Genomic DNA, 111,326 nt, shown 5'->3' with positions numbered 1-111,326 from the left:
CGGTCGAGGCGGCCGCGCGCGAGAACGGCGCGGCGATCGAAGCGCTGGGTGCTGCAGGCGTTGCGGTGTTTCCGGCCGAGGATGCCTGCGCGCCGATCTGGCATGCAATGGCCGGCCAGCGTGCCATGCTCAGCTTCGCCCTGCAAGGCCAGGCCGATGTCACTGGCCGCGCCCAATGGGTACAAGCGGGGGGGCAGGGTAGCGAAGCCTTGGGTGCCGGCCATTGGGCACTGGAGCTGCACACGCCGGCCGGTGACGCGCCGGTGGCGCTGCGCGTGGCCGGCCTGCACAACGTCCGCAATGCCCTGGCGGCCGCTGCCAGCGCGCTGGCCGCCGGCGCACCGCTGGCCGCCATCGCCCGCGGCCTGGAGAGTTTCGAGCCGGTCAAGGGCCGTTCGCAGCTCAAGAGCCTGAGTCGCCAGGGGCAGCGCGTTACGCTGATCGACGACAGCTACAACGCCAACCCCGATAGCGTGCGCGCCGCTATCGATGTGCTGGCCGATCTGCCGGGTGCCTCGTGGCTGATCCTCGGCGACATGGGCGAGGTCGGCAGCCAGGGGCCGGAGTTTCACCGCGAGGTCGGCGCCTATGCGGCCGAGCGCGGCGTGGCCGCCTTCTGGGCAGCCGGCAGCGCCTGTGCCGACGCGGCCGGCGCCTATGGCGGCGGCGCCCGCCATTTCGACACGACCGAGGCGCTGATCGCGGCACTGGCCCAAGCGCCTCGGGTCAAGAACATTCTCGTCAAGGGTTCACGTTTCATGCAGATGGAAAGAGTCGTCGCCGCCTTGTTGGCACAGGATCAGGAGGGCGCGCACCATGCTGCTTAGTCTGGCCCAATGGCTGCAGGGTCTGTACCCGGATCTGGGCTTCCTGCGCGTATTTCAGTACCTGACCTTCCGTGCGGTGATGGCGGCGATGACGGCCTTGCTGATCGGCCTGGCTTTCGGTCCCTGGGTGATTCGTCGGTTGACCGAAATGAAGATCGGTCAGCCGATCCGCGAGTACGGCGTGCAGCAGCATCTGGTCAAGAGCGGCACGCCGACCATGGGCGGCGTGCTGATACTGATCGGCATCGGTGTCTCGACCCTTTTGTGGTTCGACTGGAGTAACCGCTTCGTCTGGGTCGTGATGCTGGTGACTATGGGCTTTGGCGCCGTGGGCTGGGTTGACGACTGGCGCAAAGTGGTCGACAAGAATCCCGAGGGCATGCGAAGCCGCGAGAAGTTCTTCTGGCAGTCGCTGATCGGCCTGGTGGCGGCCCTCTACCTGGCTTTCAGCGTCTCCGAGACCTCGATCCTAGGTGTGATTGAGCTGTTCGCCCGCTGGGTGCAGAGTGGCTTCTCGACCGAGCTGCCGCCCAAGGCCGATCTGATCGTGCCCTTCTTCAAGACGGTCAGCTACCCGCTGGGCGTGTTCGGCTTCATCGGTCTGTCCTATTTCGTGATCGTCGGCACCAGCAATGCGGTGAACTTTACCGACGGCCTTGACGGCTTGGCCATCATGCCGGTAGTGCTGGTGGGCTCGGCACTGGGCCTGTTCGCCTACCTGACCGGCTCGACCATCTATTCGAAGTACCTGCTGCTGCCCTATATCCCCGGTGCCGGCGAGTTGCTGATCTTCTGCGCTGCGATGGCGGGTGCAGGGCTTGCCTTCCTGTGGTTCAACACCCATCCGGCCCAGGTCTTCATGGGCGATGTCGGTGCGCTGTCACTGGGCGGCGCCCTGGGCACTCTGGCCGTGATCACGCGCCAGGAAATTGTGCTGGGCATCATGGGTGGCGTGTTCGTCGCCGAGGTGCTGTCGGTGATGCTGCAGGTCAGTTGGTTCAAGTACACCAAGAAGAAGTTCGGCACCGGTCGGCGCATCTTCAAGATGGCGCCGCTGCACCATCACTTCGAGAAATCGGGCTGGAAGGAGACCCAGGTGGTCGTGCGCTTCTGGATCATCACGATGCTGCTGTGCTTGGTCGGTCTGGCCAGCCTGAAACTAAGGTGATCGCGCGATGAAGCATCTGCAAGGACTCAAGGTGCTCGTGCTCGGCCTGGGTGACTCCGGCTTGGCGATGGCTGCCTGGGTCCGACGCTGCGGCGGCCAAGCGCGGGTATGGGACTCGCGCGAGGTCCCGCCGCAGCTGGCGGCGCTGCGCGAGCAGCTGCCCGAAGTCGAGTTCATCCACGGTGAGCTGCCCGAGTCGGCGCTGAAGGGCGTGCAACTGCTGCTGAAGAGCCCGGGCCTGTCGCCGCTGGATGCGCGGCTGATGCCGCTGCTGAATCTGGCGCAGGGCACGGCGGTGCCGGTGCAGGGCGAGTTGGACCTGTTCGCCCGCGCGCTGGCCGATCTGAAGGCCGAGCGCCGCTACGAGCCGGCTGTGCTGGCTATCACCGGCACCAATGGCAAGACCACGACGACCAGTATGTGCGCCCAGCTGATCGAGCGCTGCGGCCGCCGCGTCGTGATGGCTGGCAATATCGGCCCCAGCATGCTGACGACCTTGGGCGCGGCGCTGGATCTGGAGCCGGCCGCCGAGCCTGTGCAGTCCTTGGAACCGCTAGCGACGGATGCTGATGAAGCACCGGACGTGACGGTGGCGGCCGAACAGACGGTGCTGGAGAGCATCGATGCGATGCTCGATGAGGCACCGCTGCCTATCAAACCGCCGCCGCCCAAGCCGGCCGTTTTCGCGCATCTGCCCGAAGTCTGGGTGTTGGAGCTATCGAGCTTCCAGCTGGACACCGTGCAGGGCTTCGAGCCGACCGCCGCGACGGTGCTGAACCTGACCCAGGATCATCTGGACTGGCACGGCGACATGGCCGCCTATGGCCGCGCCAAAGCTCGTATCTTCGGCACCGAAGTCGACAGCCCGACGGTGATGGTGATCAATCGCGACGACGCGCTGGTCGAGGCCATGGTCCCGGCGCCGGTCAAGGTGCAGCAAGGACGCGGCAGAGCGGCCAAGCTGGTCTCGCGCAAGCTCGTGCGATTCGGTCTCGACGAACCGCGTCATCCAGGCGATTTCGGCCTGGTGCAGGAGTCCGGCATGAGCTGGCTGGTTCGCGCCCGCGAGGCTGATGAGACGATCAAGAAGAAAAAGGGTGAGGACGAGGAAGAGCTGCTGATACAGCGCCTGATGCCCGCCGATGCGCTGCGCGTGCGCGGCCGCCACAACGCCGCCAATGCGCTGGCCGCGCTGGCCCTGGCCAGCGCGGCTGGTTGCCCGCTGGCACCCATGCTGCATGGGCTGCGCGAGTATCGTGGCGAGCCGCACCGGGTCGAGCATGTCGGGACCATCAAGGGTGTGGATTTCTACGACGATTCCAAGGGCACCAATGTCGGCGCCACCGTCGCGGCGATTACCGGGCTGGGCGCGGACCGCGCGCCAGCGCAACTGGTCGTGATCCTGGGCGGCGACGGCAAGGGCCAGGACTTCGGCCCGCTGCGCGAGCCGGTGGCCCGCCACGCGCGCGCCGTGGCCCTGATCGGCCGCGATGGCCCGCAGATCGCGGCCGCGCTGCAGCACAGCGGCGTGCCGATGCAGGCGCATGAGACGCTGCAGGACGCCACTGCCTGGTGCCTGGCTCAGGCGCGCAGCGGCGACAGTGTGCTCTTGAGCCCGGCCTGTGCCAGCCTCGATATGTTCCGCAACTATGGCCACCGCGCCGAAGTCTTTGTTGATGCGGTGCAGGGCCTGGCCCAGGAAGAGGGCTTGTCTCTATGAACGGGGTCCTGCAGAACTGGCGCGCGCGGCTGCAAAGCCTGGTCAGGCGTGATGGTGGCAACGCCGGCGAGGTGCCGGTGCGAGACTGGGTCAGCGTGTCCTCGGGCCAGCCGACCAAGCTTGCCGGCTTTGATACGACCTTGGCCTGGGTTGTGGTGTGCCTGCTGGCGCTGGGCCTGCTGATGGTGTACTCGGCCTCGATCGCGCTGCCCGATAACCCCAAGTTCAGCCGCTATCTGCCGACCCACTTCCTGGTGCGCCATGTGGTGGCGATCGCGCTGGGTCTGTTGGCGGCGCTGGTGGTGGTGCAGGTGCCGGTGGCAAGCTGGGAGCGCGCCGCGCCCTGGCTGTTTGTCGCGGCTCTGGTGCTGCTGATCGCGGTCCTGATTCCGGGCGTCGGCAAAGGCGTCAACGGCGCGCGCCGCTGGCTGCCGCTGGGCCTAATGAACTTCCAGCCTTCCGAGCTGGGCAAGCTGGCGATGGCCATGTATGCCGCCAGCTATATGGTGCGCAAGATGGACGTGAAGGAGAACTTCTTTCGCGCTGTCTGGCCCATGGTGGTGGCGCTGGGTGTGGTCGGCGTGCTGTTGCTGGCCGAGCCGGACATGGGCGCTTTCATGGTGATCGCCGCGATCGCGATGGGCATCCTGTTCTTGGGCGGTGTCAATGGCCGGATGTTCTTCCTGATCGTTGCGGTGCTGGTCGGCGCCTTTGTGCTGATGATCACCTTTAGCGAGTTCCGCCGCGAGCGCATCTTTGCCTACCTCGACCCCTGGAATGAGAAGTACGCCCAGGGCAAGGCCTATCAGCTGACCCATTCGCTGATCGCCTTCGGCCGCGGCGAGCTGTTCGGCCAGGGCCTTGGCTCCAGCGTCGAGAAGCTGCACTACCTGCCCGAGGCCCATACTGACTTCCTGCTGGCCGTGATCGGCGAGGAGCTGGGCCTGGTCGGCGTGATCGTCGTGATCACGGCCTTCTTCTGGATGTCTCGCCGTCTGTTTCACATCGGACGCCAGGCGATCGCGCTGGACCGCGTGTTCGCCGGCCTCTATGCCCAGGGCATAGGCATCTGGATGGGCGGCCAGGCCTTCATCAATATGGGCGTGAATCTCGGTGCCTTGCCGACCAAGGGCTTGACGCTGCCGCTGATGAGCTTCGGCGGTTCGGCGATCCTGATGAACTGCGTGGCTCTGGCTATTGTCCTGAGAATCGATTTAGAGAACCGCCAGCTGATGCGTGGAGGCCGCGCATGAGCACCAAGCACCTGGTCATCATGGCCGCCGGAACGGGTGGTCACATCATCCCGGGACTGGCTGTCGCCGACGAGATGGCGCGCCGCGGCTGGAGCGTTAGCTGGGTCGGCACCGAGAGCGGCATGGAAAACCAGCTGGTGCCGCCCACCGGCATCCCGCTGGACAGGCTGGCCTTCTCGGGTCTGCGCGGCAAGGGCCTAATGCACACGGTCAAGGGTCTGTTCAAGCTGGTCCAAGCCTTTGTGCAGTCGCGTCAAGTGTTCGTCACGCGCAGCGCCGACGCGGTGCTGGGCATGGGCGGCTATGTCTGCTTCCCGGGCGGGCTGATGGCCTGGCTGAGCGGCAAGCCGCTGATGCTGATCAATGCCGATGCGGCCATGCTGCTGAGCAATCAGAGCCTGAAGCCCTTTGCCCGCCGTATCGGCTTTGGCTTCGATGGCTCGGCCGCTGCATCGACACCCAAGGCTGTCGTCACCGGCAACCCGGTACGCGCCGAGATCGAGGCGATTGCGCCGCCGGCCGAGCGCTTTGCCGGCCGCACCGGGCGGCTGCGCGTGCTGGTGGTCGGCGGCTCGCTGGGCGCGCGCGCGATCAATGACTGCATCCCGAAGGCGCTGGCACTGTGGCCCGAGGACGAGCGCCCCATCGTCACACATCAGACTGGCCAGGCCAATTTCAGCACTGTGCAGGCGCTCTACCAGTCGGCCGGCGTCGACGCGACCCTGTTGCCCTTCATCGATGATATGGCGACCCAGTTGGCCCAGACCGATCTGATCATCTGCCGCGCCGGCGCGGTGACGGTCAGCGAGCTGTGTGCTGCCGGCGTGCCGGCGCTGCTGGTGCCACTGGTGGTTGCCACCACCTCGCACCAGCGCGACAACGCCCGCTTCATGGCCCAGCATGGTGCGGCCATCCATCTGCCGCAGGAAGAGCTCAATCCGCAGCAGTTGCACGCGCTGCTGCAGGGCATGGAGCGCGAGGCCTTGGTGGCGATGGCCGAGAAGGCGCGGCTGCTGGCGCGGCCGCGTGCGGCCAGCCGCGTTGCCGATGAGATTGAGGAGATGGTGAAGTGAGCCGCGCAGCACAGGGCCGTCTCAAGCACGTGGTTATCCCCTTGGGGGATCGTCCGACGTACCCGTCGGATGAGGGGCGCACATGAAGCACGCGTTGAAACACATCCACTTCGTTGGCATCGGTGGTGCAGGCATGGGCGCGATCGCCGAGTTGCTGCACCAGCTTGGCTTTCGTGTTTCCGGCTCGGACCAGAGCGATAGCTCGATGCTGCAGCGCCTTGCCGCCATGGGCGTTCAGGTACACATCGGTCACGCCGCCGTGCATATCGTCGGCGCCCAGGCGTTGGTGACCTCGACCGCGGTCAAGGCCGACAACCCTGAGGTGATCGCCGCCCGCGCCGCCGGCGTGCCGGTGGTGCACCGCGCGGTGATGCTGGCCGAGCTGATGCGCCGCCAGCAGGGTATCGCGATCGCCGGCACGCACGGCAAGACCACGACCACCTCGCTGGTCACGGCGGTGCTGAGCGCCGCCGGTGTCGACCCCAGCTATGTGATCGGCGGCAAGCTGATGAGCGCCGGCGCCAATGCCAAGCTGGGTCGAGGCGACTACATCGTTGTCGAGGCCGATGAGAGCGATGCCTCCTTCCTGCACCTGCTGCCGACGCTGGCCGTCGTGACCAATATCGATGCAGACCATATGGACACCTATGGCCACGACTTCGCGAAGCTGAAGCTGGCCTTTGTGGAGTTCCTGCACCGCATGCCTTTCTATGGGGCGGCCGTGGTCTGTGGCGATGACGAGGGCGTGCGCTCCATTTTGCCGATGTTGTCGCGGCCGCTGGTCCGCTATGGCTTCGGTGCCGACAACGCCGTGCGCGCGGTGGATGTGCAGGCGCTGGACGGGGGCCAGATGCGCTTCACCGTGCAGCGCGAGGGCTCACCAGATCTGCCGGTGATCCTGAACCTGGCCGGCCGCCACAATGTGTTGAATGCCTTGGCGGCGATCGCTGTGGCCACGGAGCTGGAGCTGCCCGACGCGCCCATCGTCGCGGCGCTGGCGGCTTTTGGCGGCGTCGGGCGGCGCTTCGAGCGCTATGGCGAGTTGCGCGCTGCCGATGGCGGCCTGTTCACGCTGATCGACGACTACGGTCATCATCCGGTCGAGATGGCGGCGGTGCTGAGCGCGGCACGCGGTGCATTCCCGGGCCGACGTCTTGTGCTGGCGTTTCAACCCCATCGCTACACCCGCACGCGCGACTGCTTCGCGGACTTCGTGCGTGTGATCGCTCAGGCCGATGCGGCTTTGCTGACCGAAGTCTATGCGGCGGGCGAGGGCGTGATCGCCGGGGCCGATGGCGCGGCGCTTGCCGCTGCCGCCGGCGCGCAATTCCTTGCCGATGTGCGCGCATTGCCGCAGGCCATCGCCCAGCAAAGCCGCGACGGCGATGTCGTGATCGTGATGGGCGCCGGCTCCATCGGCGCGGTGCCTGCGCAAACTGTGGAACTGGTGAAATGAATCTGAACATCGATCCCAAGAGCTTGGGCAAGGTGGCCGTACTGATGGGCGGCAGCTCGGCCGAACGCGAGGTCTCGCTGACCATGTCGGGCCCGGGCGTGCTTGCTGCGCTGCGCTCGCAGGGGGTTGACGCCCATGCCTTCGACCCGGCCGAGCGCGGCCTGCATGAGCTCAAAGCCGAGGGCTTCGCGCGCTGCTTTGTCGCACTGCATGGCCGCGACGGCGAGGACGGCACTGTGCAGGGTGCGCTCGAGATGCTGGCCATCCCCTACACCGGCTCCGGCGTGATGGCCTCTGCCATCGCGATGGACAAGATCACCACCAAGCGCCTTTGGCGTGCCGATGGCCTGCCGACGCCGCGCTGGCTGACGCTGAAAAAGAACGAACTGACGCGCGAGCGCCTGCGCACCGTGCCCGACGAGCTGGGTCTGCCGCTGTTCGTCAAGGCGCCGCACGAGGGCTCCAGCATCGGCCTGAGCAAGGTGATGGGCTATTCGCAGATGCAGGCCGCGGTGGAGCTGTCGGCCCGCTACGACGACGAGCTGCTGTTCGAAGAGTTCATCGACGGCTGGGAGCTGACCTGTCCGGTGCTGGGTGAGGGCGATACGGCGCAGGCCCTGCCGGTGATACGCATCGAGGCGCCCGAAGGCAATTACGACTATCAGAACAAGTATTTCACTGACACCACGCAGTACCACATCGGCACGCTGCCCGAGGCCCAGGAGCAGGAGATCCGCGCGCTGGTGCTGGCGGCCTACCGCAGCCTTGGCTGCCGCGGATGGGGCCGGGCCGACCTGATGCAGCGCCGCAGCGACGGCAAGGTCTTCCTGCTGGAGATGAATACATCGCCGGGCATGACCTCGCATTCGCTGGTGCCCAAATCGGCCCAGGCCGCCGGCATTTCCTACGAACAGCTGTGCCTGTGGCTGCTGGCCCAGGCCCGGCTGGACAGGGCCTGACCCATCGCCATGAGCACCGCCGCCCAACCCCTGCTGCCGGCCGACATCCGCCTGATGAATGGCGTGTCGGCGCTGCTGCTGGCCGGTCTGGTGCTGGCGGGACTGGCCCTGGCCCTGCATCAACTGGCGCGCTTGCCCATCTTCGGCATCCGGCATATCCAGGTCGAGGGCGATGTGACGCGCAACAGCGTGGCCTCGCTGCGTGCCAATGCGATGCCTCATGTCTCGGGCACTTTCTTGACCTTGAATCTGCAACAGGCCAGTAGCGCCTTCCAGGCCGTGCCCTGGGTGCGCACGGCGGTGGTGCAGCGGGTCTGGCCGAACCGGCTGCGGGTGCGGTTGGAGGAGCACCGGCCGGCGGCCTATTGGGAAGCCAAGCCCGAGGGTGCCGATGCGCAGAGTGAGGCCAGCGTCGAGCGGGCGCTGGTCAACAGCTTTGGCGAGGTCTTCGAAGCCAATCTGGGCGACGTGGAAGATGAGGAACTGCCGGTGTTGGCGGGCCCGGGTGGCAGTTCGGTAGCGATGCTGGCCATGTGGCAGCAGCTCAACGCGATGAGTCAAAAGCTCGGCGAGTCGGCTCGGCGCCTGGACCTGTCCGGCCGCGGCTCCTGGCGCCTGACGCTGGAAAAGGGGGCGGTGGTGGAGCTAGGCCGTGGCAGCGAGGCCGAGGTGCTGGCCCGCTTCGGTCAGTTCGCCGCCACCATCACCCAGATCAGCTCGCGCTACCAGACCGCCGTACTGAGCGCCGATCTGCGCCACCACGACGGGTATGCGGTTCGGCTGCAAGGAATATCGACGAGCCCGAGCCCGGCAACGGGCGCGGCCAAGAAACGTTGAGACAAGAAAACATACGCTGAGGGGCATATGGCCAAGGAATACAAGGATTTAGTCGTTGGTTTGGATATCGGCACCGCCAAGATCATGGCGGTGGTGGCCGAGGTGCTGGGCAATGGCGAGCTGCGCATTGCGGGCCTCGGCGTGGCGCCCTCGCACGGTCTCAAACGCGGTGTCGTCGTCAATATCGACGCTACCGTGCAATCGATCCAGCAGGCCTTGAAAGAGGCCGAGATGATGGCCGACTGCAAGATTTCTCGGGTTTTCACTGGGATTACCGGCAGTCATATCCGCGGCCAAAACTCGACCGGCATGGTGATCGTGCGTGACAAGGAAGTCACGCCGGTCGATGTGGCGCGGGTGGTGGAAACCGCCAAGGCCATCAATATTCCCAACGATCAGCGCTTGCTGCTGGTCGAGCCGCAGGAATTCGTCATCGACGGCCATGAGGTGAAAGAGCCTATTGGTATGAGCGGTGGCCGTCTGGAGGTCAAGGTTCATATCGTGACCGGGGCCCAGAGCGCGGCGGAAAACATCGTCAAATGCGTGCGCCGCTGTGGTTTGGAGGTTGATCAGCTGGTTCTGAATCCGAGCGCCTCAAGTGCAGCCGCGCTGACGTCCGACGAGCGCGATCTCGGCGTGGCCCTGGTCGATATCGGTGCAGGAACTACCGATGTGGCGATCTTCACCGGCGGCTCGATCCGCCATACCGCCGTGATCCCGATTGCCGGCGACCTAATTACCAGCGATATCGCGATGGCGTTGCGCACGCCGACCAAGGATGCCGAGGAAATCAAGGTCGAGCACGGGGTGGCCAAGCAGTTACTGGCCGACCCGGCGGACCAGGTCGAAGTACCCGGCCTGGGCGACCGTGCGCCTCGCATGCTGTCCAAGCAAGCATTGGCCGGAGTTATTGAACCCCGTGTAGAGGAGATTTTCTCACTGGTTCACCAGGTGATTCGTGAGAGCGGATACGAAGAGTTACTTTCTTCCGGCATTGTTTTGACCGGCGGCTCGGCTGTGATGCCGGGCATGGTCGAGTTGGCCGAGGACATATTCCTGAAGCCGGTGCGACGAGGCAACCCGACCTATAGCGGCGCGCTGTTCGACATGGTTTCCAACCCGCGCTCGGCGACGGTGATGGGATTGCTCGAAGAGGCGCGGATGTCGCGCACTCGGGGTTTGAAAGCGGCGCAGCAAGCGGGTTCGGTCAAGACCATTATTGGCCGGGCCAAGGATTGGTTTCTGGGTAATTTCTGAACGGGTGACGCCCCCGGGACGGCGTAAGCGGGTCGAAATGTCGGAAAACAACGGCAGCGACTCAAAAAAAGGGGCTTCCCCTGTAGTTTTTAACGATTGGCAACTGCACAATTGCTGAAGGAGGTTTGATATGGCGATCGAGATGATCGAAGAGTTTGACCAAGGCACCCAAATCAAGGTGATTGGCGTAGGTGGTGGCGGCGGCAATGCGGTCGATCACATGATTGCGCAAGGGGTTCAGGGCGTGGAGTTCATCTGCGCCAATACCGATGCGCAGGCCCTCAACCGCTCCAAGGCTGACCAACTGCTGCAACTGGGTACCTCCGGCCTGGGCGCGGGTGCCAAGCCCGAGATGGGTCGCGCCGCTGCCGAAGAGGCCGAGGCACGCATCCGCGACTCCATCCAGGGGGCGAACATGCTGTTCATCACCGCTGGCATGGGTGGCGGCACCGGCACTGGCGCGGCCCCGGTGATCGCCCGCGTCGCCAAGGAAATGGGCATCCTGACCGTTGGCGTGGTGACCAAGCCTTTCGAGTTCGAGGGCAACCGTCGCTCCAAGGCGGCTGACTCCGGTCTGGCCGAGCTGGAGGCCAATGTCGATTCGCTGATCGTCGTCTTGAACGACAAGCTGCTCGATGTGCTGGGCGACGACGTCACGCAGGACCAGGCTTTCGCGCATGCCAACGATGTACTGAAGAACGCGGTCGGCGGCATCTCGGACATCATCCATATGCCGGGCCTGGTCAACGTCGACTTCGAAGACGTCAAGACCGTGATGAGCGAGCCCGGTAAGGCGATGATGGGCACGGCGGTGGCCAGCGGCCCTGACCGCGCGTCCAAGGCTGCCGAGGCAGCCGTGGCCTGCCCGCTGCTGGAGGGTATCGATCTGTCCGGCGCGCGCGGCGTGCTGGTGCTGATCGCAGCCAACCGCAACACGTTCAAGCTGGCCGAGAGCCGCAATGCGATGAACGCGATCAAGCGTTATGCCGCCGAGGATGCGCACATCATCTACGGCACGGCCTATGACGAAAGCCTGGGCGACCAGCTGCGCGTCACCGTGATCGCCACGGGCCTTACCTCGGCGCGTGCGCGCGTTCAAGCGCCGCTGTCGGTGGTGCAGCCGCAGGTGCAGATGCGCACCGGGACCGACAATCTGCCGGTGCTGAACCAGCAGGTCACGCTGCCTCAGGCCGGTGGTCAGGTCGGCGGCGGCAATGACTTTGCCGGCATGAGCGTGCCTAGCGTCTGGCGTCATGGCCGTACGGCCGCAGCCAAGGTCGAGGCCCTGTCGTCCAACGGCATGGACGAGATCGAAATCCCGGCCTTTTTGCGCAAGCAGGCCGATTGAGCGCCAAGCGCGCCCTTCGGGGTGCGCTTGTTTCAAAGAGTAAAAGCCCGTCGGGCGGCGACACCTCCTTCTCGCCGCGCGGCGGGCTTTTGTTTTTGCCGGTCGTGCTCGTGCGGCGGCGGCGCGACAGCGTCGTCTCGTCTGCGGGTGCAAAGCAATAGCCAGCGCCCTGTTCTGCAGGCAGACTCACGGCAGTTGCACGGGGGTGTGACTGCACAGGCTGGATACCCAGATCCAGAAGCAAAAATAATCACGCGCGTATGGGGCTGTCCAAGATCTCGCACCTTGCCAGGCGCTGGCTGCGCTCCTTGCTGCTGCTGTCGCTGCTGAGCGCCAGCGCGCTGCAGGCGCAGCCGCCTGGCGGGCTGCCGGATGCAGCGATGCGCAGCGCCGGCGAGCAGGCCACCGGCGCGCAGTTGGCTGTCTCGCAATGGTCGCGCGCCGATCTCGACGATTGGTGGGCGGCGCTGCGCGCGATGGATGGCAGCACCGGTAAGTTGCCGCCGCATCTGCAGCCGCCCAGCGATCCGCGGGCCTGGATGCCGGTGGTGCTGCCCGATGTGCGCCAGCGCGAGGCCGGGGGCAGCATGGCCGAGGACCAGCGCTATCAGATGCGCTGGTACCGGCTGCGCTACACCTCGCCGGACGGGCGCTGGCCCACCAGCGTCGCGCTTTATATGCCCAAGCTGGTCAGCCTCGCAGCGGCGGTGTTGGTACGCACCGAGGACGGCTGGCGGCCGGTGTTTGACAACCAGAGCGGCGCGCGCGAGCAATGGGTGCGGCCACTGTGGGCTGTGTTTCCGGGTGCCTTCACAGAGCTGCACAAGAACCAGGTGATTGAGGTCGTGGTCGCGACGCCAGTGCTCAAGGACAGCTTCTTCTCCGTCTCCAGCGCCTGGCTGGGCGCACGCGAGGATCTTGAGCCACTGTACAAGCGCCGCTGGGCGCTGCAGATCGGCGTGCCGCAGGCCACCGGGCTGACCCTGGTGGTGCTGGGCCTGTTCTCGTTCAGTTTGTGGCTGCGCCGACGCGAGGAGCCGGCCTACTTGCTGTTTGCGATGGCCTCGGTGGTCTGGCTGGTGCGCAATCTGCACTATCACATCGATCTTCCGCGCACCCGTCTGGGCTTCGAGTGGTTCTGGTGGTTGACCCATGCCTCGATGTCTTGGGTGATGGCCCTGACATTTTTGTTTGCGCTGCGATTTGCGCAACGACGCTTCCCGCTGTTCGAGCGGCTGCTCGGAGGGTTCGTGCTGCTCAGCAGCGTGCTGACCATGCCTTTGTGGATCGATCTGCTCGACCCGCTGGTGCTGCAGCACATGGTCAATGCTGTGGTCGGCGCGGTCGGGACGGCATTCATCGCTGCCGTGGCCCTGCGCGAGGGCAGTCGCGAGCTGCGCCTGATCGCGCTGTGCCTAGCAGTGGGGCTGGGCCTTGGTGTGCATGATCTGGGTCTGCTAGCCGGCTGGGGCTGGAGTGAGCACATCTACCTAATGCCATTCGCGACGCTGGTGATCGTCGCGAGCTTTCTCTATGCGGTGCAGCGGCGCTATACCGGCGCGCTGGGCCAGGTCGAGCAGGCCAACGGCCTGCTGGCCCAGCGCCTGGCCGAACAGGGCGCGCAGCTGCAGTCGCAGCACGAGCGGCTCAGTGAGTCCGAACGCCAGCAGGCCTTGCTGCTCGAGCGCCAGCGCCTGATGCAGGACATGCACGACGGCCTGGGCAGCTCCTTGCTTTCTGCCATGGTGGCTGTGGAGCAGGGCAGCATGCAGCAGGACCAAGTGGTCGAGGTGCTGCGCGAATGCGTGGACGATCTGCGCCTGGTGATCGATTCGCTGGAGCCGGTGGGCCACGATCTGGTGTCGCTGCTGGCGACGATGCGCTACCGCCTGGGCAAGCGCTTGCAGGCCGGCGGCTTGATGCTGGACTGGGATGTGCAAGACCTGCCGCCGCTGGACTGGCTGGAGCCGCCCGATGCGCTGCATGTGCTGCGACTGCTGCAGGAGGCGCTGAACAATGTGCTCAAGCATGCTCGCGCCTCGCGCGTGCGCATCGCCACACGCGATCTGGGTAACAAGGTCGAGATCCGTGTTGAGGACGACGGCCAGGGCTTCGACCTGGAGACCGCGCAGAAAGGCCGCGGCCTGCGCAGCCAGCAAAAACGTGCCCACCGACTCGGCGGCAGCGTCCATGTCGACAGCCGGCCCGGGCACGGCACCCAGCTGAGCCTACGCCTGCCGGTCAAGCGCAAGCCCGTGCCCGCCCCGTAGTCGCCCCAAAGGCTGACGGCTGCAGGGCTTCGGGTAATCACGGACAATCGCGTCATGCTCAAGCAACGAACTCTGAAGTCGCTGACCCGCGCCGTCGGCGTCGGCATCCACAGCGGCCAGAAGGTCGAGATGACGCTGCGCCCTGCTGCGCCCGACACTGGCATCGTGTTCAGGCGTGTTGATCTGAACACCCCGGTAGACATCCCGGTGCGCGCTGACACCGTGAGCGACACCCGCATGGCCACCACGGTCAGCCCCGGAGGCGACCCCGGTGCCCCCAAGGTACAGACCATCGAGCATCTGCTGTCGGCCTGTGCGGGTCTGGGCATTGACAACCTGTATGTCGACATCAGCGCCGACGAGGTGCCCATTCTCGACGGCTCTGCCGCGAGCTATGTCTACCTGCTGCAAAGCGCCGGCATCGAGCTTCAGAACGCCGCGAAGAAGTTTCTGCGCGTTAAAAAGACCGTCGAGGTGCGCCAGGGCGAGGGCAAGCGGCTGATGTGGGCTCGGCTGGAGCCACACCACGGCTACACCTTGAGTTTCCAGATCGAGTTCGACAACCCGGCGGTCGCGGCCACCGGCCAGCAGTATGTGTTCGATATGGGTTCGGGCCAGTACAAGCGCGAGATCGCGCGGGCCCGCACCTTCGGCATGACCAGCGATATCGAGACCATGCGCTCGCGCGGCCTGACCCTGGGCGGCTCGATGGACAACGCCATCGTCGTCGACGACTACCGCGTGCTCAATGCCGAAGGCCTGCGCTACGACGATGAGTTCGTCAAACACAAGATCCTCGACGCGATCGGCGATATGCATGTGGCCGGCTATCCGCTGCTGGCCGCCTACACCTCGTTCAAGGGCGGCCATGCGCTGAACAACAAGCTGCTTCGCGCGTTGCTGGCCGATGTCGAGGCCTACGAGATTGTCAGCTTCGAGGACGAGCGCGAGGCCCCGCAGGGCTTCGCGGAGTTGGCACCGGCCTGGTAGTACAGTCCGCCCCCATGGTGTTCTTCCGCATCCTCGTCGGCCTGCTGTTGCTCGCCGGCATTCTTTGTTTCGCGATGTACGCGGGCACCCGCCAGGTGGTCTGGCGCCAGCGTGGCCTGGTGATCATCAAATGGACCGTGCTGGCGGCGCTGGGCTTCTTTGCGGTGCTGATCGTGCAGCGGGTTGTGGAGATGCTCTGAGTGTCAGTGCGGCGACTTTTCGCCCTGCGGTGGCGGCAGGCTAAGCGCCAGGCTGTAGAGCGCAAGCAGCCCCATTACATGACCGATCGAGACACCCGGCTCACCCGCTTCGATGCGCGCGATGGTCTGCACATGAACGCCTAGCCGCGTGGCAGCAACTGCCTGGCCCTCGCCTGCGCTCAGGCGGGCCTGCTTGGCGGCCGCCCCGATCTCCTTGATCGCCTGGAGCGCGTCGCTGTCAATGTCTGCGGAGATTCGTTTACCTTGGGCCATTGGAGGATTGTCGATCAACTCTGCCCAACCCCTGCATCCAGCGCCTGCAATTGCACCAAGCGTTGATAGATCCCGCCGTTGTGGCCCATCAGCTGCTCGTGCGTGCCGCGCTCTGCCAGATGGCCGTGGTTGAGCACGATGATCTGGTCGGCTTCGCGTATCGTCGAGAGGCGGTGCGCGATGGCCACCACGGTGACCTGGCCGCGCAGCGCTTGCAAGGCTTCGCTGATGACGCGCTCGGTGGCGCTGTCGATATTGGAGGTGGCTTCGTCGAGGAAGAGGATGCGCGGCGCGCCAGCCAACGCTCGGGCCATCGCGATCAGCTGCTTTTGCCCCGTCGAGACTCGCGCACCACCTTCGCCCAGCATCGTGTCATAGCCTTGCGGCAGGGAGGCCAAAAAGTCGTCGATGCGGGCGGCCTTGGCGGCAGCGATCAGCTGGTGCTCGGGGATGTTGCGGCCCATCGCTATGTTCTCGCGCGCGCTGGCCGCCATCAGATAGGGCTCTTGGGGCACCAGGCCAACGGCGGCGCGGAAGGCTTCGTCCGGTAGGCTCGATAGGCTCAGGCCATCGATCGCGATGCGTCCGCTCTGGGCCGTGTAAAAGCGCAGCAGCAGCGACAGCAGCGTGGATTTGCCGCTACCGGTGTGGCCGACGATGCCGACAAAGCTGCCGGCAGGGAAGTCCAAGCTCAGATCATGCAACACTGGATGCGCCGGGTCGTAGCCGAAGCTCAGTTCGTCAATGCGGATATGGCCGCGCGCTATCTGTAGGCCGGTCTGGGTCGGCGGCACGGGCTGCGTTTGCTGCAGCAGGGTGCGCACCCGCGCGGCTGCCACCATCGATTGCTGCAGCTGTCCGAACTGCATCGTGATCTGGATCAGCGGCTCGACCACGCGGGCGATGTAAGCCAAGAAGGCATAAAGCAGACCCACCTCCAGCGCGCCCTGGCCCATGGAGACTTGGCGTTGACCGAAGCCGTAGATCAGGGTCACGATCAGCAGCACGTTCAACAGGTCGAGCGCCGGGCGCAGCAGCCAGGCGTTGGCGCGTAACTCGTCCATGCGGGCGCCGAACTGGCGGCTGTTGGTGTCGGCAAAGCGCTCGGCGAAGCGCGGCGCTGCGCTGCTGGCTTGCAGCACCGCCATGCCGGCCATGCTTTCGGCCATATGGGCGTTGATCTCGCTGCGCAGCTGGCGCGAGCGCGCCACCGCGCTGCTGGACAGGCGCTGGTACAGCGTGATGATGATCAGCATGGCCGGTACAAGCATCGCGACGATCAGCATCAGTCGCCAGTCCAGCCAGGCCATTGCGATCATCGAGCCGATCACGACGATGCTGGAGTCCAGCATCACATAGAGCACCTGACGGTAGAGTTGGTTGACGGCTTCACTGTCATTGGTGACTCGGCTGACCAACTGACCAGTGATGGCTTTGTCGAAAAAGGCCATAGGCAGCGCCAGCACATGGGCATACACCCGCTCGCGCAGCCGCATTACCGAGCGCCGTGCCACACCCGCCATGCGGGTCAGCTGTGCATAGCGTATCCAGCTTGCTGCCCAGCCGCTCAAGAGCAACGCCGCCAGCAGGCCGGCCATGGCCATGACATTGAACTGGCGCGGCAGCAGATAGTGGTCGATGAAGTACTTGCCGATGATGGGGCCCAGCGCTTCGAGCCCAGCCGCGATCACCAGCCAGACGACCCCGCGTAGCAGGGTGGGGCGCTCGCCCTGGGCCGACTCCAGCAACAGGCCTACCGAGGCCCAAGGTTTGGCTTCCTTATCTTCTTCTTTGACTTCAGGCGGCATCGAGGCTGGCCTCCAGTTGTTGGTAGCGCCACTGCGTTGCGTACCAGCCCTCAAGAGCCAGCAGCTGCGCGTGGCTGCCCTGCTCGGTAATGCGGCCCTTGCGTAGCACCGCGATCTGATCGGCTTCCATCACCGCGCTGAGCCGGTGGCTAACGATGATCACGCAGCGCTCGGGGCGCTGCTCCCGCAGCTCGCGCAAGTGATCAAGGATCTGCGTCTCGGTGCCGGTGTCGACCGCCGACAGTGCATCGTCGAGCAGCAGGATGGGCGCGTCGCTAAGCAGGGCGCGGGCGATCGCGACACGCTGGCGCTGGCCTCCGGACAGGGTCACGCCGCGCTCGCCGACCAGGGTATCGTAGCCCTGCGCTAGGCGCTTGATGTCGCCATGCACGGCGGCGAGCTCGGCCGCCTGCTCGACCTGCTCGCGGCTCGCGCCGGGCTTGGCCAGCGCGATGTTCTCGGCAATCGAGGCCGAAAACAGAAAAGGCTCCTGCGGTACCCAGGCAATGGAGTTGCGCAGCGCGGCCAGACCGATCTCCGGCAAGCTCTTGCCCCCGATGCACACCCGGCCACTGCCGGGCTCGAACTGGCGCAAAAGCAGGCGCAGCAGCGTGGACTTGCCGGCACCTGTTGGGCCGACCAGGCCCAGGGTCTGGCCGGGCTTCAGGGTCAGGCTGACCGTCTCCAGCGCCAGGCGTGGAGTGGCCTCCTCGCTGGGGTAGGCGAAGGACAGCTGCTCGAAATCGATCTCGGCGCCAGTCGGCAGCCCCCCCTGACCCTCGTCGGCCAAAGTCAGCGGCGCCTCCAGCACCGGCGCCAGCCGGTTCCAGGCGGCGCGTCCGCGCTCCAGCAGCGACAGCACCCAACCGGCCGCGAACATCGGCCAAATCAGCTGGCCCAGATACATCGTGAATGAGGTGAGCTGGCCAATGCTCAGCTCCTGGCGCGCCACCAACCAGCCGCCCAGCCCCAGCGCTATCGCCATCGCGGCGGTCAGCGTCATGCCGACCGCCGGCTCGTAGGCGGCCTCCCAGCGCTGGGCCTGATAGCTGGCCTCGCCGGCGCTGTCGGCCAGCGCGGCGAACTGGCTCGCATTGCGCCGGGTCAGGCCCAGCGCCCGCAGCGTACGCACGCTGGCCAGGCCCTCCTGGACATGCTGGTTCAGCAGCGAGAAGCGGTCCAGCGACGATTTCCAGGCGTGGTGGACATGGTCGGAAATGCGCCAGAAGGCCAGGGCCATCAGCGGAAAGGGCAGCAGGGCGGCCAAGCCCAGGCGCCAGTCGACGCCCAGAGTCATCATCGACAGCACAAGGATCAGGGTCAGCGAGCCGTCGAATGCCGCCAGCAAGGCCTCGCCAGCGGCCATCTCGACCGCGTCGATGTCATTGGTCGCCAGCGCCATCAGATCGCCGGTGCGCTTGGCCTGGAAGAACACCGGACCTTGCAGGGTCAGGCGCTCGTAGAGACGGGTGCGCAACTCCCGGCCGAGCTGGTAGGCCGCGCCGAACAGCGCGATGCGCCAGCCGACCCGGAACAGATAGATCAGCAGGCCGGCCAGCGCGAGCAGGCCCAGCTCGCGCCACAGGCCCTGCTCCAACAGGCGGCCGGCCACCATGGCGTCGACCACTGCGCCGACCTGGCGCGGAATCCAGACGGTCAGCACCGCGATGGCTGCCAGCATCAGGGCAGAGGCCAGATAGGCGCGCCAGTGCCGGCGAACAAAGCCGGCGATCAGCTGGGTCAGGGTCATGGGAGCCCGGGGTGTCGAGGAGGCTGGATTGTGCCAATAATGCTGGCCACGAGATGCGGAGCCAGCCCCCTATGAGCCAGCTTGAAGACCTGACCCAGCAAGCGTTGCAGATCCACCCCGAACAGCCGGCCGAGGCCGCCGCGCTGTTGCGCGAAGGCGCAGGTGTGCTGGAGGACGGCGATGCGGCCCAGCGCGACGCCTGGCTGCGTGCCGCCGAGCACATCCTGCTGGGCCATCTTGCCGATGGCCAGGGCCTGGCGGCGCTGCTGCCGCCTGATGCAGCCCGTGCCCGCGCGGCCATCGCACTTGCCGCGGGCAGCAGCCCCGACTGGCAAGATCTGACCCCGCCTGATCGGATCCGCGCGCACTACAACGCCGCGTTGGCGCGCACCCGCAGTCGTGACTTTGCTGGGCAGGGAGCGTTGCTGCAAGCCGCCCAAGCCCTGGCGCAGGCGCATGGCGATGACGCCGAGGCCCAGCAGGCCTGGGCCGCGGTCGCCAACAATGTGGCGGCCGATCTGCGCTACTACTTCAAGCCCGGTGACGGCGAGGCCTGCGCCGCGATGCTGGAGGCCGCGCAGCTGGCCCGTATCGCCTGGCAGCGTGCCGGCGGCTGGCTGCAGATCGAGCGGGCCGACTGGCAGCTGGCGATGTGCGCTGCGGCGGCTGGCGAGGGTGTGCTGGCACTGCAGGCGGCGCGAGCCGGGCTGCAGGCCTGCGAGGCCAATGCTGCGGACGACTACGAGTACTGCTTCGCCTATCAGGCCTTGGGTCTGGCGGCGCTGGTGGCCGGTGATTTGCTGGAAGCCCGGCGCTCCCGAGAGCTGATGGCCGGTCGGGTGGCGCTGGTGCACGCCGATTTCCGTGACTATGCCGAGCGCTGCCTTGCCGAGTTCGACGCTCGGCTTGCTGCATGAGACAGCAGCCACAGCCCGGCAAAGGTCAGCGCACCGTTGATCAGCAGCAGCTCCAACCCTAGCTCGTAGCTGCCAAACAGTGCGCGCTGCTGGCTGTCAAGCAGCCAGCTCAGCAGCGGCGCAGCCACCGCCACCATCGGCACCCAGCGGTCGCGCACCGAGCGCCGTGTCAGGATGCCAAAGGCAAACAGGCCCAGCAGCGGTCCATAGGTGTAGCCGGCCAGCTTGAGAATCAGGCCGATCATGCTGGGGTTGTTGACCCACTTGAACACCATTACCAGCAACAAGAAAAGCGCGGCAAAGCCCAGATGGACGCGCTTGCGCACGACCAGGCGCTTGGCCTCGCTCCAGTCGCCGCGGCGCTGCAGGTTCAGCAGGTCAATGCAGAAGCTCGAGGTCAGCGCAGTGATGGCGCCATCGGCGCTGGGGAACAGTGCTGAGATCAGCGCGATCACGAAGACCAGCTGCACCCAGGCCGGCAAATGGTTCAGCACGACAGCCGCGAACAGAGCGTCGCCCTGGGCTGCCAGCCCGGCTTGAGCCGCGAACAGATGCAGCAGGCCGCCCAGAAAGAGGAACAGCAGCACCACGCCAAGCATGATGGTGGCCAGTACCATCACATTTTTCTGCGAGTCCGCCAGGCGCTTGACCGAGATGTTCTTTTGCATCATCTCCTGGTCCATGCCGGTCATCGCGATCGCAATGAAAGCACCGGCCAGAATTTGCTTGCCAAAGAAGAAGCGGCTGTTCGGGTCTGTCTCGAACACGCGCGACAGCCCGCTCGCATCCATGCTCGCCAGACTCTGCGCCAGCGACATGTCCAGGCTCCGTAGAAGATAGGCCACGCAGACGATCAGGCCGCCAAGCATGCAAGTGGTTTGCAAGGTGTCGGTCCACACAATGGTCTTGACCCCGCCCTCGTAGGTGTAGGCCAAGATCATCAAAAGGATCACCAGCGCGGTCAGCCAAAACGGCAGGCCGATGCGCTCAAGTATGGCGTCCTGCAGGATCTTCACCACGAGGTAGAGCCGGGCGGTGGCGCCCAGCGTGCGCGACAAAATGAAGAAGCCGGCGCCGGTGCGGTAGCTGCGCGGCCCCAGGCGCTGGCCCAGATAGTCGTAGATCGAGGTCAGCTGCAGCCGGTAGTACAGCGGCAGCAACACGAAGGCGATCACCGCATAGCCGATGAACTGGCCCAGCACGATCTGGAAGTAGCTGAAGGCGGTGGCGCCAACGGCGCCGGGCACGCTGATGAAGGTGACGCCCGACAGCGAGGTGCCGACCATGCCGAAGGCCACCAGCATCCAGTTGCTGTTGCGGTTGCCGATGAAAAAGCTCTGGTTGTCGGCCCGCCGCGAAGTCCACCAAGCCACGCCCAGCAGCAGCGCGAAATAGGCCAGCACAAAGAAAAGCAGAATCAGCGGCGACATCGCAGCGGCAGTACCCGGGCACCAAGATGGCGCCGATTATCCGAAGCGTCACGGCCTTGACACATTCCGGTGCGAGATCCACCTATAACCGTGCATCGAAACTGCCGCTTGCCCGGCCATCTCGAGATCCTGGTGAAAACACCTAGTTTGTTTCATATCGAGACAGAGGGTTTCTCGGTGGCGATGGAGTTTCGTAGAAACCCTAGGAAATCGATCCTGGCAGCGCATTTTTTAGGGCTTGCGCAAACGTTTTTGGGCGCAATGCGTGACGCCGCAAATTTCGCTGTTGTTTGCTCCGGGCAGACCCTGAAAGGTCGCCTGTCAAGCCCGCCGCCTTGCCGACTACCCCCCGCGTTTACGGTGTCTTCGGCTGTCATATCTTGCCGCTAGCATCTAGGGACGCGCTGCTCGCAGAGCCGGCGCTAAACCGGGTTGCCAGCAATTCCGGTGTCCGCCGGCCGCCTTTGGCGAGGAATTGGCCTTTTGTTTTGTGTCCTCCCCATCCCATCATGAAACTCAAACCTCTTGTTACCCTGCTGCTGACGGCTTTCGCCGCACCGGCGGTTCTGGCTTCGGCCAGCGGTGTTGTCATCAGCCAGGTTTATGGCGGTGGCGGTAATAACGGCGCGACGCTGACCCATGATTTCGTCGAGCTCTTCAATGCCGGCAAAAACCCGATCAGCCTGAATGGCTGGTCGGTGCAATATGCCTCCAGTGCGGGTAACTTCGGCACCTCGACTGGCGCGCTGACGCTGCTGCCCAACTACACGCTGCAGCCCGGCCGCTACTTCCTGATCCAGATGGCTGCGGGCAGCGGTGGTACCCAGGCGCTGCCGACTCCCGACCATATTGGCTTTGCAGCGATGAGCGGAACCGCCGGAAAGGTAGCGCTGGTGCCCGGCACGGCTGCGCTCGCCACCAGCACCCCGAGCGCGAGTCAACTGGTCGATGCGGTCAGCTTCGGTAGCGCCAGCACTGCCGTTGAGGGCGCTCCGGCTCCCGGCCTGAGCAACACGACGGCTGCGCAGCGTGCCGGGAACGGTTGTACCGACACCGACGTCAACAGCGCGGACTTCACCGCCGGCATCGCTGCGCCGCGCAATTCCGCCTCCTCACCAAACGTTTGCGACGGTAGCGGCGGTGGTGGCGGTGGCGGCGAAGATCCGCCACCGGTGGGTACCCCGGTGGCGATCTATACGATCCAAGGCAGCGGCGCGCAAAGCCCGGTGAAGGACCAGACCGTCAGCACCCGGGGCATCGTGACCCATGTCACCAGCACCGGCTTTTACCTGCAGGACAAGCTCGGCGATGGCAACAACGCGACCTCGGATGGCATCTTTGTCTACACGGCCGCCGCCAACAGCGCCCAGGTCGGCCAGGAGATCAGCCTGACGGCCAAAGTGTCCGAGTTCATCGCCGGAGCCAGCAGCCCGGCCGCCCAGGCCCGCCCGATCACGCAACTGATCACGCCGACTTCCATCACGGTGCTCAGCAGCGGCCACGCGATCACGCCTGTCGAGGTCGACCTGACTGCCCTGGGCGACGACGGCCTGGAGGCCTATGAGGGCATGCTGGTGACCTTGGCTGGCCCGGTGATGGTCCAGCAGAACTACTTCCTGGGCCGTTATGGCCAGCTGACCATCGCCGCCGGAGGCCGTCTGCTGAACCCGACCAATGTGCATCGCCCCGGCACGCCTGAGGCGCAGGCACTGTTCACCGCCAACGCGCGCCGCATGCTGCTGCTGGACGACAACCTGTCGCTGCAGAATCCGAACCCGACGCCTTATCTGGCCGCCGACAACACGGTGCGTGCCGGTGACACGGCCGCGTCGCTGACCGGTGTGATCGACTTCGGCCTGGCCACTGCCGCCTCGAACGGCGCGGCGATGTACAAGCTGCAGCCTACCGCGCCGGTGCAGTTCGAGCGCAGCAACCCGCGCACCGCCGCGCCCGCTGCCTCAGGCGGCAACTACACGGTGGCCAGCGCCAATGTGCTGAACTACTTCACCACCTTCACCAACGGCCAGACCGCTTCCGGTCAGAGCGGCCAGGGCTGTACGTTGGGCGCTGCCAGCTCGGCCTCCAACTGCCGCGGTGCGAACAATCTGGCCGAGTTCCAGCGCCAGCAGACCAAGCTGGTGGCGTCGCTGAGCGCGATCAGTGCCGACGTGGTCGGCCTGATGGAGATCCAGAACAACGGCGATGTCGCGGCCCAGAATCTGGCCGATGCGATCAACGCCAAGCTGGGCTCGGCGGTCTACAAGGTCGTGCCCAAGGGCGCGCTTGACACCGGCACCGACGCGATCCGCGTGGCCATGCTCTACAAGCCTGGCCGCCTGACTCTGCAGGGCGCGCCGCTGTCGGATACCAATGAGGTCAACAACCGTCCGACCTTTGCCCAGGGCTTCGCCGCACCGAATGGCGAGCGCTTCGCGGTGGCCGTCAACCACCTGAAGTCCAAGGGCAGCTGCCCCTCGGGCGGCATCGACGGCGACCAGGGCGACGGCCAAGGCTGCTGGAATGCAACGCGCGTCGATCAGGCCCAGCGTCTGCGCAGCTTTGTCGGCCAGATCCAGGCCGCAGCCGGCACCCAGGATGTGATCGTGCTGGGCGATATGAATGCCTATGCGCAGGAAGATCCCATCCATGCGCTGACCGGCGATGGCGCCTTCATCGACCAGGTCGGTCGTTTCGATCCGGCCGCCTACAGCTATGTGTTCGACGGCTTTGCCGGCCGCCTTGACCATGGGCTGACGACGGCCTCGATGAATAGCAAGGTCGTCTCGGCCAAGCCCTGGGCCATCAATGCCGACGAGCCGCTGATCATCGACTACAACCTCGAGTTCAAGCAGCCAGCCTGCGCGGCCTGCGGCCCCGACTATTACCAGCCCCACGCCTACAAGTCCTCTGACCATGATCCGGTGGTCTTGGGCCTGAACCTGGTCAAGCAGGTGGTCGGCGGAAGCGGGCGCGACACCATCGTCGGCACAGCCGGTGACGACGTGATCGAGGGCGGCGCGGGCGCCGACACCCTGAGCGGGGGCGCCGGTCGCGACCAGTTTGTCTACCGCAGCATGCTAGATGCCGGCGACACGGTCACTGACTTCGCCGTTGGCGAGGACGTGCTGGTGCTGAGCCAGTTGCTTCAGGCCAGCAGCATTGTTAGCGCCGATCCGCTGGGCCAGGGCTTTGTGAGCTGCACGATGTCCGGCGCCAATGCCGTCATCGGCATCGACACCGACGGCCGTGCCGGTGCGACCAGGACCAAGCCATTGGTTCAGCTCAAGAGCGTGTCCTGCGCCACCATCAACGCATCCAGCTTCAAGTTCTGAGCCTTCCAAGGAGAATCCCCATGTTCCGCAAAACCCTGACGGCCCTGGCGGCCCTGACTCTGGCCTGTGCCAGCCAGGCCGCGACCTACAACTTCAGCGGCAGCTTTGATGCCAACCCCGGCGCCGCCGTGCTCAGTGGCCAGTTCTCGATTGACGATGCCGAGGTTGCCGCCGGCGGCTTTGACGGCAGTTTCGCCCTGACCGCGCTGACGCTTAACTTCATGGGCGAGAGCTTCACGCTGGGTCAGGCGGGCGATCCCTACGTGCAGTTCGAGACCGGCAGCTTGATCGGCCCCAATGCCTTGTTCCAGACGCAAGGTGGCGGTCAGCTGGCCCTGCAGTCCTTCTTCGGTTCCAGCAGTTTCACCTACTCGATCGGCGGCAGCGATATGGGGGGCAGCCTGAGTATCAGCGCCGTCCCCGAGCCCGGCACCTGGGCGATGAGTCTTGCCGGTCTGGCCGCGCTCGGTGCGATCGCGCGCCGTCGTCGGCAACAGCAACAAGCCTGAGGCCACAAGCCTCATTGCCAGGGGCGGCGCTAACGGGCGCCGCCCTTTTTTGTTGACTCAGCGCGATAGCGCCAGCTTCAGCCCAAAGCCAATTAGCACCGTGCCGGCCAGGCGCTCCAGCCATTGGCCGATGCGCGGATTGCCGCGCAGCCGGGCCGCCAGATGCTGGGTCAGCAGCGTCACGATCAGGCCATAGGCGAGGGTTAGCAGCGCAATCGTCACGGCCATCGCACCGAAGCTTGCAAGGCCCTGATGCTGCGCCGGGTCGACGAACAGCGGGAAGAAGGCCATGTAGAACACGATGGCCTTGGGGTTCAGCAGGGTGATCAGCAGGGCCTGCTGAAAGTATTGGCGCGGCCGGATCTGCAGCACCGGCGCGTCGCCCGGCTTGGCGCGCAACATGCGCCAGCCCAGCCAGGCCAGATAGGCCGCGCCCAGCCACTGCACGCCGGCGAATACTCGAGGCGAGGCCGCCAACAACGCGGCAACGCCGGCCACGGCCAGCCACATCAAGACCTGATCGCCGGCGATCACCCCCAGTGTCGCGGCCAGCCCGCCCTTGAAACCGCCCTTGCCGGTGGACGAGATCAGGGCCAGATTGCCCGGACCTGGAATCAACAGGAAGACGATGATGGCGACGACAAAGGCGCCGTAGTCTGCAATGCCGAACATGGCTACTCCGCGGGCGAGAACGATACTTGATGCTAAGCGAAGCGGCGCTTGTCAGCGTGCCGACTCTGCCCGCGCCTGCAGGATCAGCTCGGCCAGTTCGGGGCGCAGCGACATCGAAGCGAAGGCGCTGACCGTGGCGCGCCCCGGATTGCCGGGCGGTAGCCGACCGCTGAGATGCCCCAGCGGCACCAAGGCCAGGCGAAGCAACTGGCCTGACGCTTCCCGCCAATCGTGCTGGCTGATCGCAAAGCACAGCATCAGGACATGGGTCTGCCAATGTGGCCCAAGACGTGCTTGCCCAACCACATGCGCTGCTTCAAGGATATGCCAGCGCTGTGCGTGCTCTTGGACGAGCCTGTACTGTCGCAGCAGAGCGCGATAGCTGGCGACATCGAAGACGTCGCCGGTGCGGCGCGCCTCAGTGTCCATGATCATGAGCATGCGTCGCAGTGCCGCCATGCTCGAGTTCGCCGCGGGCCTGGTGTAGCACCTGCCAGCCGCCATGCAAGGCCAGTGTGGCCATGAGGCCGGCGACGGCCAGGTCGGGCCAGGCACTGCCCGTGCCGAAGACGCCAGCGGCCGCGGCCAGCACGGCCATATTGCCGATGGCGTCATTGCGCGAGCACAGCCAGACGCTGCGCATATTGGCATCGCCCTCGCGAAAGGCGTAGAGCAACCATGCCACCGCGACATTGGCGACCAGGGCCAGCAAGGCCACCGTCCCCATCGTGGGCGCATCCGGCACCTTGCCATGCCAGACCGCCCAGAGCGCATGGCCCAAAAGATAGAGCCCGAAACCCATCATGCTGGCGGCCTTGAGCATGGCCGCACGAGCCCGCCAGGCCACAGCCGAGGCCAGCACCGCCAGCGACACTGCATAGTTCAGCGCGTCGCCGGCGAAGTCGATCGCATCGGCCAGCAGCGACAGCGAGCCCGCGGCAATGCCGGCCGTGATCTCCAGCAGGAACATCGCAGCATTCACCGCCAGCGCGATCCACAGAATCTTGCGGTAGCGGCCCAGATTGAGAATCTGGCTGGCCGGTGGTGTTTCGTGTTCACAGCAGTGGGCGGACATCGGAGAGCTCCAATCAGTCGGTCGATGCCTGTATTGGAAAGCCTGGAGTCGCTACGGTGTCAAGCCAGGGTCGGCAAAGGCCGTTCAATACGTCCGGCTGCCCTTGAACTGCGCGTGCTGGCGGCGCTGCAAGGTGGTGCTGCGGCTCATCGCATCGAAGGAGACGCGGGCATGGGCATGCATGATGGCCAGGCCCAGCGCGTCGGCGGCGTCCTTGCCAGGTTCGCCGGGCAGGGCCAGCAGGCGCTGCACCATGGCCTGCACCTGTTCCTTCTTCGCATGGCCATGGCCGACGATGGCTTTCTTCATCTGCAGCGCGGTGTACTCGGACACCGGCAGATCGCACGACACCAGGGCCGTCAGCGCCGCGCCGCGGGCTTGGCCCAGCAGCAGGGTCGATTGGGGGTTGACGTTGACGAACACGATCTCGACCGCCGCGCATTGCGCCTGGTAGGTGGCCGCGACCTCGCGGATGCCGTCGAACAAGATCTTCAGCCGCGCCGGCAGATCGCCGGTGGCGACCGCACTGGTCTTGATCGTGCCGCTGGCCACATAGCTCAAGCGCGGGCCGTCGGCGTCGATAACGCCGAAGCCGGTGGTCTGCAGACCAGGGTCAATGCCGAGAATTCGCATCAGAGGTCAAGCTTGAAATACCAGCGCACCGAATGGAAGAACACCGGGGCCGCGAAGCACAGCACTGCGATGCGGTCCAACAGTCCCACCGCGCCGGTGATGGAGCTGCGGTTGCCCCAGTAGACCACGCCGGCGTCGCGCTTGAGCGCCTTCATCACCAGGCCGCCCATGGTGCCGGCCGCCGCCGCGATGACCGCCATCACCAGCGCCTGGCCGGCCTTGAACGGGGTGATCCAGTACAGCAGGGTGCCGGTGACGGCCGCCGCGAGCAGGCCCAGCCACCAGGCCCGCAAGGAGAAGCTGCGACTGATGCGGCGCGCTAGCGGGCGGCGCCGCAGCGATCTGCTCGCTACCTCCTGGACGATCTGGCCAACGCCCACCACCATCACCAGGAAGAACAGCAGGAAGGGGCCGCGGCCCTCATAGCCCTTGAAGTCCAGCAGCAGCAGTGCCGGCGCATGCGAGAGCCCGTAGACGCAAACCATGATGCCCCACTGGATCTTGGCATTGCGTTCGAGAAAGCGCTGTGGGTCGTCGGCCAGTGCGCTGACCACTGGGATGGCCAGGAAGCCGTAAACCGGAATCAGCACGCTGAACACATCGAAATGCCGGTTCCCGACCAGCGCGTACTGCAGTGGCAGGAGCACGAAGAAGGCCAGTATCAGGCTGCGGTGATCGGCGCGGCGGGTGTGCATCAGTGTGATGAATTCGCGCAGCGCCAAAAAGGACAGCACACCGAACAGCAGGGTTGCGCCCAGCGGCCCCGAGACCCAGGCGGCCCAGAACAGCAGCGAGCCGACCCAGGTGGCGTTCAGGTCGCGGCGAAACTGCCGCCAGTTGTTCTCAGCCGCCTCACTGCGCTCGGTGCTGCGCAGCGAGTAGAAGAAGCCTGCGGCGGTGATCAGCACCAGCAGGCCGAACAAGATCAGAAACAGCAGCGCGATCTGGTCGCCGGCACTCATCAGTCGCAGCGCCTTCATCACGCACGCTCCTGCATCGGTCGCTGGGCCAGTACGGCGGCGCGGGCGCGGGAGAGGAAGTCGCGCTTGTCCTCACCGGGCATCAGCCGCAGCGGCTCGCCGAAGGTGACGGTGCACAAGATGGGTACCGGCACGATCTCGCCCTTGGGCATCACGCGCTGGACGTTGTCTATCCAGGTCGGTATCAGCTGGACCTGCGGAAACTGCTGGGCCAGATGGAACAGCCCGGCCTTGAAGGGCTGCGGCTCGCCCTTGCTGGAGCGCGTGCCCTCGGGGAAGATCACCAGCGAATCGCCGTTACCGAGCGCATCGACCAGCGGCTCCAGCGGATCCTCATCGGGTGTTGTGCGGGTGCGGCTCACATAGATGGCGTTGAACACCGCCGAGGTCAGCCAGGTCTTGAGCTTGCTGGAGGTCCAGTAGTCGCGGGCCGCGATCGGCCGGGTGCCGGCGCGCAGCTCGGCCGGCAGCGCGGCCCAGATCAGCACCCAGTCGAAGTGGCTTTGATGGTTGGCGAAGTAAATGCGCTGCTCGGCAGTGGGCGGGCAGCCCTTCCAGTGGCCCTGGGCGCCGGTGATCAGGCGCGCCAGGGAGGCCAGCAGCAGGCCCGTCGCTTCGGTCAATGACATGCGGGGATTATCCCCGGCGCCCGCACAGGGCTTTAGAGATCGCGCTTGGCCTGGGTCAGCAAGGTCGAGACCTCAGTCGATATGCGGGCGAAGTTCGATCCGGAGCCGATCAGACGTTCGGCCTGCTCGTACTGGCCGCCATTGATGCGGCGTGCCACCTCGCCGGCCGTGCGGTGGAACTCGGCATGCTTGTCGACCAGGGCCACGAAGCTGGGCCGGGTGCGCCAGCGTCGGCCCCCGTCGCCATGCAGCCAGCGACCCAGCGGGCACCGGTCGTCCCGGCAGATCGTCTCGGCATCGAGCTTGCCGTGCTCGGCGATGGCCTGACGCAGCTTCACCTTCCACTGACGGTGGGCGTTGATGGCGCCGTCGAAGTCGAAGCTGGCGCCCTCTGCCGCCGGGGCCTCATCCAGGCGCAGCCCGTCGGGCAGGCGAAAGCGTCCGACTTCGGCGGCCAGCTCATCGGCCTGCTGCTTCATCGAGGCCGCAGCTGCGGCCGTCTCTTCGACCAGGGCGGCGTTTTGCTGTGTGGCCCGGTCCAGCTCCTGGACCGCCTGCCCGATCTGCGCGATGCCCATGCTTTGCTCGCGCGTGCCGGTGGCGACCTCGCCCAGCAGCTGATCCACGCGCTGCGAGCCGCCGACGATCTGGGCGATCGTCTCGCCGGCCCGGCGTACGATCGTCGTGCCGTTCTCCACCTGCTCGACGCTGCCGCCGATCAGGGTCTTGATCTCTCGGGCCGCATCGGCGCTGCGCTGTGCCAGCATGCGAACCTCGCCCGCGACCACCGCGAAGCCGCGGCCCTGCTCGCCGGCCCGCGCGGCCTCCACGGCGGCATTGAGCGCCAGGATATTGGTCTGGAAGGCGATGCCGTCAATGGTGCCGATGATGTCGGCGATGCGGGCCGAGGCGCCGCGAATGCCCTCCATCGTCTCGACCACCTCCTGCATCACGCGTCCGCCGTCGGCTGCGGTCTGGGCATTGCCGCGTGCCAGACCCGAGGCCTCGGCCGTGTGTTCGGCGCTGGTGCGCACGGTCGCTGCGATCTGCTCCATCGAGGCCGCCGACTCTTCCAGATTGGCCGCCGCCTGCTCGGTGCGGGCCGACAGGTCCATCGCGCCGCTGGCGATCTCGTCGCTGCTGTGCACGATCTCGTCGCTGGAACGGCGCACTCGCAGCACCATATGCCGCAGCGAGGCCTGCATGGCGCTGAGGTCGCGCATCAGCTGGGCGGCTTCGTCGCGGCCCCAGGGCGAGGGCGAGGTGGTCAGGTCGCCCTCAGTCATAGCGTGCAGATGGCGACGGGTCTCGTTCAGGCCGCCCTCCATCACCTTGAAGAAGCTGACGAAGAAATAGCCGGCCACCAGCAAGGCCGCACCCACCACCAGCGCCACCCTCAGCTCGTAGGCGCGCTCGGTGGCGATCAGGTCGTCGATATAGATGCCCGAGCCAATCACCCATCCCCAGGGCTCGAAGCCCATCACATAGGAGATCTTGTTGACAGGCTGGGTGCTGCCCGGTTTGGGCCACTGGTAGTCGACAAAGCCCCGTCCCTGCTTGCGCACGGTGTCGACAAAGGCCTGGAACAGGAAGCGGCCGCTGGGGTCCTTGAGGCTGCCGACCTCCTTGCCCTCCAGCTCGGGCCGGCTTGGGTGCATCACCACCCGTGGCTGCATATCGTTGATCCAGAAGTACTCCTGCTCGTCGTAGCGCAGGCCGGCGATGGCCTGGCGTGCGCTGGCCTGGGCCTGTTCGCGCGGCATGCCGGCCTTCTCCAGGCCGTAAGCCCAGACCAGCACGCCGTGGGCGACCTCGACATGCTGGCGCGTGGCGCTCTTTCGGGCCAGCAGGGCCGTGTCGGCGCTGACCACCAGCAGCCACACGATCAGTGCGACCAGCGGCAGCGAGAAGCAGGCCGAGATCAGTGAGGCCTTGCTGCCGAAACGCAGGCTGCGGAACAGACGGATGCCAGGCGCCCAGATGCCGTGATAGGCGAAGAAGCCCCGGTCCTGCGTCTTGCGTGCGGCGGTGTTCATCGGAAGTGACGTCTCCTGAAGTGATGTGATGGCAGCGCGCAGCCGGTGGCCTGCCTCGCGAAATCGGGCCCAGCTTAGTGGCCCTGTCAGACCACCAGCTTGCTCCATGTCAAGAGCGGGGGCTCGGCGGTGCCGGCTGCGGGCGAGTCTGTGCAGTCCTGCACAGGCCGGCTGTTGGGCCCGCGCCTTAGGCTGCCTGTTCCGTGCGCACCGGGACCGGCCGGGCCGTCGCCGTGCCGCGGCCGCGCATCAGGTCGGCAGCCTTCTCGCCGATCACGATGGCCGGCGCATTCGTGTTGCCGCTGACCACCTGGGGCATCACCGAGGCGTCCACCACCCGCAGGCCCTCGATGCCATGCACGCGCAACTCGGCGTCCACCACGGCCAGCGCATCCCTGCCCATGCGGCAGCTGCCCACCGGGTGGTAGACCGTGTCAACGCGCTGGCGCAACAAGGCCTCGATCTGGGTATCGCTGTCTCCCGTATGGGCTTCGCGGGTCCAGGCCTCATGGGTCCAGAAGGCCTTCAGGCTGGGTGCGCGCATCAGCTCGCGGGTCAGTCGATAGCCCTCGACGAGCTGCTGCACATCGTCCGGATGCTGCAAAAAGGCCGGGTCAATCAGCGGCGCGGCCAGCGGATCGGCGCTGGCCAGACTCAGCGTGCCCCGGCTGTGCGGCCGCAGCAGGCAGACATGGCAAGACAGGCCGTGTCCCAGGCCCAGCTTGCGCGCATGGTCCTGCACCAGGGCGACGACGAAATGCAGCTGCATATTTGGCGCCGGCAGGCCCGGCCGGGTGCTCAGAAAACCTCCGCACTCAGCGAAATTGGTCGTGATCATGCCGCGACGTTCACGCCTGTAGCGGGCGATGGACTCCAGCAGGCGCCAGCTGCCCTTGGCCGAGATACCCACTGTGTCCAGGCTGTCGGACAAGTAGCCGAACACAAAGTCAGGGTGGTCGTGCAGATTCTGGCCTACCCCCGGCAGATGATGGGTCACCGGCAGGCCCAGGCGCTGCAGTGCTGCGCCGTCGCCGATGCCCGAGAGCATCAGCAGCTGGGGCGACTGCAGCGCGCCGGCGCTCAGCACCACCTCGCTTGCGGCGCGCAGCTGGCGCTTCAGGCCGTTGTGCAAGATCTCGACGCCGACCGCGCGTCGGCCCTCCAGCAGCACGCGCAGCACGCGCACGCCGGTGAGCACCTGCAGATTGGGCCGGCTGCCCAGATGCGGGTGCAGATAGCCGCGCGCGGCGCTCCAGCGCTCGCCCTGGTGCTGGGTGACCTGGTAGACGCCCAGGCCCTCCATCTCGCCGGCATTGAAGTCGTCCAGCACCGGATGGCCGCAATGGCGGGCGGCTTCCAGCCAGGCCGCATGCAGCGGGCTGTCGCTGCGCAGATCGCCCACGCGCAGCGGCCCGGCCTGGCCATGCCAGGGGGCACCTAGCCGGGTATTGTTCTCGGAGCGGATGAAGTAGGGCAGCAGTTCGTCAAAGCTCCAGCCGGGGTTGCCGGCCGCAGCCCAGGCGTCGTAGTCGCTGCGGTGGCCGCGTATATAGACCATCGCATTGATGGCCGAGGAGCCGCCCAGCACCCGGCCACGTGGTTGGTAGCCGCGTCGTCCGTTCAGCCCAGCCTGGGGCACGGTCTGGAAAGCCCAGTTGTTGAGCTTGCTGGGGATTTGCAGCACACCGGCAAACGGCGTCTTGACCACCCAGCTGTCGCCAGCACCGCCGGCCTCCAGCACCGTGACGCGGCAGGACGGGTCTTCGCTGAGACGACCGGCCAGCGCGCAGCCGGCCGAGCCGCCTCCGATGATCAGATAGTCTTGCTCTGCCGTCATCGTGGCGCCGCTCATGCGATCTTCTTCAGAAGGCCCAGCAGACGCTCGAAAGTGGCGCCGTAGGGAGGGTAGAAAAGCCGGGTGCCGGCCCAGCGCGGCTGCGTGAACACCGGCTTGAGTGCGCTGAATGTGTTGAAACCCCAGACGCCGTGATAGGCGCCCTGTCCGCTGGCGCCGACGCCGCCAAAGGGCTGGTCCTCCTGGCCGATATGCCAGATGCAGTCGTTGATGGTGACCCCGCCGGCATGGGTCTCGCGCAGCACCCGCTCGCGCGCTGGCGCGTCGCTGCCGAACCAGTACAGCGCCAACGGCCGCTCGTGGCGCTGCACGTAGGCAATCGCGGCGTCGGCATCGTCGCAGCCGACGATGGGCAGCAGCGGGCCGAAGATCTCCTCGCGCATCACCGCCATCTCTTCGTTGACGTCCAGCAGCAGATGAGGCGTCAGCTTGCGACCCTCTGAAGACTCGTCATGGCTGGGCAGCAACCGAGCGCCCCGCGCGCGGGCGTCGTCGAGCAGGCCCTGCAGCCGGGCATGGTGGCGCTCGGTCGCGATGCTGCTGTAGTCTGGATTGCCAGCGATGGTCGGGTAGAGTCGGCGCATCGCCCGCTGCAGTGCCTGGGCCAGCGGCTCGACCATGGTTTTGGGCGCGAGCACATAGTCCGGCGCGATGCAGGTTTGGCCGGCATTGAGCAACTTGCCGAAGGCCAGTCGTTCGGCGACGCGCTCCAGATCGGCGCTGGCATCGATGATGACGGGCGACTTGCCGCCGAGCTCCAGCGTCACCGGGGTCAGGTTTTGTGCGGCGGCTTGGGCTACCAGCCGGCCCACGGCGGTGGAGCCGGTGAAGAACAGATGGTCGAAGGGCAGGGCCGAGAAGGCGCGGGCCAGCGCCGCGTCGCCGCAGATCACCTGCATCTCCTCGGGCGCGAAATTCTCGGCCACGATGCGGGCCATCAGGGCCGAGGTCAGCGGGGTCAGTTCGGAGGGCTTGATCAGCACACGGTTGCCGGCCGCCAGCGCGGCCAGCGCCGGGCTCAGTGCCAGTTGATAGGGATAGTTCCAAGGTGCGATCACACCCACCACGCCCAGCGGCTGTGGCAACAGCCGGTTGCTGCCGGGCAGAAAATGCAGGGCGGTGGGCATGCGCTTGGACTTCATCCAGCCGCGCAGATGGGCTTTGGCATGCTGGGCCGCCGACTCCACCGTGAACACATCGGCCAGCAGGGTCTCCTGGCGGGCGCGATGACCGAAGTCGCGCGAGATCGCCTCCACCAGCTCGTCCGCGTGCCGGCGCGTCATCGCCCGCACACGCGAAACCCGGTCCAGCCGGGTGGCCAGGCTGGGCATGGGCTCAGCGCGGAAAGCGCTGCGCTGCAACTCCAAGCAGAGCTGCAGCCGCTCGTTGAGGCTGTGGTCCAAAGCGGTCTCCTTGTGTCTTGTGGCACAAGGCTAACCCCCAGGGCCTGGACCGCCAAGCGTGAAGGCCCTGGGATAGAGGCGGGGCTCTACAGAAAAGCCTGCTGCACTGTCGCCTGCGGGACAGGCGCCTCTAGTTGTGCATGCCGCGCCGCTCGGTTGCGACGATGTCCCACACCGCGATGAACATGGCCGCGATCAGCGGGCCGATCACAAAGCCGTTCAGACCGAACACGGCCATGCCGCCCAGCGTGGAGATCAGCACGATGTAGTCGGGCATCTTGGTGTCTTTGCCGACCAGCAGCGGCCGCAGCAGGTTGTCGACCAGGCCGATCACCAGCACGCCATAGGCGATCAGCCCCAGGCCGGCCGCGATATTGCCAGTTGCCAGAAAGTACAAGGCCACCGGTAGCCACACGAGGCCGGCGCCGACGGCCGGCAGCAGCGACAAAAAGGCCATTAGCACGGCCCACAGCACTGGGGCATGCACATCCAGCACCCAGAAGGCCAGGCCGCCCAGCGCACCCTGCAATGCGGCCACTGCGATATTGCCCTTGACCGTGGCGCGTATCACGGTGGTGAACTTCTCACCCAGCATGCGCTTGTAGGTGGCGCGCAAGGGCAGGGCTTCGCGGATGCGGCGCGAGAGCTGCTCTCCGTCGCGCATCACAAAGAACATCAGGTAGAGCATGATGAAGAAGCTGACGACGAAGTCGAAAGTGTCCTGGCCGAAACCCAGGGCCTTGCTCGCCAGCAGCTGGCTGCCCTGGTTCAGCGCGCTCACCAGCTTGTCCTGCAGCAAGTTGAGATTGCCCAGGCCGAAGCGGTCCAGCAACTGGGTCAGCCAGACCGGCAGCGCCGCATAGATCTGCTGTACATAGGTCGTGAAGCTGAACTCGCCCGATTTGCTCTTCGCGTACAGCGCCGTGCCCTCCTGCACCAGCGACAGGGTCACCAGGGCCAGCGGAAGTATCACCAGCAGCAGCACGATGAGGATGGCACCCAGCGCCGCCAGCGTGCGCCTGCCTCTGGCGGGCTTGAGCAGGCGCCGGTACAAGGGCGCGAAGACGATGGCCATCGCCGTGCCCCACAGCACCGCGCCATAAAAGGGCAGGAGAATCCAGCCAAAGGCCAGGGTCACCAGCACCAGCAGCAGCACAAAGGTCTTGTCGTGCAGGGCGGGGGCTTCGTCGGGGGGCAATGGTGGCATGGTCCGTTTGGGCTTGCGGTGGAGTGAGCTCGCATCGTAGCGGCTATGCTGGATTCGATCGGGCTGCTTGACCATGCCCTCAGGGAGTCGTCTCGATGTGCAGGAATATCAAGACCTTGTTCAATTTCGAGCCGCCGGCCACCGAACTAGAGATTCGCGATGCCTCGCTGCAATTCGTTCGCAAGCTCAGCGGTTTCAGCGTGCCGTCCAAGGCCAATGCGGCGGTCTTCGAGCGTGCGGTCGACGAGGTGGCCGCGAGCGCTCGGCGGCTGATAGCTGAGATGGTCACACAGGCCGAGCCGCGCGACCGCGAGGTCGAGGCGGCCAACGCCAGGGCCCGCTCGATGAGCCGATTCACCGCCACGCAATGACGGCGCTCCTGCTGGTTTTCGGTTCGGTGAGGCCGGTCACGGTGTCGCGCTGTGTCGGCGTCCTCAGCATATTGCTGATAGACATGCGCGCTGCCCGCCCCTAATCTGATTGACCGTGCTGGGAGGAGGCTTCAGGCATGAAGAGTCATCAGTTTGATTCACTTCGGGCAGGCTCGGGGCCGGCTTTAACGCCAAGCGATCGCTCAGGCGGCGGCGGTGGCTGGGTGCAGACCAGTCGTCAGCAGTTGCAGCGACGGGTCGTGCAGAACCTGCAGTCCGGACCGCGCCAACATGATCAGGTCCGACAGCTCGCGGCGATGCATGGTGGCGCGTCCTCGAGCTTGCCGACAGGCTTGCAAGCCGGGCTGGAGTCGCTGTCGCAGATGTCCATGGACGATGTGCGCGTGCACTACGATTCCTCGCGACCGGCCCAATTGCGGGCGCTGGCCTATGCGCAGGGACAGCATATCCACTTGGCACCGGGCCAGCAGGCGCAGCTCCCACACGAGGCTTGGCACGTTGTGCAGCAAAAGCAGGGGCGGGTGCGTGCGAATCTGCATTCGCGCGGCGTGGCGATCAATGACGACGACCAGCTCGAACGCGAAGCCGATCGGATGGGTGCTCGGGCGCTCTCGCTTGGCGCTTTGCCAATAGAGCGTGGCGCTCGATCTCGATCCCCTGGCGGCGCCGGCGGCGCGCCGCTGCAGGCGAAATGGAGCCTGAACCGGGATCTGGCCGAGTTGCGCGGCGAGGTGCTCTATTTTGACGCCGATCACCTGCTCACTTACGACCCGATAACCCAGACGCTGGATGCGCTGGGAGGTGGCGATCCCAAGGTCTTGAGCGGTGAAGCGCATGCGGCCTTGATGCGCCTGATTCACAAAGATGTGCGTGCCGAGGACGACGACGAATTGCGTCGTCTGGGCTTCTCCGAGGAGGACATCCTTGCGCTCGACGAACAGGGCGCTGCCAATGCGCTGGACCTGCGGTCCGATAAGGATGCTGAGGTCGAGGACGCGCCGTCCGGCAAGCGCGAGGCATCCAGCCACTTCAGCGAGGTCCGGGGCAAGGTGCGCGACAAGATTTCAGCCCAGACCGCCAAAAATATGCACAGCGGCAAACAATCAGGGCTCAAACGTTGGCTTCGTGCAGTCAAGGGGCGTGACAACCCCGATCTGGGCATCTTGGGCGACGCGGTCTATGTGCGGCTCGATCTGATCAAGGACGACGACGAGGCGCGCGAATGCGCTGCGACGGTTAAGGCATCGCTGATCAAGGACAGCAGCGGGCACTACTACGGCTATGTCACCAATGTGTGATTTGGCGTGGTGGGTGCGGGCATGAGGGTCGGTCAGAATTCTGACGACGCGGCGCTGGCGCGACAGCCCGCAGCCCAGATGGGGTCGGTCGGGCCGGGCCCTGCGCCCGCGCCGAAGTCACCGCGCCAGCAGGCCGAGCACAGGATGCTGGCGCGACTGCAGAGCGGCGACCGGATGCCGCTGCAAGGGCATCGACTTGCGAATCTGCGCAGGCCCTTGGGCTCGAGCATGGCCGTTGTGCAATGCAGCCATCGCATCACTGGATCGGAGGTCGACTTGGTGGATGAAAACCGCGACTTCGTGAGCAAGATCCCCGCCGGCTACAGCCTCTGGGTGCTGGGGACGCAAGGTGTCTATGACGAGGTGGCGGAGTACAGCGGGCAGGATCAGGAGGAAGAGGACGACGCGCAAGAAGATCGCCGCGAGGATGAAGGCCAAAGCCAAAGCGATGACGAGGATGTGCAGGGCAGCGAGTCTGATGGTGACGATGCGATCGGCTTTGTGCGCAGCAACCGCCTGCTGCGTCAGCCAGCACCCCAGGTTCCGGAGCTTGGCGTGGTGCCCAGAAGTTGGACCAAGGCGCATGGGCCGCTGCTCGGGCGCAAAGGGCCACGCATGAAGGATGTGCGCCAGGGCGATTTGAATGACTGCTTTTTCCTCGCGCCGCTAGCCGCGATTGCGGGCACACCGCGCGGCAAGGCTTTGATCGCCGACATCCTGCGGGATCGCGGCGATGGCAGCTTCAGTGCAAGGTTCGCAGCCCTGGACGACGACAACCAGATCGGCGCGCGCGAGGAAGTGGTGGTGGATCGCTGGTTGCCAAGCGACAAGAGTGGTAAGCCGCTCTACAACCAACCCCAGCACAGTCTGGCTGAGGAATTGCCGATCTGGGCCGCGCTGCTCGAGAAGGCCTATGCGCAATGGGACGAAGACGGCTATGCCGGACTGAACATGGCGGCCGCCTCGCGCGCTATCGCCCACCTGACAGGGTTGGAGCCCGAATCCCTGCAATGGGATACCGAGTCAAAGAGTGTGCTGGGAAGATCAGAGTCCGGTTGGGCGCAAGACACTTTTCGTCAAGAAGAGCTGGAAGACATCGAGGCCGAGCGCGAGGATGTCGCCTCGGAGGTGGACGATACGGAAGATGTGGTGCGGCCCAGGCCCGTCAAGGACATCGACGCCGTGCACTTGCACGCCATGCTGCGTGCCGCCAAACGCGACCCGAATGCCGTGCTGGTGGCCGAGAGCCGCAGTGAGGAGGACGACCACACGTCTTTTCTGGACAAGCAAAAGCAAGTGCGCGACTCGCATGTGTACGTGATACGCGAGGTCTACAAGGATCAGAGCTTGCTGTTGTGGGACCCGATCACGGGCAACTCCAACCGGCTCGGCGCGGATAAGTTCCGCGAGTTTTTCAGCCGGGTGCTGCGCGCCTCGCTACCCAAAGTGGGCTAAGCACCTAGCCGACAAAGCGCGATCTCATTTGGCCAGCGCCTTGAGCAGCTTGTCGTGGATGCCGCCGAAGCCGCCATTGCTCATGCACAGTACATGGTCGCCGGGCTTGGCCGCCCGGGCGACGGCGGCTACCAGCGCATCGATGTCCGCGCAGACCTGGGCCTGCCCGCCCATCGGTGCCAGCACTTCCTTGGCGTCCCAGTCGACGCTGCCCTGATGGCAGAAGCTGATATCGGCCTCTTCCAGTGACCAGGGCAGCTGTGCCTTCATCGTGCCCAGTTTCATCGTGTTGGAGCGCGGCTCGAACACGGCCAGAATGCGCTCGCTCGGCGCGATGCGGCGGCGCAGGCCGTTGACGGTGGTGTGGATGGCGGTCGGGTGGTGGGCGAAGTCGTCGTAGACCCTGACGCCGGCGGCCTCGCCGCGCAATTCCAGCCGTCGGCGCACGTTCTGGAAGCTCGCCAGCGCTGCGGCCGACTGCTCGGGCGGCACGGCCAGATGCTCGGCGGCGGCGATTGCGGCCAGTGCATTGAGCTGGTTGTGCTCGCCGCTGAGCGCCCATTCCACTCTGGCAACCTTCAGGCTGCCGCGCAGCACGTCGAAGGCTTGCGGCTCGCCGCGGGCGCGCAGCGCGCCGGGTTCTTCCTTGCGTGCACCGAAGCGCTGCACCTCGCTCCAGCAGCCACGGCTGAGCACGCGCTTGAGCGCCTCCTCGCGGGCGTTGACGACGAGTCGGCCACTCGGCGGCACGGTGCGCACCAGGTGATGGAACTGGGTCTCGATCGCAGCCAGGTCGGGGAATATGTCGGCGTGATCGTGCTCGAGATTGTTCAGGATCGCGGTGCGCGGCCGGTAGTGGACGAACTTGCTGCGCTTGTCGAAGAACGCGGTGTCGTACTCGTCGGCTTCGATGACGAAAGGCTTGCCCTTGCCGAGCCGGGCTGAGACGCCGAAATTCAGCGGTACGCCACCGACAAGAAAACCCGGCTCCAGTCCGGTCTGCTCAAGAATCCAGGCCAGCATCGCGGTGGTCGTGGTCTTGCCATGCGTGCCTGCCACGGCCAGCACATGGCGGCCCTGCAAGACATGCTCGGCCAGCCACTGCGGACCCGAGGTGTAGGGCAGACCGGCGTCGAGGATAGCTTCCATCAGCGCAAAGCGGCCTTCCGACGAGCGCGTCACGACATTGCCGATCACGAACAAATCGGGTTTGAGCGTCAGCTGGTCGGCGCCAAAGCCCTGTATCAGCTCGATGCCTAAAGCCTGCAACTGATCGGACATCGGCGGGTAGACATTGGCGTCGCAGCCGGTCACCTTGTGGCCGGCCTCTCGGGCCAGCGCGGCCAGGCCGCCCATGAAGGTGCCGCAGATGCCGAGGATGTGGATATGCATATCAGGTGTCTCTAAACCAGGAGGGCAGGCGGGGCGGGACCTCGTTCAGGGAGCCTAGCACCAGGCACTGCGGGGCGATAGCCGGGTCGGGTTGCTTCAGGTCGGGTACCAGGACCACGCCCATGCCCGCCGTCAGAGCCCCCTGGGCGCCGTAGCTTGAGTCCTCGAACACCAGGGCCTTAGCAGGATGGATGCCAAGGCTGAGCGCGGCCAGCTCGAACAGGTCCGGATGAGGCTTGCCGCGCGCCACTTGATCGCCGCCATGGATGGGGCCGAAGAATGTGCGGATCCCGGCGGCATCAAGCCGTTCTAGCACCTTGGCATGGCGGGTCGACGAGGCCACGGCGAGCGGCACGCCCAGGCTCTGCAGCCGCTGCAGCAGAGCCAGCGCGCCGGGCATGAGCTCGAAACCTCGGTCACGGAACTGCACTGCGATCTCGGCATCGACCGCCGCATAGACGCGTTCTGCCTCGACAACGCTGCCCAGCTTCTCGCTTAGCACGGCCAGGCTGTCCTGCCGGTTTCGGCCAACGGTCAGCAGGTAGTCGGCCTCGGTCAGCGAGGACAGCCGCAGCCAGGCATCGCGGATCGGTCGCTCGGAGTCGAGTAGCAGGCCGTCCATGTCGAAGATCACCGCATCGAAGCGGCGGGCCATGATTGCCATTTCAGCGCAGGGCGCTGCGGGCGGCGTCCAGCGTGGCATCGATATCGGCCGCGCTGTGCGCGCCGCTGACGAAGCCGGCTTCATACAGCGCGGGAGCCAGGTAGACGCCGGCCTCCAGCATGCCGTGGAAGAAGCGGTTGAAGCGCTCCTTGTCGGTCGTCATGACAGTGGCGTAATTCTGCGGCAGCTCGTGCATGAGGAAGAAGCCGAACATGCCGCCCTGGCAATCGGCGCTGAAGGGCACGCCGTTGTCTTTGGCCACGGCCACCAGGCCGTCTACCAAGCTGCGGGTGCGCGCGGTCAGCGCGTCGAAAAAGCCAGGCTTCTGGATCTCTCGCAAGGTCGCCAGGCCGCAGGCGGTAGCGACCGGGTTGCCGCTCAAGGTGCCCGCCTGATAGACGCCGCCCAGTGGGGCGAGGTGCTTCATGATGTCGCGACTGGCACCGAAAGCGGCCAGCGGCATGCCGCCGCCGATGACCTTCCCGAACACGCTGATATCGGGCTTGAAGCCCGGAATCAGGCCCGCGTAGTGGCCTTGCGCGCTGCTCAGGCCCACGCGAAAGCCCGTCATCACTTCGTCGAACACCAGCAGCGCGCCATGGGCCGAGCACAGCTCGCGCATGCGGGTCATGAAAGGGATGCTGGCGCGCACGAAGTTCATATTGCCGGCAATCGGCTCGACGATCACACACGCCAGCTCGGGCCCGTGCAGTGCGAAGGCCTCTTCGAGCTGGGCGAGGTTGTTGTACTCCAGCACCAACGTGTGCTGGGCCACCTCTGCCGGCACGCCCGCACTGGTCGGGTGGCCGAAGGTGGCAAGACCCGACCCCGCCTTGACCAGCAGCGCGTCGGTGTGGCCGTGGTAGCAGCCCTCGAACTTGATGAACTTGCTGCGGCCGGTGGCGCCGCGCGCCAGCCGGATCGCGCTCATCGTCGCCTCGGTGCCGGAGCTGACCAGGCGCACCTGCTCCATGCTGGGCACCAGCTTCAGAATCTCTTCGGCCAGCTCGAGTTCGCGCTCGGTTGGCGCACCGAAAGAGAAACCTTCGCGCGCCGCGCTCAGCACCGCGTCCAGCACAGCCGGGTGGCCGTGGCCCAGGATCATCGGGCCCCAGGAGCCGATGTAGTCGATATAGCGTCGGCCCTCGGCATCAAGAATATAGGCACCATCGCCGCGCTTGATAAAGCGCGGCGTGCCGCCGACGGCGCGAAAAGCGCGCACCGGCGAGTTGACGCCGCCGGGAATGACGCGCTGCGAGCGCTCGAACAGGTCTTGATTCGTGGTCATGATCGGGAAGACAGGGGGGCGGAGCATGCCTTCAATGCATGCGACGGGGCGGCCGGCCCGGGGGCTCGTCGGCCACCAGGGGTTCCAGCGGGTCGATCAGGGTGGCTTCGGCGCCGTCCTCGTCCTCGGGCGGCAGGGCCCAGAAGAAGCGGTCCGGCAGCACGTTACCCATGCCGGGTCTAAAGCCCGCATCGAGTGACTGGTCCAGGAAGGAAAGGGCCTCGGCCACGGCGCTGTGCACTTCGGCACCGACCGACAGCAGCGCGGCGATGGCGGCCGACAAGGTGTCGCCGGCGCCGATGAAATTGACCTCGAAGCGCTCGAACTTCTCGCCGGTGATGGGGCCCTGGGCATTGGCCAGCACATTGTCGATGAACTGGTTGGGCAAGGTGATGCCCGTCACCAGTACATGCTCGGCGCCGTGCTGGTTGGCGGCAACGGCCAGCTCGCGCGGCGAGGCAGGGCGGTCGGCGTCCCAGTCGGGCAGAAGAAAATCGGTCAGGGTCTTGTGGTTACCGACCAGCACATGGGTCTGCGGCAGCACCAGCTCGCGCAAGGCATCCAGATAGCTCTGCTGCTGCTCCTCGTCTAGCCAGGAGATGGCAGGTAGATAGGCGACCAGCGGAACATCAGGGTAATCACTGAGAATCTCGGCCACCGCGCTGACACCTTCGGCACTACCGAGGAAGCCGACCTTCCAGGCCGTGATCGTGACGTCCTCCAGGATGCTGCGTGCCTGCTCGACCACCGTGTCGCTGTCCAGCACATGCTGATCGAACACCTCGGCGGTGTCGCGCAGCAAGATCGCGGTGACGACCGGCAGCGCATGCGCGCCCATCGCGGCAATGGTGGCGATGTCGCCGGCCAGGCCGCTGGCGCCGCTGGGCTCGCTGGCGTTGAAGCTCATCACGCAGGCCGGTGCTGGGGATTCTTGCTCTTCGGGGGGCAGGGCGGGGTCGGTGGGGAAGTCTGCTGTGCTCATGGTCAGGAAGGGATGAAAGGTCCTGTTACCAGGGACCCAAACAATGCGTGACTAAGCACCGCTAAGCATCGAAATGGCTGTTGCATCCGTGCCTACTCTGCCCATGGGGGGCAAAGTCGGGCTGGCTACAATCTTCGCATTGTAGTGAGCAAGCGATCCCACCGTGACCGAAGCAAGTACCTGGATGTGCCTGATCTGTGGCTGGATCTATGACGAAGCCACGGGTGATCCGGAGCATGGCATCGCGCCGGGCACCGCCTGGGCCGATGTGGACATGAATTGGACCTGCCCCGAATGCGGTGCTCGCAAAGAAGACTTCGAGATGGTGCGTATCTGATTGGTTGATCGACGGCATGGCCTCGCTTTAGGAGAATTCCATTGGACTCGCAGGCACCGGCAGGCATGAACGCGGGCGTTATCTCCAAGGTGCTGGTCATCGATGACAGCAACACGATACGTCGCAGCGCCGAGATTTTTCTGAAGCAGGCCGGCCATCAGGTGGTGCTGGCCGAAGATGGCTTTGACGCGTTGTCCAAGCTCAGCGACTACCAGCCCGATCTGGTGTTCTGCGACATCCTGATGCCGCGCCTGGATGGCTACCAGACCTGTGCCATCATCAAGCGCAATCCCTTGTTTGCCGGCGTGCCTGTCATCATGCTGTCGAGCAAGGACGGCCTGTTCGACAAGGCGCGAGGCCGCATGGTGGGCTCGCAGGACTATCTGACCAAACCCTTCACCAAGGATCAGCTTTTGCAGGCGGTGCAGCAGCACCGCCGCGCCGGCTGACTTCTTCAATCCACAGGGATGCCCTTTAGAGGCAGCGCGAGGAGCACGAGATGCCTATCCAAAAGATATTGCTGGTGGATGATTCCAAGACCGAGTTGCACCATCTCAGCGAGATGCTGCTCAAGCGCGGTTACGAGGTGCGCACCGCCGAGAACGGCGAGGAGGCGATGAAGCGCCTGGCCGAGGAAAAACCCGATCTGATCCTGATGGATGTTGTGATGCCGGGCCAAAACGGCTTCCAGCTGACCCGCGCGATCACCCGCGACGAGCGTTTCGCCGATGTGCCGGTGATCATGTGTACCAGCAAGAATCAGGAGACCGACAAGGTCTGGGGCATGCGCCAGGGTGCGCGTGACTATGTGGTCAAGCCGGTCAAGTCAGAGGAATTGCTGGCCAAGATCAAAGCGCTCGGTTGAACGCGTATGAGCAATAAGCAAGCCCTGCGCGAACTCCAGCAACGCCTCGCGCAGCGCATGCAGGCCGCGCGCGAGCAGCCGCAGCAGGCGAGCTGGCTGGCGGTCGAGTGCGCCGGCATGCCGCTGCTGTTCTCGCTGCTGCAGGCCTCCGAGATCTTCACGCCGGTGCCGTTGCAGACCGTTCCCTATGCCCAGCCCTGGCTGCTGGGCGTGGCCAACCTGCGCGGTGGGCTGCACACGGTGGTCGATTTGGCGGCCTTTTTGGGCCTGCGCGAGGCGGCTGCGGTAACCCGCTCGGAAGGGGCGCGGCTGATCGCAATCAACCCCGATCTTGGCATCAACTGCGCGCTGATGGTCGACCGCCTGTTGGGCCTGCGCGGCGCGATGCAGGCCGAGACACCCGATGAGGCGACGCCGCGGCCGCGTTTTGCGGGCGGGCTGATGCGCGATCAAGAGGGCCGTCGTTGGCAGGTGATAGACCTGGAAGCGCTGGCCAGACACGAGCAGTTTCTTCGGATTGTGGCCTGAGCGTTCCGCTTGAGCGGCCGCTGTCAACCACCGACTTCACGAGGGTGAGATGAGCTTCCTGGACAAAATCAAGAATCTGGGCAAGACCGAGGACGCCGCTGGCGCGTCAGCCGGATCTTCGCACTCGGCTGCCATGCCTGTGGGCACGATCAGCGGGCCGCTCAGCGAGCCGCCGCGCTCCGAGTCCTCCATCATTTCCGAGGCGGTGCCGACCGAGATGGCCGGCACCGAGTTCCCCGAGACCAGCAGCGCTTTTGCCAGCACCGTCGCGGCTGAAGGCGGCGCTGCGGCGGCGTTCACTCCGGCCGCCAAGGGCGGGCGCCAGGCCCTGCTGACGGCGCTGGTGGCCTTCGGCCTGATCGGCACGGCGGCCAGCGTCAGTCTGATTCTGGTCAACGCCAATCGCACCTCCGCCCAGGTGCGCGCCACCGGCCAGGCTCTGATGCAGTCGCAACGCATGGCCAAGTCCGTGTCGTCGGCCCTGGTCGGCAATGCAGCGGCCTTCGGCGAGCTGCGCGAGAGCGTCGGCGTGCTGACCGGCATCGTGCCCCAGTTGCGCGAGGGCGCCCAAGGCCAGGTGGCGGTCCAGCAAGGACTGGATCAGGTCGAGCCGCTGATCATCCGGGCCGACAAGAACGGCAAGGTGGTGCTGGCCCAGGAGAAGGTGCTGACCCAGGTGGGCCAGGCCTTGCGCAGCATCAATCGCCAGAGTTCTGACCTGCTGGAGAGCGCCGAAGCAGTCGCCTCGCTGTCGCTGCAGCAGGGCGCTTCGCTGGGGGAGATCTCGGCCGTGGGCCAGTTAGTGATGCTGACCCAGCGCATCGGCAAGAGCGCTAACGAGTTCTTGACCCAAGAAGGCGTCAGCCCAGAGGCGGTGTTCCTGCTCGGCAAGGACCTGAATACCTTCAAGGAAATCACTGAGGGTCTGCTCAAGGGCAACCCCGAGCTGCGCCTACCCGGCGCCCGCGACCCGGAGTTGCGTGAACGTCTGAACACCCTGCTCAAGCAGTACGAGGACACCCGCACCCAGGCCGCCGCGATTCTGTCGAATCTCCAGGGCCTGGTGTCGGCCCGCGAGGCCCAGTCCAGCATCCTGGCCGATAGTGAGCCGGTGCGTCGCAGCCTGGAGCAGATCGCCGCCGAGCTGGAGGGCGGCGGTGGCATCACCTGGTGGAGCGGCCTGCTGCTGCTGGCCTCCTTGGCCGCGCTGGTCGTCGGCGCGCTCGGTTTTCTGCGGCTCTATGTGTCCGGTCAGGCCCAGCGCGCGGCGATGGCGGAGGCGCAAAAGCGCGAGGCCGAGGCTCAGGAACAGGAAGCCAAGCGCGTCAACGATGCCAACCAGGCAGCGATTTTGCGTTTGATGAACGAGCTGCAGGCGGTGGCTGAGGGTGATCTGACCCAACAGGCGACCGTGACCGAGGACATCACCGGCGCGATCGCCGACTCGGTGAATTACACGGTGGAAGAGCTGCGCAGCCTGGTCAGCCAGGTGCAGAGCACGGCCGCCCGGGTGACCGACACCACCGGCCAGGTCGACCAGACGTCGACCGAGCTGCTGGCCGCCTCGACCGAACAGCTGCACGAGATCCGCGCCACCGGCGAGGCCGTGCTGCAGATGGCCGGTCGCATCAATGAGGTGAGCGCCCAGGCCCAGCAGACCGCCGAGGTGGCGCGCCAGTCGCGCCAGGCGGCTGAGACCGGCCGCGAGGCGGTGCAGAACAATATCGGCGGTATGAACTCGATCCGAGAGTCGATCCAAGAAACCTCCAAACGCATCAAGCGCCTGGGCGAAAGCTCGCAGGAGATTGGCGAGATCACCGAGTTGATCTCGGACATTACCGAGCAAACCAATGTGCTGGCGTTGAACGCCGCCATCCAGGCCGCCTCGGCCGGCGAGGCCGGTCGCGGTTTCTCCGTGGTGGCCGAGGAGGTGCAGCGCCTGGCCGAGCGCTCCGGCGATGCGACTCGCCGGATTGCCGCGCTGGTCAAGACCATTCAGACCGACACCCAAGATGCGGTGGCCGCGATGGAACGCTCTACCGTCGGTGTGGTGCAGGGGACGAAACTCTCGGATGCGGCCGGTAGCGCGCTGGAAGAAATCGACACCGTGTCGCGCCGCCTGGACCAACTGATCGCGCAGATCTCGACGCAGGCGCTCAGCGAGGCCCGTGCCGCCAACGAGGTTGCCGCCAACATCCAACACATCTTTGCCGTGACCGAACAGACCGGCGAGGGTACGCGCTCGACGGCCCAGATGGTGCATGAGCTGTCGCGCTCGGCCGAGGCCCTGCGCGCTTCGGTGTCCCGCTTCAAGATTGGTTGAGCGCCTGAGCGCCGCCCCAGCATAGACGACAAGGCAAGCATGGACCTCCCGCGCGATTCCGAGTTTCCGCCCGATCTCAGCCCGCTGGCCTGGGTGCAGGAAGAGCTGCGCCGCTCGCTGGAGTCGGTTCACAAGACGCTGCGCCGCTTCTTGCGCGAAGCCGATGGCCGCGCCTCGGTGCTGGGCATCGATGCGCCGGCCAGCCCGCCGCTGCTGGCGGCCGCCGCCCAGTTGCACCAGGTCGCCGGCGTGCTGGTGCTGGTGGGCCTGCCCGGCGGCGCCGCGGTGCTACGCGCTGCCGAGACGGCGGTGCAGAATCTGGCCCAGCAGCCGCTGAACATCGATCTGCCGACGGTCGAGATCATCGAGCGTGCCGACTTCGCGCTGCTGTCTTTTGTGGCCCGTCTGCTGGCCGGCAACAAGACCTCCAGCCTCGCGCTGTTCCCGCCTTACCGCGAGCTGCAAACGCTCAACGGCGCCGAGCGCATCCACCCTGCCGATCTGTGGCCACAGGAGTTCGCCTGGCGCGATCTGCCCGTCGACCCGGTGGCCAAGCCGCTGGCACCGGAGGCCGTGCGCCGCGCCTTCGAGGCCACCTTGCTCAAGCAGATGCGCTCACCACGGCCCGAGCATGCGAGCCTGCTCAGCGATCTTTGCGCCGGACTGGCGGCCGGACTCGCCGGAGCACAGGCTCGGACCTTGTGGCAGTTGGCGGCGGCTCAGTACCAGGCCCAGGCCCTGGGTCTGCTGAACCCGGACACCTATGCGAAGCGGCTGGGCTCGCGCCTGCTGTCGCAGTTGCGTGCCGGCGGCGCGGCGGCCTCGCAGCGCCTGGCGCATGATCTTCTGTTTTTCTGCGCCCAGGCACGCCCCGAGCCCGCCGCTGTGCGGCTGATGGCGGTGCGCGAGGTCTACGGCCTGGGCGACGAGTCCGCCGGGGATTACGAGGACGATTCGCTGGGTCGCATCGACCCGGCCTGGGTTGCGCAGGCGCGCCGGCGTGTCAGCCAGGCCAAGGAAAGTTGGTCCTCTGCGGCCGAGGGCGAGACCCACCGGCTGGCCGGCCTTGACGAGCAGTTTGCCGGGCTCAACGAGTCGCTGAGCCGACTCTTCCCCAGCGGCGAGGTGTTGGGCGAGACGCTGCAGCGCGCGGTCGTTGCGACCTTGCGTTCCAACCAGCCGCCCAAGCCCGATCTTGCGATGGAGGTGGCCACCGGCCTGCTTTACGTCGAGGCGGCGCTGGACGACGCAGCCTTCGACCAGCCCGAGCAGGCCGAACGCGTGCGCCGTCTGGCGCAGCGGGTCGAGGCGGTCTCGCATGGCGAGCCGCCGGCGCCGCTGGAAGCCTGGATGGAGGATCTGTACCGCCGTGTCTCGGATCGCCAGACCCTGGGCAGCGTCGTGCACGAGTTGCGCGCCAGCCTGTCCGAGGTCGAGCGCTTGGCCGACGAGTACTTCCGCAACCCAAGCCAGCGTCAAGTGCTGATCCCGGTGCCGGGCCAGCTGCAGACCATGCGCGGCGTGCTGACCGTGCTGGGCCTGGACCAGGCGGCCCAGGCCACCGTGCGCATGCGAGACGAGGTCGATGCGCTGGCCAATACCGAGGTCGATCCCGAGTTGGCCGGCCCACGCGAGCTGTTCGAGCGCTTGGCCAACAATCTGGGTGCGCTGGGATTCATGATCGACATGCTCAGCGTCCAGCCACAGCTGGCCAAGCGCATGTTCCATTTCGACGAGGCATCGGGCCGGCTCGATGCGGTGATGGGCCGGCGCAGCGATGCAGTCAGCCTGCCGCCGCTGGACGGCGCTGCCGAACCCAGCCTTCTGAGCCAGGTGCAAGCGGCGGCCCAGGCCGCGGCCGATGGCGAGCGCCCAGCCGAGGAGTTGGCGCGCGATCTCGAGCGGCTGTCGCAGCAGGCCCGCGCCGCTGACGAGCCGGGCCTTGCCCATGCCGCGCAATCGGCCCAGCGCCTGCTCGACGAGGCCCTGCCGACCCTGCCGCTGCCGCTGGACCCGTCGGCGCAAGACCTGGCCCCGGTGGCTGACGAAGAGCTCGACACCGCGCTGGCCCAGGCCGCGCAATCGCTCAACCAGTTCCTCGAAGCGCATGCGCCCGCAGCCGCGCCGGTCGCCGCGCCGGTGAGCGCGTCACTGCAGCTCGACGAGGACATGTTGCCCATCTTCCTGGAGGAAGCCGAGGAGGTGATCGCCAATGCCCGCGAGGCGCTGGCATTGCTGGAGCAGGATCACCACAACCTCGAGCAGCTGACCACGGTGCGACGCGCCTTCCACACGCTTAAGGGCAGCTCGCGCATGGTCGGGTTGAACGCTTTCGGCGAAGGTGCCTGGGCCTGCGAACAGCTCTACAACACCCGCATCGGCGAGCAGACCGGCGCCGACCCGGCACTGCTGGCTTTCACCGCTGAGGCGCTGGACTATCTGGCGGACTGGTGTGAAGCGATCACCAGCCGCCGGCCCGGCCCGCATCAGCCCGACGGCCTTCGCAACAGCGCCGATGCGCTGCGCCTGGAAGGTCGCGTGCTGCCGCTGGACTGGCCGAGCTCGGGTGCGGTGCCGCTGAGCAGCGAGCCCGAGCCGCTATCCCAGGCGGTGGTCGAGCCGGCGCTGCCGCCGTCGGTTGAGCCCGAGTCCGAACTGGAAGCGGAAGCTTTGCCCGAGCAGGAGACCCTGCCCGTGCCCGAGGTGTCCGCCGACGATGCCGGCTTTGTGCTTGATCTGCTGCCGCCAACGGAGTCGAGCGCCGATGCGGCGCCGGAATTAGAGCTGCCCGAGTTCGAACTGCCCGAGTTTGAGCTGCGCCTGGATCTGGGCGAACCCGAGCCAGAGGTCGAGCCGCCGCTGCATTCCGCCGCGGCGCCGCTGCTGGAGTTGGTGCCGCCCGTCGAGCCCGAGCCGATCGAAGAGATCGAGGCCGAGGACAGCGTCAAGGTCATCGGTCCGCTGCGCATCAGCATCACCCTGTTCAACATATTCCTCAACGAGGCCGACGAGCTGTCGCGCCGGCTCTCGACGATCTTGGCCGAGTGGGCGCTGGAGCTGGCCGTGCCAGTTCCGGCTGACGCAGAGGCGCTCGCCCATGCATTGGCCGGCAATGCGGCCACCGTCGGCTTCGAGGACCTGTCCGCGCTGGCGCGTGCGCTGGAGCATGCGCTGGGCCGCGCCGCCCAGGCGGGCTCCTACGAGGTGCAGGATGCCGAGCTCTTCGTCGGTGCGGCCGACGATCTGCGCCGCCTCCTGCACCAGTTCGCCGCCGGCTTCCTCAAAACTGTCGAGGGCGATCTGCTGCCTCGGCTGCATGACTATCAGCCGGCGCCGGTCCTGCCTGTCGAGTCTGAGCCCATGGACCTGGAGATGCCGGAGCCGGCGCTTCAGGACTTCGCGGTCCGCGCCGAGCTGGCCGCCAAGGACGAAGCCGGCTTTGTCGGCGGACAGCCCGACGACATCGATACCGAACTGTTCCCGATTTTCGAGGAAGAGGCCCAGGACCTGCTGGAGCAGTTGCATGCCAGCCTGCGCGACTGGCTGGCCAGCCCGCAAAGCCGCGCCCGGGCCGATGCCTGCATGCGTTCGCTGCATACGTTCAAGGGCGGTGCGCGCCTGAGCGGCGCGATGGGGCTGGGCGAACAGGCCCACAAGCTCGAGTCCAGTGTCGAGTCCCTGCTGGGCCGTCCCGAGCTGGACGGCGGCGATCTGCGCGAGCTGCAGTCGCAGGCCGACGCGTTGGAAGCCAGCTTCGAGCAGTTGCGCCACCGGCTCAAGCAAGGGCCTGCCGAGGCCCAAGCGAAAGAGCCGGCCCCGGTGCCGGTGCCGGTGCCGCCAGTCGAGCCGGTCGACGTGGTTCCCGTGGCTGCCATGCCCGAGGACTCGGCCTTGGTGGCCGAGGAGCCGCTGGCGCTCGATGCCGGCCCGCAGATCGACTGGTCGCGCTTTGGTCGGGGCGTGCAGGCCGCAGCCGAGGAGGCCACAGCCGTGTCGGCGCAGCCGCTGGTGCGGGTTCGCGGCGCACTGCTCGAACGCATGGCCACCCAGGCCGGTGAGGTCAGCATCCGGCGCGCGCGTCTGGAGTCCGAGCTGGCCCAGATGAAGAGCGCGCTGCTCGATCTGGACGACAACCTGGACCGTCTGCGCAGCCAGCTGCGCGAGCTGGAGGTGCAGGCCGAGGGCCAGATGGGCTCGCAGCAGGAGGCGGCCAAGCTGGCCGGGCGCGACTTCGATCCGCTCGAGTTTGATCGCTACACCCGCTTCCAGGAACTTACCCGCATGCTGGCCGAGTCGGTCAACGACGTGGCGACTGTGCAGCGATCTTTACAGCGCAATGTGCAGCTCGGCGAGGACGAACTGGCCGGTCAGTCGCGGCTGACACGCGAGCTGCAAGACGATCTGCTGCGCACCCGCATGGTCGAGTTCGATTCCAGTCTGGCCGAACGTCTGCACCGCGTGGTGCGCCAGGCGGCGCGCGAGTCGGGCAAGCAGGCCACTTTGACGATTGTGGGCGGCCATATCGAGTTGGACCGCAGCATGCTGGAGCGCCTGACCGGCGCCTTCGAACACCTGCTGCGCAACAGCCTCAGCCACGGGATCGAGACGCCCGAGGCGCGCGTCGCCGCCGGCAAGCCCGAGAGCGGCACGATCACGCTGCGCCTGGCCCAGGAGGGCAACGAGGTGCTGCTGGCCTTCAGCGATGACGGCGCCGGCCTGAACCTCGCACGGATCCGCGAGCGCGGCGAGATGCTGGGGCTGGTCTCTCAAGGGGCGGAGCTGGAAGACAGCGCGCTCATGGAGCTGATCTTCGCGCCGGGCTTCTCGACCGCCAGCCAGGTCACCGAGCTGGCGGGTCGCGGTGTCGGCATGGATGTGGTGCGGGCCGAGGTCAGCACCCTGGGCGGCTATGTCGACATCCATTCGACGCCAGGGCAGGGCGCGGGCTTCGATCTGCACGTGCCGCTGACGACGGCGCTGACCCAGGTCGTGCTGTTGCGCTATGGTGAGCACAAGGTCGCGGTGCCGGCCGCGTTGATGGAGTCGGTGCAGCGCCTGCCGCTGGACACGGTCGAGCAGGCCTATGCCGATGCCAGCCTGCAGCAGGGCGACACGGCGCTGCCCTTCTACTGGTTGGGCGGCCTGATGAATCACAGCGGCCGGGGCGTGCTGCTGGGCCGCACTCTGCCGGTGGTCTTCATCAAGAGCGCCCACCAGCGCATGGCGCTGCATGTCGACGAGGTGCTGGGCAACCAGGAAGTGGTGATCAAGAACCTCGGCCCGCAGCTCAGCGGTGTGCCGGGCCTGGCCGGCATCAGCCTGCTGGCTTCGGGCGATGTGGCGCTGATCTACAACCCCGTGGCGCTGGCGCATTGGTACGGCGCTGCGGCGCAAAGCCATGCACAGCAGGCGGCGGTCAGCGCGGCCTCGCCGCTGGACGCGCCGGAGGTGCTGGCGCCGCTGGTGCTGGTGGTGGACGACTCGCTGACCGTGCGTCGCGTCACACAGCGTCTGCTCGAGCGCGAGGGCTACCGCGTGCAGCTGGCCAAGGACGGCATGGATGCGATGGAGAAGCTGTCAGGCGACGAGCTACCGGCGGTGGTGCTGTCCGACATCGAGATGCCGCGCATGGACGGGTTCGACCTGGTGCGCAATATGCGCGCCGATGCGCGTCTGGCCGGCCTGCCGGTGATCATGATCACCTCGCGCATCGCTCAAAAGCACAAGGACTACGCGCAGGAGCTGGGCGTCGATCACTACCTGGGCAAGCCCTATGACGAAGAGCTGCTTTTGGATCTGATAGGCAGATACACTTCGTCGCAAATTGCGGTGACGCAGTAGAAGCCGATCCTGGACCAGATCCGGGGCATCATGGAACAAGGCAAGGCGCCCTTTGTGGCGCCTTGTTCGTGTCTAAGTCGGGCGCCATGTCTGAAGTCGTTGAGCATCTTGCCGAGTTGACCGGATTCAGGGATCGTGACGTGATGGACGTGACTCTGGTCTCGGCCCTGCGCGATCTGGTCGAGCCTCTGTCGGTGGCCATCTTCCGACTGGTCGGCGAGGCTGGGCAGGAGCGCTGGCTGACACGCGCGCGCCTGGTCGGCGATGCAGCGGTGGCCAGTGCCGACTCGGTCTGGGCCGAGCGCCTGCCCAGCGCCCATTCCCACCCCGACCGGCTCGACTGCATGCACGAGCGCCATGTGCTGCAACGACGCGAGGGCGAGCACTGGCTGACCCTGTTCCCGATCGCCACCGAGCGCGAGGTGGTCGGAGTGCTGGAGATCGAGTCGTGCGAGAAGCTGAAAAACTCCGACCAGCGCCTGGTCGGCAGCATCCTACGCATTTATCACAACTTCCAAGGCCTGCTGGACTACAGCGAGCGCGACACGCTGACCGGCCTGTTGAACCGCAAGACCTTCGATGAGAGCTTTCTGAAGGCAGTCGGTAACGGCTCACCCATCAGCGCGATCGAGCAGGCCGACGACGGCCGCCGCCACGAGGGCCAGCGCCCGAGCTACTGGTTGGGCGTGATCGACATCGACCATTTCAAGCGCGTCAACGATAGCTTCGGCCACCTGATCGGCGACGAGGTGCTGCTGCTGCTGTCGCGCCTGATGCGCAACACCTTTCGCTTCCACGACCTGCTCTACCGCTTCGGGGGCGAGGAGTTCGTCGTGCTGATGCGCTGCACCGACGAGCTCGACGCCGCCCAGGCCTTCGAGCGCCTGCGCCTGAATACCGAGGCCTACCAGTTTCCGCAGGTCGGCCACATCACCGTCAGCATCGGCTTCACGCCTGTGCGCCCCGAGGACTCGCCGGCCAGCGCCTTCGAGCGGGCCGATCGTGCGGTCTATCACGCCAAAAGTGCCGGCCGCAACCAGGTGCAAAGCCATGCGGCCCTGCTGGCCATGGGGCTGATGCAGGAGCCGGCCAAGCTCAGCGCGGTCGAACTGTTCTGAGCCAGCGCCACAGCGGCGTTGTGGCGCTGTGGCGCTATGTGCGACAGCGCACAGTAAGACGGCTCGCTTGCCAGGATAGTTGCCTTGTGCGAACAGCCAAGGAGCCTTCGATGAGCCAGTCCCCCAAGCCAGATTCCGGCGGCGCCGCACGTATGCTCTGCTGCCCCCAATGCCAGGGCAATATCTACCGCGTCCCGCGCCGCCTGCGCGACATTTGGTTCAGCGCTGTCGTCCCGTTGCGGCGCTACGCCTGTCGCTCGCTGCAGTGTGGCTGGGAGGGCAATCTGCGCCGGTCGCTCGCAAGGCAGGATGGCGGTCAGGCGGACGATCAGCGCAGCTTTATGCTGTAGGCGGTGCAGGTCGGGGCCGGCCGCATGCGCGATGAAGCGAATACGAGACGGCCGCTCAGCGACGGAACTGCCGGGCCGCGAAGGCCCACACCATGCGCGAAGCATCCGGGCCCTGGCCGTCGCCGAAGGGCTGGCTGGCCTGCCCCCCGCTCCAGGCATGGCCGAGTCCGTCCACCTCAACCAAGCTGGCCACGGTCGCCGCGCCGCGCTTGAAGTCGATCACCGTGCTCGGATAGCGCTTGCCTCGCCGCACGGTGCGCGGCTGCGCCGCGCGCGCGTGCGCAGCATCGGCCCAGGCCTGCACGGCGGCCCGCCCATTGTTGGGCGCGACCACCGCGTCGCGGCTGCCATGGATGACCAGCAACGCAGGCCAGGCGGTGGCCGCCGGCGCGGGCGCCGACACCGGCAGGGGCTGGGTGGCACGCCGGCCCCGCATCGCGCCCAGCGCCGACAGGCCGGAATCGGCCGTGCCGGGCGGGATGCCCGAATGCATCACCACCGCCTTGAAGCGATCCGGATACCGGCTTGCCAGCAGCGCCGCCATGCTGGCCCCGGCCGACAGTCCGGCCAGCGCGACGCATTCGCGGTCGGCCGGGTAGAGCTGGCAGACCTGGTCGATCGCCTGCAGGATCAATGCGGCCTCGTTGTCGGCCCGGCCCGAGCGGGTGTCGAACCAGTTCCAGCAGCCCTGGGCGTTGGCCAGCCGGTCTTGCTCCGGATAAAGCACCAGAAAACCCTCGCGCGCGGCGACCCGGTTCATCCGGGTGCTGGCGGCAAAGCTGTGGGCGGTCTGGCCGCAGCCGTGCAGCATCACCAGCAGAGGCAGGCGCTCGCCAGGCTTGAGTTGCAGGCCCGGCGGTCGGTAAAGCCAATAGCGCCGCATCCCGGTGGCAGCGATAACGGCGCCGGCCAGCCAGTCGCCATCGCCCGGCGGGCGCTTGCGTCGGCTCAGCGCGGGCTTCAAGGCCTTGCCAACGGCCTGCCCGCCGGCGCGCAGGTTCGAGCGGGCCAGCGCCGACCAGCCTTGCTGCCACATCCGGGTCCAGGCAGCGCCGGGTTTGCGTTTGGCCATGCTCGCGGCGTCAGCGTTTGAGCTTGACGTAGCTGCGCTGGGCTTCGGTCGCGCGGCTGGTGTCCTGCACGCCGCGCAGCACGTCCCGCAAGGCCTGGCGCAACGGGGCGCTGGGCCGGCCGGCGATGCGGCCGGCCGGTGCGTCGTGCTCGTCCGGCGGGGAGGGTTTCTTGGTGGCGGGGAGCTTGGGGGGTGGAAGAATCATGGTGAGGCTCCTTGGGGTTGCTTTGTAGACCCTAGCATCGCGGGCCGGCGAAGCCTGTAGGACACCCACCCGTATGCTGGGTTCTGTCATCCGCGTCCGGGCAAACCTGAAGTCTTCATGAGTCATTAATCAAACGATTGATTAAATTGATATGATGGCCGCATGTCGACCTCAGCCCCTTCCCTGCCCGGTACCCGCGAGCGCATGCTTGCCGAGGCCACCCGCATCTTTGCGGACAAGGGCTTTGACAAGGCCAGCACCCGCGAGATCTGCCAGGCCGCCGGTGTCAATATCGGCTCGATCTCCTATTACTTCGGCGACAAGCAGGGCCTGTACCGTGAAGCCCTGGTCCAGCCCATCCTCGACCTGCTGGCCCAGGTGCCGGCCCCCGACGCCGAGGTGCCGCTGCAGGACTGGCTGCGCGGCTTCTACCAGGCCTTGCTGGCGCCGCTGCGCTCGGCCGATGGCAGCGCGGCCCAGTTGATGCGCCTGCTGGGCCGCGAGATGCTCGAACCCAGCATGGCTTACGAGGAGCTGTGCGCCCAGCACATCGGCCCCCAGCATGCGGCACTGATCGAGATGCTGCGTCTGCGCGTCGGGGCGGCCGAGGCCGATCTGGGCCTGCAGCATCTGGCCCATGCGCTCACGGCCCTTGTGCAGGACTACTGGATGTCGGCCGACTATATGGAGGCGCTGGCCCCCGGCGTCGTCTACGGCCCCGGCGCCTATGAGCGCGTGCTTGCGCGCATGGTGGCCTATGGCTCGGCCATGGTGGAGCAGGAGCGCTTGCTGCGCCTGGCCCCGCCGCCCCTGTCTACCCACGGAAGAAGCTAGCCCATGAACTCCCCCTTGTTGCACCGGCCCAGGCGGGCCGGTCTGGCGCCGCTGTGCCTGCTCGTTGTTGCACTCGGTGGCTGTGCCGTCGTGCCGGAGCCGCGCGTGGAGCTGCCGACGCCGCCGGCCTGGCAGGCCGCCATGCCCACGCTGCTGCCCCATGAGGGCCGGCCCGAACAGCTGCGCCAGTGGTGGGCGCGCTTTGACGATCCGCTGCTGGCCGAGCTGATTGTCCAGTCCCAGGGCGCGAACCCGGGCCTTGATCAGGCATTGGCCCGCATCGGCCAGGCGCGCGCTGCCGCCGGGCTCAGCGCCAGCGCCGGCGCGCCGCAGCTGGGTCTGGCCGGCAGTGCCGGGCGGTCCCGCTCGGCCGTGCCCTCGAACGATCCTGCACGCGGCCAGGCCAGTCTGGGCCTGGACGCGAGCTGGGAAGTCGATCTGTTTGCCCGCGTGCGTCAACAGACCCAGGCCGCCGGCGAACGGGCCGCAGCCAGCGAGCTGGACTGGCACCAGGCCAGGGTCAGCCTGGCAGCCGAAGTGGCTCGGCAATACCTGAGCCTGCGCAGCTGCGAGCAACTGCTGGCCATCGGTGAACGCGAGGCCGAGTCGCTGGGCCAACTGGCACTGCTGGCGCGCGACAAGGCCCGGTTCGGCTTTGAGGCGCCGTCCGCCGCCGATCTGCTGGAGGGGGCGGCCGCCGACGCACGCAGCCGCAGCCTGGCCCAGCGAGCCGACTGCGATCTGGCGGTCAAGGGCCTGGTGGCGCTGACCGTGTCGGACGAGGTGGCGCTGCGCCAGCGCTTGAGCGCGGCCACCGCCCGCCTGCCCGCCCCGGCCTTGTTTGCGCTGCCTCGCCTGCCGGCCGAACTGCTGGCCCAGCGACCCGATTTGGCGGCGTCCGAGCGCCTGGTGCTGGCCGCTTGGGCCGAGCGCGGCGCGGCCGAGGCCGAGCGCTATCCACAGCTGCGCCTGAGCGGCTCGCTCACGATCGGCATGCTTCGAGTGGCCGGCTCGCGCGACGACGGCAATGGCTGGTCGCTGGGCCCGAGCCTGAGCCTGCCGCTGCTGGACGGCGGCGCGCGGCGCGCCCAGATCGATGCGGCCCAGGGCCGCTACGAGGAGGCGCTGGCGGCGCATCGCGGGCTGCTGCTGCAGGCGGTTCGCGAGGTCGAGGAGGCGCTGGTGCGGCTCGATTCGGCCCAGTCCCGCGAAAGTCATGTGGCGGCCAGCGTCTTGGCCTACGAGCGCTCACTGGCGGGTACGCAGCAGCGTTGGCGTCAGGGTCTGGCCAGCGCGGCCGAGCTCGAAGACGCGCGCCGGCTTGCGCTGAATGCCCAGGCCAGCCTGGTGCAGGTACAGGAACAACGGGTCGCCGCCTGGGTGGCGCTTTACAAGGCCAGCGGCGGTGGCTGGCAGCAAGGGAGTACATCGTGAACAAAGCACTCAATACCGGCCTGTTGGCCGCGGCCCTGCTGATCGCAGCGGGCCCGGCGCCAAGCCAGACACCGGCAAAAGCCAAACCGGCGCTCAGCGTCAGGCTGGTCACTGCCAGCGCGCAGCAGTGGGACCAGGCCGTGCAGGCCGGCGGAACCGTGACCGCCTGGCAGGAGGCGGTGGTCAGCGCCGAGCTGTCCGGGCTGCGTCTGGCCGAGGTGCGAGCCCAGGTCGGCGATCGGGTGCGGCGCGGCCAGCTGCTGGCCAGCCTGGCCAGCGAGACGGTGAAGGCCGAGCTGGCGCACAGCCGCGCGGCCGCCGCCGAGGCCCAGGCCGTACTGGCCGGCGCCCAGGCCGATGCCGAGCGCGTGCGCGGCCTGCAGGCCAGCGGCAGCGGCGCACTGAGCGCCCAGCAGGCCCAGCAATACCTGGTACAGGAACAGGCGGCGAAGGCCCGCTTCGAGGCCGCCCAGGCCAAGGTGCGCAGCGACGAGCTGCGCCTGGCCCAGACCCGCATCGTCGCGCCCGACGATGGCCTGATCGCCACCGCGCCGGCCATCGTCGGCGCGGTGGCGCAGCCGGGCCAGGAGCTGTTCCGGCTGATCCGCAAGAGCCGGCTCGAGTGGCGCGCCGAGCTGCCAAGCGCCGAGCTGGCCCGTCTCGCGCCGGGCGCCGAGGTCGAGATCGAGCTGCCAGATGGTCAGCGCGCGGGCGGCCGGCTGCGCCTGATCGGCCCGACCGTCGATGTGCAAAGCCGCAACGGCCTCGCCTATATCGACCTGAGCCCTCACGCCGCCTTGCGCGCCGGCAGCTTCGTGCGCGGGCGCATCCTCTTGGGCCGCAGCCCGGCGCTGGCGCTGCCGCAGGCGGCCGTGCAGTTGCGCGACGGTTTTGCTTACGTATTCAAGGTCGGCGCCGAGGGTCGGGTACAGCAGAGCAAGGTCAGCATAGGACGCCGGCAGGGCGACCAGATCGAGCTGCTGGCTGGGCTGAAGGCAGGCGAGCGGGTGGTTGCCAGCGGCGTCGGCTTCTTGGCTGACGGCGATCTGGTGCGGGTGGTGGACGGGAGCAAGTCATGATGAATGTCTCGTCTTGGTCGATCCGCAATCCGATCCCGGCCATCCTGCTCTTCATCATGCTGACCCTCCTGGGTCTGGCAGGTTTTAGCTGGATGAAGATCCAGAACTTCCCCGATATCGACCTGCCCACTGTAACGGTCAGTGCGGCGCTACCGGGGGCCTCGCCGGCCCAGCTGGAATCGCAGGTGGCGCGCAAGATCGAGAACCAAATCGCAACCCTGCAGGGCGTCAAACACATCTACACCTCGCTGAGCGACGGCATGGCCACGATCACGGCCGAGTTCCGGCTGGAAAAGCCAACGCAGGAGGCGCTGGACGATGTGCGCGACGCGGTCTCGCGGGTGCGCTCCGAGCTGCCCGGCGAGATGCGCGACCCGGTCGTCTCCAAGCTGGAGCTGTCGGGCACGCCCATCCTGACTTACACGGTGGCATCAAGCCGCATGGACGACGAAGCGCTGTCCTGGTTCGTCGATAACCAGGTGGCCAAGGCCATGTTGGCCGTGCCCGGGGTCGGTGCGGTCGGACGGGTCGGCGGGGTCAGCCGCGAGGTAAGGGTCGAGCTGGATCCGGTAAAGCTTCAGGCGCTCAACGCCACGGCCGCCGATGTCTCGCGCCAGTTGCGCCAGATCCAGCAGGAGGCCTCGGGCGGGCGTTCCGATATCGGCGGCGCCGAGCAGTCGGTGCGCACCATCGCCACCGTGGCCTCGGCCGAGGAGCTCGCGGCGATGGACATTGCGCTGGCAGATGGTCGGCGCCTGCGCCTGGACCAACTGGCCAGCGTCAGGGACACGGTGGCAGAGCAACGCTCAGCGGCCCTGCTCAACGGTAAGCCGGTGGTGGGCTTCGAGATCACTCGCACGCGCGGCGCCGGCGAGGTGGAGGTGGCGCGCGGCGTCGCGAGCGCGCTGCAAGCGCTGCGCGCTGAGCACCCGGAGATTGAGATCGTCGAGGCTTTCAACTTCGTCGATCCTGTGCAGGAGAACTACGACGGCTCGATGGTGCTGCTCTACGAGGGCGCCTTTCTGGCGGTGGTCGTGGTCTGGTTTTTTCTGCGCGACTGGCGCGCCACCATCGTCGCCGCGACGGCGCTGCCGCTGTCGGTGGTGCCGACCTTTGCGGCGATGTATTTCCTCGGTTTTACCGTCAACACCGTGACCCTGCTGTCGCTGTCGCTGGTGGTGGGCATCCTGGTCGACGACGCCATCGTCGAGATCGAGAACATCATGCGCCATCTGCGCATGGGCAAGACGCCTTACGAGGCGGCGATGGAGGCGGCCGACGAGATCGGGCTGGCCGTCGTCGCGACCACCTTCACGCTGATAGCAGTCTTCTTGCCCACCGCCTTCATGAGCGGCATTGCCGGCAAGTTCTTTGTGCAGTTCGGCTGGACGGCGGCAATCTCGGTGTTCTTCTCGCTGGTGGTGGCACGAATGCTGACGCCGATGATGGCGGCCTATCTCCTGAAGCCGCCCAGCGGCGAGCATCACGAGCCGCGCTGGCTGCTGCGCTACACAAGCTGGGCCCGCTGGTGCCTGCAGCACCGCATCAAGACGCTGCTGGCCACGCTGGTGTTCACCGTCGGCTCCTTCGGCTTGGCCAGCCTGCTGCCGACCGGCTTCATCCCGCCCGATGACCTGAGCCAGACCCAGGTCACCCTGACCCTGCCTCCAGGCAGCAGCTTTGCGCAAACCGCCGAGCTGGCCGAGCGGGCGCGCGAGATCGTGCAGGCCAATCCCCACGTCAAGCTGATCTACACCGCCATCGGCGGCGGCAGCGCCGGCGCCGATCCCTTCGCGATGGGCTCGGCCTCCAGCGTCGGCAAGGCCACGCTCACCCTGAACCTGACCCACCGGGACGAGCGGCCGGGCTTGAGCAAGCAGGCCATCGAGGCCCAGCTGCGCGAGGCGGTCGAGCTTATCCCGGGCGCCCGGGTCAAGGTCGGCTTCGGTGCCTCCAGCGAGAAGTACGTGCTGGTGCTGGCCGGCGAGGACGGCCGGGTGCTGGCCGAGCATGCACAGATCGTCGAGCGCGAGCTGCGCGGCATTCCCGGCATCGGCGCGGTGACCTCCAGCGCCAGCCTGACCCGGCCCGAGCTGATCGTGCGGCCCGACTTCGCGCGCGCCGCCGATCTGGGTGTCAGCGCCGCTGCCATCGCCGACACCCTGCGTGTGGCCACGGCCGGTGACTACGACCAAGAGCTGGCCAAGCTGAACCTGGCGCAGCGCCAGGTGCCGGTGGTGGTCAGGCTGCGCAGCGATGCGCGCGCCGACCTGGGCTATCTGAGCCGCCTGCCGGTGCCGGGCAGCCATGGGCCGGTGCCGCTGGGCAATGTTGCCAGCCTGGCGCTGGACAGCGGGCCCTCCCAAATCGACCGATACGATCGGCTGCGCAATATCAATATCGAGATCGAGCTCAATGGCCAGCCGCTGGGCGATGTCGAGCGCCAGGCCCTGGCCCTGCCCAGCCTGCAAAGCCTGCCGCCGGGTGTGATCCAGACCACGGTGGGCGATGCCGAGGCCATGGCCGAGCTGTTCGAAAGCTTCGGTCTGGCGATGCTGACGGGTGTGTTGTGCATCTACGTGGTGCTCGTGCTGCTGTTCAAGGACTTCGTCCAGCCGCTGACCATTCTCGCTGCGCTGGTGCTGTCGATTCCCGGCGCCTTCCTGGCGCTCTATCTGAGCCAGACCGCGCTGTCCATGCCCTCGATGATCGGCCTGATCATGCTGATGGGCATCGCCACGAAGAACTCCATCCTGCTGGTCGACTACGTCATCATCGCGCGCCGCGACCATGGCCTGCCGCGCTTCGAGGCGATTCTCGATGCCTGCCGCAAGCGCGCCCGGCCCATTGTGATGACGACCATTGCGATGGGGGCCGGGATGCTGCCGATCGCGCTGGGCTGGGGGGTCGACCCGAGCTTTCGTGCGCCGATGGCCATCGTCGTGATCGGCGGCCTGATCACCTCGACCTTTTTGAGCCTGCTGGTGATTCCCATCATCTTCACCTATGTCGACGACGCGGTGCAGCTGATGAGGCCGCGCCGGCACCACAGGGGCGGACAGGAAAGCGCACCGGCACGCTGATCGCACAAGCGGGCGCTCGGCGACCGCCATGTGTGCAGCTGTCACGGCTACGCCATCTCGGCTGACCAGCATCACGGCCTCTCAACAATGAAAAGGCACCGTGATGATCACCAAGAAGACGAGCGCGGCCCTGGGCCTGGCAGTCCTACTGGCCGCCTGTGGCGGCAGCGACGATACGACTCCCGCGCCGGCCCCTGCGCCATCACCGGCCCCGGCCCCGGCTCCGGCACCGGCGCCCGCCCAGGCGCTGCGCGTGGGCGTCCTGCCAGACACCCAGGGTGGCGGCCAGAACGCGGCCGTCCATCCGATGCGGGCCTTACTGGAGCTCTACAAGCAGCAGAAGGTCGATGTGGTGCTGGTGGTGGGCGATCTTGCGGAATTCGGCTCAGCTGCAGAGTACCGGCAGTGGCGCGAGGTGGCCGATGCCTACAAGGGCCAGATGACCTTCCTGCCGGTGATGGGCAACCATGACAACAAGGGCCTGGACCAGGACTGGCATGACCTGGTGGCCGACCTGATCCCGGCGGATGCCGAGCATATGGACGGTGCGCGCAACAAAAACTACGCGCTGCTGCGCAACGGCGTGCTCTTCATCAACGTGTCCTATGGCTGGATGCCCTATGCCTACGACTTCGTTGAGCAGACCATCGTCAAGCACCGCGCCAAGGCCAAGCACATCGTGCTGCAGACCCACAACTCCTTCGTCGGCAACAAGTACGGTTTGCTGCGCGAGCGCATCGTCGAGGGCTATCGTTCAGAGGACAGCGACGTGGCCTTCAGGGGTGTCTACGACAAGTACCGCAAGCTGCTTGCCGAGCATGAGGTGGTCTATGTGTCGGGCCATGAGCACATGTACGCCCGCAGCCTGATCCGCGATCCCGCGCAGCGTCCCTTCATGCAGATCGTTTCCGGCAGCGCCTCGTACAAAGGCTATGAAAACCGTTTCGGCGAGCATGAGTTGGTGCAGAACACCCTGATGCTGAAAGCTCGCACCGAGGCGACCGGAACGCTGGACGTCAATGCCTCCATCCTCGACTTCAAGGACGATGTGCTGGACTTCAAGGCCTGGTTCGCCGAGCACAGCGTGATGCGCAACGAAGACGGTCCAAAGGAGCTGGCTCAGCCGAAGTGGCAGCTCTTCGACCGCTTCCGCCGCAGTGCCGCGAGCTGCGACAAGCTGGTATTCCCGGCGAGCTTCCCAGCCACCATCCAGCGCAACAACATCTATGACACCAGCTACCGCAGCAGCAACTGTCCCTCGCCTCAGGGCGTAGCCGCGCGCGTGCTGGACGGCGAGAACCTCAGCTTCAACCGCCACGACACCCGCACCCGCAGCATGAGCGCCGAGCCCGGCAAGACCGAGGCGGCCAGCAACCGCGAGATGCTGTCGCTGATGCAGCGCCATATGTTCATCGCGCACGAGAGCTGGCGTCCCAACTTGAACAACAGCCAGCGGGCACGCCTGGTGAACATCGGCCAGGCCAATGAGGAAGTGGAGGTGCGCGCCACCACCATCGATCTGAAGAAGCAGCTGATCCTGGCCTGGGAGCCCAAGGTCGAGGGGCTGCAGTCTGAGGTGCTGAGCATCAGCGGTACGGCCGGCCAGGGCGGCACCTATATCGATGCCTATGGTCGGGTGAAGGACATCGCCGTGGACACCGGCCTGGCCGGCTCCCTGGGCGATGGCAGCGAGGCCGGCAAGCAGCCTGTGCAGCTGCCGGCCTGGGCCAGCAAGCGCTGGGATCTGGACGCCGAGGGGCAGGGTGACCGCTATGTGCTGGAGTTCGGGCTGCCCAAGGATCTCAAGCCCGAGCAGCTCATGCTGGCGCGCCAGGATGCTGCCGGACGCTGGCAGGCGCTGGCTCCCAGCAACTGCCTGAGCGCCAAGCCCTACGCGGCGGCCTATTTGACGACGGCGCCGGCCGATGTGACCGGGTCATGCGCGTCCGCACCGGTGGTCGTCGGCTTCGATGCGGCCAACAAGACCTTCTGGGCCCGCGTGTCCCAGGAGGGCCGTTTTGCTCTGATCGCCCGTCCCTGAGGAGGCAGGTGCGGCGCACAAGCCCTGACTTCTGCCAGGCCTCGGGCCTGGCCCCATACTGGTCGGCCAAGGAGTCCAAAAAGATGCTTGCTCAGATGTCTGCCCGCCGGGGTTTTGCCCTTTTGCTGGCTGCCGCGCTATCGGCCGGTGTGCCTGGCCTGTCCAGGGCCCAGGCGATGCCGCCGAGCGGGGCGGGCATGCCGGCGATTCAGGGCCAGGACCTGGACTGGCAGGACGCGCAACGCCAGCGCGCCGTGCCGGTGCGGCTGTACTGGCCGGCGCAGGCGGACGCCAGCGGCGTGCCGGTGCCGCTGATCGTGTTCTCACACGGCATTGGCGGCTCGCGGCGCGGCTACAGCTATCTGGGCCAGTACTGGGCGAGCCAGGGCTATGCCAGCTTGCATGTCCAGCATGTTGGCAGCGACCGCCAGCTTTGGGCGGGTAGCCCCTGGGGGCTGGTCGGGCGGCTGCAGGACGCGGCCCAGGAGCGCGAGGCGATCCACCGGGCCCGCGATGTCAGCTTCGCGCTGGACCAATTGCTGCAGGGCGAGTGGGGCGCGCGCATCGATGCGCGGCGCATTGTCGCGGCCGGCCATTCGTACGGCGCCAACACCAGCCTGCTGCTCGCCGGCGCGCGTGTGGCGCGCCAGGGTGCAGTGATGGATCTGCGCGACGAGCGCTTCAAGGCGGCGCTGATCATCTCGGCTCCGCCCTTCTATGGCGAACCCGATCCGGCGGCCATCCTGGGCTCGGTCAACATCCCGACCCTGCACATCACAGCGACCGAGGACGTGATACGCATCCCCGGCTACTACTCCGACGCACAGGACCGGCTGCGGGTGTTTGACGCCACCGGCAGCGCCACCAAGTCACTGGTGGTGTTCGAGGGCGGCTCGCACAGCGTCTTCACCGATCGCGATGGCACCGGCGGCCTCGCGCTCAATCCCAAGCTCAAGACCGCCACCCGCGAGCTGACCCTGGCCTTTCTGAGCCAGGTGTTCGACGGGCAGGGCGAGAGCCTGCTGAGCTGGGGCGAGCGCCACGGCGGCCTGCTGGCGCGCTGGGTGCGGCCCGGCGCTGGCAGTGCCTCAGCGTTGCCCTGAGCGGGGTGGTGTCCGTCGGCATGAGGACTTCATATTCAAGGCAAGCTTGATTCGCCACCTAATTTGATGCAATATTGCATCAAATTTGATGAAGAAGGCCCGCGATGAGAACCACGGTCACGATTGAGGACGAGCTGTACGCAAAGGCCTTGGAGCTGGCCGACCCGGCGATGGACAAGGCGGACCTGTTTCGCGAGGCGGTGAAGACCTTTGTGCGGGTGCGGGCGGCCAGCCGGCTGGCCGCGTTGGGTTCGCGAGCGCCGCAGATGCAAGACATCCCGCGACAGCGCGCGGAATTGACGGAGTAAAAGAGGGAAGGGAAAGCCATATGAGCCGTGCGGTGCTCATCGACACCTCCGTCTGGGTCGCGCACTTTCGGGAGCGCAGCGAGCATCTGGTCGGATTGCTGGTGTCGGATGCCGCCTTGGCGCACCCGTTCATCTGGGGCGAGCTGGCCTGCGGCACACCGCCTGATCGCACCCGCACCCTCGGCGATATCCGCTTGCTGGGGCAAGCGCAGCACGCCAGCCTCGGCGAGGTTCTGGCATTCGTGGAGAAGGAGCAGCTTTACGGCCTTGGCTGTGGGTTGATCGACCTGACGCTGCTGGTCTCCGTCATGCTGACTCCTGGAGCCGCGCTATGGTCCCTGGACAAGCGGCTGGCAGCACTGGCGGAGCGATATGGCGTCATGCATCACCCGTCCAAGCACTGACCCGGGCGACGCAGGCCGCAGGTCAGCCAATTGGTCCGGTGGCATGAGGGCTCCAAATTCAAGACTTGTCCCACGGTGCTGCCATCGCAGTGCAGCTCCCTGATATGTGCTTCTCATGAGGCCGCACCGTATGGTTGCTGCGCGCAGGGCGCTGGTGGTGATGCTCACTCTTGCAAGCGCCACGGAGGAAACCGGCGGTTCTCGCCGGCCAAGTAAAGGCAGACGACGTTCCTGGATGGGTCGCGCAGCCGCGCCTCACGCCAAAGCCATCGCTCGTCTTTGGGTAGTTGGTCGAAAACATAGCCTTGCCCTTGCAAATGCTCAACTTTGGAGTCGAGATCGGCGCATTCAAAGTAGACGACGAAGCCAGTTTCACGGGCGATCGAGCCGACGCGATGCAGTGAGAACGTGGACTCACCCTCTGGCGTTTCCAAGCGTGCGTAGTCCGGTAATGACTTGACGATGAGCCGCAGGCCGATTCCCTGATAGAACTCGATCGAAGTCGCGACGTTGAGGGCGGGGACCGTGATTTGATTCAGGCGCATGGGTAGACGGGGAGGTCGAATCTGAGTGGTGCGCCCGAATGGACGAGGGTGCCGGGTCTCGCTCAGTCCGGCAGGTTGCGGCTCTTGACTACCGCATAGCGCGCCAGCGTGCGCTCGCGCGCCTCGTCATGGCGCACCAGGGGCGGCGCATAGTCCGGTGCGGCCAGCGGGCCGGCCAGCCACGGGGCATGAATCAGCTTGGCCGGCAGCGCGGCGAGCTCGGGCAGGTAGCGCTTGATGAATTTGCCGTCGGCGTCGAACTTCTCGCTCTGCGTGACGGGGTTGAAGATGCGAAACCAGGGCTGGGCATCGCAGCCGCTGGAGGCGGCCCATTGCCAGCCGCCGTTGTTGGCGGCCAGATCGAAGTCCAGCAACTGCTCGGCGAAGTAGCGCTCGCCCCAGCGCCAGTCGATGCCGAGGTCCTTGATCAAAAAGCTGGCCGTCACCATGCGCAGGCGGTTGTGCATATAACCGGTCTGATTGAGCTGCAGCATCGCGGCGTCGACCAGCGGATAGCCGGTCCGCCCCTCGCACCAGGCCCGAAACAGGGCTTCAGCCAGCGGACCCTGTTCCCACTGGATGGCGTTGTATTCGGGTCGGAAGGCGCCAGTCATCGCCTGCGGGTGGTGGTGCATGACCTGGTGATAGAAGTCGCGCCAGATCAGCTCGGACAGCCAGACCTCGGCGCCGCGCTCGCCGGCCTGCGCGCGTTGCCAAGCCTCGCGGGCCAGGCGCCGGACTGAGACGGTGCCGAAGCGCAGATGCACGCTCAGATAGCTGGGTCCTTTGACGGCGGGGAAGTCGCGAGTGCTGTCGTAGCGATCAATGCGGTCCAGAAAATCGTCCAGCAAGGCGTCGGCCCGGTCAGCGCCGAGATGGCTCGCCAGCCCGGCCGGCTTGAAGCCGATCTCGGCAAGATCAGGCACGCCCCGGGCCAGGGGGCTGGTCGTGAGGGCATCGACGTAGCGCTCGACCGGATAGGCCCGCACATAAAACGGCGTGAGCTTTTTGAGCCAGGCGTTCTTGTAGGGCGTGAACACGCCATAGGGTTTGCCCAGTGCCGTCAGCACCTCGCTGCGCTCGAAGACCACATGGTCCTTGAAACTGCGGAACTGGCAGCCGAAGCTGGCCAGGCGCTCGGCCACCAGGGCGTCGCGCGCCAGAGCCTGGGGTTCGTCGTCATGGTTGGCGAACACAGCCTGCACGCCCAGCTCGGCGGCCAACTGCGGCAGCAGCTCGGCGGCCCGGCCGTGGCGCACAATCAGCGCGCCGCCCCGTGCGCGCAGCGCCGCATCAAGCTGGCCCAGGGCCTGCAGAATGAACTCGACACGGCGATCGGCCCGGGGCAGGGCATCGAGAATCTCGGCATCGAGCACAAAGCAGCAGAACAGCTGACGCGCCGAACTCAGGGCGTGGTAGAGGGCGGCCTGGTCGTCCAGGCGCAAATCGCGCCGGAACCAGAGCAGGGCCTTGTCGTGAAGCTTTTGCATCGGGGAAGTGTCGCCTACGAATAAAATGCTTGGATGTCCAAGCACCAGATGGCCCTCTCCAATCAGTTCCTTATCGCCATGCCTGGCATGGCGGACGACACTTTTGCCGGCGCGGTGGTCTACTTGTGCGAGCACAACGACAAGGGTGCGCTGGGCCTGGTGATCAACAAGCCGATTGCGCTGACCCTGGGTAATCTGTTCGAGAAGGTCGAGCTGAGCCTGGACGACGATGATCTGGCCGCCAGACCGGTGTTCTACGGCGGCCCCGTGCAAACCGAGCGCGGTTTTGTGCTGCACGAGCCGCTGGATGCCACCGGCGGCCACTACAACGCCACGCTAGCCGTACCCGGCGGCCTGGAGATGACCACGAGCCGCGATGTGTTGGAGGCGCTGTCCAACGGCGCCGGTCCGAAGAAGGTGCTGGTGACCCTGGGCTACAGCGGCTGGGCCGCCGGCCAACTCGAAGAAGAGATCGGTCGCAACGGCTGGCTCACCGTCAACGCCACGCCCGAGATCATCTTCGAGACTCCGATCGAGCTGCGCTACGAGCGGGCGCTGGGCCTGCTGGGCATCGATCCACGCATGCTCAGCACGGACGCCGGCCACGCATGAGCGGCACGCTGCAATCGCTATTGGCCTTCGACTACGGCATCAAGCGTCTGGGCGTGGCCACCGGCAGCCGCTTTTGCGGAAACGCCGAACCGCTCAAGAGCATCCACCTCGAAGGCGATGCCCGCTTCGAGGCGATTGCCAAGCTGATCAAGGAATGGCAGCCCGAGGGGCTGGTGATCGGCGTGCCCTTCCATCCCGACGGCGCCGAACACGAGATCACACTGCGGGCTCGCCGCTTCGGTCGCCAGCTCAAAGGGCGCTTTCGCCTGCCGGTCTTCGAGGTCGACGAGCGTTACACCAGCGTTGAGGCTCAAAGCCTGGGTGCCCGCGATATCGACTCGGCCGCTGCTGCCCTGATTCTTGAACAGTTTTTTCGTGAGCATCCATGAGCACACTTCTACTTGATGCCGAAGCCCTTTATGCAGACCTGCTTAAGGGCGTGCGCCGGCTGCTGATGCCTGAAGCGGCGCTGGTGGGCATCTGGTCCGGCGGGGCCTGGCTGGCCGAGCGCCTGCACAAGGACCTGGGTCTGGCGGGCGAGCCCGGCGCGATCTCCAGCTCGCTGCACCGCGACGACTTCGGCTCCAAGGGCATGAGTGCCAGTGCCGACCACACCAAGCTGCCCTTTGACGTCAATGGCCGCCCAGTGCTGCTGATCGACGATGTGCTCTATACCGGCCGCACGACGCGGGCCGTGATCAACGAACTGTTCGATTTCGGACGCCCGGCCAGCGTCACGCTGGCGGTGCTGGTGGATCGGGGCGGGCGCGAGCTGCCGATCGAGCCGGCATTCTCGGCCGCGCGCGTGACGCTGGCGGCCGAGCACAAGCTTCGACTGGCGCGCGCCGTCGATGGCCGCTTCAGTTTCGATGTGCAATGAGCGAGGGGATGACCAGATGCTGAGTAAACGAAATCCCCAACTGAACAAGCACGGCGAGCTGATCCATCTGCTGTCGATCGAGGGCCTGCCCCAAGCCGTGATCCATCAGATCCTGGACACCGCCGGGACCTTTCTCTCGGTCAACGACCGCGAGGTCAAGAAGGTGCCGCTGCTGCGCGGCAAGTCGGTGTTCAATCTCTTTTTCGAGAACAGCACCCGCACCCGCACGACTTTTGAGATCGCCGCCAAGCGCCTGTCGGCCGATGTGCTGAACCTGGACATTGCGCGCAGCTCGACGGCCAAGGGCGAGACCCTGCTCGACACGGTTGCCAACCTGTCCGCGATGCATGCCGATATGTTCGTCGTGCGCCACAGCGAGAGCGGCGCGCCCTATCTGATCGCCCAGCACTGCGCGCCCCATGTCCACGTGGTCAACGCCGGTGACGGCCGTCACGCGCATCCGACGCAGGGCCTGCTGGACATGTACACGATCCGGCATTTCAAGAAGGACTTCCGCAACCTGACCGTGGCCATCGTCGGCGACATCGTGCATTCGCGCGTCGCCCGCTCCGACATCCATGCGCTGAACATCCTGGGCGTGCCCGAGATCCGCGCGGTCGGCCCCAAGACCTTGGTGCCCGGCGATCTGCGCGAGATGGGGGTACGGGTCTGCCACGATATGACCGAGGGCATCAAGGACGCCGACGTCATCATCATGTTGCGCCTGCAGAACGAACGCATGAGTGGCGCAATGCTGCCCAGCGCCGGCGAGTTTTTCAAAAACTTCGGTCTGACGCCGGAGAAACTGGCGCTGGCCAAGCCCGATGCCATCGTGATGCATCCGGGGCCGATCAACCGCGGCGTCGAGATCGACTCCGCCGTGGCCGACGGCAAGCAAAGCGTGATCCTGCCGCAAGTGACCTTCGGCATCGCGGTGCGCATGGCGGTGATGAGCATTCTGGCTGGAAACGAAGCATGAAGATCCTGATCAAGAACGGTCGATTGATCGACCCGGCCTCCGGCCTGGACCGCATCGGCGATCTAGCGATTGCCTCGGGCCGCATCGTCGCGCTGGGCGATGTCAGCGAGTTCGAGGCCCAGCGCGTCATCGACGCGACGGGTCTTGTGGTGGCCCCCGGCCTGGTGGATCTGGCGGCGCGGCTGCGCGAGCCTGGCCATGAGCACGAGGGCATGCTGGAGAGCGAGCTCAATGCGGCCGCGGCCGGCGGCGTCACCAGCCTGGTCTGCCCGCCCGACACCGACCCGGCGCTTGACGAGCCGGGCCTGGTCGAGATGCTGAAGTTCCGCGCCCGCAAGCTGAGCCTGTGCCGTCTATTCCCGCTGGGTGCACTGACCCGCGGCTTGGCCGGCGAGGCGCTGACCGAGATGGCCGAGCTGACCGAGGCCGGCTGCGTCGGCTTCTCTCAAGCCGACCATCCGATCCGCAACACGCAGATCCTGCTGCGCGCGCTGCAGTACGCGGCCACCTTCGACTACACGGTCTGGCTGCACCCGCTGGACCCCTGGCTGGCTGGCGGTGTCGCTGCCAGCGGCGCGGTCGCGACACGGCTGGGCCTGTCCGGCGTGCCGGTGGCGGCCGAGACCGTGGCCCTGCACACCATCTTCGAACTGGTGCGGGTGACCGGCGCGCGCGTCCATCTGTGTCGCCTCTCCAGCGCCGCCGGCGTCGAGTTGCTGCGCGCGGCCAAGCGCGAAGGCCTGAACGTGACTGCCGATGTGTCGATCAACTCGCTGCATCTGAGCGACATCGACATCGGCTACTTCAACTCGGCGATGCGGGTCACGCCGCCGCTGCGCCAGGGGCGTGATCGCGATGCGCTGCGCGCCGGCCTGGCCGACGGCACCTTGGACGCGCTGGTGTCCGACCACATGCCGGTCGACGAGGACGAGAAGATGCTGCCTTTCGCCGAGGCCACACCTGGCGCCACCGGGCTGGAGCTGCTTTTGAGCCTGGCGCTGAAGTGGGCCGAGGATCTGCAGCTGCCGCTGGCGCGTGCGCTGGCCGTGGTCAGCAATGAGCCGGTGCGGGTGCTGGGCAATGCGCTGGGCTCGCTGTCGGCCAGCGCTGGCCGTCTGGTCGAGGGCGGTGTGGCCGATGTCTGCGTCTTCGATGCGGGCTCGCGCTGGGCGGTCACGCCGGATCAGCTGCTGAGTCAGGGCAAGTACACGCCGTTCGCCGCCGACATCACCGGATTTGAGCTGCCGGGCCGGGTGCGCTACACCCTGGTGGCGGGCCATATCGCCCACGAAGCCAAGACCTCGGCGAGCTGAGATGCGAGCCCCCATCGCCGTGTGGCGCTTGCTGCGCCTGAGCCTGCACATCATGCATGGCCTGGCGCTGATCGCCTTGCGCTTCGATGGTCTGGCCAAGTCGCAGCGCCAGCACTACATCCAGTGGTGGTCGCGCAAGACCTTGCGCTTGCTGGGGGTCGAGCTGCAGCTGTGCGGCCAGAGCCGGCCGGGTGCCAAGCTGGTAGTGGCCAACCATGTCTCGTGGCTGGACATCGCGGCCATGCATGCGGTGCTGCCCGAGGCTCGCTTTGTCTCCAAGGCCGAGCTCAAGCACTGGCCTGTCGTGGGCATGCTGGTGGTGGGCGTGAACACCTTGTTCATTGAGCGTTCCAGCAAGCGCGATGCCTTGCGTGTCGTACACCAGACGGCCGAGGCACTGCAGGCCGGCGACACCGTGGCAGTCTTCCCCGAGGGCACGACCGGCCCCGGCCCGCAGCCCTTGCCCTTCCATGCCAATTTGCTGCAGGCGGCGATCGCCACCGAGATGCCGATCCAACCGGTGGTGCTGCGCTGGCATGAGCCGGGTGAGCGCTTCAGCACGACGGCCCGCTTTGTCGGCGACATGACGCTGGTGCATAGCCTGTGGAGCGTGGCCAGTGCAAAGGGCCTGGCCATCGAGATTCAGATATTGAGCGCTCACAGCAGCGCACACGCCGATAGGCGCGCGCTGGCCGAACGCCTGCGCGGCGAGATTGCCGACGCACTGGCTTGATCTAACCGAGCCCGGGTCGCATGTTGCTGACCTACAGTCGGGGTATGACGCTTGCACCGCTGCAAATACGCCGGGTCGGCATCGACACCTGGCGCGAGAACGTGGTCTACCTGCACCGCGACTGCCCGGTGGTGCGGGCGGCCGGCTTCCAGGCCTTGTCCAAGGTCGAGGTCCATGCCAACGGGCAACTGATCCTGGCTGTGCTCAATGTGGTCGATGACGAACGCATCGTCAGTAATTGTGAGCTGGGCCTGAGCGAGGACGCCTTCAAGCGCCTGGGCGTGCTTGAGGGCCACAGCGCCAGTATTGCGCACGCTGAGCCGCCGGCCTCGATTGCCGCACTGCACCGCAAGATCAATGGCGAGCGGCTTGGCCAGCAGGAGCTGGCCGCCATCATCCGCGATGTGGCCTCGGCCCGTTATTCCAAGATCGAGCTGGCTGCATTCGTGGTGGCGACCAACCAGTATGAGCTCGACCGCGAGGAGGTGCTGCATCTGACCGAGGCCATGATCGCCGTGGGTCGCAAGCTCGATTGGCAGCACCAGGTCGGCGCCGGCCTGGTGGTGGACAAGCACTGCATAGGGGGCATTCCCGGCAATCGCACCTCGATGCTGGTCGTGCCCATCGTCGCGGCGCACGGCATGCTGTGTCCCAAGACCAGCTCGCGCGCCATCACCTCGCCTGCCGGCACGGCCGACACCATGGAGGTGCTTGCGAATGTTGAGCTGAGCTTCGAGCGCATGGTCGAGATCGTGCGCCAGACCCGGGCCTGCCTGGCCTGGGGCGGCACGGCCGACCTCTCGCCGGCCGACGACATCTTGATCTCGGTCGAGCGTCCGCTGTCCATTGACTCGCCGGGCCAGATGGTGGCCTCTATCCTCAGCAAGAAGGTCGCGGCGGGAGCCACGCACCTGGTGCTGGACATTCCCGTGGGGCCCAGCGCCAAGGTGCGTTCGGCCCCCGAGGCCCAGCGCCTGAAGAAGCTGTTCGAGTACGTGGCCGGCCATCTGGGCCTGCAGCTCGATGTGGTGCTGTCCGATGGCCGCCAACCCATCGGGGCCGGTATCGGCCCCGTGCTGGAGGCGCGCGACGTGATGGCTGTATTGCGGGGCGAACCCGACGCACCGCAGGATCTGCGTCAGAAGTCCTTGCGGCTGGCCGGCCGCATGATCGAGTTCGATCCCGAAGTGCGCGGCGGCCAGGGTGAGCAGATCGCCCGGGACATCCTTGACTGCGGCCGCGCGCTGGCCCGCTTCAACGCCATCATCGATGCCCAGGGCCGGCGTGCGGATAGGCCAGCCTTGGGCACGCTGACCCACGAGGTGCTGGCCAGCGAGAACGGGGTCGTGATCGAACTCGACAATCTGCGCATCGCCCGTATCGCCCGCCTGGCCGGTGCGCCCCAGGCAGCCGGTGCCGGTCTGCTGCTGCTGAAGAAACTGGGCGACCCGGTGCGCTGCGGCGAGCCGCTGTACCGCATCCATGCCGCGTTTGACGCCGATCTGGCCTTTGCCCGCGCTCACGCCGACAAGGACCCCGGCTGCCGCGTCGGTGCCCCCGAACAACTGCCGCACGACTTTGCCGGCGGTTCACTCTTCTCGCTGTGATGACCGACACCCTGCTGCTTGCCTTTGACGATGAACGAGCGCTGGCCGAGGAATTGGCGCAGGCCCTGGACGTGCCGCTGGTCTTTGTGACCCGCCATCGCTTTCCCGACGGCGAGCTGCGCCTGGTCCTGCCCAAGGCCTTGCCTGCGCGCGTGATTCTTCTGCGCGGTCTGCAGCAGCCCAACGAGAAGCTGGTCGAACTCCTGATCGCCGCGCCCACTGCCCGCGAGCTGGGCGCGCAAGCCCTGACTCTGGTCAGCCCCTATTTGGCCTATATGCGCCAGGACATGGAGTTCACGCCCGGCGAGGCGGTCAGCCAGCGCCATATCGCGCGGCTGCTGGCCTCGCAGTTCGACCACGTGCTGACGATAGACCCGCATCTGCACCGCATCGCCAGCCTGGACGAGGTGATGCCGGCGGGGACGGGTCTTGCACTATCGGCCGCGCCGCTGCTGGGGCGCTGGATCGCCGAGCGGATGAACGCCGCGCTGCTGCTCGGCCCCGATGAGGAATCGGGCCAGTGGGTCAGGGAGGCGGCCCGGGCCGGCGGTCTGGATCATGCGGTGGGCCACAAGGTCCGCCATGGCGACCATGCTGTCAGCCTGGCACTGCCCCAGGTCGAGGTGCGAGGCCGGGCAGTGGTTCTGTTGGACGATATGGCCTCGACCGGCCGCACTTTGATCGGCGCCGCCGAGGGCCTGCTGGCGCGTGGCGCGGCCTCGGTCGATGTGGCGGTGACCCACGCGCTGTTCAATGGCGACGCGCTGCCTGCGCTGCAAGCGGCCGGCGTGCGCCATGTGTGGAGCAGCAACAGCGTGCCGCATGCCAGCAATGCCGTCAGCGTGGTGCCGCTGCTGACCGCAGCGCTGCGGCCTCTACAGAGTCAGGCCTTGCCCTGATTGGCGACCGCCGCTGCGGCCTTGGCGGCCGCCTCGGCGTCGCCCAGGTAGTAGCTCTTGATCGGCTTCAGGTTGGCATCAAGCTCGTAGACCAGCGGGATGCCGTTGGGAATATTCACGCCGACGATGTCGTTGTCGCCAATATTGTCCAAATACTTCACGAGGGCGCGGATGCTGTTGCCGTGGGCCGCGATGACTAGGCGTTTACCCGATAGGATCGCGGGCGCAAGGCTTTCGTTCCAGAAAGGCATCACGCGGGCCACCGTGTCTTTGAGGCATTCGGTCAGCGGCACGTCGCCGTCCTTGAGCTTGGCGTAGCGGATATCGCTGCGTTCGCTGCGCGGGTCGCTGGCTTGCAGCGCCGGCGGCGGTGTGTCGTAGCTGCGGCGCCAGATCAGCACCTGCTCGTCGCCGTATTGCTTGGCCATATCGGCTTTGTTGAGGCCTTGCAGCGCGCCGTAGTGGCGCTCATTGAGGCGCCACTCGTGCACCACCGGCAGCCAGGTGCGATCCATCTGGTCCAGACAGTGCCACAGCGTCCAGACGGCGCGTTTGAGCACCGAGGTGTAGGCGACATCGAAATCCAGCCCGGCTTGCTTGATCAGGCGGCCGGCCTGCTTGGCTTGTTCGACGCCCGTGGGGGTCAGGTCGACATCGGTCCAGCCGGTGAAACGGTTTTCGAGATTCCAGGTGGATTCGCCATGGCGAATGAGCACGAGCTTGTACATGGACGTGGGTCTTGTTGGATGCAGCCCGTTTTTGGGCTGGCGCGATTCTAAATGCGAGCAAAAGCCGGGCTATTGCCCGCCAGTTGTGACTCAAGACTGGGCGGCGGTGGCCGAAAACCCAGTGATATGCGGGGCGAACAGCGCACGTCTGTGCTGTGCTCGCCCACCAAACCAGTTTGTCGTTGAAGGAGACGTTGTGATGATGTTGTCGACCGCTCGATCGAGCCTGTGCCGTCTGTTGCCCCTGGTCGCCGCTGTGGCGAGCCTGGGCGCGCAGGCACAGAGCTCCCAGTCCGCGTTCACGTTTTCGGGCTTTGCCACGCTAGGTGTGGTGGGCACGAACACGAACGAGGCCCACTATGTGCTGCCCGGCCAGGTCCGAGGTGGCGATAAGTCCTTCAGTGGCGAGGTCGACAGCAAGCTGGGCTTGCAGGCCACCGGCCGGCTCAACTCGGTGTTCTCCGGCACCGCCCAGCTGCTGACCAAGCACAACGGCAAGGGCAGCTTCACTCCCGAGCTGGAGTGGGCTTTCGTCAAGGCGCAACTGCTGCCTTCGCTGGCGATGCGCGCCGGCCGCATGGGCGCGCCGTTCTTTGCGGTCTCTGATTTCCGCGATGTCGGCTATGCCAACACCTGGCTGCGCCCGCCACTGGATGTCTACGGCCAGGTGCCGGTCAGCCATTTCGATGGTGTTGACGGTCTGTATCAGACGAATATTGGCTCGGCCACGGTCAGTGCCCAGGTGTTCGCCGGCAGCTCGTCGGCACACTTCGAGCGCACCAAGCTCAAGTTGAAGGACCTGATGGGCTTCAACACCACGGCCGAGCTAGACGGTGGCATCACGCTGCGCCTGGGCCATGCGGTGGGCAAGATCACGGTTGAGAGCGCCACCCTGGACCAATTGGTGGCCGGCCTGCGCGGCGTGCCTTTGCCGACCGTCTCCAGCGTCGGTGACCAGTTGTCGGCGCGCTCCAAGGACGTCAGCTTCACCGGCGTCGGCCTGGCTTTCGATGAGGGCAACTGGCTGTTCAATAGCGAGTACACCTTGCGCCGCACCAAGACCTATATCCCTGACACCACAGGCTGGTACACGACCCTGGGCTACCGGGTCGGCAAGTTCACGCCCTACCTCACCTTGTCGCGCCTGAAGGTGGACGACAACAATGTCGACAACACCATTCCTCTGGGCCTGTCGCCCCAGCTCAACGGTCTGAAAGCCCTGGTGGACGGCACGGTCGAAGGCCAGCGCACGGAGCAAAAGACGGTGGCCCTGGGCCTGCGCTGGGACGCGATGCGCAATGTGGCGGTAAAGACCCAGTTCGACCGCATCAGCCCCAAGGGGGCCGGCCTATTCACCCGTGTCCAGCCTGGCTTTGGCAGTGGCCATGTCAATGTCTACAGCCTTGCTGTGGATGTGGTGTTCTGAGACGGGGTGCAGTCATGATGAAAAACAAACTTCGTCTCTCCTTGAGCGTGCTGGCCCTGGCCGCTGCCGGCCTGGCCCAGGCCCAGGTGGCCGTGATCGTCAACCCGAAGAGCGCCACAGCCGCCATGACGGCAGACCAGGTGGCCGGTATCTTTCTCGGTAAGAGCAATACCTTGCCTGGCGGCGCCACCGCCGCGGCGCTGGACCAGCCTGAGAGTGCGGCCGTGCGCGAGCAGTTCTATACCAAGGTGACCGGCAAGCAGGCCGCCCAGGTCAAGGCGGCCTGGTCGCGCCTGGTGTTCTCGGGCAAGGCCACGCCGCCCAAGGAGCTGGCAAGCTCTGCCGAGATCAAGAAGTTCGTCGCCGCCAATGCCGATGCGATCGGTTATGTCGAGAAGTCGGCGGTGGACGGCAGCGTCAAGGTTGTGCTGAGCGTCGATTGATATCCCAAGAAAGGCCGTGGCGTCACGCCGCTGGAGACTCTCAATGAATGTCCGAACCCGGATCTGGCTGCTGCCAGCTTTTGCCGCCTTGATCTTTGCCGTGGGCATTGCCGTGGTGTGGGCGTTCTCGACCCGCACCTCGGCGGCCATCGATTCGGTGGGGCAGGTCGACTACCCCTATTTGGACGCCACCACCCAGTTCGCCTCCAATTTGGAGGCGCTGGGAGTGACGATACAGAGTGCGGTGGCCGAGGGCGAGAAGAAGCGCCTGGACGAAGCCAATGAGCGCGCCGCGACGATGCGCAAGCTGCTCGACGCGATCGCGCGCATCGACGGCAAGGCCGAGATCGGCGCCAAGCTGAAGACCAGCTTCGAGGTCTATTTCGCGGCCTCGGTCGAGACGGCCGAGCTCTTCATGGGTATCAAGCAGGGCGACCAGGCCGGCGCCGTGCCCAAGATGCAGGCGGCCCTGAAGGCCGTCGAGGCGGTGGTGGCACAGGCGCGAGTGGAGGCCAATGATGGCTTCGAGTCAGGCTTGGCTCGCGCCAATGACGGTGTATCGGCCAGCCTGATGGCCATCCTCATCAGCGGCCTGGTGGTGGTGCTGGCGCTCGGGGTCGGCTCCTGGTTGGTGATCGGCAGCGTCTGGCGCCAGCTCGGTGGCGAGCCCGAGTACGCCCGGGATGTGATGCGGATGATGGCCGACGGTGATTTGTCGCAGACCATCGCTGTGGCACCCGGCGCCGAGGCCAGCCTGCTGGCGGCGGTGCGGGCGATGTCGCAGGGTTTGGCGGCCATCGTCGCCAATGTCCGCAGCGGCACCGACTCGATGACCGTGGCCTCGCGCGAGATCGCGGTCGGCAACCATGATCTGTCGCTGCGCACCGAGAAGCAGGCCAGCTCGCTGGAGCAGACCTCCAGCAATATGCAGGACCTGACCGGCACGGTGCGTCAGAGTGCGGAAGCCGCCGCCCAGGCCAATCAGCTGGCCGGATCGGCAGCGGCGGTGGCGCAGCGCGGTGGCACAGTCGTGGGCCAAGTGGTCGCGACCATGGACGAGATCAATGCCAGCTCGAAGAAGATTGCCGACATCATCGGCGTGATCGATGGCATCGCTTTTCAGACCAATATCCTGGCGTTGAACGCGGCGGTCGAGGCGGCACGGGCCGGCGAGCAGGGTCGTGGCTTCGCGGTCGTGGCCGGCGAGGTGCGCTCGCTGGCGCAGCGCAGCGCCGAGGCGGCCCGGGAGATCAAGGGCCTGATCGGCACTTCGGTCGACAAGGTCGAGACCGGCGCGCGCCTGGTGCAGGACGCCGGCAGCACGATGAGCGAGATTGTGGCCAGCGTGCAGCGGGTCTCCGACATCATCGGCGAGATCACCGCCGCTTCCAGTGAGCAAAGCGCCGGCATCGGCCAGGTCAACCAATCGATCACTCAGCTCGATCAGATGACCCAGCAGAACGCGGCCCTCGTCGAGCAGGCCGCCGCAGCGGCCAGCAGCCTGGAGCAGCAGGCCCAGGCGCTGCAGACGGCGGTATCGACCTTCAAGCTGAGCTGAGGCCCATCGGATGGCCGGGTTTTATAATCCGGCCCTTTTCCCCAATCGGACCTGCCCTTGAACTTCCTGCTCGACAACTGGTATTTGGTGCTGGCGGCGTTTGCGTCCGGCGGTTTGCTGCTATGGCCGAGCCTGGCGCGCAGCGGCGCGGCCATCTCGACAGCCGAGGCCGTGCGCCTGATCAACCGTGAGAAAGCGGTGCTGATCGATGTCAGCGAGCCGGCTGAGTTTGCCGCGTCGCACGTCGGTGGCGCCCGCAACATCCCGCTGTCTGCCCTGCAAGAGGGCCACAAGCAACTGCCCAGCAACAAGGCCCTGCCTGTGGTGGTGGTGTGCCAAACCGGCGCACGCGCCGCGCGCGCTGCTGGCATGCTGCGCAAGCTGGGTTATGAAAAAGCCCAGCCGCTTGCCGGTGGCGTCAATGCCTGGCGTGAAGCGAATTTGCCTGTCGAGAAGAACGCCTGAGATATTCCTATGCAAGCCGTGAAGATGTACACCACCCAGGTCTGCCCCTACTGCGTGCGGGCCAAGAGCCTGCTGAAGCAGCGCGGCGTCGAGCAGATCGAGGAGGTCCGCATCGATATGGACCCGGCTGCACGAGACGCGATGATGGCCCTGACCGGGCGCCGTACGGTGCCGCAGATCTTCATCGGCGACACCCATGTCGGCGGATGTGACGATTTGATGGCTCTGGACCAGCGTGGGGGCTTGCAGACGCTCTTGCAAGGCGCCTGAGCGCAGGGGATAGTGTCCGGTTGGCCTGGGCCATAATCCCGCCCTGCTGCCCGTGGCGCTTGGCCGACGGGCTTTTATTTGGAAAGACATCATGGCCGACGAGAGCAACAACACCCCCGTGTTCCAGATCCAGCGCATGTACCTGAAGGACTTGTCGCTGGAGCAGCCGAATTCGCCCCAGATCCTGCTGGACCAGGCCCAGCCCCAGGTCGACATCAACCTCGCGCTGTCCGCAGAGCCGGTGGCCGACGGCATCTACGAGGTCTGCGTGACCGCCACCGTGACGACCAAGGTCAATGGCGACAAGACCCTGTTCCTGATCGAAGCCAAGCAGGCTGGCATCTTCGAGATCCGCAATCTGCCGCAGGACCAGGTTGAGGGCATTGTCGGCATCGTCTGCCCGCAGATGATCTATCCCTATCTGCGTGCAGTGGTTTCGGACGTCTGCACCCGCGCCGGATTCCCGCCGGTGCTGCTGACGGAAGTTAACTTCCAGGCCATGTTCGAAGCCCAGCAGGCTCAGCGCGCCGAGCAGGCCGCAACCCCGACGATCAACTGAGACGGGTCTCGTTGATGATGCGCCCCGAGCAGCAAACGCGGCCGGGGCGTTTTTGCATCTCAGGGCTGCCCTCAAAGCAGTCTTCCAAGCGATGAAGATCACGATTTTTGGTGCCGGAGCCTGGGGCACGGCGCTGGCCATCCAGGCCGCCGCACGCCACCAGGTGGTGCTGTGGGCGCGCGACGGCGCCGCCGCGGCCGAGATGGCCGCGACCCGACGTAACCGCCGCTATTTGCCCGACACGGTCCTGCCCGACAGCCTGGCGCTGAGTACTGATCTGGCGGCGGCCATCGCCCATGGCCGCGATGGCCTGCTGATTGTCGCCACACCGATGGCCGCGCTGCGCGAGATGCTGGCCGCGCTGCCCGATGGAGCGGGCGTGCTGTGGCTGTGTAAAGGCTTCGAGGCCGGCACCGGTCTGCTGGGACACCAGATCGCGGCTGCCGTGCAGCCGCAGCTGCGCGTGGGCATCCTGTCTGGCCCGAGTTTTGCGCAGGAAGTCGCGGCCGGCCAGCCCACTGCCCTGGTGGCGGCCAGCGGCGATGCGGCGCTGGCGCAACTGGCGGTGGACGCCTTTCACAGCGAACGGCTGCGCGTCTATACCTCGGCAGATCCGGTCGGCGTCGAGGTTGGCGGTGCGGTCAAGAACGTGATGGCCATTGCGGTGGGTATTGCCGACGGCCTGGGCAAGCGTGCCGTGGCCGGCAACTGGATGCCGGGTCTGAATGCCCGCGCCGCACTGATCACCCGTGGCCTTGCCGAAATGCTGCGCTTGGGGCAGGCGCTGGGCGCGCGTACCGAAACCTTCATGGGCCTGTCGGGCATCGGCGACCTGGTGTTGACTGCCACGGGCGATCTGTCGCGCAACCGCCGCGTCGGTCTGCTACTGGCCGAAGGCCTGGCGCTGCCGCAGATCTTGCAGCAGCTGGGCCATGTGGCGGAGGGCGTCTACAGCGCGCCGACCGTCCTGGCGCGCGCCGCTGCCGTCGGTGTCGACATGCCGATCACCGCTGCCGTTGTGGCCGTGCTGGAGGGGCGTTTGAGCCCAGTCGAGGCCGTCGAGCTGCTGATGGGTCGCGACGCGCGGCCCGAACACTGAACAGGAACTCAGTCACTATGCAACGCCGTCATCTTCTGCAGGCTGTGGCCGCTTCATGGGCCTTGCCGGCGCTGGCGCAGGCCTGGCCCAGCCGCCCAATCAAGCTGATCGTACCCTTCCCGGGCGGTAGCTCGCCCGACATCATCGCCCGCGCGATCGCAGAGCCGCTGGCCGCCAGCCTGGGCCAGCCGGTGGTCATCGATAACCGTCCAGGCGCCGGCGGCAATATTGGCACCGGTGCGGTGGCCAAGGCCGAGCCGGATGGCTACACGCTGCTGTTCACGATCCAGGGCCCGCTGGTGACGGCGCCGCTGTTGAGCACTCGCCTGGCCTACGACCCGGTCAAGGAGCTGCAGCCGATCGGCCTGGTTGCGACCAGTCCGAATGTGCTGGTGGTTGACCCCAAGATGGGCGCGCACACGCTGGCCGATTTCGTGCGCATTGCAAGGGAGCGCAAGGGTCAGCTGAACTACGGCAGCGTCGGCAATGGCAGTGCCGCCCATCTGGCGATGGAGAGCTTTAAGCAGCGCGCCGGCATCGATCTGGTCCATGTCCCTTACCAGGGCTTCCCGCAGGTGGTCAATGCCATTCTGGCCGGCCAGGTGCAGGCCGGCTTCATGGTCCCTGGCATTGCGATGGGCCAGGTGCGCGCCGGCAAGCTCAAGGCGCTGGGGGTGACCAGCCTTGGCCGGGTTGGCTCGCTGCCCGAACTGCCGACCATGGCGGAGTCGGGCTATGCCGGCTTCGAGGCGATCTCCTGGCAGGCCATGCTGGCACCGGCCAAGACTCCCTCGCCTATTGTTCAGCGGCTCTCGACCGAGCTCGTGCGCATCATCAAGAGCGACGAGGTGCGCAGCAAGATGCTAAGCCAGTACTTCAGCGCTGCGGCGTCGACGCCGGATGCGCTGGCGGCGTTGATGAAGAGCGAGCGCGGACGTTGGGGCCAGATGATCAAGGCGGCCGGGGTGGTCGCCGAGTAGTTCAGGCGGCGCCCGCGTAGCCGTTCTGCCGCCAGGCCTCGAAGACCGCGACCGCGACGCTGTTGCTGAGATTGAGGCTGCGCTGCTCGGGCCGCATCGGCAGACGCAGGCGCTGCTCAGGCGCAAAGCTCTCGCGCAGCGCCGGCGCCAGCCCAGCAGTCTCGGAGCCGAACACCAGCCAGTCGCCGGGCTGCCACCGCGCGTCGCCGAAATGGCGGCTGCCGCGCGTCGTGAATGCGAACATTCGTTTGGGGTCGGGTCTTGCTTGGTCGAGGAAGGCCTGCCAGTCAGTGTGGCGAGTCAACTGGGCGTACTCGTGATAGTCGAGCCCAGCGCGCTGCAGCAGCTTGTCCTCCATCGAGAAGCCCAGCGGCTCGATCAGGTGCAGGCGGCAGCCGGTGTTGGCGGCTAGGCGGATGATGTTGCCTGTGTTGGGCGGGATTTCCGGCTGGACCAGAACGATATTGAACATGGCTTGGTGATCAGTTTTCTGCGGTGCGCGCCACCACCCAGGCTTGCACCCGGCTGACCCCGGCCTTGCGCAGCAGCTTGGCCAGCTCGAACAGGGTGTTGCCGGTGGTCATCACATCGTCGACCAGAGCCACATGGCAGCCGCGCAGCTCGCGCATTCTCCTGGGCTCGATCGCAAAGGCGTGCTTCGCGTTCGCGACGCGCTGCTCCGGGGGCAGCTTGAGTTGATGCGCAGTATCTCTCACGCGCAACAGCAAATGGGCGTGGAAGACCAGTTTGCGGCGCTTAGCCAGCGCGCGGGTCAGCTCATGGCTCTGGTTGTAGCCGCGCTCGCGCAGGCCCTCGTGGGACAAGGGTACCGGCAGCAGCCAGTCGGGCTCCTCGGCCTGCGCACTGGCCAGTGCCTGGTCGAGCCGGTCCAGCAGGGTCTCGCGCAGGTCCAGGGCCTGGTGGAATTTGTAGCGCTGCAGCAGGGCGTCCCAAGGGAAGGCGTAGTCCAGCGCCGCGATGCAGCGCGTCAGCGGCGGCGGATGGCGAAGGCAGGCGCCGCATTTTGGTTCTGGATGACCGGTGAGCTCGGCCGGCAGCCTCGCCGCGCAGGTCCAGCAGCGCGGCACCGGGCGCGCGTAACGCATCAGGCAGTCGACGCACACGCGCTGTGCCGACCAGGCCCTGCACACCGCGCATTGGCCGGGGCAGCGCATCAGCACCCGCTCCACCAGAGAGGGTTTGGAAGAGGCCAGGGCGCGGCGGTCCATGGCTCAATATACTGCCGCCCCATGTCCCCGCCCGATGAACCCACCGACGCCCGGCGTCCCGAACGCCAGCAGATCGATGCGCGGGCACTGGTCCACCACCTGCGCCGCCTGGCGCGTGCCGATGATCCGCCCTGGCTGCACGCCGAGATTTCGCGCCGCATGGCCGAGCGCCTGCCGGTGATCAAGCTGCAGCCCGAGCGCGTCTTGCAGTGGTCGGCGTTCCTGGGGGGGAGCGGCGAGGATCTGTGCCAGGCCTATCCCCAGGCCACCCAGCTCCTGGTGGAGCCGGTGCCTGCGCTGCGTGAACGCAGCCTGGCACAGCACAAGAAGAAGGGTTGGTGGCAGCAGGTGTTGCGTGCGGCGGCCGAACCCGCGGTAAGCCTGCCCTCGCAGGCGGGCGAGGGTGTGGCCCAGCTGCTGTGGGCCAATATGTATCTGCACCTGAGCCCGGATCCAGAGGCGCTGCTGAAACTATGGCACCGGGCCCTGGCGGTGGACGGCTTTGTGATGTTCTCCTGCCTGGGGCCGGACAGTCTGCGCGAGCTGCGGCCGCTGTACGAGGCCCTGGGCTGGGGCTTGCCTGGGCCTGAATGGATCGATATGCATGATGTCGGTGACATGCTGGTGGGGGCAGGTTTTGCCGATCCGGTGATGGACCAGGAGCGCATTACGTTGACCTGGGGCGAGCCTGAGCGGCTTCTGTCTGATCTGCGCGCGCTGGGCGGCAATCTGTCGCCGGCGCGCCATCCCGGCCTGCGCTCGCGGGCCTGGCGCGGCCGGCTTTTGCAGGCCCTGGAGGGTCTGCGCGGGCAAGATGGGCGCCTGCAGCTCGGTTTGGAGCTGGTCTACGGTCATGCGTTCAAACCTGTCCCCAAGCTCAAGGTGGCGGCCGAGACCCGGGTTTCTCTGGATCAAATGCGCACGATGGTGCGCGGGGCGGGCAAGGAATCGTGAATGGGGCTGGGCAGCGACGCGCAAAGACCACAGGGCCGACAGAGGCGTAGGCTAAAATCCGGCGCCGATCAGGTTCCAGCCATATTGGCCCGAGTCCCTTGTTGATTCAGGTCAGTCGTCTTGTGCGACAGGGTGGCGGGCGAGAAGTGATACACCGAAGTTTTGCGCCCGCTGTGTCCTGCATAGGCGTGACCTGGTCTCAGGCGAAGATTGCGAAGGATGTAGCGGCAGCGAACGACAACGTTCTCTGCCGCTAAGTCCGTGGGTTGAATTTGAACTAGAAGCGACGACCATGACGATGATGAACGCACGAGTGCATCAGCTGGGGCGCCAGATCAGCCAGCTGGCGTTGGCCTTCGGTGCCACGCTGGCCAGCCAGGCGGCCTTGGCGGTGAATGACTTGCCAGGTGGCCCCAAAGTCAACCAGATCAATCTGCACGAGCCGGTCACCAAGATCGCTGCCGAACAGATGTGGTTGCACAACTTCATGCTGGTCATCTGCCTGGTCATCTTCTTCGCCGTGTTCGGCGTGATGTTCTATTCCATCTTCAAGCACCGCAAGTCCAAGGGCGCGGTATCGGCCAACTTCCACGAGAGCGTCAAGGTCGAGATCGCCTGGACCGTCGTGCCCTTCGTGATCGTGATCTTGATGGCCCTGCCGGCTACCAAGGTGGTCGTCGCGATGAAGGACACCACGAATGCCGACCTGACCATCAAGGCCACCGGCTACCAGTGGAAATGGGGCTATGACTACCTCAAGGGCGAGGGCGAGGGCATCGGCTTCCTGGCCACGCTGGACGCGACGCAGCGCGAGATGTCCGACTCCGGCAAGCCCGAAGCTGTCGACAACTATCTGCTCAAGGTCGACAACCCGCTGGTCGTGCCGGTCAACAAGAAGGTGCGCATCATCACCACGGCCAACGACGTGATCCACGCTTGGATGGTGCCGGCCTTCGGCGTCAAGCAAGATGCGATTCCCGGCTTTGTGCGCGACACCTGGTTCCGCGCCGAGAAGATCGGCGACTACTACGGCCAGTGCGCCGAGTTGTGCGGCAAAGAACACGCCTACATGCCCATCCACGTCAAGGTGGTGTCGGCCGAGGACTACAGCAAGTGGGTGGACGGCGAGAAGAAGAAGCTGGCCGCCAAGGCCGATGATCCGAGCAAGGTCTGGGAGCTGGCGGCCCTGGTGGCGCGCGGCGAGAAGGTCTACAACGCCAACTGCGCCGCCTGCCACAAGGCCGACGGCACCGGCGCCGGCCCGATCAAGCGGCTTGACGCCTCGCCGCTGGTGCTGGATGCCGATCATGGCAAGCAGATTGCGGTGCTGCTCAACGGTGCTGCCAACGGCGCGATGCCGGCCTGGAAGCAGCTCTCGGACACCGAGATCGCCGCCGTGATCACCTACACCAAGAACAGCTGGACCAACAAGACCGGTCAGATCGTTCAGCCCTCCGAAATCGTGGCGGCTCGCAAGTAAGCGCCCGGACGTCGAAAAAAGGAAAGCAAGATGAGTGCAGTGCTCGACCATCACGGTCACGACGTTCATGACCATCACGACCACCATGCCCCAACGGGCTGGCGGCGCTGGGTGTTTGCCACCAATCACAAGGACATCGGGACCCTTTATCTGCTGTTCTCGTTCACGATGCTGATGATCGGCGGCCTCTTGGCCCTGGCCATCCGTGCCGAGCTGTTCCAGCCCGGCCTGCAGTTCGTGAACCCCGAACTGTTCAATCAGTTCACCACGATGCACGGCCTGATCATGGTGTTCGGCGCCATCATGCCGGCCTTCGTCGGCTTCGCGAACTGGATGATCCCGCTGCAGATCGGCGCGTCGGACATGGCCTTCGCGCGCATGAATAACTTCAGCTTCTGGCTGATGATCCCGGCCGCTTTGATGCTGGTTGCCAGCTTCTTCATGCCCGGCGGTGCCCCCGCCGCAGGCTGGACGCTGTATGCACCGCTGACGCTGCAGATGGGCCCGTCGATGGATGCCGGCATCTTCGCGATGCACATTCTGGGCGCCTCGTCCATCATGGGTTCGATCAACATCATCGTCACCATCTTGAACATGCGCGCTCCGGGCATGACCTTGATGAAGATGCCGATGTTTGCCTGGACCTGGCTGATCACCGCCTATCTGCTGATCGCGGTGATGCCCGTGCTGGCCGGCGCGATCACGATGACGCTGACCGACCGCCACTTCGGCACCAGCTTCTTCAATCCGGCCGGCGGCGGCGACCCGATCATGTACCAGCACATCTTCTGGTTCTTCGGTCACCCTGAGGTCTACATCATGATCTTGCCGGCCTTCGGCATCGTCAGCCAGATCGTGCCGGCCTTCGCCCGCAAGCGCCTGTTTGGTTACGCCTCGATGGTGTATGCGACCGCCTCGATCGCGATCCTGTCCTTCATCGTCTGGGCCCACCATATGTTCGCCACCGGCATGCCGGTGACGGGCCAGCTGTTCTTCATGTACGCGACCATGCTGATCGCGGTGCCCACCGGCGTGAAGATCTTCAACTGGCTGGCGACGATGTGGCGCGGTTCGATGACCTTCGAGACCCCGATGTTGTGGGCCGTGGGCTTCATTTTTGTGTTCACGATGGGCGGCTTCACCGGCCTGATCCTGGCAATGGCGCCGATCGACATCCAGGTGCAGGACACCTACTACGTCGTTGCGCACTTCCACTACGTGCTGGTGGCCGGATCGCTGTTCTCGATGTTTGCCGGCGTCTATTACTGGGGCCCGAAGTGGACCGGTGTGATGTACTCGGAGACCCGCGGCAAGATCCACTTCTGGGGCTCGCTGATCACCTTCAACATCACCTTCTTCCCGATGCACTTCTTGGGTCTGGCCGGCATGCCGCGTCGTTATGCCGACTACTCGATGCAGTACGCCGACTTCAACGCGATTGCCTCCATTGGTGCCTTCGGCTTTGGCTTCATGCAGGTCTACTTCTTCCTGTTCGTGGTCCTGCCCATGATGCGCGGCAAGGGTGAGAAGGCGCCGCAAAAGCCCTGGGAAGCCGCCGAAGGCTTGGAGTGGGAAGTGCCGTCGCCGGCACCGTTCCACACCTTCGAGGAGCCGCCCAAGCTCAATGCCAGCGCCACCAAGGTGATTGGCTGAGGACCGTCTGATGAACTCGCCTGAACAACGCAGGAAGAATCTGCGCCTGGCTCTGATCCTGGCGTCGGTGGCGGCGATGTTCGCCATCGGCTTCACGGCCAAGATCCTGATGCTGGGCGCCTGAGACCGCCATGAAAAGCCGCCTCGACATGCTCGCCGCCGCACTGCGCAGAGACAATCTGCAGCTGGTCGGCAAGCTGAGCCTGGTGGTGGCGCTGATGTTCGGCTTCGGCTACGCGCTGGTGCCGGTCTACAACGCCATCTGTACCGCGCTGGGTATCAATGTGCTGTCGCTCTCCGAGCGGCAGCACGTGCTGCGCGCCGAGGATGTCAAGAACAGCCAGATCGACTACAGCCGCAAGATCACCATCGAGTTCGACGCCAATGCGCGCGGCCCGTGGGACTTCAAGCCGGCGGTCAGGCATCTTGAGGTGCATCCCGGCGAGCTGACCACGGTGATGTACGAGTTCCAGAACATCCAGTCGCGCGCGATGTCGGCGCAAGCGATTCCCAGCTATGCCCCGAAGCAGGCCACGGCCCACTTCAACAAGCTGGAGTGCTTTTGCTTCAACGAGTACACGCTGCAGCCAGGCGAGAAGAAACAGTGGCCGGTGGCCTTTGTGATCGATCCCAAGCTGCCCAAGGACGTCAAGACCATCACCCTGTCCTACACCTTCTTTGAGGTGGCGGGCAAAGGGCAGCAGCAGGCGCTGGTGCAGCCGGAGGCCAAACTGTGAAAGCCGGTCAGGACCTGAAAGAAGCGGCGGCGCGGCCGGCCTCGTTCCTGCAGACGGTCAAGGCGATTGCCTGGGCCTTCTTCGGTGTGCGGCGCGGCGCCGACTATGAAAAAGACGTGGCCAAGCTCAATCCGGTGCATGTGATCATCGCCGGAGTGATCGGGGCCCTGATGTTTGTGCTGGTGCTGGTGCTGCTGGTCAACTGGGTGATCGGCAGCGGTGTGGCCGGCGCCTGAGAGTCAGCGGAACTGAACAGAGATTAAGTTCGAGGAGAAAAATATGTCGGCAGCGACCACGGCGGGGAAGACCCCCTACTACTTTGTGCCCGGACCCTCACGGCATCCGGTCATGGCAGCCATCGGCTTGTTCTTCGTGATTCTGGGCGCAGGCCAGTGGATCAACGGGCATGACTGGGGTGCCTACTCGCTGGGCTTTGGCCTGCTGTGGTGGGCCGTGGTGCTGACGCAGTGGTTCGGCGACGCGATCCGCGAGAGCGAGAGCGGCCTCTACAGTGACCGCATCGATGTCTCCTTCCGCTGGAGCATGGGCTGGTTCATCTTCTCCGAAGTGATGTTCTTCGCGGCCTTCTTCGGTGCGCTGTACTGGGCCCGCATCCAGTCGGTGCCGAGTCTGGGTAGCCTGGAAAACGCGCTGCTGTGGCCCGACTTCAAGGCCCTGTGGCCCAGCGTGGCGGCCGGCATGACGGCCTCGCCGGCCGGCATCGTCGAGCCCTTCCAGACCATGGGCCCCTGGCCGCTTCCGACCATCAACACCGCCTTGCTGCTGACCTCGGGCGTGACCCTGACGATCGCTCACCACGCGATGCTGGACGGCAAGCGCGGCAAGACCATCGGTTTCATGTGGGCCACCGTGCTGCTGGGCATCGTCTTCCTGTTCGTGCAGGGCTACGAGTACATGCATGCCTACCGCGACCTGAACTTGAAGCTCAGCTCCGGCGTGTTCGGTTCGACCTTCTTCATGCTGACCGGCTTCCACGGCTTCCACGTGTTCGTCGGCATGCTGATGCTGCTGTTCATCACGCTGCGCCTGCACAAGGGCCACTTCACCAAGGACCGCCACTTCGGTTTCGAGGGCGCGGCCTGGTACTGGCACTTTGTCGACGTCGTTTGGCTGGGCCTGTACGTCGTCGTTTACTGGATGTGATGATGGGCGCGGTCTCGCGCTGAAATGAAAGCGCCGCTCGAAGCGGCGCTTTTTCATTGCTCGCTGGCGTGTTCGTCAGCGCGTCAGAGGGACCCCGGTCGGTTGAATCCAGCCCATGTAGTAGCTCAGCAGAATGAACAGGAATAGCGCCACCGATACGCCCACCCGCACGGCCAGCGCGCGTGCCATCTTCGGGCCACGCTGTTTGCCCCCGCTATTGCGCAGCATGAAAAGGCCGGCAGCGGCCAGCGCGCCGAGTATGCCGATGAAGGCGAGCAGGAAAACGGTTTTCATGGACGCTGATTATTCCACCGGCCCATCCATCGGGGCGTCTCGATGACGGCGGCTGGCCGTCGCTGGGTCGTGCTGCTGGCCGCCGTGCTGGCGGTGGGCCTGGCCGCGCGCCTGGGTTTCTGGCAATTGGACCGGGCGGCGCACAAGCGCGCCTGGCAGGCCGCGCTCGATCAGCGCGGTGCGCTGGCGCCGCTGCAGGCGGCCGAGCTGGCCGTCGAGCCGGCTCAGGCCGAAGCTCAGCTGCATCGCCGGGTGTTGCTGCGCGGGCGCTGGCTGGCCGACCAGACGGTGTTCCTCGACAACCGGACGATGAATGGCCGGGTTGGCTTTTATGTGTTGACCCCCTTGCAGCTGGACAACCGAGCCGAGGCCGTGTTGGTGCAGCGCGGCTGGGTGGCCCGCGATGAGCGGCGGCTCGCGCAGGTGCCGGCACTGCGCAGCAGCACCGATCCGGTCGAGTTGAGCGGGCGTCTGGCGGCATCGCCGTCGAGGGCCTTTGAGCTGCCGGCGCCGGCCAGCGGCGCGATCCGGCAGAATCTGAGCTCCGCCGCCTATGCGCAGGAAATCGGCCGGCCGCTGTTGCCGCTGACGGTCATCCAGCAGGCCGACGCTGCCTCGGCCGGTGACGGCCTGCTGCGCGACTGGCCGGTGCCGCAGGCCGGCTTGCAAAAGCACTACGGTTACGCCTTTCAATGGTTTGCGCTCGCTGCGCTGTTCCTGGGTCTTTATGTCTGGTTCCAACTCGTCCGCCCCCGCCTCCGCACGCCCTGACAGCGAACCCCTGTCGATGAGCGTGCACAGCTTGCCCGACCCGGGCGCGATGGCCGCCCAGCAGCGCACCCGCGCCGGCCGGCTGAGCATGCTGCTGGTGGTGCTTGCCTGCGCGGCGCCGGTGATCGCGTCGTACTTCAGCTTCTATGTGCTCAAGCTCAGTGGCAAGCCCTATGGCGATCTGATCGAGCCGACGGTCGAGCTGCCGGCCGCGCTCGCGCTGCGCGATCTGGCCGGGCGGCCGATAGCCGCCGAGTCGCTGAAGGGGCAGTGGCTGCTGACCCTCGTGCAGGACGCGAACTGCGCCAAGGCCTGCGAGGACCGCCTCTATATGCAGCGCCAGCTGCGCGAGATGCTGGGCAAGGAGCGCGACAAGGTCGACAAGCTGCTGCTGATTGCGGACGACGCGCCGCTGCGCCCTGAGCTGCAGCAGGCTTTGGCGGCCGGCGTGCCGGTGACCGTGCTGCGCGCGCCGCGCGAGCAGCTGCAGGCCTGGCTCAAGCCGGCCCAGGGTCAGGTCTTGCAGGATCACTTCTATCTGATCGACCCGATGGGCCGCTGGATGCTGCGCTCGCCGGTCGATCCCGTGCCGGCCAAGCTCAAGAACGATCTGAACCGCGTGCTCAAGGCCAACGCGAGCTGGGACAAGCCGGGGCGCTGATGGGAACCGAGCTGATCGATCTGTCGCCGCTGTGGCAACTGCTGCTGGCCGGTGCCCTGCTGGGCGCAGGCCCGCTGCTGTGGCTGGCGCTGCGCTCCAAGGGCGCGACGCCACAGCAGCGCCTGCGCGCGCTGACCCTGCTGACCCTGTTCCTGACCTTTGACCTGGTGATCTTCGGCGCCTTCACGCGCCTGAGCGACTCGGGCCTGGGCTGCCCAGATTGGCCCGGCTGCTATGGCAGCGCCAGCCCCTTGGGTGCCAAGGACGAGATCCATGCGGCACAGACCGCGATGCCGACTGGCCCCGTTACGCACGGCAAGGCCTGGGTCGAGATGATCCACCGCTATCTGGCCAGCGGCGTCGGCTTTCTCATTCTGGTGCTGTGCATCATGAGCTGGCGAGCCAAGAATCTGCAGGTCTCGCCCTGGTGGTCCACGCTGACGCTGGTCTGGGTCTGCATGCAGGGCGCGTTCGGCGCGCTGACTGTCACGATGAAGCTGTTCCCGGCCGTCGTGACCCTGCATCTGCTGGGCGGCATGGGCTTGCTGATGCTGCTGGCCTGGCAGGCCCAGGGCTATGAGCACAAGCCGCTGGTGCTGAGCACCGGCCTGCGGCGTGCGGCTTGGCTGCTGCTGGCACTGTCCATCGCTCAGGTGGCGCTGGGCGGCTGGGTCAGCACCAATTACGCGGTGCTGGCCTGCGACGCCTTTCCGCAATGCCATGCCGGCCAGTGGTGGCCGGCGATGGACTTCGGGCAGGGCTTCACCTTGTGGCGCGAGCTTGGTGTTGGCTCCGATGGTGGCTGGCTGCCCTTTGCCGCCTTGACCGCCATTCACATGGCGCATCGCATCGGTGCGCTGATCGTCTTCGTGGCGCTGGGCCTGCTGGCCTGGCGCTTGTGGCGCGGTGGTTCTGCCGATGCACGTCGCTGGTCGCGCCGCCTGCTCTTGGTCGCCGTCTGGCAGCTGATCAGCGGGCTGTCGAATGTGGTGCTGGACTGGCCCATCGTAGCGGCCCTGGCCCATACCGGCGGCGCGGCCGCCTTGTTGACACTGCTGAGTTTTATGCTGGCACGCCTGTCCCAGGCGAGCCGACCCTCGCCATGACCCAAGCCTCCTCTTCCGCGCTGCCGGCCTCGCGCTTCCAGCAGTTCTATCAGCTGACCAAGCCCCGCGTCGTGCAGCTGATCGTGTTCTGCGCCGTCATCGGCATGGCGCTGGCCGTGCCCGGCATGCCCAGCAATGCCCAATGGGGCGTGATGCTGGCGGCCACCGCCGGCATTTGGTTGGTGGCCGGCGCCGCGGCGGCTTTCAACTGCCTGATCGAGGAGCAGATCGACGCCAAGATGAAGCGCACATCCTGGCGTGCCACCGCCAAGGGGCAGCTGAGCCGGGTGCAGACGCTGACGTTCTCGGCCGTGCTGTGCGCGCTGGGCTCGGCCATCCTGTGGTTCTGGGTCAATCCGCTGACGATGTGGCTGACATTCGCGACCTTTGTGGGCTACGCGGTGATCTACACGGTGATACTGAAGCCGGCCACGCCGCAGAACATCGTGATCGGCGGTGCCTCGGGCGCGATGCCGCCGGTACTGGGTTGGGCGGCACTGCGCGGCGAGGTCGGTCCCGAGGCGCTGATGCTGTGCCTGATCATCTTTTTGTGGACCCCGCCGCACTTCTGGGCCCTGGCCCTGTACCGTGCCGAGGACTATGCGAAGGCCGGCCTGCCGATGCTGCCTGTCACCCACGGCGCTGACTACACCAAGCTGCAGGTGGTGCTCTACACCTGGATCCTGCTGGCCGCGACCTTGCTGCCTTTCCTAACGGGCATGAGCGGCTGGATCTACCTGGTGGCGGCCGTCGTGCTGGGCCTGGGTTTCTGTGGCTATGCTTGGAAACTCTGGCGCCACTACTCGGATGAGTTGGCGCGTGCCACTTTCCGTTTCTCGATCTGGCATTTGTCGCTGCTGTTCGCCGCACTGCTGCTGGACCACTACCTGATGCCCCTGCTGTCATGAATAAACGCCACCTCCTCCTCGGTCTCGCCGCCATCTCCTCATCCCTGCTGTTGGGCGGCTGCGACCAACTGGGCTTTGGTAACACCGCCAAGCCGGCCTTCAAGGGCGTGGACCTGACCGGTGCCGAATATGCCCGCCAGCTCAATCTGAGCGATCAGGACGGCCAGCCCCGCACCTTGGGTGACTTCAAGGGCAAGGTGCTGGTGGTGTTCTTCGGTTTCACGCAATGCCCCGATGTCTGCCCGACCACGATGGCAGAGTTGGCCCAGGTCAAGAAGGCGCTGGGTCCGGACGGCGACCGGGTGCAGGGCATCTTCGTCACGGTCGATCCGGAGCGCGATACCGCAGCGCTGCTCAAAGCCTATCTGGCCAGCTTCGACCCGAGCTTTGTCGCACTGCGCGGCAGCGAGGAGCAGACCAAGGCGGTGGCCAAGGAGTTCAAGGTCTATTACGCCAAGGTGCCGGGCAAGACCGAAGGCTCCTACACCATGGACCACACGGCCGCGAGCTTTCTGTTCGATGCGCAAGGCAGGGTGCGGGTGTTCTCGCGCTATGGCTCGGGCGCCCAGGCGCTGACCGATGACCTGAAGCTGCTGCTGGCCGAGAAAGCCTGAATGAAAAGAGCCCTGCGAGCATAAGCCGGCCGCTTCATCGGTTGAAATTCTCGGCCTCGTGGCTGTTCGTCAACCGTGGGGCTTGGTCTTTTTCAAAAGGGGCTGGCGTGCAGAAGAAATCTTGTGCGGGGGGTGAATCCACTCCCGGTGGACGCTTTGACCATTTGAACCCGCCGCCGGTTCCGCCCGACGACTTCGACCTGGTCATCGCCGCCAACCCCGATGTCGGGACCAAGCCTCCGCGGATTGCTTGGGAGAGCCAGAGCATCCAGCTCAATTTCTGCAAGACGCCCACCTGCTCGAACTACGGTGCTCCGCCGATGGCCACGGCTACCAAGGAGACCGCGGCAAGTACCGACCCCAGCACCTACCGGATCGTGGCGTCGGGCAAAGGGATTCTCATGGCCTGGTGCAACGCGTGCGGCGAGGCTTTTCGCTCGAAGGCATCGACGGCATCGCCGAGGAGCGTGACCGCCTTCGGCCCGAAATCGCCGAGCCAAGCTTGCCCCAAGCCGACTGCGTCCACCACGGCCCGGGCGTGTCGGTCGGTAAGCCCTTCTACTCCTCGTTTGGCGCGACCACGGCAGGCTCGCCCCGCTGTGTAAGTGCATGGCCTGCTCGGAACACCTTCTCCTCGGCGGCCAAGTTCACCAGCCGGCGATCAATCGCATCGCCTTCATGACCGCAGGGGCCTGCGGCGTGGTCGAGACGCCCGACGGGACCGTCGAATTCACCTGCACCAGCGGCCACTGCTCGACATCGCCCCGCGGACCATCCACCTCGAGGGCTGGCCATTGTGGATCGCCAGAGCGAGCAGACTGCCTATCGCCACCTGGTCAGAGTGAGCCGCAACCCTGGCATGGTCGACCACGCCGAGCTCGAAGGGGCGGCCTAGCGGCCTGCGGATCCAACGCCCATGTCAATCGCATTGCAGTCGTTTCGTTTTTCGATTAAATTCCATAAAACGAAAAGGAGGTTATGTGGCCACAACACTCAAACGATCCCAACGGGCGGGGACGGACCCATTGGTGGCCATGAGCCTCAGATTGGTTGAGAAGCTGGCAGCCATGGGGCAGCCAGCCAAGCCGGGCATCATGGCCCGCGCGCTGCACGAGCTCCTCGATGGACAAGACGACAATGCCAAGGAACTGCGATTGGCCATGCAGATTCATTTGGCGCGCGTGTCCAATGAAACCATCGGAAAGCCTGCCCAAGCTGGCGGCGTCGAGATGCTCAGCACGGAAGAGGCCGCCAAGCTCATGGATTGCAGCCGGCCGTATGTCGCCATGCTGATTGACGCCGACAAGTTGGAGGGCGGCGTGAAATCCAAGGGGGGGCACCGCAAAGTGCCGAAGGCGTCCGTCTTGAAATGGATAGAGGCCGCAAAAGCGGCGGCTGGCGACAAGGACTATCGCAAGGCCGCGGCTGACGCGCAGATGTATTCAATCCCCGACGATGCCTATGTGAAGGCGGCGAAGCGGAGCCGCCGCGGTGCCGATTGACCACCCCCTGTCGCCTGGGGGAACAACATTGGCGGTCTTGGACACCAATGTTCTTCTCCCGCCCCGCCTCTCCGACATCCTGTTCGACTTGTTCTTGGAGGGCCTGTATCACCCTCGCTGGACCAAGACCATCGAAGCTGAGTTCATCAAAAACTTCGGCGCGGTGGCGCTGGCCAAAAGCAAGGCGCAGCGGCACAAGTTTGCCGCCGCGCCGCCGGACCCAGCTCACATCGCCAAGGCGAATGGCCGGCTGGGTTGCTTTCGCTCTGCGGCGGGACCCGAGCATGAAGTGCTGCTTTACGACCAGCCTGAATATGAAAGCAAGGTCCCAACAGGGGTGAACAAGGGCGACATCCACGTGGCTTCCGCGGCGCTCGTCTTGCACGGCCTCTCACATGGAGAGGGGCTTTCCGACAAGATATATGTCGTGTCCAGCAATTTGGTCCACCTCGCCGTCAAGGACATGAAGGCCATTGGCATTGGCGTCGTTTCACCCGGTGCATTCATCAACGAGCTGAACAACGCAGCGCCAGGCAGGGTGGAGCGGGCATTGCTGAAGACAGCCAATGACTTGAAAGCTCCGCCTTTTACCCAATCAGACCTGTTGGGCCTGTTGGTCGTGCATGGAGCCAAAGCAACGGCGAACTTCTACTCCAAGAAGTGGAAAGTGAAATTACCAGAGCGTGGGCCGCCCCGGTAAGTCGAATCGCGTCACGCGCTTCGGAAGCTGCGCATCCCGCCGGATCGCCAAAAAGCGGTCGGGCCCCCGAAGAGGCCCGACTGGATCAAGTCGATGAGCTGTCAAATTTTTCAACAGAATAAGCGAACGGCTTGCGGCGAGCAGGGACTTTTTGCTGGGGGGCTGTGTTCAAGCCGGCTCGGCCAGCGCCTTGCGCATTTTCTTCATCGCCGCCACCTCGATCTGGCGGATGCGCTCGGCCGACACGCCGTACTCGGCCGCCAGCTCGTGCAGGGTCATACCGCCCGAGCTGTCGTCGTTGACCTTGAGCCAGCGCTCCTCGACGATGCGGCGGCTGCGGTCATCGAGCACTGCGAGCGCGCGGCTGATGCCGTTGCCTGCCAGGTCGTCGCGCGCCTGGGCTTCCAGCACACGGGTCGGTTCCTGGCTGTCGTCGGCCAGATAGGCGATCGGTGCGAAGCTCTCGCCGTCGTCGTCGGTCTGCGGCTCTAGTGCCACATCGCCACCCGACAGGCGTGTCTCCATCTCCAGCACTTCCTCGCGCTTGACGTTGAGTTCACGCGCCACATGCTCGAGCTCAGCCTCGGTGAGCGTGTTGCGGTGCGTCTGCCCGTCGGCCGCATCTTCCTTGAGGCTGTGCTTCATCGAGCGCAGATTGAAGAACAGCTTGCGCTGGGCTTTGGTCGTCGCGACCTTGACCATGCGCCAGTTCTTCAGAATGTACTCGTGGATCTCGGCCTTGATCCAGTGCATGGCATAGCTGACCAGGCGCACGCCCTGCTCGGGGTCGTAGCGCTTGACGGCCTTCATCAGGCCGACATTGCCCTCCTGGATCAGGTCACCCTGCGGCAGGCCATAGCCGACATACTGGCGCGAGATCGACACGACCAGGCGCAGATGCGACAGCACCAAACGGCCGGCGGACTCCAGATCGCCATGCTCGCGCAGGCGGCGCGAGAAGGACAGCTCCTCCTCCGGGGTCAGCATCGGCAGGCGGTTCACGGCCGTGATGTAGGCATCCAGATTGCCCAGCGAGGGCAGCAGAGCCCAGGGGTCACGAACAGCCAGTGCAGTAGGTGTGGTCATTGAATGTCCTCAGCCAAACGAAGCCCATGGCTCCAATAGGACCAATATTAGCACTCCCGGCAAAAGAGTGCTAAACCGCTGGGGTCAATGCTGTAGTTCATATTCATGAACAATCCCGGCGTAAGCGGGTACTAACATAGAGAGCTTGATCTCAGTCAATCAGGCCGAAATCCTGGCTGCCGACCATGCCCTCGATGTCCAGCAGTATCAGCATGCGGTCGGCCACCTTGCCCAGCCCGGTGACGAAGCGGGTGTCGATGGCCGAGCCGATCTCGGGGGCGGCCATGATCTCGCCGGCCTTCAGTTCCAGCACATCGGAGACCGAGTCGACGACGATGCCGACCACCCGGTTGCAGACATTGAGCACGATCACGACGGTGAAGCTGCTGTACTCGGCGGTCTGGCCCAGGCGCAGGCGCAGGTCGACGATGGGCACGATGACGCCGCGCAGATTGACCACTCCCTTGACGAAGGCCGGTGCGTTGGCGACCCGAGTCGGGGCTTCGTAGGAGCGGATCTCCTGGACCTTCAGGATGTCGATGCCATATTCCTCGGCGCTGATCCGAAAACTCAGGTACTGCCCGCTGGCGCGCGCGGAGCGGGAGTCGGCGGCGAGCAGGGCGGTGGACGGGGCAGGGGCCAGTTCGGTTGAACTCATGAGCGTCAGGGCCTTCAAAACGGTGGGCGGGAATGCCTTATTTTGCCTGCGGCCCGGCACCGCCGAGCAATTCGTCCAACAGGTCCAGCAACTCGCGCACCTCCACCGGCTTGGTCAGGTAGTGCTGAGCACCGGCGGCGCGGGTTCGCTCGATATGGTCGGGCAAGGCATTGGCCGACACCGCCACCACCGGCAGCGCCGCGCATTGCGGCTCGGCTCGTAAGGCTTGCAGCACCGCCAGGCCGGTGGTGTCGGGCAGCTGCATGTCCAGTAGCAGCAAATCGGGCGGATCGGCCAGCACGGCGGCCAGGCCGCTGCCGCCATCGGCATGGACCTCCAGCCGGATCTGCCGACGCTGCGCAAGAATGCCGCGCATGACCTCAACATTGGTGGCGTTGTCCTCGATATAGACGACCCGCTTGGGCGCCGCATACGCAGGCTCCGCGGCCGGCCCGGCGCTGACGCCCGTCTGCGGGCCGGCCTGCGTCGCTGCCGGCAGGCGCAAAGCGAAGCGGGAGCCCTTGCCCTCGACGCTGCTGACCGTCAAGGAGCCGCCCATCAGCTCGGCCAGACGCTTGCAGATCACCAGGCCGATGCCCGTGCCCTCGGTGCCGCTGTGCTCGCGGCCCAGGCGATTGAAAGGCTGGAACAGCGCGGACAACTGGGCCGGGCTGAGCCCCAGGCCGCTGTCGCTGACGCTGAGCTCGACGCTCAGCGCATCGACCCGGCGCGAGCCGATGGTGATGCTGCCACCCTCGATGTTGTATTTGACGGCGTTGCTCAGCAGATTGGTCAGAACCTGCCGGATCCGGGTCGCATCGCCCTGCGCGTGCAGCGCCTGCGCATCCAGCGCCTTGTGTACGGCAATGCCGCGCTGACCGGCTGGCTTTTCGATCAGCGCCAGCGCGTCATCGAGCAGTTCGGCCAGGTTCTGTCGCTGCAAATCCAGCTTCATCGAGCCCGACTCGATGCGCGACAGGTCCAGCGTGTCGTTGATCATCTCCAGCAGATGCCAGCCGGCCTGCTGGACCTGGGCGGCCCAGCCACGCTGTCGCTCCGACAGCGGCTGCGTCCTGTCCATCTCCAAGAGTTGTGTAAAGCCCAGCATCGCGTTCAGCGGCGTGCGCAGCTCGTGGCTCATGCGCGACAGAAACTCGTTCTTGGCCCGGTTGGCCGCCTCGGCAGCCGCGCGGGCATGCTCCAGCTCACGCATTTTGAGCTGGTCAGTGATGTCCTCGACCACACCCACAAGGCGATAGGGCTCGCCCTTGGCATCGCGCAGCAGGCTGACCAGTGCGCGGCCATGGACGATGCGGCCGTCCTTGGCCAGATAGCGTTTCTCGCGCCGGTACATGCCGATCTTGCCGGCGAGCAGCAGACGGGCCAGGCGAACGTCTTCGCTGCGGTCCTGCGGATGAGTGATGGCCAGGCTGCGCATGCCGAGCAGTTCCTCGGCCCCATAGCCGAGCATGCGACAGATGTGCGGGTTGGCTTCTTGCGGCATGCCGTCGACGTCGGCAAAGATGATGCCGATCGGCACGTTGTCAAAGATATTGCGAAATCTCCTCTCGCTCTCAATCAGGGCGCGCGAGGCGCGCTCGCGCTCGCCGACCTCGTGCTGCAGCTCGGCCGTGCGCTCCTGCACCAGATCGGCAATGCGGCGCGCCCGACCGGTCACTGTCAGCAACAGCGCCCCCAGCAGGGCGGTGCACAGCAGCCCTACCATCGCGAAGGCCCAACTGCTGCGACCCGACTCGCGCGGCCCGCCTTGCGGCGCATAGATCACGATGTCCCAGTTGCGCCCCGCGAAGCTGACCGGGCGCAGCGTGTGCTGCGCCGCGCTGGTCAGGGTTTCGCAGCCGGCGGGACCGGCCAGGCGGCGGTGCGGGGCGGCCGGATCGGTGTCGACCAGGCACAGACGCAGATGGGCCGGCATCTTGGTCGAGACGCTCTGCACCAGCAGATCGGGCCGGATGGTGGCGAACACCACGCCGCGATGCGTGAGTCGGCGCAGCGCCTCGGTGCTGGGCTGGCCCCAGTACAAAGACTGATAGACCACCACCCCGAGCGAAACCCCGCTGTCTTGCGAGAGCTGAAAGCCGGCGGTGGCTGAGGGCAGGGCGCTGCGCTGGGCACGCAGCAGGGCCTGGCGCGAGGCCGGAATCGAACGGATGTTGACACCAAGCGCCGGCGCGTTGCGGGCCAGCGGCTCGATCAACCGGATTGCCAGCATCGGTTCATCGGCCGCGGGTCTGAAGTCGCCGGGCCGTTGGCGATCCCGGGCCTGGTATGCGGACAGTCCCTCGGCCTGGGCCTGCAGGTCGAACGCTGCGACATCGGTGCGCGCCAGCTCAGCGGCCCAGCCCAAGGCCAGCAAATTGCCGCCGGGCAGCAAGTAGGCGGCGCTGCCGCGCTCGAAGTCGGCGCGGCTGATTTGCGGCGCCACCAGCAGCAGTCCGTGCATCGCCTCGAGCGCGCCCAGCGGCTCGCGCAGTGCGGTCTCCAGGGCGCTGGCAGCGGCGGCGGCTTCGCGCTCGAAATTGCTGCGTTCGCGGTGGGCGTCCCATTCGCTGACCTTCAGGGTGGCCAGTGCCATCAGCAGGGTCGCGATCAAGAGCGGCAGACCGACGCTGAGCAGACGCGGCGCCCAGGCGCTGCGCGGCTGGGCCAGCAGGGTCAGGGCCATGGGCGCGCCAATGAGCACACCCACCGTGTCGCCCAGCCACCAGGACGCCCAGTTGGCAGCCAGATCGGCTGGCGCGATGGCCCCGGCTAGCAGCAGTGCCGCAGTGCCACAACTTGCGCTGACCACGCAGGCCAGGCCGGCGCCGAGTAGATAAAAGCGCGCCAGATCGCGCGGCTCCGACAGCGTCAACGGCTGGCTGACCCAGCGCCTGACCAGCCAGGCCCCCGCGAGGGCTTGCAGCGTTGCGCCGATAGCGGCCAGCGCCGGTACCAGCAGGGAGTGCAGGCCGATGTCCTGACCCAGCCACAGATTGACACTGAAGGAGCCCAGCCAGATCCCCGGCGCGACCTTGGCGCCCAGGCACAGCACGGCTGCGAGCGCAAGTCCGGCACCGGGGTACAGCGGCGAGGCGTAGTTCGGGGGGACGGCCAGCTTGACCGTCAGCAGGCCCAACAGCGCGTAGGCCAGAGCCAAAGCCAGGGCCTGCACGGGCCAACTGGTGAGCAGACGATGAGGGGGCGGCATTCGCCCCATCCTAGCCCAGAGCTTGCGGCCAGTGTGGCCGCGATGCACTTCTGGCTTAGACGTTGAACAGGAAGTTCAGCACGTCGCCATCCTTGACAACGTACTCCTTGCCCTCGGCCCGCATCTTGCCGGCGTCCTTCGCGCCTTGCTCACCCTTGAACTGGATGAAGTCCTCAAAGGCAATCGTCTGGGCGCGGATGTAGCCGCGTTCGAAGTCGGTGTGGATCACGCCTGCGGCCTGCGGGCCGGTGTCGCCCTTGTGGATCGTCCACGCGCGCACTTCCTTGACGCCGGCCGTGAAATAGGTCTGAAGGCCCAGCAGGCTGAAACCGGCGCGGATCAGGCGGTTCAGGCCGGGCTCTTCTTGGCCCATCTCGGCCAGAAACATCGCACGGTCCTCGTCGCTCATCTCCGACAGCTCGGCTTCGGTCTTGGCGCAGATCGCGACCACGGGGCCGTTCTGCGCGGCCGCGTATTCCTTCAAGCGTTCCAGGAAGGGGTTGTTGTCGAAACCATCCTCCGCCACATTGGCCACGAACATCGCCGGCTTGGCGGTGATCAGGCACAACGGCTTGAGCAGCACCAGCTCTTCCTTGCTGAAATCGATGGTGCGCACCGGCTTGGCTTCATTGAGCGCGGCCTCGCACTTTTCAAGCACTTTGACCAGGGCGATCGCCTCCTTGTCGCCGGCGCGCGCCACCTTGTTGTAGCGGTGCAGGCTCTTCTCGACCGTGCCCATATCGGCCAGGCAGAGCTCGGTCTGGATCACCTCGATGTCGGAGATCGGGTCGACGCGGCCATTGACGTGGACCACGTTGCCGTCCTCGAAACAGCGCACCACGTTGACAATGGCATCGGTCTCGCGGATGTGGGAGAGGAACTTATTGCCCAGGCCTTCACCCTTGGAGGCACCCGCCACCAGGCCGGCGATGTCGACAAACTCGACCACTGCCGGGACCACGCGCTCGGGCTGAACGATCTCGGCGAGCTGCTGCAAGCGCGGGTCGGGCAGCTCCACGATGCCCACATTGGGCTCGATGGTGCAAAACGGGTAGTTCTCGGCGGCGATGCCGGCCTTGGTCAGGGCGTTGAACAGGGTGGACTTGCCCACATTGGGCAGGCCCACGATGCCGCATTTGAGGCTCATGGGGGAACTTTCGCTGGGGCCGGATGGCAAAACGGGCATTTTAATCGCCCCCGGGCCGCCGCACCTGCGCCTCCTACAATGCGCACTATGGAAAGAGTCGACATCCTGGTGCGTGGTGAGGGCTGTGTAGGCCGGGCTTTGGCCCTGGCGCTGGGCGCTCAGGGGCTGCGCGTGGCCTTGCTCGGGAGCGACCCGCCAGCCGTGGCGCGTGATGACGATTTGCGCACCTATGCGCTGAATGCCGCCTCGGTGGCACTGCTGCGCGAGCTCAGGGTCTGGGATGCGCTGCCGCCGGATGCCATCAGTCCGGTCTATGAAATGCAGGTGCAGGGCGATCAGGCTGCCGGCCAGCTGGCGTTCTCGGCATGGCAGCAGGGCGTGCGCGAGCTGGCATATATCGTCGACGCCGGTGCGCTGGATCAGCAGCTGGGTGTGGCGGTCGGCTTTGCGCCCCACGTGCGGCGCGTGAGCCAGCCTGTGCCGGCCGAGCTGCAGGCCTTGTGCGAGGGGCGCGACTCCGCCGGCCGCGCCGCTTTAGGCGTGAATTTTGAAAAGCAGGCCTACGGACACCATGCGATCGCGGCCCGCCTGCTTGCGGACCGGCCGCACCAAGGTGTCGCGCGGCAATGGTTCCGCTCACCGGATGTGCTGGCCCTGCTGCCCTTCGAGCGGCCGGCGCCGGCCCAGTCCTACGGCCTGGTGTGGTCCCTGCCCGAAGCCCGCGCGGCCGAGTTGCTGGCGGCCAGCGAGGCCGAGTTCGAGCAGGCCTTGATGGCGGCCACCGGTGGCGAGGCCGGCGCGCTACGCCTGAGCGGCGCGCGCGCCGCCTGGCCGCTGGCGCTGGCGCGGGCCGATGCGGTGAGCGGGCCCGGCTGGGTGCTGCTGGGTGACGCCGCCCATCTGGTGCACCCCTTAGCCGGCCAGGGCTTGAACCTGGGCCTGGCCGACGTCGCGGCGCTGGCTCGGGTGCTGCGGCAGCGCGAGAGCTGGCGAGCCGTGTCCGACGAACGCTTGCTGCGCCGCTATGCGCGCGAGCGGGCCGCGCCGACTTGGGCCATGGGCGAGCTGACCGATGGGCTGCTGCGCGTCTTTGCCAGCGAAGCCCCAGCCCTGCGCGGACTGCGCAACCAGGGCATGGGCCTGCTGAACCGGCTGCCGCCCGTCAAGCGCTGGCTGACGTCGCGCGCGCTGGGCTTGTGAATCACGATTACCCGAGGAAGACTCCGATGCTGAAGATGAAGTCGCTGGGCCTGGCCTTGCTGCTGTGCGCGCCGCTGGCACAGGCCAATGAGGCGGTGATCCGCAAGAATCTGACCGAGCGCCTGCCCAATCTGCCTAAGATCGACGAGGTGCGCGCCGCCGCGTTTCCGGGCCTGTGGGAGATCCGCATCGGCAACGAGATTCGCTACGTCGACCCGACGGGCAGCTACTTGATCGAGGGCGAATTGATCGATGTGAAGGCGCGGCGCAACCTGACCGCCGAGCGGGTCGACAAGCTCAATCAGATCGATTTCGCCGCGCTGCCGCTAAAGGATGCAATGGTCTGGAAGAGTGGCAATGGCAAGCGCCGCATCGCCGTTTTTGCCGATCCGAACTGTGGCTATTGCAAGCGCTTTGAGCGCAGTCTGCAAGACGTCAAGGACATCACCGTCTACACCTTTTTGATCCCCATCCTGGGTGGCGATTCGCCGGACAAGTCGCGCGCCATATGGTGCGCCAAGGACAACACCGCGACGTGGATGGCCTGGATGCTGGACGGCAAGGCGCCGCCCAAGCCCGCCGGTAGCTGTGATGATGCGGCCATCGAACGCAATCTGGCGCTTGCGCGCAAGCACCAGATCAACGGCACGCCGGCCGTGATCTTCGAGGACGGCAGCCGCGCCCCGGGCGCGATCAGCGCCGAGCAGCTGGAGCGCCGCCTGGCAGCCAGCAAGTCCTGACCTTCTCTTTTCATTCTTTTTCCCATTTCGGAGCGACGCATGCCTGCTGCCGCGAGCGCCAGCCCCTTGCCATTGAATCCGCTGGCCCAGCGCTTGGCTTATGCCGGGCTGATCCCCTTCGTGCTGGGCGCCGCGCTGATCTGGCTGCTGGCAGGCTTCAATGCTGACGCCCATGCCTTCGCGGCGCTCGGGCTGTCAGCCTATGCCGCCGTGATCGTGTCCTTTCTGGGCGGCATTCACTGGGGCCTTGGTTTTCGGCAGCAGATCCCGTCGCCACAGCCCTTTGTCTGGGGCGTCGTGCCCTCGCTGCTGGCCTGGGTGGCCGTGGTGATGCCGGCCTATGCGGGCCTGGTCGTGCACGGGGTCATGCTGGTGGTCTGCTATCTGGTTGACCGGCGCTGCTACCCGGCTCTGGGCGCTGGCGCCTGGCTGACTTTGCGGTTCCGGCTCAGTGCGATCGCCGGCCTGTGCTGCTTCCTGGGTGCTGCGGGCAGCTGAGCGGATGATCAATTACAAGATCGAGATCGCCGATGCCCACGCGCATCTGTTCCAGCTCACGTTGACGATTCCGGCGCCGGCTGAAGTGCAGGCGCTGAGTCTGCCGGTCTGGATACCGGGCAGTTATATGGTGCGCGAGTTCTCCCGCCACCTCGGCGGCCTGCATGCGCGCCAGGGCAGCCGCACGGTGGCCTTGCGCCAGACCAGCAAATGCAGCTGGGAGGCGCGCTGCAGCGGCCGCGGCGCCCTGGTTGTCAGCTACCAGGTCTATGCCTTCGACAGCTCGGTCCGGGCCGCCTTTGTGGACGCTCAGCGGGGCTTCTTCAACGGCGCCAGCCTGTGCCTGCGCGCCCACGGCAAGGAAGCTCAGAGCCACGGCATCGAGCTGTCGGGGCTGCCAGAGGGCTGGCAGGTCGCCACCTCGATGATGGCCACCGGCGTGTCTAGCTATCAGGCGGCCGACTACGATGAGCTGATCGACCATCCCTTTGAGCTGGGTCGCTTTTGGCGCGGCGAGTTCAGCGCCGCCGGCGTGCGGCATCAGCTGGTGGTCAGCGGCGCGTTGCCGGTGTTTGACGGTACGCGGCTGCTGGCCGATACGCAACGCATCTGCGAGGCGCAGATTGCCTTGTGGCACGGCGAGCGGCGCGGCGCTGCGGCCCTGCCATTTGAGCGGTATGTCTTTTTGCTCAATGCGGTGGATGACGGCTATGGCGGGCTCGAACATCGTGCCAGCACCGCGCTGATCGCCGCACGCCGTGATCTGCCGGTGCTGGGGCAGCAGGAGATCTCGGATGGCTATGTGCGTCTGCTGGGCCTGATCAGCCACGAGTACTTCCACACCTGGAACGTGAAGCGCCTGCGCCCCGATACCTTCGCCAGTTTCGATTACAGCCAGGAGAACTACACCGAGCTGCTGTGGTTCTTCGAGGGCTTCACCTCCTACTATGACGATCTGATGCTGCGACGCTGCGGCCTGATCGATGAGGCCCGCTATCTGAAGTTGCTCAGCGCCACCATCAGCGCGGTGCTGGCCGTGCCGGGGCGCAAGCAGCAAAGCCTGGCCCAGGCCAGCTTCGATGCGTGGATCCGCTACTACCGCCAGGACGAGAACACGCCCAACTCCACCGTCAGCTACTACGCCAAGGGCGCGCTGCTGGCGCTGGCGCTGGACCTGAGTCTGCGCAGCCAATCTCAAGCGCCCACTCGAAGTGCCAGCCTCGATGAGGTCTTGCGCCAGCTGTGGCAGCGCAGCGGCGGCGGGCCCATCAGCGAGGCCGATATCCTTGCCGTGGTCGCAGAGCTCGGTGGTGCGGCGCTGGCTGAGGAACTGCGGCAGTGGGTGCACAGCACCGACGACCTGCCGCTGCCGGCGCTGCTCGAGCGTGTCGGGGTGCGTTGGTGCAGCGACAAGGCGAGCCTGGCCCAGCGCCTGGGCCTGCGGGTCGGCGAGACGGACGGCATCCGTGTCAAGCAGGTGCTGCAGGGCTCGGCGGCGCTGGCCGGCGGGCTGGCGGCCGGTGATGAGATCGTGGCCTGCAACGGCTGGCGCTTACGCAAGCTCGACGAGGCGCTGCAAACCTTGGCGCCCGAACGCCTGAGCCAGATGGCGCTGCTGGTGGCGCGCGACCAGCGGATGCTGAGCCTGAACCTGTGTCTGCCCCTGCAGGCGCAGGCCGGGGCGCCGGTGCGGCTGAGTCCGGGCGAGAAAGCCCCGGCGCGCGCTCTCGGCCTGCGCCGGGCATGGCTGGGCAGCTAAGGCGCAGCCGCCACCGGGGCCTGCTGGCCCTGATCGTGCTGCTGGTGCTGCTGGCGCATGGCTGGCTGGGGCACACACTGCAGCTGCAGCCGCCGCCGGGCGAGGCAACGCCGCAACGGCTGGCGGCGGCCTTTGTCCGCGAACTGGTCGAGCAGGCGCCCCCCAAACGGCTGGTCGCTCCGGCGCCGATGCCAAGGTTCAAGCCCGGGCCCCTGCAGAGCCGCCCGCTGGCGCCGCTGCCCGAAGTTCCCGCGCTTGAGGCGCTGGCAGAGTTGGCGGCGCCAGCCGAGTTGCCCGCAGTGGCAGAACCCGCGCCGGCCGAGCCGGCCGAGCCCGGCCCGGAATGGCCGCTGTCCACCCAGCTCAGCTATCGCTTGCAAGGCAACTTCCGTGGGCCGCTGGAGGGTGAGGCCCAGGTGCAATGGCTGCGCCAAGGCCGGCGCTACCAGGTGCACCTCGATGTGCTGGTCGGCGCCAGTTTCGCGCCGCTGATCACGCGCCGCATGAGCAGCGACGGTCTGTTGACGCCCCATGGTATCGCGCCCGAGCGCTATGACGAGGACACGAAGATGCTGCTGCGCGAGGCACGGCGCAGCAGGGTCGCGTTCGAGGGTCAGGTCTTGCGGCTGGCCGACGGCAAGGCGCAGCCCCAGCCGCCGGGCGTGCAGGATGCGGCCAGTCAGTTCGTGCAGCTGACCTGGCTGTTCCTGACCGGGCGTGAAACGCTGCGGCCGGGCCTGGTCATTGAGATGCCCCTGGCCCTGCCACGCCGGCTCTACCGCTGGCGCTACGAGGTGATCGGTGAGGAGGAGCTGTACACGCCGATGGGGCCGCTGAGCACCTGGCATCTGCGGCCGCTGTTCGACCATGGGGAGGGCCGTGTCCAGGACCTGAAGGCCGAGGTTTGGCTGGCGCCGGGTCTGCAATACCTGCCGGTGCGGCTGCTGATACGTCAGGACGACGGCAGCCATCTCGACCTGATGCTGAAGGCGCCGCCGCTGCAGGCCGTGCCTGACCCTATAGTTGCGCCCATCGAGCCACAAGACACACGGAGACCCGAATGACTTACGAATGCATCCTGACCGCAGTGCAGGGCGAGGGCGAGCGCAAGACCGGCCTGATCACCCTGAACCGCCCCAAGCAGCTCAATGCGCTCAATGACCAGTTGATGGACGAGCTGGGCCAGGCCCTGCTGGCCTTCGACGCTGACGACAGCATTGGCTGCATCGTGCTGACGGGTTCGGAGCGCGCCTTCGCGGCCGGCGCTGATATCCCGACCATGGCCCCGCACAACTTCATGAGCGCCTTCAAGAGCGGGCTGATCTCGAAGAACTGGGAGACTATTCTGCAGGTCAGGAAGCCGGTGATCGCGGCGGTGGCCGGCTTCGCGCTGGGGGGCGGCTGCGAGCTGGCGATGATGTGTGATTTCATCATTGCCGCGGATACGGCCAAGTTTGGCCAACCCGAGATCAAGCTGGGCATCATCCCAGGCGCCGGCGGCACCCAGCGCCTGCCGCGCGCAGTCGGCAAGAGCAAGGCCATGGACATGCTGCTGACCGCCCGCATGATGGATGCGGCCGAAGCCGAGCGGGGCGGCCTGGTATCGCGCGTCGTCGCGGCCGACAAGCTGCTGGAGGAAGCGCTGGCCGCTGCCGATCAGATCAACGGCTTCAGCGCGCCCTCGGTGGCCTTGATCAAGGAGCTGGTGAACCTGGCCTACCAGGGCCCGCTGATCGACGGCGTCAATGTGGAGCGGCGCTATTTCCATGCGCTGTTCGGCACCGACGACCAGCGCGAGGGCATGGACGCCTTCATCAACAAGCGCAAACCGGCGTTCAAACACCGCTGATCGCACAAATCGACGAATCGGGGCTAACCCTGTCATGGATTCTTCTTATTTCTTGAACGGTCCATTCATGCTGGCCTAGTTTTTTTACTGAGTGGTGAGTTTTACAGTTGCATCCATGGACACGGCGGATCGATTCACAAGGTCGGCGGTGTTCTCCAACAACCGTAAAGGAACTCATCATGAAGAAGCTGACCGCAATTGCCCTGACTCTGTTGACTGCCGGCGCCGCGATGGCCAACGGCCTGAGCCGTGAAGAAGTCGTCGCCGAGCTGGTGCGTGCCCGCAATGCAGGCGAACTGGTCGCCCAGAACCTCGAAAACCCCGATGTCTTCGGCCGCACCGCCATCAGCGCCGCTTCGACGACCAGCCGCAGCGCCGTCGTGGCCGAGCTGCAGCGCGCCCGCCAGGCCGGTGAACTCGATGGTCTGAACAGCGAGTCCGGCGTCGCCATCAAGGCCACAGCCTCGACAACGACCCGCGCCCAAGTGCTGGCCGAACTCGAGCGCGCCCGCGCCAGCGGCGAACTGGACGTACTGAACAGCAACAACCCCAGCTACGCGCAGCTGATCGCGCTGATCCCGGCTAAGTCGGCATCCCAGCAACTGGCGGGTCAGCCCAAGAGCGCCCAGTAATCAAAGACTGGTACCAACTTTGAAAAGGCGGCCCGCGCGGGCCGCCTTTTCACTTTGGACTTGCAGCGTGTGCGAGGGTGGTTTCTCGATTCTGAGCCGTTGATGAGCCTTTGATCCGTAGGTCGGTGGGACTTCGGCGCTTTCGGCGCTGATTGAGGCCCTTTCGGGACGCGCGTTCAGCGAGGGCCTGCCCGATCTATTCAATCGCCTGTGATGAAACTGCCTTCCTCAATCCTTTTGCTTGCCTTGTCTCTGGCCGTCCCGGCACTTGCTCAGTAGGCACCTAAGTACCCACCCAAGCTCATTGAGGCTGCCAAACAAGGCTACCAAAGACAGTATTTGCCGGCGGCTGCCAACAAGACATTTGGCGTTACATCCGATGGGCAGCGGTTTGCAGCGGTTGCAGGTCAGGCCAGCGAGGTAGAGGGTGCGCGCATGGTGACGTCCCACTGCCTGGCCACTTTGGGCGCACCTTGCATGCTGTGGATGGTCAACGATCAGGAAATCTACACAAGCGATGCCGCCGCTGATCGCAAGTCAGCGCAAGTTGTTGCAAAGCTGCCGGCAGGGCCGGATGGCAAGCGTTTTGCCGATGAAGCCGTCGACCACCAAGTGCCCCCGCCTGAAGTTCTGCGGGCCGGCTCAGGATCAGTTTTCAATGATCGCCAACAGGTAGGCAGCGAGCAGCTGACATCGGCGTCGCCTAGCCTCCAAACGCTTTCGGACTCGGCATCCGGTCAACTACTGCGACCAGACGGCCGCAAGCAGCCTTAAGCAGGGCTGCGCGCAGCATGATGTCGGAGGACACGGGCCTCAACGCCGAAGCAAGCTACTCGGTGCTCGAACTCGGGCGCAGAAGGCGGTATGTTTCGACGCCGAGCACGATCGCTAGCTTCTCGATGTTGTCCAGTGAAATGTTCCGTGCGCCGCGCTCGACATGGGCAACGAACGTGCGATGGAGCCCCGCTTCCAAAGCTAAATCCTCCTGCGACCAACCCCGCTCTCTGCGCATCAGGACAAGGTTGCCGGCGAGGTGTTCGCGGGCACTCCTTCTCTGAGCTCTTGATGCATTGGTTGACGGCACCGACGAAGTTTTTCGCTTTGATGCTTTTAAGTCAGCCGTGTTTGAGTCACAATTTGAATTGCTCCTACATGAGTCGCCGCGATTGCTGGTCGCCAACCCGACTCGATGTCATGCGTGCGGACGTCACGTAGGAGGCAATCGACGTGTGGGAGACGCTATGACCCAACTGACTGGCCTCCAGATTGACACGATGAACACTCGTATTCTGCTGAGCCCGGGGCACCCGCTGGCGCTCTGTTGGCGCTACTGCCGTTCTCACTTGGAGGAAGAGCAGGTCCAGGTGCACACGGCCAATGGAGCTTTGCGAGAGCTGATGGTGGCCTGGGCGGTAGGCGTACTGGCGGACGGCGACTGGGAAGCGCTGGGTGCCGGGCCCGGGGCCGCTGTCGGACGGGCGTTCTGGCGATACGTGTGGGAGGACCTTGACCGCCGGGGTGTCGACAAGATGTCACTGCTGTGTGCGTCCGATGTTGATGCCCAGACCGTGTGCCCGGTGATCAAGGTGTTGCAGCCGTTCCGGCAGGTCCTGGGTCAGAGCAGTGCGGCCGCTACTTCAAGTGTCGGTGTGCTCCGCGCCGAAGCTCGGCCGGCGGTCCGGGAGGCTTCTGGCGTTCGTGCGGCTCGTACCGCGCAGGAACGCCTTCTCGCTGGTCCTGGAGCGGGCAGAGCGGTCGTGTCGTCACCCAAACGGCCCGAGGTGCTGGCGCAGCTGCGGCATGGCTTGCGCCGCGCCGTGGCTCGCCATGGTCCCTTTGCCGATGTTGCCGCGGCGGTGTCGTTCGTGAGTCAGACGCTGTCTCGGGACGAGTTGCGGCTCAAGTTCTCCAAGCTGTCTGGGTT

General features: G+C 66.0%; 105 protein-coding genes (1 of these 105 running past the window's edge). 74 read left to right on the top strand and 31 right to left on the bottom strand.

Going from position 1 to position 111,326, the window contains the following annotated elements:
- The 13 genes from OOZ63_RS05505 to OOZ63_RS05445 all read left to right on the top strand — a co-directional run.
- Positions 1-827, top strand: partial view of a UDP-N-acetylmuramoyl-tripeptide--D-alanyl-D-alanine ligase gene (locus OOZ63_RS05505; protein ID WP_266004416.1) — the 3' portion only. 625 nt of this gene lie to the left of the window's left edge; the window shows 827 of its 1,452 coding nt (coding positions 626-1,452); its start codon lies beyond the left edge, outside the window; the stop codon is at positions 825-827.
- Complete coding sequence (gene mraY, locus OOZ63_RS05500; RefSeq protein ID WP_266004415.1) at positions 817-1,995, top strand: phospho-N-acetylmuramoyl-pentapeptide-transferase; 1,179 nt, start codon at positions 817-819, stop codon at positions 1,993-1,995. The genes OOZ63_RS05505 and mraY overlap by 11 nt, the downstream gene beginning before the upstream one ends.
- A 7-nt stretch (positions 1,996-2,002) precedes the next feature.
- Positions 2,003-3,715, top strand: a complete 1,713-nt coding sequence (gene murD / locus OOZ63_RS05495; RefSeq protein ID WP_266004414.1) for a UDP-N-acetylmuramoyl-L-alanine--D-glutamate ligase — start codon at positions 2,003-2,005, stop codon at positions 3,713-3,715.
- Positions 3,712-4,968, top strand: a complete 1,257-nt coding sequence (gene ftsW, locus OOZ63_RS05490; RefSeq protein ID WP_266004413.1) for a putative lipid II flippase FtsW — start codon at positions 3,712-3,714, stop codon at positions 4,966-4,968. The genes murD and ftsW overlap by 4 nt, the downstream gene beginning before the upstream one ends.
- Positions 4,965-6,041, top strand: coding sequence for an undecaprenyldiphospho-muramoylpentapeptide beta-N-acetylglucosaminyltransferase (gene murG, locus OOZ63_RS05485; protein ID WP_266004412.1), 1,077 nt, complete (start codon positions 4,965-4,967; stop codon positions 6,039-6,041). Before ftsW ends, murG begins: the two co-directional genes overlap by 4 nt.
- A gap of 82 nt (positions 6,042-6,123) precedes the next feature.
- Complete coding sequence (gene murC / locus OOZ63_RS05480) at positions 6,124-7,497, top strand: UDP-N-acetylmuramate--L-alanine ligase (RefSeq protein WP_266004410.1); 1,374 nt, start codon at positions 6,124-6,126, stop codon at positions 7,495-7,497.
- On the top strand, positions 7,494-8,456 hold the full coding sequence (locus OOZ63_RS05475) for a D-alanine--D-alanine ligase (protein ID WP_266004409.1): 963 nt from the start codon (positions 7,494-7,496) through the stop codon (positions 8,454-8,456). The genes murC and OOZ63_RS05475 overlap by 4 nt, the downstream gene beginning before the upstream one ends.
- A 9-nt stretch (positions 8,457-8,465) precedes the next feature.
- On the top strand, positions 8,466-9,293 hold the full coding sequence (locus OOZ63_RS05470; protein ID WP_266004407.1) for a cell division protein FtsQ/DivIB: 828 nt from the start codon (positions 8,466-8,468) through the stop codon (positions 9,291-9,293).
- Between the two features lie 27 nt (positions 9,294-9,320).
- Positions 9,321-10,550 (top strand): cell division protein FtsA, encoded by a 1,230-nt coding sequence (gene ftsA / locus OOZ63_RS05465; RefSeq protein WP_137941606.1) that lies wholly within the window; start codon positions 9,321-9,323, stop codon positions 10,548-10,550.
- A gap of 130 nt (positions 10,551-10,680) precedes the next feature.
- The gene (ftsZ, locus tag OOZ63_RS05460; protein WP_137941607.1) at positions 10,681-11,898 is read left to right on the top strand and encodes a cell division protein FtsZ; all 1,218 of its coding nucleotides are present in this window, start codon (positions 10,681-10,683) and stop codon (positions 11,896-11,898) included.
- A gap of 260 nt (positions 11,899-12,158) precedes the next feature.
- Complete coding sequence (locus tag OOZ63_RS05455) at positions 12,159-14,168, top strand: sensor histidine kinase (protein ID WP_266004406.1); 2,010 nt, start codon at positions 12,159-12,161, stop codon at positions 14,166-14,168.
- A gap of 54 nt (positions 14,169-14,222) precedes the next feature.
- Entirely contained in the window at positions 14,223-15,158 is a 936-nt protein-coding gene (lpxC, locus tag OOZ63_RS05450; RefSeq protein ID WP_266004405.1) for a UDP-3-O-acyl-N-acetylglucosamine deacetylase, read from the top strand.
- Positions 15,159-15,172: 14 nt separating this feature from the next.
- On the top strand, positions 15,173-15,358 hold the full coding sequence (locus OOZ63_RS05445; protein ID WP_266004404.1) for a hypothetical protein: 186 nt from the start codon (positions 15,173-15,175) through the stop codon (positions 15,356-15,358).
- A gap of 3 nt (positions 15,359-15,361) precedes the next feature.
- Here the strand turns inward: OOZ63_RS05445 and OOZ63_RS05440 are convergent, their stop codons facing one another.
- Genes OOZ63_RS05440 through OOZ63_RS05430 form a run of 3 tightly spaced genes read right to left on the bottom strand, consistent with a single transcriptional unit; the run spans position 15,362 to position 19,189 of the window.
- On the bottom strand, positions 15,362-15,631 hold the full coding sequence (locus OOZ63_RS05440) for a helix-turn-helix domain-containing protein (protein WP_266004403.1): 270 nt from the start codon (positions 15,629-15,631) through the stop codon (positions 15,362-15,364).
- A gap of 14 nt (positions 15,632-15,645) precedes the next feature.
- Complete coding sequence (locus OOZ63_RS05435) at positions 15,646-17,439, bottom strand: ABC transporter ATP-binding protein (protein ID WP_266004402.1); 1,794 nt, start codon at positions 17,437-17,439, stop codon at positions 15,646-15,648.
- Positions 17,429-19,189 (bottom strand): ABC transporter ATP-binding protein, encoded by a 1,761-nt coding sequence (locus tag OOZ63_RS05430; protein WP_266004401.1) that lies wholly within the window; start codon positions 19,187-19,189, stop codon positions 17,429-17,431. Before OOZ63_RS05430 ends, OOZ63_RS05435 begins: the two co-directional genes overlap by 11 nt.
- Positions 19,190-19,260: 71 nt before the next feature.
- On the opposite strand from OOZ63_RS05430, the gene OOZ63_RS05425 reads away from it, so the two are divergent.
- Complete coding sequence (locus OOZ63_RS05425; RefSeq protein WP_266004400.1) at positions 19,261-20,106, top strand: hypothetical protein; 846 nt, start codon at positions 19,261-19,263, stop codon at positions 20,104-20,106.
- On the opposite strand, the gene OOZ63_RS05420 is transcribed toward OOZ63_RS05425, so the two are convergent.
- On the bottom strand, positions 20,058-21,536 hold the full coding sequence (locus tag OOZ63_RS05420) for a sodium:solute symporter (protein ID WP_266004399.1): 1,479 nt from the start codon (positions 21,534-21,536) through the stop codon (positions 20,058-20,060). The two genes, OOZ63_RS05425 and OOZ63_RS05420, sit on opposite strands and share 49 nt — an antisense overlap.
- A 509-nt stretch (positions 21,537-22,045) precedes the next feature.
- On the opposite strand from OOZ63_RS05420, the gene OOZ63_RS05415 reads away from it, so the two are divergent.
- Both OOZ63_RS05415 and OOZ63_RS05410 read left to right on the top strand, forming a co-directional pair.
- Positions 22,046-24,868, top strand: coding sequence for an ExeM/NucH family extracellular endonuclease (locus tag OOZ63_RS05415; protein WP_266004397.1), 2,823 nt, complete (start codon positions 22,046-22,048; stop codon positions 24,866-24,868).
- 20 nt (positions 24,869-24,888) lie between these two features.
- Entirely contained in the window at positions 24,889-25,377 is a 489-nt protein-coding gene (locus tag OOZ63_RS05410; protein ID WP_266004396.1) for a PEP-CTERM sorting domain-containing protein, read from the top strand.
- 57 nt (positions 25,378-25,434) lie between these two features.
- On the opposite strand, the gene OOZ63_RS05405 is transcribed toward OOZ63_RS05410, so the two are convergent.
- The 10 genes from OOZ63_RS05405 to OOZ63_RS05360 all read right to left on the bottom strand — a co-directional run bounded on the left by OOZ63_RS05405 (position 25,435) and on the right by OOZ63_RS05360 (position 35,867).
- Positions 25,435-26,049 (bottom strand): LysE family translocator, encoded by a 615-nt coding sequence (locus tag OOZ63_RS05405; RefSeq protein WP_266004395.1) that lies wholly within the window; start codon positions 26,047-26,049, stop codon positions 25,435-25,437.
- A 51-nt stretch (positions 26,050-26,100) separates the two neighbouring features.
- Complete coding sequence (locus tag OOZ63_RS05400; RefSeq protein ID WP_266004394.1) at positions 26,101-26,484, bottom strand: DUF3703 domain-containing protein; 384 nt, start codon at positions 26,482-26,484, stop codon at positions 26,101-26,103.
- Complete coding sequence (locus OOZ63_RS05395; protein WP_266004393.1) at positions 26,468-27,124, bottom strand: cation transporter; 657 nt, start codon at positions 27,122-27,124, stop codon at positions 26,468-26,470. The genes OOZ63_RS05400 and OOZ63_RS05395 overlap by 17 nt, the downstream gene beginning before the upstream one ends.
- Positions 27,125-27,208: 84 nt before the next feature.
- Entirely contained in the window at positions 27,209-27,757 is a 549-nt protein-coding gene (gene ruvC / locus OOZ63_RS05390; protein ID WP_266004392.1) for a crossover junction endodeoxyribonuclease RuvC, read from the bottom strand.
- Positions 27,757-28,737: a phosphatidate cytidylyltransferase gene (locus OOZ63_RS05385; protein WP_266004391.1), complete on the bottom strand. Its 981-nt coding sequence runs from the start codon at positions 28,735-28,737 to the stop codon at positions 27,757-27,759. The genes ruvC and OOZ63_RS05385 overlap by 1 nt, the downstream gene beginning before the upstream one ends.
- Complete coding sequence (locus OOZ63_RS05380; protein ID WP_266004390.1) at positions 28,737-29,366, bottom strand: lysophospholipid acyltransferase family protein; 630 nt, start codon at positions 29,364-29,366, stop codon at positions 28,737-28,739. Before OOZ63_RS05380 ends, OOZ63_RS05385 begins: the two co-directional genes overlap by 1 nt.
- A gap of 32 nt (positions 29,367-29,398) precedes the next feature.
- Entirely contained in the window at positions 29,399-31,402 is a 2,004-nt protein-coding gene (locus OOZ63_RS05375) for a methyl-accepting chemotaxis protein (RefSeq protein ID WP_266004388.1), read from the bottom strand.
- A 187-nt stretch (positions 31,403-31,589) separates the two neighbouring features.
- Entirely contained in the window at positions 31,590-33,239 is a 1,650-nt protein-coding gene (locus OOZ63_RS05370) for a GMC family oxidoreductase (RefSeq protein WP_266004711.1), read from the bottom strand.
- Positions 33,240-33,250: 11 nt separating this feature from the next.
- Entirely contained in the window at positions 33,251-34,660 is a 1,410-nt protein-coding gene (locus OOZ63_RS05365) for a coniferyl aldehyde dehydrogenase (RefSeq protein WP_266004386.1), read from the bottom strand.
- A gap of 130 nt (positions 34,661-34,790) precedes the next feature.
- Complete coding sequence (locus tag OOZ63_RS05360) at positions 34,791-35,867, bottom strand: AI-2E family transporter (RefSeq protein WP_266004385.1); 1,077 nt, start codon at positions 35,865-35,867, stop codon at positions 34,791-34,793.
- Between the two features lie 95 nt (positions 35,868-35,962).
- Here OOZ63_RS05360 and OOZ63_RS05355 point away from each other — a divergent pair, with 95 nt between their 5' ends.
- From OOZ63_RS05355 to OOZ63_RS05345, 3 genes are all read left to right on the top strand, one after another.
- Complete coding sequence (locus OOZ63_RS05355) at positions 35,963-36,238, top strand: DUF2277 domain-containing protein (protein ID WP_266004384.1); 276 nt, start codon at positions 35,963-35,965, stop codon at positions 36,236-36,238.
- Between the two features lie 317 nt (positions 36,239-36,555).
- Positions 36,556-37,557: a DUF4157 domain-containing protein gene (locus tag OOZ63_RS05350; protein WP_266004383.1), complete on the top strand. Its 1,002-nt coding sequence runs from the start codon at positions 36,556-36,558 to the stop codon at positions 37,555-37,557.
- A 279-nt stretch (positions 37,558-37,836) separates the two neighbouring features.
- Positions 37,837-39,012, top strand: coding sequence for a C2 family cysteine protease (locus OOZ63_RS05345; RefSeq protein WP_266004710.1), 1,176 nt, complete (start codon positions 37,837-37,839; stop codon positions 39,010-39,012).
- A gap of 24 nt (positions 39,013-39,036) precedes the next feature.
- Here OOZ63_RS05345 and mpl read toward each other — a convergent pair whose 3' ends face one another.
- Genes mpl through thiD form a run of 4 tightly spaced genes read right to left on the bottom strand, consistent with a single transcriptional unit; the run spans position 39,037 to position 43,338 of the window.
- Complete coding sequence (gene mpl / locus OOZ63_RS05340; protein ID WP_266004382.1) at positions 39,037-40,404, bottom strand: UDP-N-acetylmuramate:L-alanyl-gamma-D-glutamyl-meso-diaminopimelate ligase; 1,368 nt, start codon at positions 40,402-40,404, stop codon at positions 39,037-39,039.
- A 1-nt stretch (position 40,405) separates the two neighbouring features.
- On the bottom strand, positions 40,406-41,059 hold the full coding sequence (locus OOZ63_RS05335; RefSeq protein ID WP_266004380.1) for an HAD family hydrolase: 654 nt from the start codon (positions 41,057-41,059) through the stop codon (positions 40,406-40,408).
- Positions 41,060-41,069: 10 nt separating this feature from the next.
- Positions 41,070-42,356 carry a glutamate-1-semialdehyde 2,1-aminomutase gene (hemL, locus tag OOZ63_RS05330; protein WP_266004379.1) on the bottom strand — a complete coding sequence of 429 codons (1,287 nt, stop codon included), beginning with the start codon at positions 42,354-42,356 and terminating at the stop codon, positions 41,070-41,072.
- 31 nt (positions 42,357-42,387) lie between these two features.
- Positions 42,388-43,338 carry a bifunctional hydroxymethylpyrimidine kinase/phosphomethylpyrimidine kinase gene (thiD, locus tag OOZ63_RS05325; RefSeq protein WP_266004377.1) on the bottom strand — a complete coding sequence of 317 codons (951 nt, stop codon included), beginning with the start codon at positions 43,336-43,338 and terminating at the stop codon, positions 42,388-42,390.
- A 184-nt stretch (positions 43,339-43,522) separates the two neighbouring features.
- Between thiD and OOZ63_RS05320 the strand changes: the two genes are divergently transcribed.
- From OOZ63_RS05320 to OOZ63_RS05285, 8 genes are all read left to right on the top strand, one after another.
- The gene (locus OOZ63_RS05320; RefSeq protein WP_137943183.1) at positions 43,523-43,675 is read left to right on the top strand and encodes a rubredoxin; all 153 of its coding nucleotides are present in this window, start codon (positions 43,523-43,525) and stop codon (positions 43,673-43,675) included.
- A 65-nt stretch (positions 43,676-43,740) separates the two neighbouring features.
- Positions 43,741-44,124, top strand: coding sequence for a response regulator (locus OOZ63_RS05315; RefSeq protein ID WP_266004375.1), 384 nt, complete (start codon positions 43,741-43,743; stop codon positions 44,122-44,124).
- A 50-nt stretch (positions 44,125-44,174) separates the two neighbouring features.
- The gene (locus tag OOZ63_RS05310) at positions 44,175-44,540 is read left to right on the top strand and encodes a response regulator (RefSeq protein ID WP_137943167.1); all 366 of its coding nucleotides are present in this window, start codon (positions 44,175-44,177) and stop codon (positions 44,538-44,540) included.
- 6 nt (positions 44,541-44,546) lie between these two features.
- Positions 44,547-45,068 carry a chemotaxis protein CheW gene (locus OOZ63_RS05305; protein ID WP_266004373.1) on the top strand — a complete coding sequence of 174 codons (522 nt, stop codon included), beginning with the start codon at positions 44,547-44,549 and terminating at the stop codon, positions 45,066-45,068.
- Positions 45,069-45,117: 49 nt separating this feature from the next.
- Complete coding sequence (locus OOZ63_RS05300) at positions 45,118-47,391, top strand: methyl-accepting chemotaxis protein (RefSeq protein WP_266004371.1); 2,274 nt, start codon at positions 45,118-45,120, stop codon at positions 47,389-47,391.
- A 39-nt stretch (positions 47,392-47,430) separates the two neighbouring features.
- Positions 47,431-53,232: an Hpt domain-containing protein gene (locus OOZ63_RS05295; protein WP_266004369.1), complete on the top strand. Its 5,802-nt coding sequence runs from the start codon at positions 47,431-47,433 to the stop codon at positions 53,230-53,232.
- A gap of 86 nt (positions 53,233-53,318) precedes the next feature.
- Entirely contained in the window at positions 53,319-54,350 is a 1,032-nt protein-coding gene (locus OOZ63_RS05290; protein WP_266004368.1) for a GGDEF domain-containing protein, read from the top strand.
- Between the two features lie 110 nt (positions 54,351-54,460).
- Complete coding sequence (locus OOZ63_RS05285) at positions 54,461-54,700, top strand: hypothetical protein (protein ID WP_266004366.1); 240 nt, start codon at positions 54,461-54,463, stop codon at positions 54,698-54,700.
- Positions 54,701-54,755: 55 nt separating this feature from the next.
- Here OOZ63_RS05285 and OOZ63_RS05280 read toward each other — a convergent pair whose 3' ends face one another.
- Complete coding sequence (locus OOZ63_RS05280) at positions 54,756-55,772, bottom strand: alpha/beta hydrolase family esterase (RefSeq protein ID WP_266004365.1); 1,017 nt, start codon at positions 55,770-55,772, stop codon at positions 54,756-54,758.
- A gap of 10 nt (positions 55,773-55,782) precedes the next feature.
- A complete protein-coding gene (locus OOZ63_RS05275; protein WP_266004364.1) occupies positions 55,783-55,977 on the bottom strand; it encodes a hypothetical protein in 195 nt (64 codons plus the stop codon).
- Positions 55,978-56,139: 162 nt separating this feature from the next.
- On the opposite strand from OOZ63_RS05275, the gene OOZ63_RS05270 reads away from it, so the two are divergent.
- The 8 genes from OOZ63_RS05270 (at position 56,140) to OOZ63_RS05235 (ending at position 66,263) form a co-directional block, all read left to right on the top strand.
- A complete protein-coding gene (locus OOZ63_RS05270) occupies positions 56,140-56,811 on the top strand; it encodes a CerR family C-terminal domain-containing protein (RefSeq protein ID WP_266004363.1) in 672 nt (223 codons plus the stop codon).
- Between the two features lie 3 nt (positions 56,812-56,814).
- Positions 56,815-58,245, top strand: a complete 1,431-nt coding sequence (locus OOZ63_RS05265) for an efflux transporter outer membrane subunit (protein ID WP_266004362.1) — start codon at positions 56,815-56,817, stop codon at positions 58,243-58,245.
- Positions 58,242-59,324, top strand: a complete 1,083-nt coding sequence (locus tag OOZ63_RS05260) for an efflux RND transporter periplasmic adaptor subunit (RefSeq protein ID WP_266004361.1) — start codon at positions 58,242-58,244, stop codon at positions 59,322-59,324. The genes OOZ63_RS05265 and OOZ63_RS05260 overlap by 4 nt, the downstream gene beginning before the upstream one ends.
- On the top strand, positions 59,324-62,407 hold the full coding sequence (locus OOZ63_RS05255; protein WP_266004709.1) for an efflux RND transporter permease subunit: 3,084 nt from the start codon (positions 59,324-59,326) through the stop codon (positions 62,405-62,407). Before OOZ63_RS05260 ends, OOZ63_RS05255 begins: the two co-directional genes overlap by 1 nt.
- Positions 62,408-62,510: 103 nt before the next feature.
- Complete coding sequence (locus OOZ63_RS05250; RefSeq protein ID WP_266004360.1) at positions 62,511-64,448, top strand: metallophosphoesterase family protein; 1,938 nt, start codon at positions 62,511-62,513, stop codon at positions 64,446-64,448.
- A gap of 83 nt (positions 64,449-64,531) precedes the next feature.
- On the top strand, positions 64,532-65,551 hold the full coding sequence (locus tag OOZ63_RS05245) for an alpha/beta hydrolase family protein (protein WP_266004359.1): 1,020 nt from the start codon (positions 64,532-64,534) through the stop codon (positions 65,549-65,551).
- A gap of 104 nt (positions 65,552-65,655) precedes the next feature.
- On the top strand, positions 65,656-65,859 hold the full coding sequence (locus tag OOZ63_RS05240; protein ID WP_266004358.1) for a type II toxin-antitoxin system VapB family antitoxin: 204 nt from the start codon (positions 65,656-65,658) through the stop codon (positions 65,857-65,859).
- A gap of 20 nt (positions 65,860-65,879) precedes the next feature.
- Entirely contained in the window at positions 65,880-66,263 is a 384-nt protein-coding gene (locus OOZ63_RS05235; protein WP_266004357.1) for a VapC toxin family PIN domain ribonuclease, read from the top strand.
- Positions 66,264-66,427: 164 nt separating this feature from the next.
- Here the strand turns inward: OOZ63_RS05235 and OOZ63_RS05230 are convergent, their stop codons facing one another.
- Both OOZ63_RS05230 and OOZ63_RS05225 read right to left on the bottom strand, forming a co-directional pair.
- Positions 66,428-66,808 carry a VOC family protein gene (locus OOZ63_RS05230; protein WP_266004356.1) on the bottom strand — a complete coding sequence of 127 codons (381 nt, stop codon included), beginning with the start codon at positions 66,806-66,808 and terminating at the stop codon, positions 66,428-66,430.
- A gap of 62 nt (positions 66,809-66,870) precedes the next feature.
- Positions 66,871-68,298 (bottom strand): cryptochrome/photolyase family protein, encoded by a 1,428-nt coding sequence (locus OOZ63_RS05225; RefSeq protein WP_266004355.1) that lies wholly within the window; start codon positions 68,296-68,298, stop codon positions 66,871-66,873.
- Positions 68,299-68,331: 33 nt separating this feature from the next.
- On the opposite strand from OOZ63_RS05225, the gene OOZ63_RS05220 reads away from it, so the two are divergent.
- Genes OOZ63_RS05220 through OOZ63_RS05185 form a run of 8 tightly spaced genes read left to right on the top strand, consistent with a single transcriptional unit; the run spans position 68,332 to position 75,321 of the window.
- Entirely contained in the window at positions 68,332-68,910 is a 579-nt protein-coding gene (locus tag OOZ63_RS05220) for a YqgE/AlgH family protein (protein ID WP_266004354.1), read from the top strand.
- Positions 68,907-69,299 (top strand): Holliday junction resolvase RuvX, encoded by a 393-nt coding sequence (ruvX, locus tag OOZ63_RS05215; protein WP_266004353.1) that lies wholly within the window; start codon positions 68,907-68,909, stop codon positions 69,297-69,299. The genes OOZ63_RS05220 and ruvX overlap by 4 nt, the downstream gene beginning before the upstream one ends.
- On the top strand, positions 69,296-69,790 hold the full coding sequence (gene pyrR / locus OOZ63_RS05210; protein ID WP_266004352.1) for a bifunctional pyr operon transcriptional regulator/uracil phosphoribosyltransferase PyrR: 495 nt from the start codon (positions 69,296-69,298) through the stop codon (positions 69,788-69,790). The genes ruvX and pyrR overlap by 4 nt, the downstream gene beginning before the upstream one ends.
- A 16-nt stretch (positions 69,791-69,806) precedes the next feature.
- Positions 69,807-70,769 carry an aspartate carbamoyltransferase catalytic subunit gene (locus OOZ63_RS05205; protein WP_266004351.1) on the top strand — a complete coding sequence of 321 codons (963 nt, stop codon included), beginning with the start codon at positions 69,807-69,809 and terminating at the stop codon, positions 70,767-70,769.
- Positions 70,766-72,082, top strand: a complete 1,317-nt coding sequence (locus OOZ63_RS05200; protein WP_266004350.1) for a dihydroorotase — start codon at positions 70,766-70,768, stop codon at positions 72,080-72,082. Before OOZ63_RS05205 ends, OOZ63_RS05200 begins: the two co-directional genes overlap by 4 nt.
- A gap of 1 nt (position 72,083) precedes the next feature.
- Positions 72,084-72,815, top strand: a complete 732-nt coding sequence (locus tag OOZ63_RS05195; RefSeq protein WP_266004349.1) for a lysophospholipid acyltransferase family protein — start codon at positions 72,084-72,086, stop codon at positions 72,813-72,815.
- 44 nt (positions 72,816-72,859) lie between these two features.
- Positions 72,860-74,422 carry a thymidine phosphorylase family protein gene (locus OOZ63_RS05190; protein WP_266004348.1) on the top strand — a complete coding sequence of 521 codons (1,563 nt, stop codon included), beginning with the start codon at positions 72,860-72,862 and terminating at the stop codon, positions 74,420-74,422.
- Positions 74,422-75,321, top strand: coding sequence for a ribose-phosphate diphosphokinase (locus OOZ63_RS05185; protein ID WP_266004346.1), 900 nt, complete (start codon positions 74,422-74,424; stop codon positions 75,319-75,321). The genes OOZ63_RS05190 and OOZ63_RS05185 overlap by 1 nt, the downstream gene beginning before the upstream one ends.
- Here the strand turns inward: OOZ63_RS05185 and gpmA are convergent.
- Positions 75,306-76,049, bottom strand: coding sequence for a 2,3-diphosphoglycerate-dependent phosphoglycerate mutase (gpmA, locus tag OOZ63_RS05180; protein ID WP_266004345.1), 744 nt, complete (start codon positions 76,047-76,049; stop codon positions 75,306-75,308). The genes OOZ63_RS05185 and gpmA overlap by 16 nt on opposite strands.
- A 199-nt stretch (positions 76,050-76,248) precedes the next feature.
- Here gpmA and OOZ63_RS05175 point away from each other — a divergent pair, with 199 nt between their 5' ends.
- From OOZ63_RS05175 to OOZ63_RS05140, 8 genes are all read left to right on the top strand, one after another.
- Complete coding sequence (locus tag OOZ63_RS05175; RefSeq protein ID WP_266004344.1) at positions 76,249-77,475, top strand: porin; 1,227 nt, start codon at positions 76,249-76,251, stop codon at positions 77,473-77,475.
- 17 nt (positions 77,476-77,492) lie between these two features.
- Complete coding sequence (locus tag OOZ63_RS05170; protein ID WP_266004343.1) at positions 77,493-77,918, top strand: hypothetical protein; 426 nt, start codon at positions 77,493-77,495, stop codon at positions 77,916-77,918.
- Positions 77,919-77,961: 43 nt separating this feature from the next.
- Positions 77,962-79,476, top strand: coding sequence for a methyl-accepting chemotaxis protein (locus OOZ63_RS05165; protein ID WP_266004342.1), 1,515 nt, complete (start codon positions 77,962-77,964; stop codon positions 79,474-79,476).
- 57 nt (positions 79,477-79,533) lie between these two features.
- Positions 79,534-79,941, top strand: coding sequence for a rhodanese-like domain-containing protein (locus OOZ63_RS05160; protein ID WP_266004341.1), 408 nt, complete (start codon positions 79,534-79,536; stop codon positions 79,939-79,941).
- 9 nt (positions 79,942-79,950) lie between these two features.
- Entirely contained in the window at positions 79,951-80,211 is a 261-nt protein-coding gene (grxC, locus tag OOZ63_RS05155; RefSeq protein ID WP_266004339.1) for a glutaredoxin 3, read from the top strand.
- Between the two features lie 91 nt (positions 80,212-80,302).
- The gene (gene secB, locus OOZ63_RS05150; protein ID WP_137943127.1) at positions 80,303-80,770 is read left to right on the top strand and encodes a protein-export chaperone SecB; all 468 of its coding nucleotides are present in this window, start codon (positions 80,303-80,305) and stop codon (positions 80,768-80,770) included.
- A gap of 91 nt (positions 80,771-80,861) precedes the next feature.
- The gene (locus OOZ63_RS05145; protein WP_266004338.1) at positions 80,862-81,869 is read left to right on the top strand and encodes an NAD(P)H-dependent glycerol-3-phosphate dehydrogenase; all 1,008 of its coding nucleotides are present in this window, start codon (positions 80,862-80,864) and stop codon (positions 81,867-81,869) included.
- Positions 81,870-81,886: 17 nt separating this feature from the next.
- A complete protein-coding gene (locus tag OOZ63_RS05140) occupies positions 81,887-82,849 on the top strand; it encodes a Bug family tripartite tricarboxylate transporter substrate binding protein (RefSeq protein ID WP_266004336.1) in 963 nt (320 codons plus the stop codon).
- Between the two features lies 1 nt (position 82,850).
- Here OOZ63_RS05140 and trmL read toward each other — a convergent pair whose 3' ends face one another.
- Positions 82,851-83,321, bottom strand: a complete 471-nt coding sequence (gene trmL, locus OOZ63_RS05135; protein WP_266004334.1) for a tRNA (uridine(34)/cytosine(34)/5-carboxymethylaminomethyluridine(34)-2'-O)-methyltransferase TrmL — start codon at positions 83,319-83,321, stop codon at positions 82,851-82,853.
- Between the two features lie 10 nt (positions 83,322-83,331).
- Positions 83,332-84,078, bottom strand: coding sequence for a ComF family protein (locus tag OOZ63_RS05130; protein WP_266004333.1), 747 nt, complete (start codon positions 84,076-84,078; stop codon positions 83,332-83,334).
- A 21-nt stretch (positions 84,079-84,099) separates the two neighbouring features.
- On the opposite strand from OOZ63_RS05130, the gene OOZ63_RS05125 reads away from it, so the two are divergent.
- The 7 genes from OOZ63_RS05125 to OOZ63_RS05095 all read left to right on the top strand — a co-directional run bounded on the left by OOZ63_RS05125 (position 84,100) and on the right by OOZ63_RS05095 (position 90,066).
- Complete coding sequence (locus tag OOZ63_RS05125) at positions 84,100-85,032, top strand: biotin synthase (protein WP_266004332.1); 933 nt, start codon at positions 84,100-84,102, stop codon at positions 85,030-85,032.
- Positions 85,033-85,333: 301 nt separating this feature from the next.
- Positions 85,334-86,512 (top strand): cytochrome c oxidase subunit II, encoded by a 1,179-nt coding sequence (gene coxB / locus OOZ63_RS05120; protein WP_416234699.1) that lies wholly within the window; start codon positions 85,334-85,336, stop codon positions 86,510-86,512.
- Positions 86,513-86,542: 30 nt separating this feature from the next.
- Positions 86,543-88,165, top strand: coding sequence for a cytochrome c oxidase subunit I (gene ctaD, locus OOZ63_RS05115; RefSeq protein WP_266004330.1), 1,623 nt, complete (start codon positions 86,543-86,545; stop codon positions 88,163-88,165).
- Positions 88,166-88,175: 10 nt separating this feature from the next.
- Positions 88,176-88,289, top strand: a complete 114-nt coding sequence (locus tag OOZ63_RS05110) for a cytochrome oxidase small assembly protein (RefSeq protein WP_262971178.1) — start codon at positions 88,176-88,178, stop codon at positions 88,287-88,289.
- 7 nt (positions 88,290-88,296) lie between these two features.
- On the top strand, positions 88,297-88,902 hold the full coding sequence (locus OOZ63_RS05105) for a cytochrome c oxidase assembly protein (protein WP_266004328.1): 606 nt from the start codon (positions 88,297-88,299) through the stop codon (positions 88,900-88,902).
- Positions 88,899-89,138, top strand: a complete 240-nt coding sequence (locus OOZ63_RS05100) for a DUF2970 domain-containing protein (protein ID WP_266004327.1) — start codon at positions 88,899-88,901, stop codon at positions 89,136-89,138. Before OOZ63_RS05105 ends, OOZ63_RS05100 begins: the two co-directional genes overlap by 4 nt.
- A gap of 43 nt (positions 89,139-89,181) precedes the next feature.
- Positions 89,182-90,066 carry a cytochrome c oxidase subunit 3 gene (locus OOZ63_RS05095; protein ID WP_266004326.1) on the top strand — a complete coding sequence of 295 codons (885 nt, stop codon included), beginning with the start codon at positions 89,182-89,184 and terminating at the stop codon, positions 90,064-90,066.
- Positions 90,067-90,141: 75 nt separating this feature from the next.
- On the opposite strand, the gene OOZ63_RS05090 is transcribed toward OOZ63_RS05095, so the two are convergent.
- Positions 90,142-90,360: a DUF2909 domain-containing protein gene (locus OOZ63_RS05090; RefSeq protein ID WP_266004325.1), complete on the bottom strand. Its 219-nt coding sequence runs from the start codon at positions 90,358-90,360 to the stop codon at positions 90,142-90,144.
- A 42-nt stretch (positions 90,361-90,402) separates the two neighbouring features.
- On the opposite strand from OOZ63_RS05090, the gene OOZ63_RS05085 reads away from it, so the two are divergent.
- The 7 genes from OOZ63_RS05085 (at position 90,403) to OOZ63_RS05055 (ending at position 96,622) form a co-directional block, all read left to right on the top strand.
- Positions 90,403-91,131, top strand: coding sequence for an SURF1 family protein (locus tag OOZ63_RS05085; protein WP_266004324.1), 729 nt, complete (start codon positions 90,403-90,405; stop codon positions 91,129-91,131).
- Positions 91,132-91,147: 16 nt separating this feature from the next.
- On the top strand, positions 91,148-91,792 hold the full coding sequence (locus OOZ63_RS05080) for an SCO family protein (RefSeq protein WP_266004323.1): 645 nt from the start codon (positions 91,148-91,150) through the stop codon (positions 91,790-91,792).
- Complete coding sequence (locus OOZ63_RS05075; protein ID WP_266004320.1) at positions 91,792-92,898, top strand: COX15/CtaA family protein; 1,107 nt, start codon at positions 91,792-91,794, stop codon at positions 92,896-92,898. The genes OOZ63_RS05080 and OOZ63_RS05075 overlap by 1 nt, the downstream gene beginning before the upstream one ends.
- Positions 92,895-93,806: a heme o synthase gene (gene cyoE, locus OOZ63_RS05070; RefSeq protein WP_266004319.1), complete on the top strand. Its 912-nt coding sequence runs from the start codon at positions 92,895-92,897 to the stop codon at positions 93,804-93,806. Before OOZ63_RS05075 ends, cyoE begins: the two co-directional genes overlap by 4 nt.
- Entirely contained in the window at positions 93,803-94,420 is a 618-nt protein-coding gene (locus OOZ63_RS05065) for an SCO family protein (protein ID WP_266004318.1), read from the top strand. Before cyoE ends, OOZ63_RS05065 begins: the two co-directional genes overlap by 4 nt.
- A gap of 1,034 nt (positions 94,421-95,454) precedes the next feature.
- The gene (locus OOZ63_RS05060; RefSeq protein WP_266004317.1) at positions 95,455-95,922 is read left to right on the top strand and encodes an excisionase family DNA-binding protein; all 468 of its coding nucleotides are present in this window, start codon (positions 95,455-95,457) and stop codon (positions 95,920-95,922) included.
- Between the two features lie 37 nt (positions 95,923-95,959).
- The gene (locus OOZ63_RS05055) at positions 95,960-96,622 is read left to right on the top strand and encodes a hypothetical protein (protein ID WP_266004315.1); all 663 of its coding nucleotides are present in this window, start codon (positions 95,960-95,962) and stop codon (positions 96,620-96,622) included.
- Positions 96,623-96,790: 168 nt separating this feature from the next.
- Here OOZ63_RS05055 and rpoH read toward each other — a convergent pair whose 3' ends face one another.
- The 4 genes from rpoH to ychF all read right to left on the bottom strand — a co-directional run bounded on the left by rpoH (position 96,791) and on the right by ychF (position 102,724).
- Positions 96,791-97,708 carry an RNA polymerase sigma factor RpoH gene (gene rpoH, locus OOZ63_RS05050; protein ID WP_266004314.1) on the bottom strand — a complete coding sequence of 306 codons (918 nt, stop codon included), beginning with the start codon at positions 97,706-97,708 and terminating at the stop codon, positions 96,791-96,793.
- 151 nt (positions 97,709-97,859) lie between these two features.
- Complete coding sequence (locus tag OOZ63_RS05045; protein ID WP_266004313.1) at positions 97,860-98,366, bottom strand: chemotaxis protein CheW; 507 nt, start codon at positions 98,364-98,366, stop codon at positions 97,860-97,862.
- Between the two features lie 37 nt (positions 98,367-98,403).
- Positions 98,404-101,577, bottom strand: a complete 3,174-nt coding sequence (locus tag OOZ63_RS05040; RefSeq protein ID WP_266004312.1) for a CHASE domain-containing protein — start codon at positions 101,575-101,577, stop codon at positions 98,404-98,406.
- 55 nt (positions 101,578-101,632) lie between these two features.
- The gene (gene ychF / locus OOZ63_RS05035; RefSeq protein ID WP_266004310.1) at positions 101,633-102,724 is read right to left on the bottom strand and encodes a redox-regulated ATPase YchF; all 1,092 of its coding nucleotides are present in this window, start codon (positions 102,722-102,724) and stop codon (positions 101,633-101,635) included.
- An 87-nt stretch (positions 102,725-102,811) separates the two neighbouring features.
- Between ychF and OOZ63_RS05030 the strand changes: the two genes are divergently transcribed.
- From OOZ63_RS05030 to OOZ63_RS04995, 8 genes are all read left to right on the top strand, one after another.
- Positions 102,812-103,924 carry an FAD-dependent monooxygenase gene (locus OOZ63_RS05030; protein WP_266004309.1) on the top strand — a complete coding sequence of 371 codons (1,113 nt, stop codon included), beginning with the start codon at positions 102,812-102,814 and terminating at the stop codon, positions 103,922-103,924.
- A 26-nt stretch (positions 103,925-103,950) separates the two neighbouring features.
- A complete protein-coding gene (locus OOZ63_RS05025; protein WP_266004308.1) occupies positions 103,951-104,664 on the top strand; it encodes a DsbC family protein in 714 nt (237 codons plus the stop codon).
- Between the two features lie 39 nt (positions 104,665-104,703).
- Positions 104,704-105,162: a DUF3429 domain-containing protein gene (locus OOZ63_RS05020; protein ID WP_266004307.1), complete on the top strand. Its 459-nt coding sequence runs from the start codon at positions 104,704-104,706 to the stop codon at positions 105,160-105,162.
- 4 nt (positions 105,163-105,166) lie between these two features.
- Positions 105,167-106,921, top strand: coding sequence for a M61 family metallopeptidase (locus OOZ63_RS05015; protein WP_266004306.1), 1,755 nt, complete (start codon positions 105,167-105,169; stop codon positions 106,919-106,921).
- Complete coding sequence (locus OOZ63_RS05010) at positions 106,906-107,985, top strand: DUF3108 domain-containing protein (protein WP_266004305.1); 1,080 nt, start codon at positions 106,906-106,908, stop codon at positions 107,983-107,985. The genes OOZ63_RS05015 and OOZ63_RS05010 overlap by 16 nt, the downstream gene beginning before the upstream one ends.
- Entirely contained in the window at positions 107,982-108,770 is a 789-nt protein-coding gene (locus tag OOZ63_RS05005) for an enoyl-CoA hydratase (protein ID WP_266004304.1), read from the top strand. The genes OOZ63_RS05010 and OOZ63_RS05005 overlap by 4 nt, the downstream gene beginning before the upstream one ends.
- 179 nt (positions 108,771-108,949) lie before the next feature.
- Positions 108,950-109,402: a DUF4148 domain-containing protein gene (locus OOZ63_RS05000; RefSeq protein ID WP_266004303.1), complete on the top strand. Its 453-nt coding sequence runs from the start codon at positions 108,950-108,952 to the stop codon at positions 109,400-109,402.
- Positions 109,403-109,879: 477 nt separating this feature from the next.
- Positions 109,880-110,176 (top strand): hypothetical protein, encoded by a 297-nt coding sequence (locus tag OOZ63_RS04995; protein ID WP_266004302.1) that lies wholly within the window; start codon positions 109,880-109,882, stop codon positions 110,174-110,176.
- Positions 110,177-110,231: 55 nt separating this feature from the next.
- Here OOZ63_RS04995 and OOZ63_RS04990 read toward each other — a convergent pair whose 3' ends face one another.
- Positions 110,232-110,486 carry a helix-turn-helix domain-containing protein gene (locus OOZ63_RS04990; RefSeq protein ID WP_266004301.1) on the bottom strand — a complete coding sequence of 85 codons (255 nt, stop codon included), beginning with the start codon at positions 110,484-110,486 and terminating at the stop codon, positions 110,232-110,234.
- A gap of 157 nt (positions 110,487-110,643) precedes the next feature.
- Here OOZ63_RS04990 and OOZ63_RS04985 point away from each other — a divergent pair.
- Positions 110,644-111,326 (top strand): transposase (locus tag OOZ63_RS04985; RefSeq protein ID WP_266004299.1); only part of this gene is annotated, 683 nt, incomplete at its 3' end.

Origin of the sequence: Paucibacter sp. PLA-PC-4, assembly GCF_026241155.1 — a bacterium.
Lineage (GTDB): Bacteria > Pseudomonadota > Gammaproteobacteria > Burkholderiales > Burkholderiaceae_C > Roseateles_E.
The sequence above is the reverse complement of the archived record's forward strand: the minus strand, read 5'-3'. Positions and strand labels throughout refer to the sequence as shown.

Excerpts from the sequence above, each read along its gene's own strand:
- OOZ63_RS05195 (WP_266004349.1), top strand. The coding sequence starts at position 72,084 with ATGCGAGCCCCCATCGCCGTGTGGCGCTTGCTGCGCCTGAGCCTGCAC.
- OOZ63_RS05270 (WP_266004363.1), top strand. The coding sequence starts at position 56,140 with ATGTCGACCTCAGCCCCTTCCCTGCCCGGTACCCGCGAGCGCATGCTT.
- OOZ63_RS05425 (WP_266004400.1), top strand. The coding sequence starts at position 19,261 with ATGAGCCAGCTTGAAGACCTGACCCAGCAAGCGTTGCAGATCCACCCC.
- OOZ63_RS05125 (WP_266004332.1), top strand. The coding sequence starts at position 84,100 with ATGTCCCCGCCCGATGAACCCACCGACGCCCGGCGTCCCGAACGCCAG.
- OOZ63_RS05000 (WP_266004303.1), top strand. The coding sequence starts at position 108,950 with ATGAAGAAGCTGACCGCAATTGCCCTGACTCTGTTGACTGCCGGCGCC.
- OOZ63_RS05375 (WP_266004388.1), bottom strand. The coding sequence starts at position 31,402 with ATGAACACCGCCGCACGCAAGACGCAGGACCGGGGCTTCTTCGCCTAT.
- OOZ63_RS05185 (WP_266004346.1), top strand. The coding sequence starts at position 74,422 with ATGACCGACACCCTGCTGCTTGCCTTTGACGATGAACGAGCGCTGGCC.
- OOZ63_RS05420 (WP_266004399.1), bottom strand. The coding sequence starts at position 21,536 with ATGTCGCCGCTGATTCTGCTTTTCTTTGTGCTGGCCTATTTCGCGCTG.
- OOZ63_RS05065 (WP_266004318.1), top strand. The coding sequence starts at position 93,803 with ATGAATAAACGCCACCTCCTCCTCGGTCTCGCCGCCATCTCCTCATCC.
- OOZ63_RS05105 (WP_266004328.1), top strand. The coding sequence starts at position 88,297 with ATGAAAAGCCGCCTCGACATGCTCGCCGCCGCACTGCGCAGAGACAAT.
- OOZ63_RS05175 (WP_266004344.1), top strand. The coding sequence starts at position 76,249 with ATGATGTTGTCGACCGCTCGATCGAGCCTGTGCCGTCTGTTGCCCCTG.
- OOZ63_RS05090 (WP_266004325.1), bottom strand. The coding sequence starts at position 90,360 with ATGAAAACCGTTTTCCTGCTCGCCTTCATCGGCATACTCGGCGCGCTG.
- OOZ63_RS05455 (WP_266004406.1), top strand. The coding sequence starts at position 12,159 with ATGGGGCTGTCCAAGATCTCGCACCTTGCCAGGCGCTGGCTGCGCTCC.
- OOZ63_RS05295 (WP_266004369.1), top strand. The coding sequence starts at position 47,431 with ATGGACCTCCCGCGCGATTCCGAGTTTCCGCCCGATCTCAGCCCGCTG.
- OOZ63_RS05230 (WP_266004356.1), bottom strand. The coding sequence starts at position 66,808 with ATGCGCCTGAATCAAATCACGGTCCCCGCCCTCAACGTCGCGACTTCG.
- OOZ63_RS05290 (WP_266004368.1), top strand. The coding sequence starts at position 53,319 with ATGTCTGAAGTCGTTGAGCATCTTGCCGAGTTGACCGGATTCAGGGAT.
- OOZ63_RS05405 (WP_266004395.1), bottom strand. The coding sequence starts at position 26,049 with ATGTTCGGCATTGCAGACTACGGCGCCTTTGTCGTCGCCATCATCGTC.
- OOZ63_RS05080 (WP_266004323.1), top strand. The coding sequence starts at position 91,148 with ATGAGCGTGCACAGCTTGCCCGACCCGGGCGCGATGGCCGCCCAGCAG.
- gpmA (WP_266004345.1), bottom strand. The coding sequence starts at position 76,049 with ATGTACAAGCTCGTGCTCATTCGCCATGGCGAATCCACCTGGAATCTC.
- OOZ63_RS05385 (WP_266004391.1), bottom strand. The coding sequence starts at position 28,737 with ATGAAGGCGCTGCGACTGATGAGTGCCGGCGACCAGATCGCGCTGCTG.
- OOZ63_RS05445 (WP_266004404.1), top strand. The coding sequence starts at position 15,173 with ATGGTGTTCTTCCGCATCCTCGTCGGCCTGCTGTTGCTCGCCGGCATT.
- coxB (WP_416234699.1), top strand. The coding sequence starts at position 85,334 with ATGAACGCACGAGTGCATCAGCTGGGGCGCCAGATCAGCCAGCTGGCG.
- OOZ63_RS05085 (WP_266004324.1), top strand. The coding sequence starts at position 90,403 with ATGACGGCGGCTGGCCGTCGCTGGGTCGTGCTGCTGGCCGCCGTGCTG.
- OOZ63_RS05200 (WP_266004350.1), top strand. The coding sequence starts at position 70,766 with ATGAAGATCCTGATCAAGAACGGTCGATTGATCGACCCGGCCTCCGGC.
- OOZ63_RS05335 (WP_266004380.1), bottom strand. The coding sequence starts at position 41,059 with ATGGCCCGCCGCTTCGATGCGGTGATCTTCGACATGGACGGCCTGCTA.
- OOZ63_RS05360 (WP_266004385.1), bottom strand. The coding sequence starts at position 35,867 with ATGCCACCATTGCCCCCCGACGAAGCCCCCGCCCTGCACGACAAGACC.
- ftsA (WP_137941606.1), top strand. The coding sequence starts at position 9,321 with ATGGCCAAGGAATACAAGGATTTAGTCGTTGGTTTGGATATCGGCACC.
- OOZ63_RS05235 (WP_266004357.1), top strand. The coding sequence starts at position 65,880 with ATGAGCCGTGCGGTGCTCATCGACACCTCCGTCTGGGTCGCGCACTTT.
- ftsW (WP_266004413.1), top strand. The coding sequence starts at position 3,712 with ATGAACGGGGTCCTGCAGAACTGGCGCGCGCGGCTGCAAAGCCTGGTC.
- OOZ63_RS05315 (WP_266004375.1), top strand. The coding sequence starts at position 43,741 with ATGAACGCGGGCGTTATCTCCAAGGTGCTGGTCATCGATGACAGCAAC.
- OOZ63_RS05250 (WP_266004360.1), top strand. The coding sequence starts at position 62,511 with ATGATCACCAAGAAGACGAGCGCGGCCCTGGGCCTGGCAGTCCTACTG.
- OOZ63_RS05075 (WP_266004320.1), top strand. The coding sequence starts at position 91,792 with ATGGGAACCGAGCTGATCGATCTGTCGCCGCTGTGGCAACTGCTGCTG.
- rpoH (WP_266004314.1), bottom strand. The coding sequence starts at position 97,708 with ATGACCACACCTACTGCACTGGCTGTTCGTGACCCCTGGGCTCTGCTG.
- OOZ63_RS04995 (WP_266004302.1), top strand. The coding sequence starts at position 109,880 with ATGCTGTGGATGGTCAACGATCAGGAAATCTACACAAGCGATGCCGCC.
- secB (WP_137943127.1), top strand. The coding sequence starts at position 80,303 with ATGGCCGACGAGAGCAACAACACCCCCGTGTTCCAGATCCAGCGCATG.
- OOZ63_RS05275 (WP_266004364.1), bottom strand. The coding sequence starts at position 55,977 with ATGATTCTTCCACCCCCCAAGCTCCCCGCCACCAAGAAACCCTCCCCG.
- OOZ63_RS05395 (WP_266004393.1), bottom strand. The coding sequence starts at position 27,124 with ATGTCCGCCCACTGCTGTGAACACGAAACACCACCGGCCAGCCAGATT.
- ruvX (WP_266004353.1), top strand. The coding sequence starts at position 68,907 with ATGAGCGGCACGCTGCAATCGCTATTGGCCTTCGACTACGGCATCAAG.
- OOZ63_RS05440 (WP_266004403.1), bottom strand. The coding sequence starts at position 15,631 with ATGGCCCAAGGTAAACGAATCTCCGCAGACATTGACAGCGACGCGCTC.
- grxC (WP_266004339.1), top strand. The coding sequence starts at position 79,951 with ATGCAAGCCGTGAAGATGTACACCACCCAGGTCTGCCCCTACTGCGTG.
- OOZ63_RS05240 (WP_266004358.1), top strand. The coding sequence starts at position 65,656 with ATGAGAACCACGGTCACGATTGAGGACGAGCTGTACGCAAAGGCCTTG.
- ctaD (WP_266004330.1), top strand. The coding sequence starts at position 86,543 with ATGAGTGCAGTGCTCGACCATCACGGTCACGACGTTCATGACCATCAC.
- OOZ63_RS05280 (WP_266004365.1), bottom strand. The coding sequence starts at position 55,772 with ATGGCCAAACGCAAACCCGGCGCTGCCTGGACCCGGATGTGGCAGCAA.
- cyoE (WP_266004319.1), top strand. The coding sequence starts at position 92,895 with ATGACCCAAGCCTCCTCTTCCGCGCTGCCGGCCTCGCGCTTCCAGCAG.
- OOZ63_RS05060 (WP_266004317.1), top strand. The coding sequence starts at position 95,455 with ATGAGCCTCAGATTGGTTGAGAAGCTGGCAGCCATGGGGCAGCCAGCC.
- ftsZ (WP_137941607.1), top strand. The coding sequence starts at position 10,681 with ATGGCGATCGAGATGATCGAAGAGTTTGACCAAGGCACCCAAATCAAG.
- OOZ63_RS05110 (WP_262971178.1), top strand. The coding sequence starts at position 88,176 with ATGAACTCGCCTGAACAACGCAGGAAGAATCTGCGCCTGGCTCTGATC.
- ruvC (WP_266004392.1), bottom strand. The coding sequence starts at position 27,757 with ATGCGAATTCTCGGCATTGACCCTGGTCTGCAGACCACCGGCTTCGGC.
- ychF (WP_266004310.1), bottom strand. The coding sequence starts at position 102,724 with ATGAGCCTCAAATGCGGCATCGTGGGCCTGCCCAATGTGGGCAAGTCC.
- OOZ63_RS05225 (WP_266004355.1), bottom strand. The coding sequence starts at position 68,298 with ATGCAAAAGCTTCACGACAAGGCCCTGCTCTGGTTCCGGCGCGATTTG.
- OOZ63_RS05410 (WP_266004396.1), top strand. The coding sequence starts at position 24,889 with ATGTTCCGCAAAACCCTGACGGCCCTGGCGGCCCTGACTCTGGCCTGT.
- OOZ63_RS05400 (WP_266004394.1), bottom strand. The coding sequence starts at position 26,484 with ATGATCATGGACACTGAGGCGCGCCGCACCGGCGACGTCTTCGATGTC.
- OOZ63_RS05040 (WP_266004312.1), bottom strand. The coding sequence starts at position 101,577 with ATGCCGCCCCCTCATCGTCTGCTCACCAGTTGGCCCGTGCAGGCCCTG.
- OOZ63_RS05020 (WP_266004307.1), top strand. The coding sequence starts at position 104,704 with ATGCCTGCTGCCGCGAGCGCCAGCCCCTTGCCATTGAATCCGCTGGCC.
- OOZ63_RS05205 (WP_266004351.1), top strand. The coding sequence starts at position 69,807 with ATGCTGAGTAAACGAAATCCCCAACTGAACAAGCACGGCGAGCTGATC.
- OOZ63_RS05170 (WP_266004343.1), top strand. The coding sequence starts at position 77,493 with ATGAAAAACAAACTTCGTCTCTCCTTGAGCGTGCTGGCCCTGGCCGCT.
- OOZ63_RS05265 (WP_266004362.1), top strand. The coding sequence starts at position 56,815 with ATGAACTCCCCCTTGTTGCACCGGCCCAGGCGGGCCGGTCTGGCGCCG.
- mraY (WP_266004415.1), top strand. The coding sequence starts at position 817 with ATGCTGCTTAGTCTGGCCCAATGGCTGCAGGGTCTGTACCCGGATCTG.
- OOZ63_RS05095 (WP_266004326.1), top strand. The coding sequence starts at position 89,182 with ATGTCGGCAGCGACCACGGCGGGGAAGACCCCCTACTACTTTGTGCCC.
- OOZ63_RS05005 (WP_266004304.1), top strand. The coding sequence starts at position 107,982 with ATGACTTACGAATGCATCCTGACCGCAGTGCAGGGCGAGGGCGAGCGC.
- OOZ63_RS05305 (WP_266004373.1), top strand. The coding sequence starts at position 44,547 with ATGAGCAATAAGCAAGCCCTGCGCGAACTCCAGCAACGCCTCGCGCAG.
- OOZ63_RS05010 (WP_266004305.1), top strand. The coding sequence starts at position 106,906 with ATGGCTGGGCAGCTAAGGCGCAGCCGCCACCGGGGCCTGCTGGCCCTG.
- OOZ63_RS05255 (WP_266004709.1), top strand. The coding sequence starts at position 59,324 with ATGAATGTCTCGTCTTGGTCGATCCGCAATCCGATCCCGGCCATCCTG.
- OOZ63_RS05045 (WP_266004313.1), bottom strand. The coding sequence starts at position 98,366 with ATGAGTTCAACCGAACTGGCCCCTGCCCCGTCCACCGCCCTGCTCGCC.
- OOZ63_RS05320 (WP_137943183.1), top strand. The coding sequence starts at position 43,523 with ATGTGCCTGATCTGTGGCTGGATCTATGACGAAGCCACGGGTGATCCG.
- murG (WP_266004412.1), top strand. The coding sequence starts at position 4,965 with ATGAGCACCAAGCACCTGGTCATCATGGCCGCCGGAACGGGTGGTCAC.
- thiD (WP_266004377.1), bottom strand. The coding sequence starts at position 43,338 with ATGAGCACAGCAGACTTCCCCACCGACCCCGCCCTGCCCCCCGAAGAG.
- murC (WP_266004410.1), top strand. The coding sequence starts at position 6,124 with ATGAAGCACGCGTTGAAACACATCCACTTCGTTGGCATCGGTGGTGCA.
- OOZ63_RS05430 (WP_266004401.1), bottom strand. The coding sequence starts at position 19,189 with ATGACCCTGACCCAGCTGATCGCCGGCTTTGTTCGCCGGCACTGGCGC.
- lpxC (WP_266004405.1), top strand. The coding sequence starts at position 14,223 with ATGCTCAAGCAACGAACTCTGAAGTCGCTGACCCGCGCCGTCGGCGTC.
- OOZ63_RS05300 (WP_266004371.1), top strand. The coding sequence starts at position 45,118 with ATGAGCTTCCTGGACAAAATCAAGAATCTGGGCAAGACCGAGGACGCC.
- OOZ63_RS05030 (WP_266004309.1), top strand. The coding sequence starts at position 102,812 with ATGGAAAGAGTCGACATCCTGGTGCGTGGTGAGGGCTGTGTAGGCCGG.
- OOZ63_RS05130 (WP_266004333.1), bottom strand. The coding sequence starts at position 84,078 with ATGGACCGCCGCGCCCTGGCCTCTTCCAAACCCTCTCTGGTGGAGCGG.
- OOZ63_RS05380 (WP_266004390.1), bottom strand. The coding sequence starts at position 29,366 with ATGTCATTGACCGAAGCGACGGGCCTGCTGCTGGCCTCCCTGGCGCGC.
- OOZ63_RS05145 (WP_266004338.1), top strand. The coding sequence starts at position 80,862 with ATGAAGATCACGATTTTTGGTGCCGGAGCCTGGGGCACGGCGCTGGCC.
- OOZ63_RS05015 (WP_266004306.1), top strand. The coding sequence starts at position 105,167 with ATGATCAATTACAAGATCGAGATCGCCGATGCCCACGCGCATCTGTTC.
- OOZ63_RS05140 (WP_266004336.1), top strand. The coding sequence starts at position 81,887 with ATGCAACGCCGTCATCTTCTGCAGGCTGTGGCCGCTTCATGGGCCTTG.
- OOZ63_RS05220 (WP_266004354.1), top strand. The coding sequence starts at position 68,332 with ATGTCCAAGCACCAGATGGCCCTCTCCAATCAGTTCCTTATCGCCATG.
- OOZ63_RS05190 (WP_266004348.1), top strand. The coding sequence starts at position 72,860 with ATGACGCTTGCACCGCTGCAAATACGCCGGGTCGGCATCGACACCTGG.
- OOZ63_RS05350 (WP_266004383.1), top strand. The coding sequence starts at position 36,556 with ATGCATGGTGGCGCGTCCTCGAGCTTGCCGACAGGCTTGCAAGCCGGG.
- OOZ63_RS05435 (WP_266004402.1), bottom strand. The coding sequence starts at position 17,439 with ATGCCGCCTGAAGTCAAAGAAGAAGATAAGGAAGCCAAACCTTGGGCC.
- OOZ63_RS05165 (WP_266004342.1), top strand. The coding sequence starts at position 77,962 with ATGAATGTCCGAACCCGGATCTGGCTGCTGCCAGCTTTTGCCGCCTTG.
- OOZ63_RS05415 (WP_266004397.1), top strand. The coding sequence starts at position 22,046 with ATGAAACTCAAACCTCTTGTTACCCTGCTGCTGACGGCTTTCGCCGCA.
- OOZ63_RS05310 (WP_137943167.1), top strand. The coding sequence starts at position 44,175 with ATGCCTATCCAAAAGATATTGCTGGTGGATGATTCCAAGACCGAGTTG.
- OOZ63_RS05370 (WP_266004711.1), bottom strand. The coding sequence starts at position 33,239 with ATGACGGCAGAGCAAGACTATCTGATCATCGGAGGCGGCTCGGCCGGC.
- OOZ63_RS05475 (WP_266004409.1), top strand. The coding sequence starts at position 7,494 with ATGAATCTGAACATCGATCCCAAGAGCTTGGGCAAGGTGGCCGTACTG.
- pyrR (WP_266004352.1), top strand. The coding sequence starts at position 69,296 with ATGAGCACACTTCTACTTGATGCCGAAGCCCTTTATGCAGACCTGCTT.
- trmL (WP_266004334.1), bottom strand. The coding sequence starts at position 83,321 with ATGTTCAATATCGTTCTGGTCCAGCCGGAAATCCCGCCCAACACAGGC.
- OOZ63_RS05245 (WP_266004359.1), top strand. The coding sequence starts at position 64,532 with ATGCTTGCTCAGATGTCTGCCCGCCGGGGTTTTGCCCTTTTGCTGGCT.
- OOZ63_RS05470 (WP_266004407.1), top strand. The coding sequence starts at position 8,466 with ATGAGCACCGCCGCCCAACCCCTGCTGCCGGCCGACATCCGCCTGATG.
- OOZ63_RS05025 (WP_266004308.1), top strand. The coding sequence starts at position 103,951 with ATGCTGAAGATGAAGTCGCTGGGCCTGGCCTTGCTGCTGTGCGCGCCG.
- mpl (WP_266004382.1), bottom strand. The coding sequence starts at position 40,404 with ATGCATATCCACATCCTCGGCATCTGCGGCACCTTCATGGGCGGCCTG.
- OOZ63_RS05355 (WP_266004384.1), top strand. The coding sequence starts at position 35,963 with ATGTGCAGGAATATCAAGACCTTGTTCAATTTCGAGCCGCCGGCCACC.
- OOZ63_RS05285 (WP_266004366.1), top strand. The coding sequence starts at position 54,461 with ATGAGCCAGTCCCCCAAGCCAGATTCCGGCGGCGCCGCACGTATGCTC.
- hemL (WP_266004379.1), bottom strand. The coding sequence starts at position 42,356 with ATGACCACGAATCAAGACCTGTTCGAGCGCTCGCAGCGCGTCATTCCC.
- murD (WP_266004414.1), top strand. The coding sequence starts at position 2,003 with ATGAAGCATCTGCAAGGACTCAAGGTGCTCGTGCTCGGCCTGGGTGAC.